This window comes from Haloferax sp. S2CR25, assembly GCF_031624535.1.
Lineage (GTDB): Archaea > Halobacteriota > Halobacteria > Halobacteriales > Haloferacaceae > Haloferax > Haloferax massiliensis.
Window position 1 is genome coordinate 1 of record NZ_JAMQOO010000008.1, and the last position, 111,447, is coordinate 111,447.

The 111,447-nt window shown below is 68.6% G+C and carries 110 protein-coding genes, 1 tRNA gene and 1 pseudogene (1 of these 112 only partly in view); 56 read left to right on the plus strand and 56 right to left on the minus strand.

The features are described from left to right. Both NDI65_RS16450 and lrp read left to right on the plus strand, forming a co-directional pair. Nucleotides 1-406: pseudogene (locus NDI65_RS16450) on the plus strand (thioredoxin); the annotation flags it as partial. A 185-nt stretch (nt 407-591) separates the two neighbouring features. Beyond that, nucleotides 592-1,053, plus strand: a complete 462-nt coding sequence (lrp, locus tag NDI65_RS16455; RefSeq protein ID WP_042665131.1) for an HTH-type transcriptional regulator Lrp — start codon at nt 592-594, stop codon at nt 1,051-1,053. Between the two features lie 9 nt (nt 1,054-1,062). On the opposite strand, the gene NDI65_RS16460 is transcribed toward lrp, so the two are convergent. Then, nucleotides 1,063-3,012, minus strand: coding sequence for a PAS domain S-box protein (locus tag NDI65_RS16460; RefSeq protein WP_089776803.1), 1,950 nt, complete (start codon nt 3,010-3,012; stop codon nt 1,063-1,065). 254 nt (nt 3,013-3,266) lie between these two features. On the opposite strand from NDI65_RS16460, the gene NDI65_RS16465 reads away from it, so the two are divergent. Then, nucleotides 3,267-3,659, plus strand: coding sequence for a hypothetical protein (locus NDI65_RS16465; protein WP_042665133.1), 393 nt, complete (start codon nt 3,267-3,269; stop codon nt 3,657-3,659). A 35-nt stretch (nt 3,660-3,694) separates the two neighbouring features. Here NDI65_RS16465 and NDI65_RS16470 read toward each other — a convergent pair whose 3' ends face one another. Both NDI65_RS16470 and NDI65_RS16475 read right to left on the minus strand, forming a co-directional pair. After that, on the minus strand, nt 3,695-3,874 hold the full coding sequence (locus NDI65_RS16470; RefSeq protein ID WP_042665136.1) for a hypothetical protein: 180 nt from the start codon (nt 3,872-3,874) through the stop codon (nt 3,695-3,697). A gap of 100 nt (nt 3,875-3,974) precedes the next feature. Beyond that, nucleotides 3,975-5,147: a PAS domain-containing protein gene (locus NDI65_RS16475; protein WP_089776804.1), complete on the minus strand. Its 1,173-nt coding sequence runs from the start codon at nt 5,145-5,147 to the stop codon at nt 3,975-3,977. Between the two features lie 187 nt (nt 5,148-5,334). Between NDI65_RS16475 and NDI65_RS16480 the strand changes: the two genes are divergently transcribed. The 6 genes from NDI65_RS16480 (at nt 5,335) to NDI65_RS16505 (ending at nt 13,217) form a co-directional block, all read left to right on the plus strand. Then, on the plus strand, nt 5,335-6,669 hold the full coding sequence (locus tag NDI65_RS16480; protein WP_310893851.1) for a hypothetical protein: 1,335 nt from the start codon (nt 5,335-5,337) through the stop codon (nt 6,667-6,669). Nucleotides 6,670-7,452: 783 nt separating this feature from the next. Then, entirely contained in the window at nt 7,453-10,158 is a 2,706-nt protein-coding gene (locus NDI65_RS16485; protein WP_310893852.1) for a 5'-nucleotidase C-terminal domain-containing protein, read from the plus strand. Beyond that, complete coding sequence (locus NDI65_RS16490; RefSeq protein ID WP_089776806.1) at nt 10,151-11,014, plus strand: hypothetical protein; 864 nt, start codon at nt 10,151-10,153, stop codon at nt 11,012-11,014. The genes NDI65_RS16485 and NDI65_RS16490 overlap by 8 nt, the downstream gene beginning before the upstream one ends. Nucleotides 11,015-11,078: 64 nt before the next feature. Beyond that, nucleotides 11,079-11,684 carry an acetyltransferase gene (locus tag NDI65_RS16495; protein ID WP_089776807.1) on the plus strand — a complete coding sequence of 202 codons (606 nt, stop codon included), beginning with the start codon at nt 11,079-11,081 and terminating at the stop codon, nt 11,682-11,684. A 272-nt stretch (nt 11,685-11,956) separates the two neighbouring features. Next, nucleotides 11,957-12,157, plus strand: coding sequence for a hypothetical protein (locus tag NDI65_RS16500; RefSeq protein ID WP_089776808.1), 201 nt, complete (start codon nt 11,957-11,959; stop codon nt 12,155-12,157). A 256-nt stretch (nt 12,158-12,413) separates the two neighbouring features. Continuing rightward, nucleotides 12,414-13,217, plus strand: a complete 804-nt coding sequence (locus NDI65_RS16505; protein ID WP_089777289.1) for a DUF502 domain-containing protein — start codon at nt 12,414-12,416, stop codon at nt 13,215-13,217. Between the two features lie 51 nt (nt 13,218-13,268). Here the strand turns inward: NDI65_RS16505 and NDI65_RS16510 are convergent, their stop codons facing one another. Further along, complete coding sequence (locus NDI65_RS16510) at nt 13,269-13,499, minus strand: hypothetical protein (protein ID WP_089776809.1); 231 nt, start codon at nt 13,497-13,499, stop codon at nt 13,269-13,271. Nucleotides 13,500-13,934: 435 nt separating this feature from the next. Here NDI65_RS16510 and NDI65_RS16515 point away from each other — a divergent pair, with 435 nt between their 5' ends. The 5 genes from NDI65_RS16515 to NDI65_RS16535 all read left to right on the plus strand — a co-directional run bounded on the left by NDI65_RS16515 (nt 13,935) and on the right by NDI65_RS16535 (nt 18,480). Next, nucleotides 13,935-14,207 (plus strand): PRC-barrel domain-containing protein, encoded by a 273-nt coding sequence (locus NDI65_RS16515; RefSeq protein WP_089776810.1) that lies wholly within the window; start codon nt 13,935-13,937, stop codon nt 14,205-14,207. 278 nt (nt 14,208-14,485) lie between these two features. Next, nucleotides 14,486-14,845 (plus strand): hypothetical protein, encoded by a 360-nt coding sequence (locus NDI65_RS16520; protein WP_089776811.1) that lies wholly within the window; start codon nt 14,486-14,488, stop codon nt 14,843-14,845. A 102-nt stretch (nt 14,846-14,947) separates the two neighbouring features. Further along, nucleotides 14,948-16,330: a pentapeptide repeat-containing protein gene (locus NDI65_RS16525; RefSeq protein WP_089776812.1), complete on the plus strand. Its 1,383-nt coding sequence runs from the start codon at nt 14,948-14,950 to the stop codon at nt 16,328-16,330. Between the two features lie 83 nt (nt 16,331-16,413). Further along, entirely contained in the window at nt 16,414-17,313 is a 900-nt protein-coding gene (locus tag NDI65_RS16530) for a permease (protein ID WP_089776813.1), read from the plus strand. A gap of 150 nt (nt 17,314-17,463) precedes the next feature. Further along, nucleotides 17,464-18,480 carry a cell division protein FtsA gene (locus NDI65_RS16535; RefSeq protein ID WP_042663325.1) on the plus strand — a complete coding sequence of 339 codons (1,017 nt, stop codon included), beginning with the start codon at nt 17,464-17,466 and terminating at the stop codon, nt 18,478-18,480. 73 nt (nt 18,481-18,553) lie between these two features. Here NDI65_RS16535 and NDI65_RS16540 read toward each other — a convergent pair whose 3' ends face one another. Then, entirely contained in the window at nt 18,554-18,979 is a 426-nt protein-coding gene (locus NDI65_RS16540) for a zinc finger domain-containing protein (RefSeq protein ID WP_310893853.1), read from the minus strand. Between the two features lie 122 nt (nt 18,980-19,101). On the opposite strand from NDI65_RS16540, the gene NDI65_RS16545 reads away from it, so the two are divergent. Together NDI65_RS16545 and NDI65_RS16550 are read left to right on the plus strand one after the other, a co-directional pair. Continuing rightward, complete coding sequence (locus NDI65_RS16545; protein WP_310893854.1) at nt 19,102-20,286, plus strand: tubulin/FtsZ family protein; 1,185 nt, start codon at nt 19,102-19,104, stop codon at nt 20,284-20,286. Between the two features lie 142 nt (nt 20,287-20,428). Further along, entirely contained in the window at nt 20,429-20,824 is a 396-nt protein-coding gene (locus NDI65_RS16550; RefSeq protein WP_089776816.1) for a histidine kinase, read from the plus strand. 862 nt (nt 20,825-21,686) lie between these two features. Here the strand turns inward: NDI65_RS16550 and NDI65_RS16555 are convergent. The 5 genes from NDI65_RS16555 to NDI65_RS16575 form a co-directional block, all read right to left on the minus strand. Then, nucleotides 21,687-22,076 carry a hypothetical protein gene (locus tag NDI65_RS16555; protein ID WP_089776817.1) on the minus strand — a complete coding sequence of 130 codons (390 nt, stop codon included), beginning with the start codon at nt 22,074-22,076 and terminating at the stop codon, nt 21,687-21,689. A gap of 186 nt (nt 22,077-22,262) precedes the next feature. Beyond that, complete coding sequence (locus NDI65_RS16560; protein ID WP_089776818.1) at nt 22,263-22,571, minus strand: phage repressor protein; 309 nt, start codon at nt 22,569-22,571, stop codon at nt 22,263-22,265. A 102-nt stretch (nt 22,572-22,673) separates the two neighbouring features. After that, nucleotides 22,674-22,943, minus strand: coding sequence for a hypothetical protein (locus NDI65_RS16565; protein WP_089776819.1), 270 nt, complete (start codon nt 22,941-22,943; stop codon nt 22,674-22,676). 226 nt (nt 22,944-23,169) lie between these two features. After that, nucleotides 23,170-24,927, minus strand: a complete 1,758-nt coding sequence (arcS, locus tag NDI65_RS16570) for an archaeosine synthase (RefSeq protein ID WP_089776820.1) — start codon at nt 24,925-24,927, stop codon at nt 23,170-23,172. A gap of 118 nt (nt 24,928-25,045) precedes the next feature. Beyond that, nucleotides 25,046-25,405, minus strand: a complete 360-nt coding sequence (locus NDI65_RS16575) for a hypothetical protein (protein ID WP_089776821.1) — start codon at nt 25,403-25,405, stop codon at nt 25,046-25,048. Nucleotides 25,406-25,536: 131 nt separating this feature from the next. On the opposite strand from NDI65_RS16575, the gene NDI65_RS16580 reads away from it, so the two are divergent. Then, complete coding sequence (locus tag NDI65_RS16580) at nt 25,537-25,998, plus strand: pyridoxamine 5'-phosphate oxidase (RefSeq protein WP_089776822.1); 462 nt, start codon at nt 25,537-25,539, stop codon at nt 25,996-25,998. A 102-nt stretch (nt 25,999-26,100) separates the two neighbouring features. Here the strand turns inward: NDI65_RS16580 and NDI65_RS16585 are convergent, their stop codons facing one another. Then, the gene (locus NDI65_RS16585) at nt 26,101-28,116 is read right to left on the minus strand and encodes a PGF-CTERM sorting domain-containing protein (protein ID WP_193310924.1); all 2,016 of its coding nucleotides are present in this window, start codon (nt 28,114-28,116) and stop codon (nt 26,101-26,103) included. 243 nt (nt 28,117-28,359) lie between these two features. On the opposite strand from NDI65_RS16585, the gene epsC reads away from it, so the two are divergent. Next, a complete protein-coding gene (epsC, locus tag NDI65_RS16590; RefSeq protein ID WP_089776824.1) occupies nt 28,360-29,223 on the plus strand; it encodes a serine O-acetyltransferase EpsC in 864 nt (287 codons plus the stop codon). Nucleotides 29,224-29,241: 18 nt separating this feature from the next. Here the strand turns inward: epsC and NDI65_RS16595 are convergent, their stop codons facing one another. The 5 genes from NDI65_RS16595 to tgtA form a co-directional block, all read right to left on the minus strand. Next, complete coding sequence (locus NDI65_RS16595; RefSeq protein ID WP_089776825.1) at nt 29,242-30,849, minus strand: ABC transporter substrate-binding protein; 1,608 nt, start codon at nt 30,847-30,849, stop codon at nt 29,242-29,244. 13 nt (nt 30,850-30,862) lie between these two features. Continuing rightward, nucleotides 30,863-32,170, minus strand: coding sequence for an APC family permease (locus tag NDI65_RS16600; RefSeq protein WP_089776826.1), 1,308 nt, complete (start codon nt 32,168-32,170; stop codon nt 30,863-30,865). A 113-nt stretch (nt 32,171-32,283) separates the two neighbouring features. Then, the gene (locus tag NDI65_RS16605; protein WP_007276061.1) at nt 32,284-32,589 is read right to left on the minus strand and encodes a hypothetical protein; all 306 of its coding nucleotides are present in this window, start codon (nt 32,587-32,589) and stop codon (nt 32,284-32,286) included. Nucleotides 32,590-32,668: 79 nt separating this feature from the next. Next, complete coding sequence (locus NDI65_RS16610; RefSeq protein WP_004041883.1) at nt 32,669-32,944, minus strand: winged helix-turn-helix domain-containing protein; 276 nt, start codon at nt 32,942-32,944, stop codon at nt 32,669-32,671. A gap of 103 nt (nt 32,945-33,047) precedes the next feature. After that, nucleotides 33,048-34,607, minus strand: coding sequence for a tRNA guanosine(15) transglycosylase TgtA (gene tgtA / locus NDI65_RS16615; protein WP_042662635.1), 1,560 nt, complete (start codon nt 34,605-34,607; stop codon nt 33,048-33,050). Nucleotides 34,608-34,793: 186 nt separating this feature from the next. Between tgtA and NDI65_RS16620 the strand changes: the two genes are divergently transcribed. Further along, a complete protein-coding gene (locus NDI65_RS16620; protein ID WP_089776827.1) occupies nt 34,794-35,075 on the plus strand; it encodes a hypothetical protein in 282 nt (93 codons plus the stop codon). After that, on the plus strand, nt 35,072-36,592 hold the full coding sequence (locus NDI65_RS16625) for a methyl-accepting chemotaxis protein (protein WP_089776828.1): 1,521 nt from the start codon (nt 35,072-35,074) through the stop codon (nt 36,590-36,592). The genes NDI65_RS16620 and NDI65_RS16625 overlap by 4 nt, the downstream gene beginning before the upstream one ends. 86 nt (nt 36,593-36,678) lie before the next feature. Here the strand turns inward: NDI65_RS16625 and NDI65_RS16630 are convergent, their stop codons facing one another. The 4 genes from NDI65_RS16630 to NDI65_RS16645 form a co-directional block, all read right to left on the minus strand. After that, nucleotides 36,679-38,550 carry an SLC13 family permease gene (locus tag NDI65_RS16630; RefSeq protein ID WP_310893855.1) on the minus strand — a complete coding sequence of 624 codons (1,872 nt, stop codon included), beginning with the start codon at nt 38,548-38,550 and terminating at the stop codon, nt 36,679-36,681. 48 nt (nt 38,551-38,598) lie between these two features. Then, on the minus strand, nt 38,599-39,372 hold the full coding sequence (locus NDI65_RS16635; RefSeq protein WP_042662638.1) for a type II CAAX endopeptidase family protein: 774 nt from the start codon (nt 39,370-39,372) through the stop codon (nt 38,599-38,601). A 92-nt stretch (nt 39,373-39,464) separates the two neighbouring features. Further along, nucleotides 39,465-40,013 carry an NUDIX hydrolase gene (locus NDI65_RS16640; RefSeq protein ID WP_089776829.1) on the minus strand — a complete coding sequence of 183 codons (549 nt, stop codon included), beginning with the start codon at nt 40,011-40,013 and terminating at the stop codon, nt 39,465-39,467. Nucleotides 40,014-40,058: 45 nt separating this feature from the next. Continuing rightward, nucleotides 40,059-40,790: a hypothetical protein gene (locus NDI65_RS16645; RefSeq protein WP_089776830.1), complete on the minus strand. Its 732-nt coding sequence runs from the start codon at nt 40,788-40,790 to the stop codon at nt 40,059-40,061. Nucleotides 40,791-40,909: 119 nt separating this feature from the next. Here NDI65_RS16645 and NDI65_RS16650 point away from each other — a divergent pair, with 119 nt between their 5' ends. Further along, nucleotides 40,910-41,626 carry a hypothetical protein gene (locus NDI65_RS16650; protein ID WP_089776831.1) on the plus strand — a complete coding sequence of 239 codons (717 nt, stop codon included), beginning with the start codon at nt 40,910-40,912 and terminating at the stop codon, nt 41,624-41,626. Between the two features lie 33 nt (nt 41,627-41,659). Here the strand turns inward: NDI65_RS16650 and NDI65_RS16655 are convergent, their stop codons facing one another. Further along, complete coding sequence (locus NDI65_RS16655) at nt 41,660-42,277, minus strand: class I SAM-dependent methyltransferase (RefSeq protein ID WP_089776832.1); 618 nt, start codon at nt 42,275-42,277, stop codon at nt 41,660-41,662. Between the two features lie 252 nt (nt 42,278-42,529). Between NDI65_RS16655 and NDI65_RS16660 the strand changes: the two genes are divergently transcribed. Continuing rightward, nucleotides 42,530-42,724, plus strand: coding sequence for a cold-shock protein (locus NDI65_RS16660; protein WP_004041873.1), 195 nt, complete (start codon nt 42,530-42,532; stop codon nt 42,722-42,724). 114 nt (nt 42,725-42,838) lie between these two features. Here the strand turns inward: NDI65_RS16660 and NDI65_RS16665 are convergent, their stop codons facing one another. The 4 genes from NDI65_RS16665 to trmY form a co-directional block, all read right to left on the minus strand. After that, entirely contained in the window at nt 42,839-45,160 is a 2,322-nt protein-coding gene (locus tag NDI65_RS16665) for a hypothetical protein (RefSeq protein ID WP_310893856.1), read from the minus strand. 108 nt (nt 45,161-45,268) lie between these two features. Continuing rightward, complete coding sequence (locus NDI65_RS16670; protein WP_089776833.1) at nt 45,269-46,510, minus strand: ABC transporter substrate-binding protein; 1,242 nt, start codon at nt 46,508-46,510, stop codon at nt 45,269-45,271. Between the two features lie 278 nt (nt 46,511-46,788). Continuing rightward, nucleotides 46,789-46,861, minus strand: a tRNA-Pro gene (locus NDI65_RS16675). 84 nt (nt 46,862-46,945) lie between these two features. Next, a complete protein-coding gene (gene trmY / locus NDI65_RS16680) occupies nt 46,946-47,542 on the minus strand; it encodes a tRNA (pseudouridine(54)-N(1))-methyltransferase TrmY (protein ID WP_089776834.1) in 597 nt (198 codons plus the stop codon). 163 nt (nt 47,543-47,705) lie between these two features. Here trmY and NDI65_RS16685 point away from each other — a divergent pair, with 163 nt between their 5' ends. Continuing rightward, complete coding sequence (locus NDI65_RS16685) at nt 47,706-49,604, plus strand: ABC transporter ATP-binding protein (RefSeq protein WP_310893884.1); 1,899 nt, start codon at nt 47,706-47,708, stop codon at nt 49,602-49,604. 96 nt (nt 49,605-49,700) lie between these two features. Here the strand turns inward: NDI65_RS16685 and NDI65_RS16690 are convergent, their stop codons facing one another. The 4 genes from NDI65_RS16690 to NDI65_RS16705 form a co-directional block, all read right to left on the minus strand. After that, nucleotides 49,701-50,744, minus strand: a complete 1,044-nt coding sequence (locus NDI65_RS16690) for a hypothetical protein (RefSeq protein WP_310893857.1) — start codon at nt 50,742-50,744, stop codon at nt 49,701-49,703. After that, complete coding sequence (locus NDI65_RS16695) at nt 50,731-51,630, minus strand: S49 family peptidase (protein ID WP_310893858.1); 900 nt, start codon at nt 51,628-51,630, stop codon at nt 50,731-50,733. The genes NDI65_RS16690 and NDI65_RS16695 overlap by 14 nt, the downstream gene beginning before the upstream one ends. Before the next feature lie 144 nt (nt 51,631-51,774). After that, nucleotides 51,775-52,551, minus strand: coding sequence for an ABC transporter permease (locus NDI65_RS16700; protein WP_310893859.1), 777 nt, complete (start codon nt 52,549-52,551; stop codon nt 51,775-51,777). After that, complete coding sequence (locus NDI65_RS16705; RefSeq protein WP_089776839.1) at nt 52,548-53,501, minus strand: ABC transporter ATP-binding protein; 954 nt, start codon at nt 53,499-53,501, stop codon at nt 52,548-52,550. The genes NDI65_RS16700 and NDI65_RS16705 overlap by 4 nt, the downstream gene beginning before the upstream one ends. Nucleotides 53,502-53,849: 348 nt before the next feature. On the opposite strand from NDI65_RS16705, the gene NDI65_RS16710 reads away from it, so the two are divergent. From NDI65_RS16710 to NDI65_RS16730, 5 genes are all read left to right on the plus strand, one after another. Continuing rightward, complete coding sequence (locus tag NDI65_RS16710) at nt 53,850-54,104, plus strand: hypothetical protein (protein ID WP_007276079.1); 255 nt, start codon at nt 53,850-53,852, stop codon at nt 54,102-54,104. Further along, a complete protein-coding gene (gene aceA / locus NDI65_RS16715) occupies nt 54,101-55,138 on the plus strand; it encodes an isocitrate lyase (RefSeq protein ID WP_008577906.1) in 1,038 nt (345 codons plus the stop codon). Before NDI65_RS16710 ends, aceA begins: the two co-directional genes overlap by 4 nt. Continuing rightward, nucleotides 55,131-56,432, plus strand: a complete 1,302-nt coding sequence (aceB, locus tag NDI65_RS16720; RefSeq protein WP_089776840.1) for a malate synthase AceB — start codon at nt 55,131-55,133, stop codon at nt 56,430-56,432. The genes aceA and aceB overlap by 8 nt, the downstream gene beginning before the upstream one ends. Nucleotides 56,433-56,642: 210 nt before the next feature. Next, nucleotides 56,643-57,224: a DUF4112 domain-containing protein gene (locus tag NDI65_RS16725; protein ID WP_089776841.1), complete on the plus strand. Its 582-nt coding sequence runs from the start codon at nt 56,643-56,645 to the stop codon at nt 57,222-57,224. A gap of 100 nt (nt 57,225-57,324) precedes the next feature. Beyond that, nucleotides 57,325-57,960, plus strand: coding sequence for a twin-arginine translocation signal domain-containing protein (locus tag NDI65_RS16730; RefSeq protein ID WP_089776842.1), 636 nt, complete (start codon nt 57,325-57,327; stop codon nt 57,958-57,960). 138 nt (nt 57,961-58,098) lie between these two features. On the opposite strand, the gene NDI65_RS16735 is transcribed toward NDI65_RS16730, so the two are convergent. After that, entirely contained in the window at nt 58,099-59,076 is a 978-nt protein-coding gene (locus tag NDI65_RS16735; protein WP_089776843.1) for an EamA family transporter, read from the minus strand. A gap of 193 nt (nt 59,077-59,269) precedes the next feature. Here NDI65_RS16735 and NDI65_RS16740 point away from each other — a divergent pair, with 193 nt between their 5' ends. Both NDI65_RS16740 and rnhB read left to right on the plus strand, forming a co-directional pair. Continuing rightward, on the plus strand, nt 59,270-60,553 hold the full coding sequence (locus tag NDI65_RS16740; RefSeq protein WP_089776844.1) for a tRNA pseudouridine(54/55) synthase Pus10: 1,284 nt from the start codon (nt 59,270-59,272) through the stop codon (nt 60,551-60,553). Between the two features lie 77 nt (nt 60,554-60,630). Next, nucleotides 60,631-61,278 (plus strand): ribonuclease HII, encoded by a 648-nt coding sequence (rnhB, locus tag NDI65_RS16745; protein ID WP_089776845.1) that lies wholly within the window; start codon nt 60,631-60,633, stop codon nt 61,276-61,278. Between the two features lie 69 nt (nt 61,279-61,347). On the opposite strand, the gene NDI65_RS16750 is transcribed toward rnhB, so the two are convergent. The 3 genes from NDI65_RS16750 to secF form a co-directional block, all read right to left on the minus strand. Further along, complete coding sequence (locus NDI65_RS16750; RefSeq protein WP_042663510.1) at nt 61,348-61,575, minus strand: hypothetical protein; 228 nt, start codon at nt 61,573-61,575, stop codon at nt 61,348-61,350. Between the two features lie 295 nt (nt 61,576-61,870). Further along, a complete protein-coding gene (secD, locus tag NDI65_RS16755; RefSeq protein WP_089776846.1) occupies nt 61,871-63,442 on the minus strand; it encodes a preprotein translocase subunit SecD in 1,572 nt (523 codons plus the stop codon). Continuing rightward, the gene (gene secF, locus NDI65_RS16760; protein WP_089776847.1) at nt 63,439-64,302 is read right to left on the minus strand and encodes a protein translocase subunit SecF; all 864 of its coding nucleotides are present in this window, start codon (nt 64,300-64,302) and stop codon (nt 63,439-63,441) included. Before secF ends, secD begins: the two co-directional genes overlap by 4 nt. Before the next feature lie 127 nt (nt 64,303-64,429). Here secF and NDI65_RS16765 point away from each other — a divergent pair, with 127 nt between their 5' ends. Further along, nucleotides 64,430-64,771 carry a hypothetical protein gene (locus tag NDI65_RS16765; RefSeq protein WP_089776848.1) on the plus strand — a complete coding sequence of 114 codons (342 nt, stop codon included), beginning with the start codon at nt 64,430-64,432 and terminating at the stop codon, nt 64,769-64,771. Between the two features lie 45 nt (nt 64,772-64,816). On the opposite strand, the gene NDI65_RS16770 is transcribed toward NDI65_RS16765, so the two are convergent. Next, nucleotides 64,817-65,314 carry a DUF5812 family protein gene (locus NDI65_RS16770; RefSeq protein ID WP_089776849.1) on the minus strand — a complete coding sequence of 166 codons (498 nt, stop codon included), beginning with the start codon at nt 65,312-65,314 and terminating at the stop codon, nt 64,817-64,819. Between the two features lie 112 nt (nt 65,315-65,426). Between NDI65_RS16770 and NDI65_RS16775 the strand changes: the two genes are divergently transcribed. From NDI65_RS16775 to NDI65_RS16790, 4 genes are all read left to right on the plus strand, one after another. Then, nucleotides 65,427-66,026, plus strand: a complete 600-nt coding sequence (locus tag NDI65_RS16775) for a GNAT family N-acetyltransferase (protein ID WP_089776850.1) — start codon at nt 65,427-65,429, stop codon at nt 66,024-66,026. Nucleotides 66,027-66,153: 127 nt separating this feature from the next. After that, nucleotides 66,154-66,852 carry a CDP-alcohol phosphatidyltransferase family protein gene (locus NDI65_RS16780; protein WP_089776851.1) on the plus strand — a complete coding sequence of 233 codons (699 nt, stop codon included), beginning with the start codon at nt 66,154-66,156 and terminating at the stop codon, nt 66,850-66,852. Further along, the gene (locus NDI65_RS16785) at nt 66,849-67,553 is read left to right on the plus strand and encodes a PHP domain-containing protein (RefSeq protein WP_310893860.1); all 705 of its coding nucleotides are present in this window, start codon (nt 66,849-66,851) and stop codon (nt 67,551-67,553) included. The genes NDI65_RS16780 and NDI65_RS16785 overlap by 4 nt, the downstream gene beginning before the upstream one ends. Then, nucleotides 67,550-68,233, plus strand: a complete 684-nt coding sequence (locus NDI65_RS16790) for a TVP38/TMEM64 family protein (RefSeq protein ID WP_089776852.1) — start codon at nt 67,550-67,552, stop codon at nt 68,231-68,233. The genes NDI65_RS16785 and NDI65_RS16790 overlap by 4 nt, the downstream gene beginning before the upstream one ends. A gap of 18 nt (nt 68,234-68,251) precedes the next feature. Here NDI65_RS16790 and NDI65_RS16795 read toward each other — a convergent pair whose 3' ends face one another. After that, the gene (locus NDI65_RS16795) at nt 68,252-68,785 is read right to left on the minus strand and encodes a hypothetical protein (RefSeq protein ID WP_089776853.1); all 534 of its coding nucleotides are present in this window, start codon (nt 68,783-68,785) and stop codon (nt 68,252-68,254) included. A 72-nt stretch (nt 68,786-68,857) separates the two neighbouring features. On the opposite strand from NDI65_RS16795, the gene NDI65_RS16800 reads away from it, so the two are divergent. Together NDI65_RS16800 and NDI65_RS16805 are read left to right on the plus strand one after the other, a co-directional pair. Continuing rightward, nucleotides 68,858-70,150 carry a glucose-6-phosphate isomerase gene (locus tag NDI65_RS16800; protein ID WP_310893861.1) on the plus strand — a complete coding sequence of 431 codons (1,293 nt, stop codon included), beginning with the start codon at nt 68,858-68,860 and terminating at the stop codon, nt 70,148-70,150. A gap of 328 nt (nt 70,151-70,478) precedes the next feature. After that, nucleotides 70,479-71,216: a type II CAAX endopeptidase family protein gene (locus tag NDI65_RS16805; RefSeq protein ID WP_089776855.1), complete on the plus strand. Its 738-nt coding sequence runs from the start codon at nt 70,479-70,481 to the stop codon at nt 71,214-71,216. 32 nt (nt 71,217-71,248) lie between these two features. Here NDI65_RS16805 and NDI65_RS16810 read toward each other — a convergent pair whose 3' ends face one another. Then, nucleotides 71,249-71,707: an NOB1 family endonuclease gene (locus NDI65_RS16810; protein ID WP_004976295.1), complete on the minus strand. Its 459-nt coding sequence runs from the start codon at nt 71,705-71,707 to the stop codon at nt 71,249-71,251. 18 nt (nt 71,708-71,725) lie between these two features. Further along, nucleotides 71,726-71,971: a PRC-barrel domain-containing protein gene (locus NDI65_RS16815; protein WP_004967375.1), complete on the minus strand. Its 246-nt coding sequence runs from the start codon at nt 71,969-71,971 to the stop codon at nt 71,726-71,728. Between the two features lie 197 nt (nt 71,972-72,168). Between NDI65_RS16815 and infB the strand changes: the two genes are divergently transcribed. Next, nucleotides 72,169-73,971 (plus strand): translation initiation factor IF-2, encoded by a 1,803-nt coding sequence (infB, locus tag NDI65_RS16820; protein ID WP_089776857.1) that lies wholly within the window; start codon nt 72,169-72,171, stop codon nt 73,969-73,971. 116 nt (nt 73,972-74,087) lie between these two features. Next, nucleotides 74,088-74,411, plus strand: a complete 324-nt coding sequence (locus NDI65_RS16825) for a hypothetical protein (RefSeq protein WP_310893862.1) — start codon at nt 74,088-74,090, stop codon at nt 74,409-74,411. A gap of 30 nt (nt 74,412-74,441) precedes the next feature. Here the strand turns inward: NDI65_RS16825 and NDI65_RS16830 are convergent, their stop codons facing one another. The 6 genes from NDI65_RS16830 to NDI65_RS16855 all read right to left on the minus strand — a co-directional run bounded on the left by NDI65_RS16830 (nt 74,442) and on the right by NDI65_RS16855 (nt 78,924). Then, nucleotides 74,442-74,603, minus strand: a complete 162-nt coding sequence (locus NDI65_RS16830) for a hypothetical protein (RefSeq protein WP_172795730.1) — start codon at nt 74,601-74,603, stop codon at nt 74,442-74,444. A 172-nt stretch (nt 74,604-74,775) separates the two neighbouring features. After that, the gene (locus NDI65_RS16835; protein ID WP_089776859.1) at nt 74,776-75,159 is read right to left on the minus strand and encodes a DUF5811 family protein; all 384 of its coding nucleotides are present in this window, start codon (nt 75,157-75,159) and stop codon (nt 74,776-74,778) included. 130 nt (nt 75,160-75,289) lie between these two features. Further along, the gene (locus tag NDI65_RS16840) at nt 75,290-76,135 is read right to left on the minus strand and encodes a HAMP domain-containing sensor histidine kinase (protein ID WP_089777291.1); all 846 of its coding nucleotides are present in this window, start codon (nt 76,133-76,135) and stop codon (nt 75,290-75,292) included. 90 nt (nt 76,136-76,225) lie between these two features. After that, on the minus strand, nt 76,226-76,699 hold the full coding sequence (locus NDI65_RS16845; protein ID WP_089776860.1) for a pyruvoyl-dependent arginine decarboxylase: 474 nt from the start codon (nt 76,697-76,699) through the stop codon (nt 76,226-76,228). A gap of 108 nt (nt 76,700-76,807) precedes the next feature. Then, on the minus strand, nt 76,808-78,046 hold the full coding sequence (pan2, locus tag NDI65_RS16850) for a proteasome-activating nucleotidase Pan2 (RefSeq protein WP_007276101.1): 1,239 nt from the start codon (nt 78,044-78,046) through the stop codon (nt 76,808-76,810). A 404-nt stretch (nt 78,047-78,450) separates the two neighbouring features. Continuing rightward, a complete protein-coding gene (locus tag NDI65_RS16855) occupies nt 78,451-78,924 on the minus strand; it encodes a deoxyuridine 5'-triphosphate nucleotidohydrolase (RefSeq protein ID WP_089776862.1) in 474 nt (157 codons plus the stop codon). Nucleotides 78,925-79,197: 273 nt separating this feature from the next. Here NDI65_RS16855 and NDI65_RS16860 point away from each other — a divergent pair, with 273 nt between their 5' ends. From NDI65_RS16860 to NDI65_RS16895, 8 genes are all read left to right on the plus strand, one after another. Continuing rightward, complete coding sequence (locus NDI65_RS16860; protein ID WP_089776863.1) at nt 79,198-81,162, plus strand: aconitate hydratase; 1,965 nt, start codon at nt 79,198-79,200, stop codon at nt 81,160-81,162. Nucleotides 81,163-81,338: 176 nt separating this feature from the next. Further along, nucleotides 81,339-81,812 carry a ribosomal protein S18-alanine N-acetyltransferase gene (gene rimI / locus NDI65_RS16865; RefSeq protein ID WP_089776864.1) on the plus strand — a complete coding sequence of 158 codons (474 nt, stop codon included), beginning with the start codon at nt 81,339-81,341 and terminating at the stop codon, nt 81,810-81,812. An 82-nt stretch (nt 81,813-81,894) separates the two neighbouring features. After that, on the plus strand, nt 81,895-85,104 hold the full coding sequence (locus tag NDI65_RS16870; protein ID WP_089776865.1) for a bacterio-opsin activator domain-containing protein: 3,210 nt from the start codon (nt 81,895-81,897) through the stop codon (nt 85,102-85,104). 161 nt (nt 85,105-85,265) lie between these two features. Continuing rightward, nucleotides 85,266-85,613, plus strand: coding sequence for a HalOD1 output domain-containing protein (locus NDI65_RS16875; RefSeq protein ID WP_089776866.1), 348 nt, complete (start codon nt 85,266-85,268; stop codon nt 85,611-85,613). Between the two features lie 218 nt (nt 85,614-85,831). Next, a complete protein-coding gene (locus NDI65_RS16880) occupies nt 85,832-86,341 on the plus strand; it encodes a DUF5810 domain-containing protein (RefSeq protein ID WP_089776867.1) in 510 nt (169 codons plus the stop codon). Nucleotides 86,342-86,365: 24 nt separating this feature from the next. After that, the gene (locus NDI65_RS16885; RefSeq protein ID WP_089776868.1) at nt 86,366-86,887 is read left to right on the plus strand and encodes a DUF5809 family protein; all 522 of its coding nucleotides are present in this window, start codon (nt 86,366-86,368) and stop codon (nt 86,885-86,887) included. Then, complete coding sequence (locus NDI65_RS16890) at nt 86,884-87,447, plus strand: NUDIX hydrolase (RefSeq protein WP_089776869.1); 564 nt, start codon at nt 86,884-86,886, stop codon at nt 87,445-87,447. Before NDI65_RS16885 ends, NDI65_RS16890 begins: the two co-directional genes overlap by 4 nt. Next, entirely contained in the window at nt 87,448-87,816 is a 369-nt protein-coding gene (locus NDI65_RS16895; protein ID WP_089776870.1) for a rhodanese-like domain-containing protein, read from the plus strand. It begins immediately after the preceding gene. Nucleotides 87,817-87,935: 119 nt separating this feature from the next. On the opposite strand, the gene yciH is transcribed toward NDI65_RS16895, so the two are convergent. The 6 genes from yciH to NDI65_RS16925 all read right to left on the minus strand — a co-directional run bounded on the left by yciH (nt 87,936) and on the right by NDI65_RS16925 (nt 95,023). After that, nucleotides 87,936-88,229: a stress response translation initiation inhibitor YciH gene (gene yciH, locus NDI65_RS16900; protein ID WP_004041826.1), complete on the minus strand. Its 294-nt coding sequence runs from the start codon at nt 88,227-88,229 to the stop codon at nt 87,936-87,938. Nucleotides 88,230-88,295: 66 nt separating this feature from the next. Then, nucleotides 88,296-89,321 (minus strand): hypothetical protein, encoded by a 1,026-nt coding sequence (locus NDI65_RS16905; RefSeq protein ID WP_089776871.1) that lies wholly within the window; start codon nt 89,319-89,321, stop codon nt 88,296-88,298. A 147-nt stretch (nt 89,322-89,468) separates the two neighbouring features. Then, on the minus strand, nt 89,469-90,737 hold the full coding sequence (locus NDI65_RS16910) for a hypothetical protein (protein ID WP_310893863.1): 1,269 nt from the start codon (nt 90,735-90,737) through the stop codon (nt 89,469-89,471). Between the two features lie 52 nt (nt 90,738-90,789). Continuing rightward, the gene (locus NDI65_RS16915; protein ID WP_310893864.1) at nt 90,790-93,036 is read right to left on the minus strand and encodes a transglutaminase domain-containing protein; all 2,247 of its coding nucleotides are present in this window, start codon (nt 93,034-93,036) and stop codon (nt 90,790-90,792) included. Then, the gene (locus NDI65_RS16920; protein WP_310893865.1) at nt 93,033-94,061 is read right to left on the minus strand and encodes a DUF58 domain-containing protein; all 1,029 of its coding nucleotides are present in this window, start codon (nt 94,059-94,061) and stop codon (nt 93,033-93,035) included. Before NDI65_RS16920 ends, NDI65_RS16915 begins: the two co-directional genes overlap by 4 nt. A gap of 5 nt (nt 94,062-94,066) precedes the next feature. After that, nucleotides 94,067-95,023, minus strand: a complete 957-nt coding sequence (locus NDI65_RS16925) for an AAA family ATPase (RefSeq protein WP_089776874.1) — start codon at nt 95,021-95,023, stop codon at nt 94,067-94,069. Between the two features lie 203 nt (nt 95,024-95,226). On the opposite strand from NDI65_RS16925, the gene mutS reads away from it, so the two are divergent. Both mutS and mutL read left to right on the plus strand, forming a co-directional pair. Continuing rightward, on the plus strand, nt 95,227-98,052 hold the full coding sequence (mutS, locus tag NDI65_RS16930; RefSeq protein ID WP_310893866.1) for a DNA mismatch repair protein MutS: 2,826 nt from the start codon (nt 95,227-95,229) through the stop codon (nt 98,050-98,052). Then, entirely contained in the window at nt 98,049-99,740 is a 1,692-nt protein-coding gene (gene mutL / locus NDI65_RS16935) for a DNA mismatch repair endonuclease MutL (protein WP_089776876.1), read from the plus strand. The genes mutS and mutL overlap by 4 nt, the downstream gene beginning before the upstream one ends. A 111-nt stretch (nt 99,741-99,851) precedes the next feature. On the opposite strand, the gene NDI65_RS16940 is transcribed toward mutL, so the two are convergent. Next, nucleotides 99,852-100,109, minus strand: coding sequence for a zinc ribbon domain-containing protein (locus tag NDI65_RS16940; protein ID WP_089776877.1), 258 nt, complete (start codon nt 100,107-100,109; stop codon nt 99,852-99,854). Between the two features lie 153 nt (nt 100,110-100,262). On the opposite strand from NDI65_RS16940, the gene NDI65_RS16945 reads away from it, so the two are divergent. Then, the gene (locus NDI65_RS16945) at nt 100,263-100,499 is read left to right on the plus strand and encodes a hypothetical protein (protein ID WP_089776878.1); all 237 of its coding nucleotides are present in this window, start codon (nt 100,263-100,265) and stop codon (nt 100,497-100,499) included. On the opposite strand, the gene NDI65_RS16950 is transcribed toward NDI65_RS16945, so the two are convergent. From NDI65_RS16950 to NDI65_RS16960, 3 genes are all read right to left on the minus strand, one after another. Continuing rightward, a complete protein-coding gene (locus tag NDI65_RS16950) occupies nt 100,453-101,439 on the minus strand; it encodes a 5,10-methylenetetrahydromethanopterin reductase (protein ID WP_310893867.1) in 987 nt (328 codons plus the stop codon). The genes NDI65_RS16945 and NDI65_RS16950 overlap by 47 nt on opposite strands. A 30-nt stretch (nt 101,440-101,469) precedes the next feature. Then, the gene (locus tag NDI65_RS16955; RefSeq protein WP_089776880.1) at nt 101,470-102,225 is read right to left on the minus strand and encodes a coenzyme F420-0:L-glutamate ligase; all 756 of its coding nucleotides are present in this window, start codon (nt 102,223-102,225) and stop codon (nt 101,470-101,472) included. A gap of 120 nt (nt 102,226-102,345) precedes the next feature. Next, nucleotides 102,346-102,840 carry a metallophosphoesterase family protein gene (locus NDI65_RS16960; RefSeq protein WP_089776881.1) on the minus strand — a complete coding sequence of 165 codons (495 nt, stop codon included), beginning with the start codon at nt 102,838-102,840 and terminating at the stop codon, nt 102,346-102,348. 60 nt (nt 102,841-102,900) lie between these two features. On the opposite strand from NDI65_RS16960, the gene NDI65_RS16965 reads away from it, so the two are divergent. Together NDI65_RS16965 and ddh are read left to right on the plus strand one after the other, a co-directional pair. After that, complete coding sequence (locus tag NDI65_RS16965; protein ID WP_089776882.1) at nt 102,901-104,142, plus strand: NUDIX domain-containing protein; 1,242 nt, start codon at nt 102,901-102,903, stop codon at nt 104,140-104,142. A 327-nt stretch (nt 104,143-104,469) separates the two neighbouring features. Further along, nucleotides 104,470-105,396 carry a D-2-hydroxyacid dehydrogenase gene (ddh, locus tag NDI65_RS16970; protein ID WP_089777292.1) on the plus strand — a complete coding sequence of 309 codons (927 nt, stop codon included), beginning with the start codon at nt 104,470-104,472 and terminating at the stop codon, nt 105,394-105,396. Between the two features lie 51 nt (nt 105,397-105,447). Here ddh and engB read toward each other — a convergent pair whose 3' ends face one another. Continuing rightward, nucleotides 105,448-106,065 carry a GTP-binding protein EngB gene (gene engB / locus NDI65_RS16975; protein ID WP_089776883.1) on the minus strand — a complete coding sequence of 206 codons (618 nt, stop codon included), beginning with the start codon at nt 106,063-106,065 and terminating at the stop codon, nt 105,448-105,450. Between the two features lie 143 nt (nt 106,066-106,208). Beyond that, entirely contained in the window at nt 106,209-106,538 is a 330-nt protein-coding gene (locus NDI65_RS16980; protein ID WP_089777293.1) for a hypothetical protein, read from the minus strand. 382 nt (nt 106,539-106,920) lie between these two features. On the opposite strand from NDI65_RS16980, the gene NDI65_RS16985 reads away from it, so the two are divergent. From NDI65_RS16985 to NDI65_RS17000, 4 genes are all read left to right on the plus strand, one after another. Then, nucleotides 106,921-107,583 carry a helix-turn-helix domain-containing protein gene (locus NDI65_RS16985; RefSeq protein WP_089776884.1) on the plus strand — a complete coding sequence of 221 codons (663 nt, stop codon included), beginning with the start codon at nt 106,921-106,923 and terminating at the stop codon, nt 107,581-107,583. An 87-nt stretch (nt 107,584-107,670) separates the two neighbouring features. Continuing rightward, nucleotides 107,671-108,393, plus strand: a complete 723-nt coding sequence (locus NDI65_RS16990) for a 5-formyltetrahydrofolate cyclo-ligase (RefSeq protein ID WP_089776885.1) — start codon at nt 107,671-107,673, stop codon at nt 108,391-108,393. Between the two features lie 42 nt (nt 108,394-108,435). Next, complete coding sequence (locus NDI65_RS16995) at nt 108,436-109,740, plus strand: TIGR00341 family protein (protein WP_310893869.1); 1,305 nt, start codon at nt 108,436-108,438, stop codon at nt 109,738-109,740. A 93-nt stretch (nt 109,741-109,833) separates the two neighbouring features. After that, nucleotides 109,834-110,580 (plus strand): SIMPL domain-containing protein, encoded by a 747-nt coding sequence (locus NDI65_RS17000; protein WP_310893870.1) that lies wholly within the window; start codon nt 109,834-109,836, stop codon nt 110,578-110,580. A gap of 155 nt (nt 110,581-110,735) precedes the next feature. Here the strand turns inward: NDI65_RS17000 and NDI65_RS17005 are convergent, their stop codons facing one another. After that, on the minus strand, nt 110,736-111,447 hold the 3' portion of the coding sequence (locus NDI65_RS17005) for an NOG1 family protein (protein WP_089776887.1). 266 nt of this gene lie beyond the right edge of the window; 712 of the gene's 978 nt are visible here — the last part of the coding sequence; its start codon lies beyond the right edge, outside the window; its stop codon occupies nt 110,736-110,738.

Consider the following 111,447-nt stretch of genomic DNA (forward strand, 5'->3'; position numbering starts at 1 on the left):
CCCCACGTCCCGGCTCGCGCGGGCGCTCTGGGACGAACTCCAGTCGCACGACCCCGACGTGGTCGTCGACCTCCACAGCTCCAGCGGCATCTACAAGTACGACGGGAAAGTCGGGCAGGCCGTCTTCTCGACGCCTGCCACGCCCGAAAACGCCGGCAACGCCTGCGACTACGTCAACGACTGCTACATCGACCGCTCGGCGTACCCGTCGCACTACGACTTCGACTGGAGCGGTTCGCTCAGCGGGTCGCGACCCCTGTTCGTCCACAAAGCGTACGGCGACTTGCGACTCCCGGGGTATATCGTCGAGACGACCCGCAAGGGGACGACCCTCGAAGACGCCGTGACGTGGGGAGTCGCCGTCGCTCGCTCCCTGCTGTGGCAACACGAAGTCTACCACGGGTGATGTCGCGCCGTGCGCTCGGGTGCGCAGCCAGCGCGTTCGCCGACGGGTACGTCAGCGATTGAACGCGTCCGGCGGAGCGCTCGACGACCGTGCGACCTAGTTTCCGGACGCGACTGGGCGACGATTCACCGAATCGTCAATTTAGACCGGGGGATTAATGACAATCACACGCAAAAGATCCGGAGATGACCTACGAGAACCTCGATTCCGACCTCATCAACGCACTCCTCGAAGACGGGCGGCGCAGTCTCCGGAGCCTCGCCGAAGAACTCGACGTGTCGGTGACGACCGTCTCGAACCACCTGCGAGACCTCGAAGACGAGGGAATCATCGAGGGCTACACGCCCCGCGTCGACTACGACGCGCTCGGCTACGACGTGACCGCCGTCATGCATCTCAAAGTAGAGGGGAGCGCCCTCTCGGAGGTCACCGAACTGCTCGCCGACGAGCCGCAGATGGTCTCGGTGTACGAAGTCACCGGCGACTACGACGTGCTCGCGGTCGGGAAGTTCAGGAACACAGACGACATGAACCGCCAGATCAAGGCGCTGTTGAGCGAGGCCCCGATTCGGGAGTCGAACACGAGCGTCGTCCTCAACGCGGTCTCCGAGAACGAGCAGTTCGACCTCGGCGACAGCGACGCCTGACGCGGCGGCTCAGTCGACGCGGAACTCGAACCGCGCACCGCCTTCGGACCCCTCCGAGACCGTCACCTCCCAGCCGTGTGCGGCCGCGACCTGCGAGATGATGTTCAGTCCGAAGCCGGTCCCCTGCGACGACGTGGTGTAGCCGGCCTCGAACACGGTGTCGCGGTTCTCAGGGGGGATTCCCACGCCGTCGTCTTCGACGAAGAACCCGCGGTCGGTCTCGCCGACGGTGACGGTCACGCCGGCCCCGCGGTCGGGCGAGTCGTCTCGGTCGCCTGTAGAACCGTGTTCTACAGCGTCACCGGACGCAGTCCGGTTGCCCGTGGAACCGTGTTCCACGGCGTCGTCGGGAGAATCCCGACTGCCCGTCGAGCCGTGCTCGACGGCGTTTCGAAACAGGTTTTCGAGGAGTTGCTGGAGTTGGTCGGCGTCGGCGTCGAGGACCAGTTCGGTCTCGACCGAAAGCGTGGCGTCGCCGGTCACCACGTTTCGCCAGCACGCTTGCGCGAGGTCGGACAGCGCGACCGGCTCGATTTCCATGGCGTCGTCGCCGTCGTGGGCGAGCACGAGCAGGTCGCTGATGAGGTCGTCCATGCGTTCCAGCGCGCGGTCGATAGCGTCGACGTGGTCGCTGTCGCAGTCGTCCGCGAGCAGGTCGAGTCGGCCCATCGCGACCTGCAGCGGGTTGCGGAGGTCGTGGCTCACGACGCTCGCGAAGCGGTCGAGCCGCTCGTTTTGCTCGACGAGTTCGACCTCTCGTTGCTTCTGCTCGGTGATGTCCCGAATCATCGCGACGTACAGGTCCTCGCCCGCGACGTTGAGTTGGATGAGGTGGACCTCGGTGGGGAACGTCGTGCCGTCGCGGCGCTGCAGTTCGCCTTCGAACCGGTCCGGTTCGTTCGGTGGTAGCTCCCCCCAGAACGACCGCGAACGGGCCGGGTCCGACGAGGGGTCGAGGTCCCAGATGGTCTTGTCGACGAGTTCCGCCTCGCTGTAGCCCAGTTCCTCGCATATCCGCTGGTTCACGTCTCGGATCGTGCCGTCGTCCGTGTGGACGACGACGAGGTCCGGCGAGTGTTCGAACAGGGCTTCGAGCCGCGCGGTGTTCGCCCAGAGGGTCCGCTCGTAGACCTTCCGCGGCGTGACGTCGTCTTGGAAGCCGACGAAGAAGTCGATGTCCCCGTCGTCGTCGAACAGGGGCGCGATGCGCACGCGGTTCCAGAACTGGGTGCCGTCCTTGCGGTAGTTCAGCAGTTCGACCGTCACGTGGTCGCGCCCTTCGACCGCCGCCCGCAGTTCGGCGACGGTGTCTTCGTCGGTCGCCTCGCCCTGTAGGAACCGACAGTTCCGCCCGACTGCTTCCTCGGCGTCGTAGCCCGTGAGCGTCTCGAACGCCTCGTTGGCGTAGACGATGGGGTTGTCCGCCGCGTGGGGGTCGGTGAGGACGATGCCGACGGGCGCTTCGTCCATCGCCCGTGACCTCACCGACAGGCGCGCTTCGAGCGCCTCGCCCGGCGACGCCCGAGCGGACCGGACGCGCTCGACGGCGTTCTCGATGCGGGTGGCGAGGAGTCGGTACTGGGTCGCGTCATCGCCCTTCCGCAGGTACCCGGTCGCGCCCGCGGCGAGCGCCTCGCCAGCTATCTCCTCGCGTCCCCGTTCGGTAAAGAGGATAAACGGCAGTTCGGGGAACTCGTCGCGGACCCGCGACAACACGTCGAGACCGTCGAGGTCGGGCGGGTCGTAGCCGCAGACGACGCAGTCGAACGCCGCGTCACCGCTCCGAATCCGGTCGAGCGCGGCCCGCGGGTCCGACTCGGTATGGACGGTGAATCGCCCGCGCTCGCGTTCCAGTTGCGACGCGACGAGCGCCGCGAAGTCGCGGTCGGCTTCGACGTAGAGGACGTCGATAGACGCCGGCTCCGAGAGTGAACGCGGCGCGTCACGAGATGAGACCATACGCGACGATAGATAACGCCAAGAGACAATAATGGTGATGCCGGGCGAGAACGTGTCGCGTCCTCGGTCGCGTCGGACTCCCCGTCCGGAACGAGAAACGCATCCATCGACGCCGCCGGGGACGGCCACACTGCAACTCGCGCGCGACGGCGAAACAGCGCCCGAATTTCGAAGACGCAACGGCGAGCGGTAAAAACGCATCGGCCGGTTCGTAAACAGAGCCCTTATAATTTTGAGTCCGCTTTCAAACGGTGATGACAGCCCCCGACGAATCCGAACGCAACGCGCCATCGCGGCTCGCCCGCGCCCTCTTCGCGAGCGGCCTCGCAGTCCTGGCGATTCGCAACCTGACCGACCTCGACGGCCGCATCGCCTACGCGGAGGCGAAGGGCGTCCCCGAGGCGGACCGGCTCGTCCCCGCCGCGAGCGGTCTGCTCCTCGGAGGCAGCCTCGGTATCGGCCTCTGGAAGCTCCCCAAACTCGCTTCCGCGAGCGTCGCGGCGTTCTTCGCCGGCGTCACGCCGACGATGCACGACTTCTGGGCCGTCGACGACGACGCCCGCGACGAGGAGCTCACGTCGTTCCTCCAGAACCTGACGCTGTTCGGCGCGGCGCTCGCGTTCTTCAAGCGCGCCTCGGACGAGTAGAGACAGTCCGAACGCGGCCGGCCGGTTTTTTGCGGTCACGTATCGACGGCATACTCGTCGATCTGGTCGACTCCCCGCCAGAGCGCGTACAGATACCACAGTCCGACAACAGTCCAACCAACCGCGACGAGCGGAGAGCCGTGGAACCACCGGTACGCCGCGAAGCCGAACGCGGAGAGGGCGAGGACCTGATAGAGTCGAGCGTGGGCGGACACGGGCGCGGCTAGTACCCGCCGCGACCGTATTTTTTACTCACGCGGGAGGCGGACACCCCACCGTTTCCAGTATATCGTCGGCGGCCGCGACGAAAGCCAATCAGGACGAGAACGCGTCGCCCGCGCCGTCGACGTCGGCCGGGCGGTAGAAGCCGACGACGAACTCGACCGCGCCGTCGTCGTCCCGAATCGGGTGACTATCGAGACGGGCCCGGACGGGCTCGCCGCCGGCGTCGTAGATTCGAATCTCCGTCGAAATCGGCTCGCCGGCGTCGGCGGCCGCCCGAATCGCGGCGACCGTCTCGGGGTCCGTCTCGGGGCCGTAGAGGAACCGACAGTTGCGCCCCGTCACCGACTCGGCGTCGTAGCCCGTGAGCGTCTCGAACGCCTCGTTGGCGTAGACGACGGGGTTGTCGGGCAGCGAGGGGTCGGTGACGACGACGCCGACGCCGACGGCGTCGAGCACCCGGTCTTTCAGTTCGACTTCCGCCCGGAGCGCGTCGACTTCGGTGAGTTCCTGAACGATACAGACGTGTCCCCCGTCGTCCATCTGCGTCAGCACGAGGCGCTCGGGAACCGCCTCGCCGCCCTTGGTGACGCCGGTCGAAAACCCCCGCCACGACCCCTCGGCTTCGAGTTGCGGGAGGATTTCGTCGTGGAACCGCCGGGCCTCGTCGGCCGGGTAGAGGACGTCCCAGTGCTCGCCGATGAGTTCGGCCCGGTCGCGGTCGTAGAGCGCGGCGTACGCCTCGTTGAGGTACTGGTAGACGCCCTCGTCGTCGATGATGCCGATTCCCTCCTCGGCCGATTCGATGGCGAGAAAGCCGCGTCGCATGTGCGTCTCGGCCCAGTACTTCTCGACGAGGTTCGAGACCTTGTTCGCCAAGACGGGGTACTCCTCGGGACCGCCTTTCTGGAGGTACTCGTCGACGCCGGCGGAGATGGCGCGGCTCGCGATCTCCTCGCTCCCCTTGCCGGTGAAGAGGACGAACGGGAGATCGATGCCCCGCTCGCGCGCCGCCGTGAGGAGTTCGAGCCCGTCCATCCCCGGCATGTCGTAGTCGCTGACGACGCAGTCGTACTCCCCGTCGGTGAGTTCGTCGAGCGCCGGTCCCGGCTCGGTGTACGTCTCCGTCTCGACGTCGTCGAGTTCGCGTTCGAGAAAGGTCGCGGACAGCTCCACCATCGCCTCGTTATCGTCGACCAGCAGGATTCGCATCGCACGCCGCTCCGCGCTAAACGGGGCGATACCGTGGAGTGGAGACACGTCCATACGTCTGTGGTGTCGCGTCACAGTGATAAAAACAGCTACGGCGACAGTCACGTCCGACGACAGAACGCCCCAGACCGTCCCGGGGTACTCGCCTCGGAGGCGAGCGGACGTCTGTATAGAATATATATTACTAGATGAGCCCGACGGCAATAAATTATATGCGATGTGACACAGTTGACATCATCATATGGAAGTGGTCAGGAACGTCCGAGAGCTCACGGCGGTTCTCGAACAGTTTACGGAGACGACGGGAGCGGTCTGCGAGCTTGAACTGACGAGCGACGGCGAATCGGCCGCGGACGGTGTCCTGGCTTCGGTTACCGTCGCGTACGACCTCGCGTCCGAGTGCGCGGTCGACCCGAACCGGCTCTCCGTGTCGTCGCCGGCGGCGTCGGTCGCCGACGGCCGGCTTCGACTCGAACTCGACGTGGCGCTCGCGCCCCCGCCGGGCGGAGACGCCGACCCGGAACCGGCGTCGGCCGAGCGCGACTCCGAACGCGACTCCGAGCCGACTGAACTGGTCGCCCGGGCCGACGGCTCCGGGACGCGAAACGCGGCGGTCGACGCGGCTGTCGGACCCGGCGCGTCGCCGCCGACGATGGAGTCCGAAGTCCCGACAGAGAGTGGCGAAACGCCGGAGAGCGACCGGGGTGCATCCGCGTCGGCGGACGACGCCACCGAGGCGGGCGCGGAGACGGAGACGGACGCCAGCACCGGCCCGGACGCCAGCACCGACCCGGACGCCAGCACCGTGGCGGAGCCAGCGGTGGAGGCGGACGCAAAAGCGGACACAGACGCGGAGCCGGATTCCGACGCGGTACCGGCCCATCACGACCCGGTTCGGCTTCGGGAGGCCTACGAGGCCTGCGAGACGTTCAAGGAGATGACCGCCGCTCTCGGCGTCGACGTGACCCCGCAGACCGTCCGCAACCAGATGATTCAACGCGGGATTCACGAACCGGAGTCCTACGGCCCGTCGACCGAAACGGCGTCTTCGAGCCGAGCGAGCGACGCGGGCGACGAGGCGCGGACCCCGGAGCCGAGCGTCGCCGACGAGGGGGGCGCGGCCGCGCCTGAGCCGTCGGCCGAACCGGGAGGCGAGGACACCGCGGACTCGGCGGGGACGGAGCGTGAGACGCGAGCCGAGGCCGACGCGGAAGTCGGGCCGGCGTCGACTGCGGGGCCGACCGGAGACGCCGGGACCGACGCGGTCGACGCAGACGAGACGCCTGCGGTGACCGAGGACGACTCCGGCGCGAGTGACCTCCCGCCGCTTCCCGCGTCGGTGTCCTCGCTCGACTGCTCGACGGCGGACGTGTGTGCGGCCGTCGCGGGCGCGAAGACGCTGTACGAAGTCGAGCGTCGCCTCGGACTCGACCGCGCCGAGGTCCGCGACGTGCTGACCGCGCTCGACCTCCTCGACCTCGTCACCGGGCGGATGGCCCGACGCGACGCGTCGGCGGCGACCCCCGCCGACGTTCGAACGCGAGCGCGCGCCGCGCTCGACGGCGGGGCCGAGTGAATCGGCCGGGCGAGTATCGGCGCGACGGGAGACGCCCACCGATACGTCGCTCTACCGCGAGCGGCGAGCGAGTCGTCTCCGGATTCATCACATAATTGGAAAGTGATATAACCCGGGAGTTCGGCGGTGGCGTACGTCGCACGTCGAGCGGAAGCGCGCTCATCGAGGTCGGTGTGCGGTCCCGGTAGATACGCCGGTCACGCGGCCAGCACGTTCGACAGGAGACCGAGTGAGCCTGCGAAGGCGTCCGTCTTCCGACGCTGTTTTCGCAGTCGATTCGGACCGCTTCTGCCCCTATCCGCGGATTCGACGGCGAGAAGACGTATTCCGAATTCCCCAACGCCGATTCGTTGAGCAACTGCCGGTGGGTCGGGACCGCGCAGTCGACGCCGGACGTATCCTCGCGAGATTCTCGGGCGAATGCCGGCGCGTCCTCTCCCGACCGAGTCGGGCGGGTCGTCGATTCCCTCTTCGGTGTTTTCTCGATTTACTGATGGTTCTCAGTTATTATAACTCATCTTACTTTCATATTGCCGGACACGTTCCCGGCCGAGTACCGCCGGCGTCCCCCGGCCCCCGTCGCTCGACGTGCGGTGAAGTCGGTGCGTTCGCCCCGCCGGCCCGAAGACGAACCGCAGCGCGTCGGACACGTCAGTATGTTGTAGTATGGTTACCAACATATCAGTCTTACCAGCGGTTATCACATCCGCCTCGGTGCGGGTTGTTGTGTTTGCGCACATGACATCACGGACAGTTTTCAGACGTACTGTAACAGCAATGCTGGTGGTCGTACTCACGACCGCGACGCTCCCCGCCGGTGCGGCGGGCGTCGCGGCCGGAGACGCGAGCGCACTCGATTCGAACGTTCAGTCGGTGGCGAACGCGTCCGTCCCGGCGGACGTGACCACCGCCACGCTCCAGTCGGACGGGGCCGACGGCGACGCCGGTAACGACACCGCTGGCACGAACGCGACGACCATCACGCTCGTCGGCTTCAACGACATCGGCAAGGCGGCCGCTGGCTCCGGTGACGACAAACTCGGCCGGATGATTACACTCATCAATCGCGAGCGGGCGAACGCCTCCGGGCCGGTGTTCGTGGCCGGCGGCGGCGACGAACTCAGCCCGCATGCCCTCCGAAACTACGACGACCTAGAACACGGCTACGAGCCGCCGGTGACAGCGATGAACCTCATCGATCCCGACGCCGAAGTCGTCCAGAATCACGAACTCGACTACGACGAGGACGCGGGGACGAACGACTTCGCCGTCTTCGAGGCCGTTGCCGACGAGTCGACCTACCCGTGGCTCCTCGCCAACGTCGTCGACGAGGAGACGGGCGAGAATCTCCCCGGGACGCAGAACTACACCGTTGTCGAACGCGGCGGTGTCAGGGTCGGCTTCTTCGGGCTGACCGACGAGGCCATCAACGCCAAGACCGACGGCGTCATCGAGCGCAACGGCTACACCGTCGTCGACCCGACGACCGCCGCCCGGCGGACCGTCGACACGCTCCGCAACGAGGAGGACGTCGACGTGGTCGTCGCGCTGGCTCCGGTCGGCATCCCGGACTCGAAGGACCTCGCGCGGAACGTCGACGGCATCGACGCGCTCGTCTCCGGCGACGACCAACGGCGCTACCCGCCGCAGACGACGAACGGCGTCCTCATCGGCGAGACCACCGGCAAGGCAAACGCCATCATGCGGATGGAGCTAACCGTCGATAACGGGAGCGTCACCGACGCCTCCGGCGAACTCGTCGACGTGACGACCGACGTACCGCGCAACGACTCGTGGCAGGCGTACATCAACCCGCTCCGCGAGGAGTACCTCGACACGGAACTCGCAACGGCGGTCATGCCCGAGCACACGGGCGTCGGCTCCAGCTACACCGACGACTCCGCGACGGGCCACCTCGTCACCGACGGCGTCCGCGGCTACACCGGTGCCGACGTGGCCGTGACGAACGCCGGCGGCATCCGCGACACGCTCTATCCGAGCGACTACGCCGCGGGCGAGGAGTTCAACGTCACCCGCGGGATGGTGACCTCGACGCTCTCGTTCGGCAACCACATCGTCGTGGTCGAACTGACCGGCGCGGAGCTCCGCGAGGTCGTCGAGAGCCAGATAACGCCGCTGGAGATGGACAACCAGTACGGCACCCAGACCCAACAGCAGGTCAGCGGCGTCACCTTCGAGTGGGTGCCCCACAGCGATAGCTCGTCGCCCGGCGAGGGCGACGCGACGATTCGCGACCTCACGGTGAACGGCGAACCCGTCAACGACTCGGCGACGTACACGCTGGCGACTAACTCCTACATCGCCGACGGCGGCAGCGGCTACCCGCTCGCCGACAAGCCGCGCGTGGCGGTCTACAACGAGACGACGATGGCCGACGGCGTCATCGGCTACCTGCAGAACCGCTCGACCGTCGCGGCCGCCGAGGTCGACACCGAATCCGACGACCGGATGCGACGGGTCGACACGACGGTCGACGCCGACGCGGTCGACGTGACGAGCGGCGACGGCCGGACGACGGTCACCATCGACGCACCATCGCGCGTGACCGGCGTGAGCGGAACCGCCGCCTTCGCCGACCGAAGCGGCGGCTACGTCGAGGCGACGAACGTCGCCTACGACGGCGCGAGCGGCACCGTCACGGTCTCGGTGCCGACGAGCGACCTCGACGCCTTCGGGACGCCGGTGACCGCGCCGGACTCGGGCGTCGACCTCTACGTCGACTACACCGACAGCGCGTATTCGAGCCGGTACGAGAACTTCGATTCCGCGGTGCTGAACGTCGACCTCGACGGCGAGGCGACGACGCCCGACCCGACGCCCGAACCGACCGACGGCGTCGCGCTCGCGGTCGGCTCGAACGGCCAGTCCGTCCCCCTCGGCGACACCCGGGCGTTCGACATCACCGCGAGTGACGCCGCCAGCGGCGTCGGCGCGTACGAACTGACCCTCGCGGTCGGCGATTCGAGCGTGGCCCGCATCGCGGACGTGCAGTTCCGCGACGACCCCGGATTCTCGGCGGTCAATATCAGCGACGACGGGAGTGAGGTCCGCATCGAGGCCGCCGGCGTCGACGCCGACGACGGCGACGCGAACGGCTCGCAAGTCCTCGCCACCGTGACGGTCAAGGGCGTCGCGCTCGGCGGGTCGACCGCCCTCGAACTGACGCCCGCCGCGACCTACGACCCCAACGGGACGGCCTACGCGGTGTCGCGCATCGACAACCGACCCGTCAACGTCGAACCCGGCGATCTCACCGGCAACGGCTACGCGATGGCCGACCCCGACGGCGACGGCACCTTCGAGGACGTCAACGGCGACGGGAGCGTGGACATCGTCGACGCGCAGGCGCTGTTCGTGAACCGCGACGCCGACGCCGTCCAGGCGAGCACCCCCGCGTTCGACCTCAACGGCGACGGGCGGGTCGACGTGGGCGACGTGCAGTGGCTGTTCGTCACCACGGATGACTGAGGCGAACACGCCCGCGGTCGCGGTGTTCGTGGCGGTCGTCTGTCTCAGCGCCGTCGCGCCGCCCGCGGTCGCCGCGACCGACACGACCGTCGGCTTCGGCACCGACGCGGCGACCGTCGAACCCGACTCGACGCGGACGTTCGACCTCGTCGTCGACAGCGTCGACGGCGGCGTCGGCGCGTACGACCTGACGGTCCGACTCGACGACGACGCCGTCGGCCGCATCGCCGAACTCACCACCCCCGACAACGCCGACCCGCAACTGAGGAACACGTCGTACGACGAGAACGGCACGGTCGCGTCGCTTCGCGTCGTCGGCCTCGACACCGACGACGACGGAACGGTCGCGGTCGCGTCCGTCACCGTCGAGACCGCCGATACCACCGCCGACGGTGCGCTCAACGTGTCCGTGACCAAACTCGGCGACGAGGACGGCAACAACTACTCCGTCACCGGCACGTCCGAACTCGACCTCTCTGTCTCGGAATCGACCGGCGGTGGCGGCGGTGGTGGTGGCGGTGGTGGTGGTGGTGGCGGTGGTGGCGATGACGACGAGTCGGACGACGACACCGACGACGATGCCGACGCGGACGACGACACCGACGACGACACCGACCAGCCCGCGACCACCGAGTCGGCGGCGGAGTCGCCAACGTCCACCGCGTCGCCCGCGAGTCCGACGACGGCCGACGACGGTACGACGACCGCCAGCGCGACAGACACGCAGTCCGCGACCGGGACGACCGAGACTCGGACCACGGCGACCGGGGTCCCCGGCTTCGGCGTCGCGCCCGCGGTCGCCGCAATCGCGGCGCTCCTGCTCGGGGCCGGACGCCGAGTGCGACGCGAGAACTGAGCGAACGCGGGCTCTGCGGAGCCTGTGTCGAATCTTTATCCGTGTGGGCGTCTAGCAGAGAGGTATGAACGGCCCGGACACCGCGGACGAAACGAGCTTCTATCTCGACTACGAGCTGCAGGTCGATGCGACCCGCGACGCCGTAGCGAAGCTCGCTCGTGAGGTCCTCCAGTACGAGTGGGCCGACTACCTCCGCGCGTCGCCGCCGGCGGGCGGCCACGAGTGGCACGCCCTCGACTCGGGGAAGCCGTGGGGGCGCGTCACGCCCACGTCGTGGGAGCGCGGCCGCGACAGCGGCTACGACCTCCACTTCGAGCACTACCCGACGCCGCGCGCCCTCCAACGCGGGCAGTTCCGGCTCGAACTCCACCTCGAAGACGGCGTCCACGGCGACGCCGACTTCTCCGGCGACTCGCCGTACGCGGCGCTCCGCGAGCGACTCGTCGCGGCGCTCGACGAGGCGCGCGGCGAACACGACGACCTCCCTGCCGGCGAGTTCGGCACTGGGCGGACGCTCTGGCGGGTGGACTCGCACTTCCTCGCGGGCGACACCGTCGCCTACTACGAGGCGCTCCGCGAGGCGCTGTCGGCGCACGACCCGTTCGTCGACGCCGTGGCGGCCGTCCTCGACGACGAACTCCCCGAGCGCGACCCGTTCGAACGCGGCTGACGCGGCGGGCGACAACCGACTCACGGTGCGGGCCGAATCGCGCGAGTGCCGACAGACGCGCGGCGACGCCCGGATTCGACCGCGATTGTTCCGCGGCGCAGTCGGCGGACCCCGCGAGGTCCGGCCGAGTCGGAGCCGCGACCGGCAGTTCGAAACCGTCCGGAACGGAAAGTGTACAATCAAACCGTCAATACCCCTATATAGCCACATTCGCTCACCGAATGTCGTGAACTGCGAAAGAACTATACTATTTGACGCCCGCTAGCGAAACGATGGCACAAGCAATCGAGGTCGCCCCGCACGTGATCACGGAGGGGTCGACTATCCGGCATTCGACGCTGTGTACGGAACAGACGGTGGTGGAAATCGAAGACGGGACCGTCCGGACGACGTACGGCGACGAGGAGTTCGTCTACCCGCGCGAACAGCTCGCGCTCGACCTCTCGGTCGGTCGGTTCGAAGTCGTCTCCTGACCCCGCCTTCGGGACGGCACGGGCCACCGTCCCGCCTTGCGTCGTCGCTCACGGTTATACTCGGGCCGGCCCACACGCGGTCCCCGTTTTCGTCGCCCGTGACGGATTCGCCTCGCCTCCGAACGCTCGCGAGCGTCCGCGCCGAAGCGCGTCTCGGAAATCCGGACAGTTCGATTGCCGACACTATTTGTACGAGCCACATGAACCACCGGGCGTGTCCTCCGCTGACCCTCCGCGCTCGCCGGGCACACTCGCCGTGAGCGCCAAAGAGACCGGTCAATCGCTGTACGAACGAGCCTACAACACCCTGCTGACGGGCGTGGCGATCATGATCCCCATCGTCATCACGCTGTACGTCCTGCGCGTCGGCATCGACTTCGTCAGGGACGCCCTCGAACCGTTCATCGACCTGCTTCGCTGGGCGGGCGTCATCAGCCGCTTCGAGAGCGTCGAGTTCATCAGCCTCCTCATCGAACTCGGCGTTTACTCGTTCGTCGTCGACTTCTTCACCGAGTTGGTGGCGCTGCTCGTCCTCTTCGGAATCGTCGCGGTCGTGGGGACCGTCGGCCGCAACCAGTACGGCGAGAAGATCATCGGCGTGTTCGACCTCGTGATTTCGTCGATTCCGGGCGTCGGGACGGTGTACAAGAGCTTCCGCCGCATGGGCGACGTTGTCCTCGACGAGGGGGCAGACGAGTTCCAGGACGTGAAGCTCGTCCAGTGTTTCGACGACGACGTGTACGTGCTGGGCTTCCAGACGGGCGGCTCTCCCGCGACCATCGAGCAGTCCACCGGCCACGGCGAGATGGTCTCGATGTTCCTCCCGCTCGCGCCGAACCCCGTCACCGGCGGCCTGCTCACCTACATCCCCGCCGACGACGTGTACGACATCGACATGACCGTCGAGGAGGGCGTCCGGAGCATCCTCACGAGCGGCGTCGCCACCGACGAGGACTCGGACGCGCTGGGCGTGAACATGTCCGAACTCCGCGGCACCGAGCGGTTACAGGACATCCGCGAATCGATGATTACGACCGACGAGAAGCGGGACGACGACTGACCGCAGAGGTGTCGAAGGGACGAGTCGCGTTTCCGAGGCCGCCCCGGCGACCTACCGCCCGTTTCCTCCGAACTCGGCCGACAGGATACCGGGGAGGTCGGTCAGCCAGCTGACGACCGCGCAGACGACCATCACGCCGACCGCGGCCATGTAGCCCCAGACGGTGACCGCGTCGAGCACGAAGTCGATAGCGACGAATCCCGAGAGGATGACGGCACCGCTGATGGCCGCCGCGACGACGACGGCCAGCGCACCGTACGCCCGTGTCGGATTGTCTACCATATCGAAGGGTGTCGACTCGGCAACAAAAACGTGAGGGCCACCCTCGGCGGCGGGAACGACACCACCGACCGGCGACGACCATCGGTCACCGCGACGAGAGACACCGCGGGCGCTCACGGGAGACTCGTCGGGACGCGAAGATGGTCAGTCGGCCTCGGTAGTGGTGGTGGGTCTACGGAAGGAACACCGAGGCTCGGTTCGTCCTGACCAGATAGATATCTCTTAGGCGCTCCTAAAAAATATATCGGAGGTCACGAATATCAGCCGCATACACGTCGAACGGGGCTGTCCGCGTCGTCGGGCGGGGGACGACCGCGGTGGCGCTGAAACACCACACCACGGTCGGGGGTCGCCGTTCAGCGGTCGGTTGGGAAACGGCGATGTCGTTCCGTTCCGACCGAGGTATTTTTGATTGACACGTCCGATAGCGGAGATATGGGTCCCCAGTTATCGTCGGGCATCGAACCGATTCCGAGCATCGAAGGCCGCCCCGTGTACACCGCCTCGGGCGATCGATTTGGCGAGGCCGTCGACCTCTGTGTCGACCTCGACGACGACCGCGTGACCGCGCTTCTCGTCTCCGTCGAGGACCCGCCCGAGGGGTTGGAGGTCGGTCCGCGCGGCGTCCGAGTTCCGTTCGAGTCCGTGCGCGGGATGGCCGACATCGTCGTCTTGGCGGGCGATCCGGCGCTTGAGGCCACCGACTGACCGCGGCGGCTCCGCGTTCGACCGACCGCGCCGCCGGGCAGACGTTGATATGCTCCGGACGGCGACTGTGCGACGGGCGGTCGCGTCGGTCAGGATGTGGACAGCACGACCGCCCAGTCACGGCGACCCGTCCCGCCTGCTCGCCTCTGACAGGCGGTCGGTGCCCGTCCGTTCGAGTCGCGGGTTGTGAGCCTCGCAACCCGCGCCGATGGCGAAAACTCGTCGTCGGTGAACAACTGTGTAGATACGTTGATACGAGTGGACAGAGTAGGCGGGCTGTGAGTTTCTACGAGTCGATTCACCAGTTCGTCGGCGAGCGCGAGACGCTCCGGTCGGTCAGCCACTACGAGGAGATGACGGTGCTCCTCACCGAGACGCGACTCGTCCAGATTCGACACGACGGCGGGCAGGCGACCCCCGAGCGGGTGCGGGAGATGCGGACGATACAGCTCAACCGCCCCGTCTTCGCCGGCTGTTCCGTCGAACTCGAATCCGACCGCACCGTCGTCGGCTTCCACGACAGCACCGGCGAGACGGTTCGGCTGGTGACGCTCCCCGTCCGCGACTTCGAGTTCGCGGCGACGTTTTCGGCCGTCGTCGGCGACGCCGAAGTCGGCGCGCCGTTCGTCGGGAAGTGACTAACGCGACCGCGGCGAGGACGGCCGCGACCCTGTGGCGGAGCGCGACGCGCACACCTCGTGACAATCTATTTACGTGATAACGACGAACGGTCGAGTAACGTGGAACGCACCGTGCACTGTACCTACGAGCACGTCTTCGACGCCGCCGACGAGACGGGTGCCGACGAGTCGTCATCGGTGTGGCAGTGTCCGCACCCCGCCAGCGGCGGGTCAGACCGCTGTCTCTTCCACCGACCCGCCGAGGAAACCCCCACCGAGGCCGTCACCGAGGCGCTCCGCGAGGCGGTCGAGGACGACGCGCGACCCTCGGCGTTCGTCGGCGCGGCGTTCGAACGCATCGACCTCGCGGGGGTGACGCCGCCGTCCGACGCGTCGCTCGACTTCCGCGGCGCGATGGTGAAATCGGATATCGACCTCCGCGACGCGACGCTCGACGGCGCGCTCCGGCTCGACCGCGTCTCGGTCGGCGGCGCGGTGTGCATGCAGCGTCTCGACGCGTCCGGGGCGGTGAGCTGTCGCCACCTGCAGATTGGCGACCGCTGGGTGCTCTGCGAGGCGCGCTTCGACGAGCGCTTCGACGCGACTGCCTTCAGCGCCGAGACGGTGGTGGCGACGGCGGCGCGCTTCGAGGCCGGGGCGACGTTCAGGAAGGGCGTCGTCGACGACGACGTGTCCGTCGCCAAGGCGAGGTTCGGCGGGCCGGCGTGGTTCTCCCACACTCGACTGGGCGGCCGCCTCGACTTCGGGAACGCCGCGTTCGACCGTCGGCTCTCGCTGGCGCACTGCCGCGTCCGCGGGAGCGTCGTCGCCGCGTCGGCGACCGTCGACGACGGCCTCTCGCTCGAACACCTGACGGTCGAGGGCGAACTCGACGCGACCCGGCTCACGGTCGACGGCGGCATCGACGCGACGACCGCCGCCTTCGGCGGCCGGGTCGACTGCACGGGACTCACCGCCCGCGACGGGGCCGTCGACTTCACCCACTGCGCGTTCGGCGGCCCGGTCTACTTCGACAACGCGACCGTCGAGGGCCGGGCGCTCCGCTTCCGGAGCGCGCGGTTCGAGTCGGGGCCGGCGTCGTTCGTCCGCGTGGCCGTCGACGGGGGGCTCGAACTCTCCGACGCGGTCTGTTCGGCCGAGTCGCCCGTCCGGTTGGTCGAAGCCGCCGTGGGCGAAAGCGTCATCTGCGACCACGCGCGCTTCGGCGACGAACTGTTCTGTTCGGGGGTCCGCGTCGCTCGCGACGTGGACCTCTCGGACTGCACCGTCGGGTCACTCACCTTCGGCGTCGAAATCGGCGGGCGACTGGACTTCGCACACGCCCACGTGACCGATGCGGCGGCGTTCGGCGACACCGTCGTCCACGGCCCCGCCAGATTCACCAGCGCCCGGTTCGACGCGGACCCCACGCTCGCCGAGGCGACCCTCGACGACACGGTCGCCGCCTACGACGTGACCGTCGAGCGCGCCGGCGGGCGGTGACGGGGTCTCGGGCCGGTCGCCGGCGAGGGGACGAGGCCGAACCCGGCGAACATTATATGTCGCGCGGGAGAATGGTCTGAGGTATGTCGAGTGACGGGCAGAACACCCTCATCGCCCTCTACCGACGGTACGTCGACGCCGACCCCGACGAGACGACCGTCTACGCGGGCTTCGCGCTGTTCTTTACGGCTATCGGACTGCTCGCCGTCGCGCTCGCGGCGGTGGTGTGGAGCGGCGGCATCCCGCCCGAGAACATCTTCAAGTACGAACTCCGCGAGGTCGCGGGCGTCACCGGCGCGCTCGGGATTCCCCTCCTCCTCGTCTCCGTCGTGGTCTTGCTCCCCTCGCGGTACCGGTTCCCGAAGCTCCTCGCGGGCGCGGGACTGGTCGTCTGTGCGGTCGCCGTCGTCCAGTTCGTCGGCGCGTACCCCCACAACTGGAACGTCGCCGCGAGCGCCGACCGGAGCGGCCGCATCGTCGGCGTCTACTCGCTCGGCGCGGTGGCGGTCGTCGCCGCCAGCGGCACGTCGCTCGTCGGCTTCCAAATCGCCCGGGCGAAGACGAGCGGCCCCGCCGCGGGCGGGAGCGACGCGGAGTCCGACGCGACCGACGAGGAAGACGAGGAAGCCGTCTCCGCGCAGGTCCGCCGCGACATGGACGAGGCGCTGTCGAACACCGAACTGTCGTGGGGCGGCGTCCGCAAGACCGAGACCACCCGCCTGAAGCTCGACACCTCCGCCGTCGACGACGTGGACCGCGCGAGCTTCGAAAACGCGAAGGCGACCGAGACGCGCGGCGGGGGCGTCGACGACGCGGTCGCCGGGCTCCAGGGGCTCCGCGGCGGCAAGAAGGACACGGCGGTCGGCGACAGCACGGACGACCAGGCCGCCGCGCTGGCCGAACTCCGGAAGCGACAGCAGGCCGACGCCGAACGCGAGGAGTCCGAGGGAGTCGTCGACCGGATTCGCGGACTGTTCTCCTGAGCCGTCGCGGGAGGCCCCGCGGTCGGGGGGTGACGCGGCGTCGGTCCGGCGTTGGATTCATCGGCCGACATGAATGTCAAAACCGCATACAGATTTATGCGACAGCCCTACGACGCGTGAGGTATGGCGAAAGGCCTTGACGTAGGTACCATGAACATCCTGTCGGCGAGTCAGGATGGGAGTGAGACCGTATTTGTCCAGCAGCGAAACTCGTTCGTCGAAATCGACTACAGCGACATGGCGGAGCAGATGCTCTCGCGGAGCGACGTGCTCCACATCCGCAAGGACGACAAGGTGTACGTCGTCGGCGACGACGCGCTCAACTTCGCGAACATCTTCGGCAAGGAGACGCGACGGCCGATGCAACACGGCATCCTCTCCAGCGAGGAGTCCTCCGCGATTCCGATGATCAAGCTCATCATCGAGCAGGTCGTCGGCTCGCCCTCCCGGCCGAACGAGCGCCTGTTCTATTCGAGTCCCGCCGACCCCATCGACTCGGACCTCTCGACGCTGTATCACGACAAGACGCTCGAATCGATGCTCGGCGACATGGGCTACGACCCCGAACCCATCAACGAGGGGATGGCGGTCATCTACAGCGAGCTCGCCGACAACAACTTCACCGGCCTCGGCGTCTCCTTCGGCGCGGGCATGACGAACATCTGCCTGGCGTACTACGCGGTGCCGGTCATGCAGTTCTCCATCGCCCGCGGCGGCGACTGGATCGACCAGCAGACCGCACAGGCCACCGGCACGGCCGTCGACAAGGTCACGTCCATCAAGGAAGACGACTTCCAGCTCGACTTCCGCACCGACGTCGGCGGCGTCGAGGGCGCGCTGTCGATCTACTACGAGAACCTCCTCGACTACGTCATCGAGAACATCGAACGCGAGGTCGACGAGGAGGACATCGAGGAGGGCCTCGACGTGCCCGTCGTCGTCACCGGCGGCACCTCCAGCCCCGACGGCTTCGAGGAGCTGTTCGAACACCACCTCGAAGACTCGACGATTCCGTTCTCGGTCAACGAGGTCCGGAGCATCGACCGACCCCTCTACAGCGTCGCCCGCGGGTCGCTCGTCGCCGCCCGCTCCGAAGAGGAGTCCGACGGGAGCGCCTCCGAACCCGAACCGGAACCCGAAGCGGAAGCCGCGCCGGAATCGAACTGAGCGCCGGCCCGAACCGACGCCCCCGACCGGACAGTACGTCACGACCGAGGTCGACGCGCCGCCGGGAGCGCGCTCACTCGTCCGCGCGGTCCCCGCGGTCGCCGTCCTCCCCGTTTTTCAGTTGTGAGCCACTGGGATCGCGGTCGGTGGCTTCGTCGTCGGCCTCGTCGTCACCGGCATCGGCTACGTCTTCAGCCGCGTCGCCGCTCTCGCCCTCGGCTTCGGCCTCGTCGCGCTCGGATTCGGTCTCGTCGCCGCCGTCGGTCGACTCGCCGCCGTCGGCTCCGTCAGCACCGCCCACGTCCCTGTCCCGCTCGCGCGCCTCGCGGACCGCCCGCTCGTGGAAGCGGGCTATCGCGTCGTCCCACGACTCTCGGCTCGGCGCGTCGCGCTCGTGGACGGTCTCGACGCCGACGAAGCCGCACCGCTCGCAGTAGCGCGCCGCGCGGCCGTCGAACGAGAGCGTCGAGAGGGGCTGTGAACACCGCGGACAGGTCATGGCGTCTGCCGGTGGTTCTCGCGCGGGTCGTATAGAACTACCCCGTCGGCGGCGCGTCCGAGTCGTGCTGTGGCAGTGTGCTAACAGAAGATTCACCACTGATGACGTGTCAAAGAGAGACGATGAAGGTCCTCTGCTTCGGCGTGGGGCAAGCGGGTGGAAACGTCCTCGATGCCCTCCTCCGGTACGAACAGCGCACGAACGCCGACTACGTCGTCGACGCGGTCGCGTACAACACCGCGTCGGCCGACCTCCGCGGCCTCGACCTCGTCCCCGAGGAGAACCGCATCCTCTTCGGCGCGGACGAGGTGAGCGGCCACGGCGTCGGCGCGGACAACGAACTCGCCGCGGAACTCGCCGAGCGCGACAGCCGACAGCTCCTGCGGGGCACCGACGGCGCGCCGACCTCCACGGCCGACGCGTTTCTCATCTTCGCGGGTCTCGGCGGCGGCACGGGGAGCGGCGCGGCCCCCGTGCTCGCAAAGCACCTCAACCGCGTCTACGAACAGCCCATCTACGGCGTCGGCGTCCTCCCCGCCGCCGACGAGGGGGCGCTGTACTCGCGCAACGCCGCGCGGTCGCTCAAGGCGTTCGTGGACGTGACCGACCACGTGTTCGCGTTCGACAACGGCGCGTGGGCCGAAAGCGGCGAGGACGTCGCGGCGGCCCACGAGTCGATGAACGAGGAACTCGTGCGCCGCCTCGGCATCCTCTTCGCCTCGGGCGAGGTGGGCGAGTCGGGGACGGTCGGCGAGAGCGTCGTCGACTCCTCGGAGGTCATCAACACCCTCCGCGGCGGCGGCATCTCGACTATCGGCTACGCGGCGAGCGAACTCCCCGAGAGCGGCGACGGCGGCGGGTTCAGCATCTCCGGGCTCTTGGGCGGGGGGTCGTCGTCGGCGGACGAACTCGACTCCATCAACCGCATCACGACCCAGACGCGGAAGGCGGTGCTCGGGCGACTCACGCTCCCGTGCGACGTCGACTCCGCCTCCCGGGGACTGGTCGTCGTCAGCGGCCCGCCCGAGTGGCTCAACCGGAAGGCCATCGAGCGGAGTCGGACGTGGGTCGAAGAGCAGACCGGGAGCATGGAGGTCCGCGGCGGCGACTACCCGCTTCCGGAGTCGAACCACGTCGGCGTGCTTGTCCTCCTCGGCGACGTGTCGCGGAGCGACCGCGTGGCCGAAGTCCGGTCGACCGCCGTCAAGGCCGAGCGGGACCGCCGCGAACGGGAGGCCGGCGACGCCGCCGACAACGGAGACAAAGCGGAGGCCGTCGTCGACGACCGCCTCGACTCCCTGTTCTGAACCGACGACCGACGACTGACGACAACCGGCGACGCCGGCGAGCGGTCCCGCGTGCCACCGCCGGGCGCGACCGCCGTCGGCGGCCGGCGTCGTCTCGGGCCGGAGAAAGTGTCAAATACTCTCTGGGCGAACAGTCTGATGCGTGTCCGAGACAACCATAGCGGCGACGCCGCGCATCCTCGCCTACGGTCCGCCACCGGCGGGTCCGATTGCGACAGACCGCGACGTGGACGTCGAGTTCGTGGGGTCGAGTCGGGAGTTGTTCGAGCGATTGACCGACGGGCCGGTGCATCTCGTCGTCTGCCTCCACGCCCCGCCGGCGTTCGACGGCGTCGAGGCGGTCAAAGGAATCCGCCGGTTCGACGCGACGGTTCCGGTGGTACTGGCGTCGCGGGTCCAGAACACGATGCTCAACCTGCAGGCGATTCAGTCGCAGGTCACCTGGAGCGTCGGTCTCGCGGGTGACGTGCCCGTCGAGGAGGCGCTGTCGGACCTCCTCGTCGATGCGAGCGAGTGGGTAGAGCGGCAGGTTAAGTAGCGAAATCGCGTCCGTCAACCGCGCCCGGGGTCGAACCGCGGTCGGTCGCCACTCGTCGAGGTGTCGATGGATTCTCGCGGCGACTCCTCGCCTTCGTCCGCGCCGACGACGTCGCCACGACGGACTGAGAGGGGCTTCGACAGACCAACCACCGGCACCGAAACGCAGAGCCGGCCAAGCTGTAACGACGTTACATTCGTTATACCTTCCGCGATACTGTTCGTCGCGCTGATAATCAGAATCATTTATATATTCGAAGCGATTGTATTCAATCGGATGCAGTACCGTACAGAGTAACCCCTCGGACGCATCCAATTGACCGAACTCATCCCCCTTCCCCCCCTTCCCCATTAGGTTCGGTCACCCTTCACGGGGCGCGACTGACTGTCCTCACTAGCGACTGTCGTCTCCACATCTGTCGGAAAGTCGATGCGGAGTCGCTCGACTTCGAACCGCCAGTCGGTCACACGACCGAGGTGCGAGCGTGCTCGCGGTCCCGCGGCGACTGAACGCGTCGGCTGACTGAACGCGCGCGGTTTCGAGGACACAGCCGACCGGAATATCACTCCATTAATATAGTATTACACTCACAATCCTTCCTATTGGAATCTGAGATCGAATAGTTAATCACGAGTTCGATATTTGACCACCGAGACAGATATTGAACTACTAATCACTCTTCTTTCGGACTTCTCCCGTAATATCACTAACTTCACTCATGCACCAACCTTGTACGTGTCTAGACCAAAGAATGACGGCTCGGGAGCGCGTCCACTGTATTTCATAATTAGCACACAACAGTCGGGGAAAATAGTCGTGTGGTTCGAAAGCAGACCGTCAGTCGGTACCGCGGACGCCTCGGCTACTTGCCGAATCTGATGCCGTCTTCGACCAGTCGGAGGTTCCGTTCCCGGTCGATATGTGGTTTCAACCACTCGTACTCCTCGATTTGGAGGATGAGGTCCGCTTGGAGGTTCCGCCACGCGATGGCGTAGATGGGCGACTGGCCCCACGCGCGGAGTTCGGGGATGAACTCGTCGTAGCGCTCGTAGTGGCCTTCGAGGCGTTCGAGCGCGTCGACGACGTAACCGGCGGCCTCGGATTCCGTGTCGGCGTCCTCGATCGCGCGGTTCAGTCGCGTTTCGAGTCCGTCGACGGCGCGTTGCATGTCCTGTGCCGCCGTGCCGTCCGCCTCCGGGAGCGAGTCGATGATGGGTTTCGGAACGCCGAGCGAGAGTGGTTCGACAGCCATACCTCGAACTGGGCGGCAAAGCGGCAAAAAGGCGGCGGCGACCGCTTCACAGCGCGGGCGGTTTCCGACACCGCGGACCCGTCGAGAACGCGGGGCCGAGCGGCGTCGCCACTCCCCGCGAGGAACAGCGCGCCGGGGTGCCTCCGAAGGCCGTCCCGACCTCCGGTTTCGGCGCGTCGTTCGCCGTTATGCGTCCGTCTCGTCGGTCCGTGCCCTGAGTTCGGAGTCGACGAGGGCGTCGAAGTCGACGCCGTCGGTTCGGTACTGGTCGCGGTTGTCGAGGACGACCAGTCCCTTGTCGGTGATTTCGTACAGCCCGGAGTTCGGCGCGGGGCCGACTCGCGCCAACAGGCCGTAGTCCGCGAGAATCGGCAGTCGCGTGTTGATGTACGAGCGGTTCTTGTCGAGGATATACGAGAGGTTCACGGCGGTGTTTCGCCTCCGATCTGAGAGCGCTTCGAGGATGTCGAAGTCAGTTGGGACGGCCAACTTCATACACGGTTGTTCGTAGCCGCTGTTAAATAAACAACTTATGTGAGAGGGCGTACGGTCCGGTTCGCGCGGCGAGGGACAACGACGCGGCGGCCTCGGGTCGGGTTACCGGTGTTCGAGCGCGTCGCGCGCGAGGCGTAAATCCTCGAGAATTCGCGCGTGTCGGTCGATCGCGTCGTCGATGTGTCGGGCCGTCGCCGCCGTGTCGAGGTCGGCGTCACCGCGGTACTGCACCCGCAACAGGTGTGATTCCAAAGCGCGGGACGTCGAATCGCTCGCCGCCAACAGCGCACGGGTGATCGTCCAGTCTACCGCTCTCTCGTCGGGAAGCTCGTCGAGCTCCGGTCGTTCTCCCTCGTGTCGTTCTGCCATCATTGCCCACCTTGGGCCGGGATGCTACTTAAAGTTGTAGTGACATGATATTTCCGCCATGATCGGGTGCACAGAAATCCGGGTATACGCCCCATTTAGCGGCGTTCAAAGGCTGATTAACCACCGCGGAACGAATCATCAGAGAGATGTGATTTCGAGGGTGTCTTCGGCGTGTCGGGCGGTTTTCGGGCCGAGTCGGAGCCCCCCCCTCTCCGAACCGGGTTCGAAGCTATCGCTCTTCGACGTGCCGAATCTCGACGCCGATGCCGCGCGTGGACTCGACCAGTTCGCGCCCGCCCATCTCCGCGCGGCCGATGGCGAACGCCTTCGGGCCCTCGACGACGACTTCGTCGCCCGGGCGGATGTCCGCGTCGGCGTCGACGACGCCCGGCGCGAGGACCGACCCGTGCGGGACGAACCCGTCGATTTCGACCGTCTTCGTCGGCGCGTCGCTGTCGCGCCACACCTTCGCGCCTTCGAGCGTGAAGGAGAGCACGCCGTACTGCGGGACCATCGTCGCCAACTGCACGCCCGCGTCGTTCCACACCTGTAGCTTGGGGAACCGACTCGTCATCTCCAACTCCACGTCCGCAAAGAGCGCGTCGCCCGCGTCCGGGCCGAGTTGGTAGTCGGCGAGGGCCTTCACGACGTTATGCTCGCGCTCCTCGCGGGTGAACTTGGGTTCGCCGTCGAGCGTCCGCATGAGGTTCCCGATGGACTCCGTCGTCGTCGGGTGCTCGGAGACCGTGAACTCCACGTCGAGGTCGAGGTCGTCCGCGACGCGCTCGACGATTTCCGTGTACGCGCCCGGCGGGACGTGCGCGACGATTCGCGGGTAGTCGTTGCGCTCTAGGTAGCGCCGAAGCACCTCGGCGACGAACGACTTCTCGTCTTCCGACCAGTCGCCCGTGACGACCGAGTCGTAGTGCTGGGCGGGGTAGGTGAGTTCGAGTTCCTGCGGGACGACGCCGATGGGCGAGGTCATCGACACCATGTGCGCGCGGTACTGGACGGCCTCCTGGAACTGCCGGTGGCTCTGGGACTCGCTGTAGGGTTTCTTCGCCGAACACGGCAGGAGCACGAGCGGGTTGTCGAAGCGGTTGCGGTAGCGTTTCGTCACGCGGTCGGCGAACCGCTGAATCTCCACGCGGTCGATGGACTCCTCGGACGCCGCGGTGAGCTCCGAGTCGCGGATGACGGGGACCCGCTCCTCCATGAAGCTGTACTGCTGGTCGAACCGGCGGAACAGGGCGGTCAGCCACTGGTCGTGGCGGGCCTGCCCCTCCACGTAGTCGCGGAGCCGACCGTCGCGGACGCGGCGTCGGACCCGCGCGAGTTCGGCGCGCAGGGCGTTGGCGTTGTGGTCGGCGGCGTCGGCGCGGGTGAACTCCGAGGCGGGCGTCCGGCAGGCCTCGCAGGCGCAGGGGAGTTCGTCGAGGTCTTCGAGGAAGTACTCGCCGTCGCTCGTGAGGTAGAAGCCCTCCAGTCCGCGGGCGCGGGCGAGTTTCTCGTCGACGAGGTCGACGCCCGCGTAGACGAGAAGCGAGACGTTCCGCGGCGTGGCGACGCCCGAGAGCATGAGCGCCGTGTCGGCGGGCAGGTTCTCCTTCGCCTCGATGACGTTGTCGCGGAAGGCGCGCGCGTGGCCGACGAAGCCCTGCGCGTCGGAGAGGACGTAGGCGTCAGCGCCGTAGTCGGCGGCCGTGTCGGCGGTGACGACGGCGGCCGAGGGGAACTCCGCGTCCGGGTAGTCCACGGCGAACGACTCGCGCACTTCGTCGGCGCTCCCGGCGGGGAGCGACCGATGCGGGAGCACGGTCAGCGCGTCGTCGGAGCCGTCGGGGAACTCGCGGTCGGCCGCCCAGAGACTGCCGGCGTCCGCGAGCACGTCGTCCGCGACCGCCGGCGTCGTCACCGGCTCGGAGAGCCGCAACTCCCCGATTCGGGCGGCGCCGTCGCGGGCGTGAACCTCGAAGTAATCGGTCATACCCGCTTTCGGCCCCCGATAGGCAATTAACTTGTCTTCTGCGGGCGCGCCGAAACGGGTGGAACGCGGGGACTCTTCGTAAACGTCGAGTTACGCGAAAAACAGCGGAGACGACGGACTACTCGTTTGACCGACCGTCTTCGACTTCGATGCGCTGGGGTTCCTGCGTTCGCGCGTCGGCGTCCGCGTCGTCACTACCGCCGAGCAGGGACGACTGCAGGTTCTTCGCGAACGACTCGACCTGGTTTCGGAGCGTCTTGACCTCCGTCTCGAACTCCTCGACGGAGCGCTCGACGTAGTGGACTCGCTGAATCGGAATCCGGCGGACGACGTCGTTGCCGCCGGCGTCCTCGTCGAGTTTGACTATCCAGTGGTCCTGAAAGTAGGCGATGTTCTCGTTTTCGACGCGTTTCTCGACGGTTCCCTCGCCGGGGTCGTCGTAGACGATTACCGCCGTACCGAGGTCTGTGTCCGTCATCACGTGGGCTTGTGTCCTGACACCCGTATGTCTGGTGGCACGGCGGACCCGCCGGCGGCCGACTCACCAGTTCGGCGGCTCTACTTCCACCGAGCCTACCGAGTTTAGCCCGTCCCGACCGAACGACCACTATGGACGCCTCCGACCCCTCCGGACCGTGGTCGCGCGACCGCGTCGACCACTTCCTCGCCGACGCGACCGTCCCGGTTCGGCTCTCGTGTCGCACCCCGGCGGACGACCTCTGGATGCTCTCGCTGTGGTACGAGTGGGACCCCGAGGCGGTCGAACTCCGGTGTGCCACCTCTGCCGACGCCGACGTGGTGCGATTCCTCCGCGCCCGCGACGACGTGGCGTTCGAAATCTCGACCAACGACCCGCCGTACCGGGGCGTCCGCGGTCGGGGGACCGCGACCGTCGAACCCGACGCGGAGAAAGACGTTCTGCGACGACTCATCGCGCGCTATCTCGGCGACACCGACTCGGAACTGGCGAAGCGATTGCTCTCGCCCGAGCGCGACGAGGTCGTGATTCGGATTCGTCCCGAGCGGGTGCACACGTGGGACTACGCGGCGCGGATGAAAGAGACGAAATAACCCCGAAGCGGGGCGCGTGCCGCGCGGGGGTGGCTTGTGACCCGCGCGGCGTACGAAAAAGGGTGCCTCTGTGTGGTGGTGGGCCGGTGCGTCGTCAGGGGGTTACCGACGCCGGGCGGCGACGAGCGCCGCCGCGACGAGCGCGACGAGGGCCACGACGAGACCGAAGCCGGGCGCGTCGGTGGACGACTCGGTCGTCGTCTCCATGGACTCGTCCGTCATCTCGGTCGTGGGTTCGTCGGTCATCGAGTCGGTCGGCTCGTCGGTCATCGAGTCGGCCGGCTCGTCGGTCGTCGTCTCGGTCATCGTGCCTTCGACCGTGTAGTCGGCCGTGGTGACGACCGCGCCGCCGGCGGCCACGTAGGGACCGTCGTTCGCGCCCTCGCCGGTCACGAAGTCGTAGGCCTCGTTGCCGTTGGTGTCCATGTGCGCCATCGGAACGATGGTGCCGGACTCCTCGAACGGCGCGTCGAGGGTGATTTCGACGTTCTCGTGGGTGCCGGGTTCGAGGTACGCGGAAGTGCCGCGGACGCTCTCGAAGACCTGGCCCTCGGTGACGGAGGCGTCGTGGACCGTCACGAAGCCGCCGTCGTGGAGCGTGACGGACTCGACGGTGACGGTCGCGCCGTCGCCGGACTGGTCCATCGCGGTCACGACCGCGTTGACCGAGGTGTGGGCGCTGGCGACGACCGCGCCGCCGTCAGCGGTGTACGGGCCGTCCGCGTCGCCCTCGCTGGTCACGAAGTCGTAGGCCTCGTTGTCGTTGGTGTCCATGTGCGCCATGGGAGTGAGCACCTGCGAGGAGCGAATCGGCTCGTCGAGGGTGACTTCGACGTTCTCGTGGACGCCGGCCGGGAGGTACATCGAGGTGCCGACCACGCTGTCGAACACCGCGCCGCCCGACAGCGACGGGTCGTGAATCGTCACGAAGCCGCCCTGCGAGAGTTCGACCCGGTCGACCACGACGGTCGCGCCGTCCGACGATTTCGTCGCGTAGTCGACGCTGGCGGAGACGGTCGCGTCGCCGCTGTCGACGACGGCGCTGCCGTCAGCCGTGTACGGACCGTCGGCCTCGCCTTCCGACTCGGGGAAGGTGTACATTTCGTCGTCATCGGTGTCCATGTGCGCCATCGGGACGACGGTGGTCGTCTCGTTCAACGGCGCGTCGAGGGTGACCCGCACGTCGCGGTGCAGGCCGGGTTCGAGGTACGCGGAGGTGCCGCGGATGCTCTCGAACACCGCGCCCTCGGTGACGGTGCCGTCGTGGACCGTCACGAAGCCGCCGTCAGGCAGGTACGCCGAGTCGACGACCACGGAGTAGCCGCCGGTGGCCTTCGCGGTGTAGTTCACGCTCGCGGTGTCCGAAGGCATTGCCATCGCGGTGTCGACGACGGCGCTCCCGTCAGCCGTGTACGGGCCGTCGGTCTCTCCCCCGGACTCGGGGAACGTGTACGTCTCGTCGCCGTCGGTGTCCATGTGCGCCATCGGGACGAGCGTCGTGTTCTCGGTCACGGGCGCGTCCAGCTCGACGCGGACGTTCTCGTGGACGCCGGCGGGCAGGTACGCGGAGGTGCCGCGGATGCTCTCGAACACCTGGCCCTCGGTGACGGAGGCGTCGTGAATCGTCACGAAGCCGCCCTGCGAGAGTTCGACGCGGTCGACCACGACCGAGTCGCCGGTCGTGGGCTGGTCGGACATCGAGACGGTCGCGCTCGCGTCGACCGTCGCGGTGTCGACGACGGCGCTCCCGTCGGCCGTGTACGGGCCGTCGGCCTCGCCGTTGGCCGCGACGAACGAGTAGACGCGGTCGCCGTCGGTGTCCATGTGGGGCATGGCGACGAACGTGCCGGACTCGTCGATTGGTTCGTCGAGGTGAACGGTCACGTCCTCGTGGGTGCCGGCCGAAAGGTACGCCGACGAGCCGACGACGCTCCCGAGGACGTTCCCGTCCGTGACGGAGGCGTCGTGAATCGTCACGAAGCCGCCCTCGGGGAGCGTGACGGAGTCGACCGTCACGGTCGTCCCGCCCGTCGCTTGGTTCTCGAAGGAGACGGCCGTGGTCTCCTGTTGTGCCGCTGCGGCCGCCGGGATGCCCCCGACGACCACGACGAGTGTCATCAACACTGCGAGTGTGCGTCGCATGTCTCAGACGGGGGCGAATATTTAAAAGAAGATTTTCCGAACTGTCACCCAAATCTCTCCCCGATGTGTCCCCAGTCGCCCGGTTTCGGCGGCCAGAAGTCGCATCGAGCAGTCGGCCGGGGCGAGCGGGAGGCGGCGCGGAGCGCGGCTCGGGGGCGGCGGCGCGGACCCGATAAACGGGGAGTTAAATACCGCTCGTACACCAACTATCGCTATCGGATGTCCTACACCTACTCGGGCGACGCGCATCTCGGGCTCGCGGCGTCCTACCGGGCCGACGACGACCCCTTCCCCACGGACACGTCGCTTTCGTTCCCCCGACAGAACCACCTGCGAGAGGACGTCGACCTCATCAAGCGCCTCCTGTTCCCGCGCTGTTGGAACGCGGGACCGTGGGTCGGTGACGAGGAACTGCTCCGCGACGCCGTCGCCAACTTCGGAGCGCTCTGTCACTCCGGTATCGAGCCCTACACGGACGAGGACCCCGCACCAATCGTTGACGAGGTCGTGAGGAGACTCCCGGATATCCGCGAGACGCTGAAAAAGGACGTGGAGGCGGCGTACAAGGGCGACCCGGCCGCGCGCGGCTACCTCGAAATCATCCGGTCGTACCCCGGCGTGCAAGCCATCGTGGTCCACCGCGTCGCCCACGCCTTCTACGAGGCCGGCGCGCCGGCGTACGCCCGCGAACTCACCGAGTACGCGAAGATGGAGTCGGGCATCGACATCCACCCCGGCGCGACCATCGGCGACTACTTCTTCATCGACCACGGCACCGGCGTCGTCATCGGCGAGACGGCGACCATCGGCGAGTGGGCGCGCATCTATCAGGACGTGACGCTCGGCGCGCTCCACTTCGAGGAGGACGAAGACGACGAGCACTCGCTCAAGAAGGGGTACAAGCGCCACCCCGACATCGGCGACAGCGTCGTCATCGGCGCGGGGACCAAGGTGCTCGGCGCGGTCTCCGTCGGCGACCACGTGAGCATCGGCGCGAACTCGTGGGTCACCGAAGACGTGCCGGACCACACGAGCGTCTACATCTCCGAGCACCCGACCCACGAGCGGAAACACCGCGAGTGAGGCCGCGGCCCGGAAGCGTCAGTCCGTCAGTCCGAGGACGCCCTCTCCCGAGACGAGTCGCGGGTTCTGCGCCGCGAGCGGGTGCGGTTCGAAACCGTCGACGCGCTGTTTGACGCCGAAGGAGTTGTCGAGCGTGAACGCCGGGAGGTGAACCCGGTCTTCGAGGAGCGTCGTGATCGCCTGCTCGTAGTGCGTCTGTCTCTCCTGTCTGTCCGCGGTCGCCCGCGCCTTCGAGATGTGTTCCATCACCGCCTCGTCCCCGTAGAACGTCCCGTTGGTCAACCCCTCCATGTTCTCGTGGAACAGCGGGTACAGGAACGTGTCGGGGTCGGCGAACCCCGACCACGACCCGACGAACATGGCGTACGTCTCCGAGTCGCCGGTCGCGACCTTGTCGCGGTACTCCCGCCAGTGATACGACGTCGTCCGGGCGCGTCGGAAGCCGATGTCCCGCAGTTTGTTGACGAGTTTGGTCCCGATTTTCTGTCGGAGCAGGTCGTGCTTCGGGACGGCGACGTTCGGCGTCCAGTTGTCGATACCCATTCGCTCCAGTTCCGCGTGTAACAGCCGTTTCGCCTTCGTCTCGTTCGCCCCGTGCGGAACGTCCTTCCACGCTTCGAGCGGCATGTCCCACGCCTTCGCGACCCGGTTCGGAACGGGGCTGTGTTGACGGCGACCGGCCGGTTCGACGACGTGTCGGACGAGGTCGTCCATCGAGAACAGGTAGTCGACGGCCTCGCGGGCTTTCGGACTCGCCATCGGACCGGCGCTCGTGTTGAAGCCGACGAAGTGGTAGTTGAAGCTCTCGGTGGAGACCACGTTCGCGTGCGGCATCGCCGCCGTCGCCTCCCACAGTTTCGGCTGGACCCGCTCCACGATGTCGTTTTGCCCCGTCTTGAGGCTCATCGTCCGCGCGAGGCCCGCGTGGTTGCCGATGAAGGTGACCCGTTCGACCGCCGGGTCGGCGGGTCCCCAGACGTCGTCGCGGACCTCGAACACCGCCGAGGCCCCCTCCGTGAACTCGGTGCACTCGTAGGGTCCCGACCCGACGACGGTGTCTGTCCCGAACGCCTCGCGGTCCGCCTCGCGGACGTGTTCGGGGACGATGGGCCGCGTCAGTGAGTGCTCGAAGGCGGGGTACGGGTACCGCAGGTCGAACTCGACGGTGGTTTCGTCGACCGCCGTGGCGTCCGCGACCATCTCGACCGCCCACCGGTTCGGGGTGTCTTCTCTCACCGGTGCCTCGAACGAGTACGCGACGTCCGCGGCGCGGACGGCGCTGCCGTCGTGGAACGTCGCGTCGTCCGCCACCGACACCTCGTAGGTCGTCTCGTCTCGCTTCGTCGGCGCTCCGTCGGCGAGGACGGGGACGAGGTTCAACTCGGCGTCGTACGCGTAGAGGCCCTGAAACGCGGCCGACGCCGCCTGTGCCGACCACGGGTCGTCGAGTTCGACCGGGTCGAGCGACACCGGCGGCAACACCTGTGCGTACCGGAGGTGTCGCCCCGACGACGCGCCGGGAATCGAGTCGGTCGAACAGCCCGCGAGCGCGGTCGCTCCGGCGATGCTTCCGAGTCCCTTCAGCGCGCGACGCCGCGTCAGCCGTCTGGAGTCGTTGTCAGTCATGGTGTCGAAGTTGTCACTCGTTGCCCATCCACGGGAGCGTCTCCGCGACCGGTTCGCGTTCGAAGTAGAGCAGTTCGCTCCCGACGACCAGCACGGAGATGAGACACACGAGGAAGAACGTCCCCGGACTGGTGACGTAGAGGTCGTACAGGAGAAGCGGGAAGAAAAGCGCCGTGCCGACGAGGCCGACGAGGGGAAGCGGCGTGACCAGCCCCTCGATATCGCGCCGGCGGTCGAACGCGAGGTAGCTTATCCCGCCGAAGACGGCGATGAACGCCAGCGAGGCGAACGAGGTGATGCTCCGGAGGCTGCCGTACACCGCGAACGCGGCCGACAGCACCCCGAGGACGACGACGATGGTTTTCGGAACCTCGCCGTCGGTCCCGCCGAACTGGTCGGGTACCAGCCCCATCCCCACGAGACCGCTGGAGAACTGCGCGCCGCTGAACAGCGTCGCGTTGACCGCGCTGGCGGTCGAAAACAGCGCCGAAAGCCCGATGACGAACGCGCCGAACCGGCCCATGAACTCGATGCCGGCGTAGAGCAGCGACGTCTCCGGCGCGACGGCGATGACCGAGAGGTCGAGCAGGCTCACGGTCGTCCACGCGACGAGCATGTAGAGCAGCGTCGCCGCGGGAATCGAGACGTAGATGGCCTTGCGGATGTTCTCGACCGGCTTTTCGAACTGCCCTTGGTCGTACAGCAAGAGCTGCCACCCCTGAAAGGCGACGAACGACATCGCCGCGCCCATAACGGGGCCGAGGCTGGCGAGCTCTCCGAGGCCGAGCGAAATCGTGTGACCGTTGGCCGCGTACCAGACGCCCCAGACGCCGAAGACGCCGATGACGACGATTTTGAAGAACGTGAGCACGTCCTCGGCCTTCCCGGTCTCGGCGGCCCCGAGCAGGTTGAGCCCGACGAAGAGCCCGATGAGAACCACCGACACCACGCTGGCGAGGGGGAACCCCAGCACGTGCAACCGACCGACCATCTCGGAGAAGAACGACGAGAAGGCGTAGGCGTACAGCGCCATCGACCCGATGTAGCCGAACAGGAGCGTCCACCCCGTCATCCCCGCGAGGGTGTCGCTACCGACGAACGCCCGGATGAACGTCGGTGCACCGCCCGTGTCGTCCGCGAGTTCGTTGAGTTTGACGTAACTGTACCCGGCACACATGGCGACGGTTCCAGCGAGGAGAAACGCGAGCCAGGCGACGGACCCGGAGATGGCGACGACGATGCCGAACGCCGAGTAGATGCCGCCGCCGATCATCCCACCGAGAGCCATAGCGACCGCTTCCTTCAGACCGAGACTCCCCATGCCGGGCGGTTCGAACGCGCCACGTCTGAGCCTATTGCCTGCATTTGCAGTGACTCATCGCGCAGCACGCAGATTCGACTGCAATAACGCCGACTCCGGGGAAGAACAAGCCGTCAGTCGAACGTAATCCACGCGAGGAACGCGAGGCCGAGCGTCTCGAAGACGTGTAACAGCATCATCAGCCGCCACGCGATGACGGGGACGTCGGTGCTGAACCACCCCGAGAGCGTCGGGTCGAGGATGTACATGTAGAACGCGAGCGCGTTCTCGGCGAGGAGGAACACCCCGAACACGAGGAGGCCGACGGCGTGTTTGGACCTGAAGGTAAGGTAGTTTCGGGCCCACACCGCCGACAGTGCGAGGAGCACGACGACGTTGACGCCCGAGGAGACCGTCGCGACGTCCACCCAGATACTCATTCGTTCTCCCCTTTCCCCGTCATCCTGATATACGCTTTCCCAAATCTGTCCATAATCACCGCGTCCGTGGCCTGCATGCTCAGTCCATCCGCTCGACGATTGTCTCGACGGTCTCCCAGTTGGCGCGACACCGCGGCGACGGGAGGTAGACCGCGCCGTAGTCGTCGCCGCTGCGCTGGACCACGTCGTTGTCCATGAGCACGTCGAGGTGGTGCCGGACGGTCTTGTAGTCGAGGTCGAGCGTCTCGGCCAACTGGTTGGCGTTTCGGGGCTGTTCCTCGACGGTCTTGAGGATGCGCACACGGTTTTCACCGCCGCGGGTTCCCGTGAGCACGTACCAGAGGACAGCCTCCATCGTGTTCGTTGATACGTCGGGTGAACCTAAGAGCATCGACCGACAGACGCCGACGCGACCGACGAAACCGACGCGACCACCGCAACCGATGCGGCCGACGCGGCTACTCCTCGGTCGACGCCGAACCGTCGTCGCCCTCGACGCGCACGTCGTCACTCTCGGCCGACGCCTCGTCGGCCAACCGCTCGGAAACCGCCGACAGCGACTCCAACTCGACCGATTCGGGAACGCGGGCGAGCGCCGACTCGGGCCAGTCGTCGTGCGCCAGCGTGAACGCCGCGTCGGGGTTCTCCTCGACCAGCCGCGAGACGCCGCGGGCGGCCTGCTCGTAGGCGTCGCGGTCGAGGCGCTCGGGCACCTCGGCGGTGAGCGGATACGTCTCGGAGAGCGCCCGCGGGAACGGGCCGAACGGCGGGACGACCCGCCACGTCGCGTCGAAGTCGTCGCCGGAGGGGGTGCCGCCCTCGGTGAGGAGGACGTGGCCCTCGGCGGTCAGGCGGTCCATGCGGTCGTGGTGGCGCGCGACCTCGGGGCGGTGGGCGCTCTCGTTGGAGGCGTAGAAGAACGCGCCCTTCGAGGCGGGGTCCTCGCGTTCGAGCTGGTCGACGTGGTCGAGGAGGGCCCGGTAGCCGTCGAGCATCGCCGGGTGCGAGCGGGCGCGCTCCTCGACGAGTTCCATGAGGTCGCCGTCGCGGATGGCCTGCTTGATGCGGCGGAGTTCCGCGAACGTGACGTGGAGGTTGTGCTCGGCGAGCAACTGCTCCTGTCGTTTCGACCCCTTCGCGCGCAGGTCGTCCGGCGAGTACTCCGTGCAGATGGGGCAGGTACACGGGAGGTAGTCGAGGTCTTCGAGGTGTTCGGTGCCGCGGACCGTGAGATAGCGCCCGTCGCGGGCGTAGAGAGCGTAGGCGGCGGAGTCGAACAGGTCACAGCCGAGCGCGACGGCGAGCGCGAGCATCATCGGGTGGCCCGCGCCGAACAGGTGGACCGGGGCGTCGACGCCGAGGCCGCGCTTGGCGGCCGCGACGGCGTCGACCATGTCGTCGTAGCGGTAGGCGTTCATCATCGGCACGACCGCGCCGACGGGGAACACGTCGAGGTCGGTCGCGTCGGCGTGGCGGCCGGCCTCCTCGCGGAGGTCCGGGTAGGTCGACCCCTGAACGGGTGCGTTGACGAGCATCTCGCCCGTGTCGGCCGCCTCGGCGTCGGCGAGGGCCCGTTTCGTGATTTCGAGGTCCGTCTCGGCCTGCTCGCGGGCCACGTCCGGCGGCGTCGGGATGTCGACCGGCGTGGCGATGTCGGTGCCGATGTCCCGCTGGAACTGCAGAATCTCCTCGGTCGTCGTGTCGATTTCGCCGTACTCGGCGAGTTGGAACGACCCCGAGTCGGTCATGATGGCCCCGTGGAAGTCCAGCATCTCGTGGAGACCCACGTCCAGCGCCTCCTCGCGGAGGTGCTCGTTCGTCTTGATGATGTAGGAGTTCGTGATGAGGATGTCCGCGCCGAACTCGGACTCCAGTCGCGCGGGCGAGATCGTGTCGATGTTGGGGTTGACGACCGGCAGGAGCGCCGGCGTCTCGACGGTGACCCCCGCACGGGGGACCGAAAGGCGGCCGATGCGCCCGGCGAGGTCCCCGTCGCGGAGTTCGAAGTGGTCGCGCATGGAGTGGCGTTTCCCGAGCGCGGCGGTAAGAGTTGCGTTCGCGGGGCGGCCGGCCGTCGAAAAATGGACGCGCGAAGATATACCACCGCATTCCTTGAAATGTTCTAGATAATCTACACGAGGAATATCAAACGTGATTTTTTGGACGAACAGTTTACAAAGAGATTGGCTCAACCGAGAAGGTAGATGTTAGCCGACTTATCACCGCTCGAAGTAACCGCGCTCGCCGTCGCGCTCGTCGGGCTCATACCGGTTATCACGCAGTACAGAGAGGAGACCAAACTGTTCGCCGTGGGGTACGTCCTGCTCGTGGTCGGGATGGTCGCGACGAACGTCGAGGCGCTGTTCCTCGGGTCGGTGCTCAACTTCGTCGAGCACGCGTTCGGTATCGGCCTCGCGGGGGTCACGTTCTTCGCGGCGGCGTACCTGCGCCGGAAAAACGTCATCAAGGACGGTGACGCCGCGTGATAATCGACGCGCTGTTCGACGCTATCGGGACCATCGGGTTCATCGGCGCGGCGGTGCTGGCGTGGCTCAACTACCGCGACACCGACGCGGAAGCGTCGTTCTGGCTGACGTACGCGTTCGCCTCCGTGCTGGCGATTCTGTGGATGGTCAGCCTCACGATGGAAAAGCTCGGCTTATACACCGAGATATTCAACCTCGTGACCTCGCCGCTCATGACCGCCACGGTCGCCGTCTTCGCTATCGGCGGCACCGCGACGCTCGCCATCGTCGCGGACATGAAGGAACTCGTCGACGACGCCGACGAACGGCGGCGCGAACTCGACGCGCTCACGACGGACCTCGAACGGCAGGCCGAGAGCTACGGCGACGCGATGCAGACGGCCGCCGACGGCGACCTCACCGTCCGCGTCGACGCCGAGAGCGACAACGACGCGATGCGCCGCATCGGACGGGGCTTCAACGAGATGTTAGAGGCCATCGACTCGGTCATCGTCCAGATACAGACGTTCGCCGAGCAGGTCGACGACGAGAGCTCCGAGGTCACCGCGAGCGCGGACGCCGTGAAGACGACGAGCACCGACGTGGCCAACAGCATCGAGGAGATTTCGGCGGGCAACGAGACCCAACACCGGAACCTCAACGCCGCGGAGTCCGAACTGAGCAACCTCTCTGCGACCATCGAGGAGATCGCCTCCTCCTCCGAGGAGATTGCGCGGCAGTCCCAACAGACCGTCGGACGCGCCAAGGAGAGCCAGGAGGCCGCCGGTTCGACCATCGAGAAGATGGAGCAGTTGGAGTCGCGGTCGACCGAGACCGTAAACGAGGTCGAAGACCTCCAGCAGTCGGTCACCCAGATCAGCGAGGTCGTCGACCTCATCGACGACATCGCCGAGAAGACGAGCATCCTCGCGCTCAACGCGTCCATCGAGGCGGCGGGCGCGGGCGACGCCGGCGAGGGGTTCGCCGTCGTCGCCAGCGAGGTGAAGACGCTCGCCGAAGAGACCGCCGAGGCGACCCAGGAGGTCGACTCGCTCATCCGCGACATCGAGCAGTCGACCGAGAACGTCGCCGAGGACACCTTCGAGACGCAATCCGAGGTCGAATCCAGCCGCGAGACCGTCGGCGAGACGGTCGACGTGCTCGAAGAGATCGTCCACAAAATCGAGGACAGCAACGACTCCATCCAGTCTATCAGCAGCGCCACCGACGAGCAGGCGCAGTCGACCCAGGAGGTCGTCACGATGATGGACGAGATAACGAACCTCAGCGACCAGACGGCGTCCGAGGCGCAGAACGTCTCGGCCGCCGCCGAGGAACAGACCGCCGCGACCCAGCAGATTGCGGCGTCGTCCTCGTCGCTCTCGGAACGCGCACAACAGCTCAAGTCGCTCGTCTCGCAGTTCGAATCCGGGCGTGCGATGGGCGGCACGCCGGGCCGCGAAACGGCGACGCCCGCGGCGTCAACCCCCAACCGAGCGATGCGGGCCGACGGGGCCGGCGACGACCGACCGAACTGACCGACGACCGGCGACCGCGCCGGCGAGCGACCCCGACGAACGTTTTTCCGCCGACTCGCACAACGAGGGTGACGCGCCTACGCGCCCTACGCGCCGACGCCCCAGAAGAAGGCGATGCCGGCCACGGTGACGACCGACAGGAGCAACTGCAAGGGCGCGCCGACGCGGAGGAAGTCCGAGAACGTGTAGCCGCCGGGGCCGTAGACGAACAGGTTCGTCTGGTAGCCGACGGGGGTCATGAAGGCCGTCGAGGCCGCGAACGTCACGGCGAGGACGAACGCGAACGCGTTGGCCCCGATTGATTGGGCGGCGCTGGCGGCGACCGGAATCATGAGCACGACGCTCGCGTTGTTCGAGATGACGCTCGTGAGCAACCCGGTCGCGAGGTAGAACACCCACAGGACGCCGATTGCGGGGAGGAACGTCGCGGTCGAGGCGACGGCGTCACCGAGGAGCGCCGCGGCACCCGTCTGCTGGAGCGCGACGCCCAGCGGGATGACGCCCGCCAGCAGGAAGATGACGTTCCACTCGACCGATTTGTACAGTTCGTTCGGCTTGAGGACGCCGGTGAGAATCATGGCGACGACGCCGCCGAGCGCCGAGACGACGATGGGCAGGACGTTGAACGCCGGGAGCGCGACGACCCCGGCGATGATGGCGACGGCGAACGGCGTCTTCTCGGTTCGGTAGTCGGCGTCCTCGAACTCGTGGGCGACGATGAAGTCCTCGTTTTGGACGAGGCGCGTGAGGCTGTCGGGCGGGGCCTGCACGAGTAACGTGTCGCCGACGCGGATGTCGATGTCCTCGAACCGGTCGCGGACGACCTTCCCGCGGGTCCGGAAGGCGAGCACGTTCGCGTCGTAGCGCTGTCGGAACGTCGAACTGGCGAGGCTCTCGCCGACGAGAAACGAGCCCGAGGGGATGACGACCTCGACCATGACCGGCTCTGCTTCGCCCGGGTGGAGGTCGCTCTCGGAGCGGGGGCCGCCGACGAACGTGAGCCCTTCCGAGCGCATGATTCGTTCGAGCGTCTCCCGGTTCGTGCGGAGGCGGAGCGTGTCGTTCTCGTGAATCTCCTTGCGAGCCAGCGGTTCGAGGAACTGCTCGCCGTAGCGGATGAGCTGTAACACGTCGATGTCGAGGTCGTCGTTTCCGAGGGCCTCTTGGACGGTCTGGCCGATGAGCGACGAGTCGGCGGGGACGACCACGTCGGCGAGGTACTCCTGGAGCGCGTACTCCTCGACGAGGTCGTCCTCGGCGGGTACCCGCTTCGGGAGCAGGCGGACGCCGACCGTCATGAGGTAGACCGCGCCGACCGCGAAGACGATGACGCCGAGTTTGGTGAACTCGAACATCCCGAAGGCGTGGAGGTCGAGGCCGGGCGACTCCCGCCCGAGTTGGGCCGCGATGTCGCTGGCGAGGATGTTCGTCGAGGTGCCGATGACCGTCAGGGTGCCGCCGAGCATCGAGGCGAACGAAAGCGGCATGAGGAGCTTCGACGGCGAGGTCTTGCCCTTGTGCGCGAGGTCCGCGACGACCGGAACGAGGATGGCCACGACCGGCGTGTTGTTGATGAATCCCGACACCGGGCCGGTGACGCTAATCGTCGCGGCGAGCTGCTTCGTTTGGCTGTTGCCGGCGTACTCGGCCATCTTTCGTCCGATGTGTTGGACGATTCCGGTTCGGTTGACGCCAGTGCTCAAGATGAGCATCGCCAACACGGTGATGGTCGCGGGACTGGCGAAGCCCGAGAGCCCCTCCTGCGGGGTGATTTGCGTCCACGGCTCCAACACCATCAGGAGGACCATCACGACGATGGCGGTCACGTCGATGGGGAGCCATTCGGTGGCGAACAAGACGAGAGAGAGGAGGATGAGCGCGAAGACGACGAGCATATCCACCGTGACGGCCGCCGGAACGAGCCCCTGGACGGCCGACACGAGTGTGGAGAAGAACACATCTGACGGAGGGGATAGCGAAGGAAAAAGGCTGGTATCGGCGACGGTTCAGAACAGCAGACCGGACGGAACCCCGCCGGGGTTCATCTCGGTGAGCTTGAACACGAGGTACGCCAGCGAGAACAGCGTCGCGTTGTACGCGCCGTGAATGAGCGCCGGGACGGCGATGTTGTCGGTCAGTTCGTACGCCGTGCCGAAGACGACGCTCGGGAGGAACAGGATGCCGATGGTGACGAGGCGGCCGCCCGCGCCGCCGGTGAGCGCGACGTAGTGGATCGCGGCGAAGATGGCGCTGGCGAGGGCGATGCCCGGAACCGGCCCGAACGACTCGCGGATGCGGTTCTGGACGACCCCGCGGAACAGCAGTTCCTCGCCGGGGCCGATGAGGAGGAACGACGCCGGGACGAGGAGCAACAGCACCTCGGGGTCCTGCGCGGCGATTTCGGTCACCTGGTTCGACCCCGCTTGGACGCCGAACGTCGAGACGAGAAACGCGCCGACGAACGCCGCGGCGAGCGCGGTCACGTAGCCGAGGACGACCGCGACGATGTCGCGGAGCGACGGGACCGAGACGCCGAAGTACGAGCGGTCGAGGCCGCGGTACCGGCTGTAGATGAGGGCGACGCCGCCGAAGGCGATACCCTGCAGGAGGATGAGCGACGTGACGACGAGCGCGAGGGGCGTCAGTTCGACGCCCGCGCTCGCCGCCGCGAACTGCGTGATAAAGACGAGTATCGTGCCGACGACGAGACCGCCGCCGCCGAGGGCGATAGCTGCGAGGAAGGACCGAGCGAGGTCGGGGAGACGCGTCGTAGTAGACACAGGCGACCACTTAGAGCGCCGGCGTCAAAATCCTTCTCGCCTCGGAACGGGGTTCGAGGGGCGAACGCGGGGTGCGCGAGTGACCGGGTGCGCTACTCGCCGGCGAGTTCGTAGTAGAGCACGCCGAGGACCGTCCGCGCGTCGCGGACCTCGCCCGCGAGGACGGCTCGCTTGAGGTCGTCGTAGCCGACCGTCGTCGGGCGGATGCTCTCGTTGAAGTCGAGGTTCTGGTCGGCGCTCGGCTCGCACCCGCGCGCGACGAAGTAGTGGTGGACCGAGTTGGCGATGCCGTTGGTCGGCTCGACGGTCACGAGCGGCCCGACCGTCTCGGCCTCGTGGCCGGTCTCTTCCGCGAGTTCGCGCCGGGCGGCCGCGGCGTAGTCGTCGTCGTCAGGTTCGGTGCCGCCGGCGGGGAGCCCGCGGTTCGTCCGGCCGACCGCCTGTCGCCACTCGTCGATGACGACCACGTCGCCGTCGGGCGTGAAGGGGAGGACGACGACCGCCGCGGGTTCGTCGACGTAGTGGAAGTCCGTCTCGGTCCCGTCGGGGAGCCGAACGTCGTCCATCCGGATGTCGAAGCCGGGACACGAGTAGTCGATGCGCGTGTCGGTGGTCTCCCACGCGAGGTCGTCGTCGCTCATGGCGGTACGTGCCGGCGGCGTTTCCAAAAGCGTCGCGGTGCCCCGCTACCCCGCGTCGTCGAACGAGACCGTCGCGAGGTCGGCTTCGAGGTCCTCGACGTAGTCGTTGTACGCCTCCACGAACGCGGCGAAGTCGCCGGCGAGTTCGCGCACGTCGGGTGCGGCGGGGGGTTCGTACTGCGACAGCAGGTAGATACCGCCCTCGCCGCCGACGCGGAGGTACGACGCCCGCGGGCCGTCCCACTTCAGCTCCCAGCGCGTGCCGCCGACCCGCTGGGTGAAGGTGCCGTACTCGCCGTCGAAGCGGTTGAGTTCGCCGGCCATGGTGTCGGCCACCTCGCGGATGGTCGAGACGAGTTGGTCCCGCTGGGCGACGATTTCCTCGGTCGTCGTCACCGCGGGGAACGCCGTCGGCACGTCGTCGAGGACGCCGTCGAGCGACTCGACGTGGTCGTTGTACGCCTCCACGAACGCCGGGTAGTCCTGCATCGCCGTCGCCAGCGCCTTCGGCTCCGGCGGCTGTTTGGTCGAGACGACGTACGTCTCGCCGCCCGACTTCCCCTTGAACCGGAGGTACTGGAGCGCGCCCGCCTCGTACTTGAGCGTCCACGTCCCGCGGCGCGTCTTGAACGTCTCTTGGCCGTAGTCGCCGCCCTGGAGGATGGCGAGTTCGCGCGCGATGGTCCCTGCGTGGGCCTCGACCGCGGCGACGACCTCGTCGCGGTTGGCCGCGACGTCGTCGACGCTCGTGATATCGAACGAGAGGGCGTCAGTCATGGTCGGAAGGTGGGGGGAAGGGGGGATAAGTGCGTCCGTCGCCGGTTTTATCACCGATAGTATACGTCTCGAATGTGATGAGTCAACACAGGGCAACGATTGGTGGGACAATCGGGGGCATGGCACGGCGGGCGAACCCGGCCTTTGCGGGCGGTATCGTCGCGGTTTCCGTAGTCGCGTTGGGGTACGCGGTCACGGTCGGTTCGCTCCAGCAACACACGTTCGTCCACGTCATGGCGGGCCTGCTGTGGACGGGCACCGACCTGTTCATGGGGGCGATTCTCGGGCCGGTCATCGGCGGGCTGACCGACGAACAGAGCGCCGCGGTGTTCGAGCGCCTCACGCCGAAGACCGCGTTTTTCCTCCCGTCGATGGCGCTCGTCACCATCGCGGGCGGCATCACGCTCGCCCAGCGACTCGGGGTGTTTCCCCACGCCGAACCGTGGCTCGCGCTGTTCACCGCCGCGAACCTGATTCCGACGCTCCTCTTGCTCGGTCGCCGACTGAACGCGTGGCGCGACCGGCGCTGGCAGGTCGTCTTCGCCGTCGCCACCGTCGGGTCCCTCGCGTGGGTCGCGACCACCATCGGCGACTTCCAGATGACGACTCCGGCCATCGTCGTCGCGCTGGCGGTCGTCACCGTCCTCTCGGTGCAGGGCTTCGGCTTCCTGATGCCCGGCGAGATACGGATGTACTTCGAGATGACCTCCGACGACCCGGACCCTGGCGTCATCTCGGCCATCGGAAAACAGAACGCCATGCTCGGCGGCGTGCAGGGAGCGTTTCAACTCGTCCTCATCGCCGACATGGTGTATCTCCGCTACGGCGGCTTCTGAGGTGAAAACGGGGCGGCGGCCGCGCTCGCGGCCTCAGTCGGCCCGCCGGAACACGCGGCGAGTGTCGCGGTCGCCGTGCTCGCAGGCGACCTGCTCGAAGCCGAACTGCGTGAACACGGCCGCCCAGTCGCGGTAGTACAGCGGGAAGTCGTACTCCTCGTCGTTGACGCCGCGGTCCTCGGGCGGGACCGACCGGTCGCCCTCGTTTTCGACGGTGACGACGTAGCTCCCCGCGCTCCGGGCGAGCGCCTCGAACACCCACGCGTCGTCGGGGTGGACGTGCTGGAGCGTCTCGACGGAGTAGACGGCGTCGAACTGGCGGGGTTCGAACTCGTCGACGACCGTCTCGATCGCGTCGGCGTGGAACGTCCCGCAGTCGGCGAGGTCGGGGTAGGCGTCGGCCATCACCTCGAAGCAGTCGGGGTTGATGTCGACGCCGTGGAGGTTCTCGAAGCCGTGTTCGCGGAGGTGCGAGAGGTGTCGGCCGGGGCCGCAACCGAGTTCCAGAATCGACGCCGAGAGGTCGAGACGCTCCTCGAACACCCGTCGAATCGACTCGCTCGTCTCGTTCGACCCGTAGTACGCGTAGTACTCCGGCGAGAACTCTCCCGACCGGTCTGCCCACTTCCGACGAACGTCGTTAGCATCCACGGTGTCGGAGACCGTCCGGCCACGCGTAAAACCTCGTCGGCCGCGCTCGGGCGCCCCCGAAAGCAGAACTGTCGATGCTACAGCTAATCCCGGAATCACCGACGAACCGCTAGGCGAGCTCCGAGAGAACCGACGTACTAGAACATTTGTCTACAAATTCCGATGATTCGGAAACGGATTCAATAAAATAACCCCCGTGACAACACGACCCGCACAAGTCTTATCCGTAAAGGGCGTGTGTGTTCAAAAGCAATGGCGAAAGGAAACGTTGATTTCTTCAACGACACTGGCGGCTACGGTTTCATTTCGACGGACGATGCTGACGACGACGTGTTCTTCCACATGGAAGACATCGGCGGCCCGGACCTCGAAGAAGGCACGGATGTGGAGTTCGACATCGAGCAGGCCCCCAAGGGCCCCCGCGCGACGAACCTCACGCGCCTTTAAACTAATTTAGTACGCCGCGTTTCGCGGCAGAACGATAACTCACATTTTGCGTATATTCGACCGGCGAGCGACGCGTTCGCGGCCGGTCGGCAACGCGAACTATCGACTCACCGCTCAGAGCGCGTCGGCCGCGCGGGCCTGCTCGGAGCGTCGCCGCGCCTGTTCGAGTCGCCGGTCGGTCGCCCGCGAGAGCGACCCCGGAAGCTCCCCGCGAGCCTCGGCCAGCCGTTCGGCCACGCGTTCGAGCCGCGAGGCGACGGTGTCGAGACTCTCGTCCGCCCGTCCGCGGTCGCCCGCCTCGGCGCGCTCCGCCGCCCGGCGCGCGGCCTCCGCGACCGATTCGAGCGCCTGCGCCAGCCCGCGAACCGCGTTGGCCTGCCCGCCGCCCGTCGCGGTTTCCGTCGAGTCGTTCGGCGTGCCCGCGGCCGCCGAGTCGTCCGAGTCGTCTGAACCGTCCGAGTCATCATCGACGGCCGCGACTGCCGCGGCCGTCTCCGCGGAGATATCCGCGAGGAACGTCGCGAGCGACGCCTTCCCGGTCCGCGGCTCGTCAATGCGGACGCTCGGAATCGACGCGGGCGCGGGGCCGGTGTCGGTGTCCGAGTCGGAGTCAGAATCCGCGTCGTCGCCCGCGGCGCCCGTGTCCGGGTCGGGGTTCACGCGGAACGCGCCGAGTTCGTCGTCGCTGTCGCGGACCTCGACGGTGTACGCGCCGCCGCGGTGGACGTAGACGGCGTCCGGCCCGGACAGCGGCGCGTCGTACAGTCGGCCGGCGAAGTCGTCTTCGAGCGCGAGCGCCGTCAGGTCGCGGTCGGTTCCGTCGGCGTCGACCTCGACTTTCGTCGCCGACTCCCGCGCGACGAGCGGGACTTCGCCGTCCACCCCGGCCGTGACGAGCGTTTCGTCGCCGCCGTCGCCGTCGTCGGCTGATGATTCGGTCTCCGTCGCGGACGCCGAACCGGACCCCGCGTCCCCGACCCGAACCGTCTCGCTGTGCGGTGCCGACCCTGCGCCGTTGACCGTGAGTCGGTGGTCGCCCGCGGGCACGTCCCGGAGGACGCCGAAACCGCCGAACGTCGGCGCGGCCTCGGGGTCGCTCTCCAAGAGGAGCACGGACTCGACGCCCGACTCGCGGGTCGTCACGCCCTCGCCGTCCGGCGCGTCCGCGTCGGTGACGGCCTCCGTCACCCGAACGAAAAGCGTGTTGAGCGCCGACGGCCCGTCGACGACGTCGTACCGCTCGGCGAGGGCGCTCCGGTGGGTCGGGTCGGAGATGTCGGCCGCGGGGTCGGCGTAGCGCGGCTGACTCCACGGCGCGCTCGTCGTCGTGAGATGGCTCGCAATCGCGTCCTCGACGAAGCCCGGGACCGAGAACTCGAAGCTCAGTTGCGGCCCGGTGAACTCAGTAATGTGCTCGACTCCGCCCGCGGGGGCGAGCGCGTACTCGATATCTGCGTCGGCGTCAGCATCGGCTTCAGCGTCGGCGTCGCGGTCGGCGGCCGTCTCGGGCCCGAACACCAGCCCCGTCGACCGCGCCGGGAGGTCCGTCGGCGGCGACGACAGCGCGTCGAACGACCGCACCGTGAGCGCCTCGCTGACGAGGGACTCACGGGTGACCGACGGGAGCCGCTCGTCTTCGTACACCGGCGCGCCGTCGAGTTCCGGGACGACGTAGGGCAGGCGCGCGCCCTCGTCTCGCGGGAGTCCGTAGGCGATGGGTATCTCCGCGGCGTCCTCGATGCGGTCGAACGCCCGGTTGGTGATGTCCGCGAACGTCCCGCCCGTCGGGAGCCGCTGGAACCGGTCGGCGCGGTCGTTGAGCGACAGCGCGCTGGAGTGCGACCCGAGTTCCGACAGCACCCGGGGCGGGCGGGCGGGGTCCGGGTCGAGGAACTCGTTGTTCGGCACCGACCGCGCGTGCGAACTCGCGACGTACAGCTGGGGGACCGGCTCGTCGCCCGCCGTGTCGACGAAGACGTGCAGGACCTCCCAGTCGTGCCAGTGGAAGTTCGTGGTGAACTGGTCGAACACCGAGTAAAACCAGTACTGCACGGCCGTCAGCGACGAGCCCTCGTAGCCGACCACGTTGTAGAACACCGTCGGCTCCGGCGCTCGCTCGCCGGTCTCCCGCTGAGTCGCGTGGTAGCCGTCCAGCGCGTCGAAGCCGTCGACGACCGTCTCGCCGTCTCGGTCGCTCGCGTACGACCGCGGGTCCGTCGGGAACCACGTCTCGTCGGCGTCGAAGTAGAGCGTCGGCGCGAACCGCGCCGCGAGGTCGCGGGCGACGTCGTCGTCGACGCGCTCGGTCGGGGCGGCGGTGTTGGTGGTTTCGGTCGAGTCGCCGCCGAGGGCCGAACAGCCGGCGAGCGACCCGACGCCGGCGCTCCCGAGCGCGGCGAGGAACGCCCGTCGGTCGAACGCGGGTCGGTCCGTCATCTGTCTATCTGGTGGAGTCGAGGACGGGACAAATCTCTTGTGTCGTCCGGCGACGGAGAATGCGGGGCCGGTTGGCGGGGCCGTCGGTGCGGCGTGGGCGACCGCCGCTCAGAAGTCGCCGGTGACGATGTCGGCGACGCGCTGGCGGTCGAACAGCTGTTCGTCTCCCGGGATTTCGGGGTACGGACCCCCGTCCGAGGTCGGCCACTCGCCGAACGCCTCGGGATGGAACTGCTTGGCGCTCATCTCAAGCTGGAAGAGGTTGAGAATCGGCCCCTGATAGCGCGCGCCCTGCGGGTAGACGCGCCCGTTCTGGACCGCCGAAATCTCCGCGGCGACGGGGTCGGCTTCGAGCGTCGCCCGGAGGTCGTTCATGCTGACGCTCGGTTGCATCCCGCTCAGGAAGAGGACCACGTCGGGGTCGGCCTCCAACAGCGCCTCGAAGTCGACGGTCGACCCGGACTCGATGGAGCCCTCGAACGCGTCGTGCGGTTCGAGCGGCCGGATGTGCGAGGTCATGAAGCCGGGGTTGCCGACCGTGTACGCCCACACCTGCTTCTCGATGTCGGACGCGGTGAGCAACGCGACGCTCGGGCGCTCGTCTTCCGGCGGGAGCCCCGCCTCGATTTCGGCGAGCACGTCGTCGCGGACGGCCGCAAGCGCCTCGTAGCGTTCCTCCTCTCTGAGCACCTGCGCGACCTTCTCGAACTGCTCCCACAGCGTGTAGTACTCGTAGTCGCCGGTCCACTCGTCCGTCGGCGACGAATGACGGGCGCTCAGCGAGTTCCCGAACCACGGCGAGACGTTCTCGGCGACCTCCTCGACGTCGCCCATGTCCCACTGTTCGAGTTGGACGACCGACGCGGGGTCGGCCAGATGCACGTCGCTGTCGAGTTCGTAGAGCTTCTCCTTGCTCGTCTCCCACGAGGGGTACAGGTCAGCCCAGTTCACCTCGACGCCGGGGAGCCGCGCCGTGAACTGCTTCCACGTCGCGTCGTAGTACGCCGGCCCGTTGACCGCGTTCACGTCGTCGCCGCGGCCGAGCGCGAACGCCATCCCCGCGTGGTGGGAAAGCCGCGTGAAGATGCTCTGCGGCGGCTCGTCGAACTCGACGGTGCCGACCGGCGACATCGTCACCGAGTACGACGCGTCCGCGGGCGTCTCGGTCTCCGTGTCGGTGGTCGCCTCGGTCGCGGTCTTCGCCGCCGACTCGGTGTCGGCGTCTGCCGTCGACGCCGAATCACTTCCCCCGGTACAGCCGGCGAGCAGGCCGCCGCCGACGGCCGCGCCGCCGTATTTCACGTAGTCGCGCCGCGTCAGTCCCGTCCGTGGCGTCTCGTCGTGCTCCATAGTTTTTAGGCCCACCTAAAATTGATAATTGCTTCGGTTCTCGGGCGACGGCGGGGTCACGAGCGTGACTGGCCGTCTCGTTCGTCGCCTCAGCGGTGCGTCGGTCCCCATCAAATGAGTTAGCTCTGGCTAACTCATCGAAGCGTTTCGGTGTCTCGACTCCGATTCGAACTTCCCTCGCTGTCGCTCGGGCGTTCGAATCTTCAGTCGCCCAGACAACCGCATTCGGAGTGCGAGCGACAGAACAGTCGCTCGCGGTCGTAGAATAGGGGTAGAAATGGGCCGGCTCAGATTCGAACTGAGGTTACGGCCACCCGAAGGCCGAAGGATACCAAGCTACCCCACCGGCCCGCATTTTGAGGCAAGCCACCGTCGCGTTTAACAGTTGTGATTACGGGCCACCGTCAGACGGCGTGACACACCGCCGACCCCGTCTCAGTACCGCGAATACCCCGCGGTGTCGAGGTAGTTGTGCGCGACCGTGATCGAGTGGTCGGCGTGGAGAATCTCCGGGCCGAGGCGGACCCGCTCGTCGGCGGCGGCCGCCAGCGACTCGGCTTCCTCGTCGGTGAAGTCGTGGTGGTCCGAGAGGACGAAAAGCGGGTTCTCGGGGGGATCGACCTGAACGACGGGGTCGCCGTCCTCGTGGAGTTCGACCACGGTCGCGTTGCGGGCGGCCTCCTCCAGCGTCGTCTCGAAGCCCATCCGGCGGATGGAGACCCCCGGCGACGACTCGGCGGGCATGTGGCCGATGGCTTCCTCGCGCTTTTCGAGCGCCTTGCGAATCAGGGCGGCGGTGGAGCGCTCGTCGGGGTTGAGGCGGCGGAGTTCCGACCCCTCGAAGCGGACGGTGTACTCGTCGCCGAGGACGAGGTGGACGCGAACGTCCTCGCGGATGTCGTGCGAGAGGAAGAACGCGGAGTTGACACAGCGACAGAGCACGTCGAGTCGGCCGGCCCCGCCCGCGATGTCGTCGAGCGAGAAGTCGGACGTCGTCGGCGCGTCGTGGCCGATGACGATGAATTGGCGCATACGTCCGACTCGGCGCGTGAGGGTCTTATCGGTGTTCACTCGCGCGGGGGCACGGGAGGCGAGCGCCGGGGCGACCGGGAGGCGCGAATCACCCCGACCGCGCACGTCATACTCGCGGAACGCTTACCTCGGGTAAGTGAGCCTCCAATCCGGGCGCGACCCGATGGTCCGCCTGTTCGCCGAATACGGACGCGAGAACCTCGCGTGGTTCGTCGTCGGGCTACTGGCGAGCGTCCTCGGACAACTCGTCGCTATCGTGCCGGCGCTCGTCCTCGGGGTCGCCATCGACGCGGTGTTCTTCCGGAACACGGCGTACGCCCTGCCGTTGGTCCCGTCGTCGTGGCTCCCGACGACCGTCGCCGAGCAGTTCTGGCTGAGTTTCTGGCTCGTCATCGGGGCGTTCGTCGGCGGCGTCGCGCTCTCGTGGGTGCAGGGGCTCGGCCTCGCGGTCTACTCGAACCGCGTCCAGCACGCCGTCCGCGTCGATACCTACGACGCGCTCCAGCGCCTCGACATGGCCTTCTTCGACGACAAACAGACCGGGCAGGTGCTGTCGATTCTCGACGGCGACGTGCGAAACCTGCGGACGTTCCTCGACAGCACGCTCTCGGGCGGCCTCCAGTTGGTCGTCGCCGTCGTCGGCATCGCGGGCGTGCTGTTCTACCTGAACGCCCAGCTCGCGGTCGTCACGCTCGTGGCCGTCCCGCTTTTGGCCGTCTTCACCGTCTGGTTCATGCGGACGATTCGGCCGCTGTACCGCGCGCTCCGCGAGAGCGTCGGCGCGCTCAACACCCGCATCGAGAACAACGTCTCGGGGATGGAGGTCATCAAGGCCTCGGCGACCGAGGAGTACGAGACCGACCGCGTCGCCGACGCCTCCATGGACTACTACCGGCGCGCCCTCGCGGTCGTCAGGCTCGACTACCTCTACCAGCCGTCGATGGAACTCCTCGCTGGCGTCGCGTTCGCCGCCACGTTCGCCATCGGCGGCGTCTGGCTCATCTTCGGCCCGCCCGCGCCCTTCACCGGCGACCTGCTCGTCGGCGAGTTCGTCACGTTCCTGTTCATGACCCAGCGGTTCATCGACCCGCTGTCCGGCGCGGGCCGCATCGTCAACTCCTACGAGAACGCCCGCGCCTCGGGCGAGCGCATCTTCGGACTGGCCGACCGCGAGGCCGTCGTCCGCGACGCGCCCGACGCCGAGTCCCTTGACGTCGTCGCCGGTCGAATCGAGTTCGACGGCGTGTCGTTCGCCTACGCGACCGGCCGCGAGGTGCTCCGCGACGTCTCGTTCGCGGCCGAGCCGGGCGAAACCGTCGCGCTCGTCGGCCCCACCGGCGCGGGAAAATCCACCGTCGCGAAGCTCCTCCTCAGGCTCTACGAACCCACGAACGGGGCGGTCCGCGTGGACGGCCGCGACGTGCGCGACGTGCGCATCAGAGACCTCCGCGAGGCCATCGGCTACGTGAGTCAGGACGTGTACCTCTTCGACGGCACGGTCAGGGAGAACCTCCTGTACGGGGCGTTCGACGCGACCGAGTCGGAGATGGTCGCGGCCGCGAGAGCCGCCGAGGCCCACGAGTTCGTCTCGCGGCTCCCCGAGGGCTACGACACCCGCATCGGCGAGCGCGGCGTGAAGCTCTCGGGCGGCCAGCGCCAGCGACTCTCCATCGCCCGCGCGATGCTCCAAGACCCGCGGATTCTCGTCCTCGACGAGGCGACCAGCGCCGTCGACACCGAGACGGAACTGCTCATTCAGCACGCGCTCGACCGCCTCTCGGCGGGTCGGACGACGCTCGTCATCGCCCACCGGCTCTCGACGGTTCGCCGCGCCGACGCCATCGTCGTCCTCGACGAGGGCGAAGTCGTCGAATCGGGCACCCACGACGAACTGGTCGAACTCGGCGGCCTCTACGCGACGCTGTGGGGTATTCAGGCAGGCGACGTGTCCGGCGTCTCGGCGGACATCCTCGCGCGGCTGGTCGAGCGAAGCCGCGCGGCCGACGACGCCGACGCCGACCGCATCGCCGACAGGGTCGCCGACGGCGGCGACGACGCCTGACGGCGGCTCAGCGGTCGCTCGGAGGCGAGTGACAAAAAAGTCGAGTTCGAGACGGGAACGCCGGCGGCCGGCTTCGGTCGCGTCGGGGCGACGCAGTTACGCCGGCGTGGGCGTGGTTCCTCGGGTGGGTGCCGAGCCCGTTGTCGAACCCGGTGCCGGACCGGCCGCGCCGCCTGCTTCGGGCGTGGCGGGTGCGGGCGCGCCGGCTTCCTTGTCGCCGGAGACGAGGAAGTCCGCGAGGTTGCCGACGAGCACCTCGTTGTCGGCCTCGTAGGCCGACTCGGGCGCGAGGAAGTCGGCGTCGCCGATGGCGACGACCGTCTCGCTCTGGGCGGCGACCGTGTACGGACCCGTCTTCCGAATCGACTCGACGCGGGTCTCGCCGCCGGAGACGAGCGCCGGCGAGACGCCGTCTGCCGAGACCGAAAGCGGCGCGGCGTCGCGGAACACGACCTCGTCGACGCCCTCGGTCAGGGCGGTGTCGCCCTCGGGCGTGGCGTAGACGTTCTCGTAGTTGAGGTAGTAGTCGTGCATGTTGTACAGCGACGAGGAGCCGAACGTGACCCCGTAGTCGGAGGTCAGTCCGGCGTCGCCGCCGGTGGCCCCGGACGATACCGAGACGGTGACGAGCCCGAGGATGCTCGTCGTGCCCGCGGACTGCGGGTCGCCGACGAGGGCGACGCGGCCGCCGGCGTCTTCGAACTTCCGGACACCGGCGAGCTGGCCGCTGGTGTACGGCTGTTCGGGGTTGACGACGACGAAGGCGTCGGCCTGACGGAGCGAGGCGTTGAAGTTCCGCTGGGCGTCCTCACGGGTGAGGTACTTCACCTGGTGGCCGTTGGCGACGAGGGCGTCGACGAGCGGTTGCACGTCGGACTCGCTCACGTCGTTGCCGTGGGCCACGTCGATGAGGACGGTCTTCGGTGCCGCGTTCGAGTCCATCGTCACCTCGCCAGACTCGGGGCCGGGCGTGGCGACGAGTTCGTCCGCGTCGAACGCCTGTTTGGCGGCGTTTTGGGTGTCTGTCGAGTCGCTGCCGCCGAGTTGGACGGCGTAGGGTGCCACCGCGGCCCCGACCAAGATGAGGCCGAGCGCGACCGCGAAGACGACCGTCCCGCTGAGTACGTTACGCTGAGACATTAGCGATCACCTCGTCTTCGTACTGCACCTGTCCGTACACCATCAGGAACTGCGGCGCGCGAACGCCGTCGTAGCCGATGGGACTCTCGTCGATGACGACCGTCGAGTTACCGCTCTGGGAGCTGAGAAGGATGATACCGGACCGGGTCGGCGGGTCCTTCTCGACGACCTCGTAGTTTTCGAGGCCGGCCTCGGAGGCGGCGCGGTCGATGGCCGTCTGGAGCGTGCCGATGTCGTCGGCGTAGCCGTTCTGCGTGGCGCGAGCGCCGGTGTAGACCTTCGCGTAGGCGACCTCCTCGCGCGACAGCGAGAGGTCGTCGCCGCGGTGCTCCATGACGCTGCCGACGAAGGCGTGTTTCAGCGTCTCAATCTGGGCTTCGCGCTGGTCGACGGTCATCGACGCCTTGTCCGGGCCGGTGCGAATCTCGTTGGACGTGCCGCCGATGGGGGCCGACCCGCGGACGCCGACGCTCCCGATGACCGACGAAGGCGTCACGTAGATGCTCTCGGAGGGGAGCATCGTGTAGTACGCCCCTGACGCGCCCGTGCCTTGGACGCTCGAAACGACGGGCATCTCTTGGGCGGTCCGATTGACCGCCATGTACATCCGCTCTGAGGCGGCCGCGGAGCCGCCGGGGCTGTCGACCTTCAGGACGACCGCCTTTACCGATTCGTTCTCTCGCGCTTCGTGGAGGTCCTCTTCCAGCTGGTCAGCTGTGTAGGAGGTGATGGTCCCGTCGACCGAGATGACCGCGACCCTGTCTGGGGTGGGCGCGGCCGCGTCGTAGACGACGGGGGCGAGGAATGCTCCAACCAGGACGGCCGCGACGAGGGCGAGGACCGAGACGGTCCGCGCCGACGCCGCGGAGGAGGGTTTTGATACCATACTGCGGACGGGAGTTTTAGAGCCGGTGACAAAATACTTGTCATTAGAAAAGACAGTTCGGTGGATAAGACAGTCGGCGAACGCCGGTTCGACGACCGAAACCCGGACGACGAGACGCGAGAAGACGGAGTCGGCCGACCGGCCTCAGTCGGTCAGCCCGTAGCCGCGCCGGAACAGCACGACGTTGAGGCCGACGACGGCGAGCGTGAGCGCCGTCAGCACGCCGAGAGACAGGTTCGGGTCCACCTCGGTGACGCCGAGGAAGCCGTAGCGGACGCCGTTGACCATGTACACCATCGGGTTGAGGAGCGACGCCTGCTGGAAGGTCTCGGGAATCTCGTTGAGCGAGTAGAAGACGCCGCCGAAGAACACCAGCGGTCGGAGGATGAACTGGTTCATCATCGTCAGGTCGTCGAAGTCGTCGGCCCAGAGGCCGCCGACCACGCCGAGGCCCGCGAAAAGCAGGGTGATGACGAGCATGAACGCGACCAGATAGAGCGGTTGGGCGACGCCGACGGTGGTAAAGACCATCCCGATGAGGGCGACGAGCGCGCCGACGAGCACCCCGCGGGTCGCGCTGGAGAGGACGTACGCGCCGACCATCGAGGAGTACGAAAGCGGCGAGGTGAGCGCCTCCTCGATGTAGCGGTTCCAGCGGCCGTGGAAGATAGAGAACGAGGCGTTCTCGAAGGCGTTGGAGACGGCTCCGAGGACGATGAGGCCGGGGAGGATAAACAGGATGTACGGGACGCCCGCGATTTCGTTGATGCGCTCGCCGAGGATGACGCCGAACACGGAGAAGTACAGCACGTTCGTGATAAACGGCGGGACGAACGTGTTTCGCGGACGGCGGACGAACCGGAGCACCTCGCGGCGAAGCAGGGCGTAAAAGCCGGTCACGTCGAGGCTCGCGAGGCTCATTGCTCGACCTCCGCGGTGGCGCGGCCCTCGCCCTGTCTCGTCATCTCGACGAACACCTCTTCGAGCGACGTGCGGGAGATTTCGAGGTCGACGATTTCGTGGCCCTGCCGGTCGAGCGCCTGCACCACGTCGGGGGCGACGAGGCCGCCCTGTTGCGCCGTCACGACGAGGCGAGCCCCATCGAGTTCGACCGCGTCGACGCGGTCGTCGTCGGCGGCGAAGTCGGGCACCGCCGTCGGCGGGTCGCGGAGTTGGACGACGATGTCGTCGGTGCCGCGGTCCATCAGTTCCTCGGGGCTGGCGACCTCGATGACGGAGCCGGAGTCGAGGATGGCGACCTCGTCGCAGAGGCGTTCGGCCTCCTCGATGTAGTGGGTCGTGAGCAGGATGGTCGTCCCGCTGTCGTTGAGGTCGACGATGGTCTCCCAGAGTTCGTGGCGCAGTTGCACGTCGACCCCGGCGGTCGGCTCGTCGAGGATGAGCAGGTCGGGGTCGGTGATGAGCGCCCGCGCGAGCATGAAGCGGCGTTTCATCCCGCCGGAGAGCCAGTCGAAGCGGGTGTCGCGCTTGTCGTAGATGCCGACGCGCTTGAGCACCTCGTCGGCGCGCTCGCGGGCCTCGTCGTGCGGAATCCCGTGGTAGCCCGCCTTGTGTTCGAGCACTTCGCGGATGGGGAAAAAGCGGTCCACGTTGAACTCCTGCGGCGCGAGGCCGATACGGTCGCGGGCCTCGCGGTAGTCGTCTTCCACGTCGTAACCGAAGACGCTCGCTTTCCCGCCGGTCTTGCGGACGAGGCCGACGAGGATGTTGATGAACGTCGTCTTCCCCGCCCCGTTCGGCCCCAACAGCCCGAAGAACGACCCCTCCGGAACGTCGAGGTCGACGCCGTCGAGGGCGCGGACGTCGCCGTAGGACTTCGTCAGGTCGCGTATCTCAATCGCGGATGCCATTCGTTGGTGCGTCGTCGGGCGTGGACGCGATTAAGCGTAGTGTCCGCGGAACGCCCCGTCACGGCGTGGCACGGCCGGTCGCCGGGCGGGGCCGAAGACGCTCTGAGTCCGCACGGAGAGCCCAGATGTGTTACCACGTGTCAAATTAAGGCCTAATATCCGTCCGTACAGAACTAAGTCATTAACTAATATTATCATTATCAATCATTAACTATTAATAGTTCTCGGCAGTCGAACCGGGTGAGGAGACATCCGATGGTAGTATCCGCAGCACACCACGCGACCGACCGCTCGACGACCGCGATACGAACCGACCGCTACCGACCGCCGACACCACCGACGTAACCGATGACAGACCGCGACAACACGACCCGAACCGACACGACGACCCGCACGCCGACCACCCCTCGCTCGACGACGACTCGTCCCCGCGCCGCGCGGCGCTACCCCAACAACGAGGAGAACATGGACGCGCCGCTCGTCCCATTCATCCGACAACCGGGCGAGGACGACGAGATGACGACCATCCGGCGCGAACTCGCCGCGCTCCGCGCCCAACTGAACCGCATCGAGCGAACGATGCAGTCCACCGACACCCAATGAACCCGACCGAACTCGACAGCGACGTCTTCGCACAGGATGTTGACAACCAGAAGGCCCGCGAACTGCGGGAGATGCTGAACACGCAGGACTTCGTGTTCGCGCCCGGCATGTACCACGCGCTCGACGCCCGCCTCGCCGAGATGACGGGCCACGACGCCGCCTACATGTCCGGCTACTCGACGGTCCTCGGGCAGTTCGGCTTCCCCGACTTGGAGATGGTCACGATGACCGAGATGGTCGAGAACGCAAAGCGAATGGTCGAGGCGACGAACCTCCCGGTCATCGCCGACTGCGACACGGGCTACGGCGGCATCCACAACGTCCGCCGCGCCGTCCGCGAGTACGAGAAGGCCGGCGTCGCCGCCGTCCACATCGAAGACCAGACGACGCCCAAGCGCTGTGGCCACATCGCCGGCAAGCAGATCGTCTCCCGCGAGAAGGCCAAGGCTCGCTTCGAGGCGGCCGTCGACGCCAAGCAGTCGGAGGACACGGTCGTCATCGCCCGCACCGACGCCTACGGCTCCTCGAACGGCGACTGGGACGAACACGTCGAGCGGGGCCGCATCTACGCCGACGCCGGCGTCGACATCGTCTGGCCCGAGATGCCGAACCCCTCACGGGAGGACGCCGTCGCCTACGCCGAGGAGATTCACGAGACCCACCCGGACCTGAAGCTCGCGTTCAACTACTCGTCGTCGTTCGCGTGGTCCGAAGAGGAGGACCCGCTGACGTTCCAGGAGCTGGGCGACCTCGGCTACAAGTACATCTTCATCACGCTGTTCGGCCTCCACTCGGGCGCGCACGCCGTCTACGAGGACTTCAAGAAGCTCGCCGAACGGGACGAGGAAGGCCAGTTCGACCTCGAACAGCGCTACCTCGACCACCCGACCGAGAGCCACCACGAGCTGTCGTTCGTCTCGCGGTACCAGGACATCGAGACGCAGTTCGACCCCGAGGCGCGCCGGCGCATCGAGGAGTCCGAAGGGTTCAGCGAGGAGCAGGCCGACCCCATCACGAGCAACGACGATGACTGAGCGCAGACACGACCGCGAGTTCGTGCGGACGTTCTTCACCTCGCCGACGGCCGTCGAGGGCGAAGACGACTCCGCGAAGATGCTCCGACGGGCGGCCGGCCTCCGCGGGATGCAAGCGCCCGACGTGTGGGTCCCCGACAACGAGGACGCCACCGCGCCGTCGATGCGCGACGAGGGTGCCGAGAACATCGTCGAGGTTATCTCCGAACACGGAGCCGACTTCCCCGGCGAGATTCACCCCCGGATGGTCTGGCACCGCGACAGCCCCGAAACCCGGTATCAGGGCTTCCAGCACATGCTCGACGTCACCGACCCCGAGCGGGGCGCGGTCGAGCACATCGACGGCTTCGTCATCCCCGAGGTCGGCGGCATCGACGACTGGAAAAAGGCCGACGAGTGCTTCACCATCGTCGAGAACGAGCACGGACTCGACGAGGGGAGCCTCGCCATGTCGGTCATCATCGAGAGCGGCGCGGCCGAACTCGCCATGGGCGACCTCCGCGACGAGATGGGCAAGCCGACGAACAACCTCGAACGGCTGTTCCTCCTCGTCGACGGCGAGGTCGACTACACGAAGGACATGCGCGCCATGACGCCGACGGGCGAACTCCCGGCGTGGCCGGAGCTTCGACACAACACCTCTCGCGGGGCCAGCGCCGCCGGTTGTATCGCCGTCGACGGACCCTACGACGACATCCGCGACGTGGAGGGCTACCGCGAGCGCATGACCGAGAATCAGGCGAAGGGGATGCTCGGCATCTGGTCGCTCACCCCCGGGCAGGTCGTCGAGGCCAACACATCGCCGCTCCCGCCGAAGACCGGCAGTTGGCTCCTCGACGCGGGCGGCGAGGAGGTCGAACTCGCGTCCGAGGACGGCGTCGAGGTGTACGACGGCGACCGCCTCTCGCTCGAACCCACCGACGGCGGCTACGAACTCCGCGTCGGCGGCGACGCGCGGGAGCTCACCGCGGACGAACTCCGCGAGGAACTGCTGGGCCTGACCTCGTACGTCCCGAGCATGGACGACATCGTCGACTCCATGGAGGAGTTCGAGGCGGCCAAGGAGGCCGGCCGCGGCGCGATCGCCATGACGCAGTCCGCGACGCTCCGCATCGGCGGCACCGAAATGGACATCGCCAAGGACCGCATGTGGGACGAAGCGACCTATCAGGCCGCGATGACGCCCATCAGCCTGTTCCAAGACGTGTACGAACACCGCCCGGACCAACACGAGGAGTTGGAGGAGCGCTACGGCGCGGGCGTCGTCAAGCGCGCGATGGAGGTGGGCCTCTGAGCGCGGGCACCGACCACAGGGGGTCCGCCGTCGGCCCCGCGTCCGGCTTGGTCAGACGACGGCGTCCGGTTTCGTAGCTCTACGACGCGCTCGCCCGAACCGCGGGGGCGACGCGCCTCGCCCTTTTCGGCAGTCCCGCGCGGTCCGCTTCGACTCGACAGGCCTCCGGCCGACGCTATTCTCAAGGTCCGCCCGCGCGAGTTGACACGCGTGAACGATTCGAGGAACACCCCGGCGACGCCCGCGGCGGCGAGCGACGGCGACAGCGGCGCTGACGACCCGCTGAGACCCGACGCAGTCGTCGACTTCGAGTCGGCGGGCGTCGGCGACGAAGAGACCCTCGCGCGGCTCCGCGCGGTGAGCTTCTACCTCGACGAGGCGTTCGAGGTTCCGGGGACGAACTACCGCGTCGGCCTCGACCCGATACTGGGGCTCGTCCCGGGAATCGGCGACGCGACGGCCTCGGCGCTCTCGGCGTACATCCTCGTCGAGGCCGCGATGCTCGGCGTCCCGCGGGCGACGCTCGCGCGGATGCTCGGCAACGTCGTCCTCGACGCGACCGTCGGGTCGCTCCCGCTCGTCGGCGACGTGTTCGACGCGGCGTGGAAGGCGAACGCCCGGAACGTCCGGCTGTTGGAAGCCCGATACGACGACGCCTCTCCCGCGGCCGCGGCGGCCGACCGGCGCTTCCTCTTGGCCGCGGTCGCCGTCATCACTCTCCTACTCGTCGCGCTCGGCGCGGCCACGGTGCTCGTCGCCCTGTGGGTGTTCGGACAAGTTGGACTATTGTAATTACCCGATAGACGAACTGTGGGAACCAGTCGTGTGAGTCGTTATCCATCCCCAAACTGTAAACTACAAGACATATATACTAGCTTGCAAACCGTGGCGTATGGAACGACGTACCTTCCTGAAGAGCGTCGCCGCGACGGGAGCCCTCCTCACCACCGCCGGTTGTATGGGCGGTGGCTCCGAGTCACAGCCGACCGCGGGTAACGAGACGGGTAACGGTACCGGCGGGGAGACGACGACCGAGGCCGAACCGGCCGAGGTTCCGGACCCCGAACTCACCTTCCGCACGAACAGCGGCGTCCTCCGCGTCGTCCACATGGGCGGCGAGAAGATCACCGCCGACGAGACGAGCGAGGTCTACGTCGCCGTCGACGACGAGCGCGCCACGACGTGGGTCGACGACAGCGAAGAGACCGAAGACTTCCCCGTCTCGGTCGGTAACTTCCAGAAAATCGAGTCCGCGGAGACCGGTTCGACGGTCGAAGTCGTCTGGGTCGGCACCGAGGGTGCCGAGGAAGTCCTCGCGACCCACGAAGTCGCCGCCGAGGGGACCGCGACCACGACGACTGCGAACGAGACGACCACAAACGAAACGACGACGAACGGGACGACTACGACGACGTCCACGAACGAGACCGCGATGAACGAGACGGCGACGACGACGACCGCCACCAACGAGACGGTCACGACGTCCGACGAGACGACCACGTCGTCGGGCAACGAGACCAGCAACTGAGCAACGCGACTGACGCCGGCGCGGACACCGGCGTCGGACGCGGCGGGACTTTTTTCGACTCGAACGGGGTTCGATATTCGCGCGGCCACGCCCGAAGCGACGGGACCGCGACCCCCCGCGGGCCGGGGTGGGACGGACTCAGTCGTCGGTCGGCAGGGCGTCCGAGTCGGTCGCCGGTTCGGGCGCGACGAGGCCGGCGCGGACGCCGAAGCGACGAGCCAGCGGGCCGAGCGCGTCGCGCTTCATGAACGCGAAGCCGAGGAGGATGAGCGCGAAGCCGGAGACGGTGACGGGGCCGATGCGCTCGCCGAGGAACGCCCAGCCTGAAACGGCGGCGACGACCGGCGTGACGTAGTTGACGAGGCTGATTTCGACAGCGCCGATGCGGTCGAGCAGGACGAAGTAGGCGATGAAGCCGACGGCGCTGCACAGCACGGCCAAAAAGAGCAGCGCGGCGACGACGAGCGGTGACCACGCCACGCTCGCGAGGCCGGGTTCGCCGAGGACGGGGCTCGTGACGTGGAGCATGCCCGCGCCGAGGAGCATCATCCACGCCTGCATCGCGACGACGGGCGGATTTCCGGGGAGGCGCTTGACGAGCACCGAGCCGAACGCCCACGCCGCGGCGGCGAGAAACAGCAGGACGACGCCGAGGAGTTGGCCGCCGACCGACCCCGAGGCGAGGGCGATGACCACCGTTCCGGCCAGCCCCAGCAGGACGCCGAGGAAGCCGAACGCGTCGAGGCGCTCCTCGGGCAGCATCGGCCACGCGAAAAACGGCGTGAGGACGGGCGCGAGGCTGATGACGATGGCCGAGACGCCGCTCGTCACGTACCGCTGGCCGGAGAACAGAAGCGAGAAGTGCGCGCCGATGAGGAGCGCGCCGCCGACGAAGACGACGAGCCACTCGTCGCGGCCGCGGGGTCGCCAGTCCTCCGCCGCGAGCAGGCCGTAGACGAACAGCACGACGCCGGCCACGTCGTACCGGAGGGCGGCGAACAGCACGGGCGGGAGGGCGTCGAGACCGACCTCGATGGCCATGAAGGAGGTCCCCCAGAGGACCGCGATGGTCGAAAACAGTGCGAGCGTCCGATTCGTTTGCGTATTGAGAGACACGAGATATCGACCGGAGAGCCGGGTGTTGAAGCGGCTACCACGCCGCCGTACATCAAATTTCTCGGAGCCGAGATAGCACTCCACTCGGGACGTGTTGACAAACAGCGCTGTTCTGAGGTCTGTCGCCAAGCCGTGCCGCGACGACCCGACGAACAAAGTAAGCTAGTTACGCGCGCCCCGATAGAGACCGACCATGAGCATCCTTGAGGACGCGCGAGCGCTCGCCGAGAGCGGGCCGGTCTGCGACGCCTGTCTGGGCCGGGCCTTCGCCGAGCGCAGTTTCGGGCTGACGAACGCCGAGCGAGGCAAGTCGCTCCGGGTCGCCGCCGCCCTCGACGACGACGAGCCGTACGAGGCCGTCGAGACCGAGGACTGCTGGGTCTGCGAGGGGGCCTGCGCCGAGTTCGACGACTGGGCGGAACGCTGTGCAGAGGCCATCGAGGACGTTGAGGTCGAGACGTATCAGGTCGGCACCCGCGCGCCGCCGCTCGTCGAGGAGAACGAACTGCTCCTCCGCGAGGGCGCGGGCCTGCCCGAGGACGCCGGCGAACTGTTCAAATCCGAGTTCAACCGCGAGGTCGGAAAGCGGGTGGGCCGGCTCACCGGCACCGAGGTGGACTTCACCCGCCCGGACGTGCAGTTCCTCCTCGACATCGAGGCCGACACCGTCGAGGCGCAGCTCAACTCCGCGTTCGTCTACGGGCGCTACCGGAAGCTCGCCCGCGATATCCCGCAGACCGAGTGGCCATGCCGCGAGTGCGACGGCTCGGGCTACAAGGGCAAAGAGCCGTGCGACTACTGCGGCGGCTCCGGCTACCTCTACGAGGACAGCGTCGAGGGCTTCGTCGCCCCCGTCGTGACGGACGTGATGGACGGCGTCGACGCGAAGTTCCACGGCGCGGGCCGCGAGGACGTGGACGCGCTCATGCTCGGCACCGGCCGGCCGTTCGTGGTCGAAATCATGGAGCCGCGTCGCCGCAGTATCGACGTGGAACAGCTCGAAGGCGACATCAACGCGATGGCCGACGGCGAAATCGAAGTCGAGGGGCTTCGGCTCGCCACCTACGACATGGTCGAGCGCGTGAAGAAACTCGACGCGAGCAAGGAGTACCGCGCCGCCGTCGAGTTCGACGACGACGTGACCGACGAGGACCTGCAGGCCGCGCTTGACGAACTCACCGGCGCGACCATCGAGCAGTACACCCCGCACCGCGTCGACCACCGCCGCGCGAGCATCACCCGCACCCGCCACGTCTACGACGCCACCGGCGACCTCGAAGACGCGCGCCACGCGACCGTCGAAATCCACGGCGAGGGCGGCCTCTACATCAAGGAACTGGTCTCCGGCGACGAGGGCCGAACCAACCCGAGCCTCGCCGGCATCCTCGACACGGGCGCGGTCGTCACCGCGCTCGACGTCATCGCGGTCGAAGGCGAGGACGAACCGTTCGAGGACGACGAGTTCTTCAAGGACTGAAACGAGACCCCGGGACCTCCCACGGGCGTCGTCGCGGACCGCAACCTCTAATTCTCCACCCCAAGACCCGACCAGATATGCACATCGGCGTCGACGAGGCCGGAAAGGGACCCGTGTTGGGTCCGATGGTCGCCACGGCGGTCCGGGCGGACCCCGACGCCCTCCCGGACGGAATCGCCGACTCGAAGCGACTCGCTCCCGAGCGGCGCGAGGAACTCGCCGCGACACTCCGGGAGCGCGACGACATCGACGTCGGCGTCGCGTTCGTCGAACCGGAGACCATCGACGACCCCGAGACGGACATGAACCTGCTGACCGTCCGGGCGCAGGTCGAGGCGGCCGCCGACGTCGCCGTCGAAGCCGACGAGCTCGTCTGCGACGCGGGCGACGTGAACGAGTCCAGATTCGGCCGCCGCGTCCGCGAGGGGCTGGCCGAGTCGGGCGTCGAAGTCGAGGTCCACGCCCAGCACCGCGCGGACGACGAACACGCCATCGTCGGCGCGGCGAGCGTCGTGGCGAAGGTCGAACGCGACCGGCGGGTCGAGGCCATCGCCGACGAGTACGGCGAGGTGGGAAGCGGCTACCCGAGCGACGGAACCACCCGCGAGTTCCTGCGGGAGTACGTCCGCGAACACGGAATCCTGCCGGACTGCGCGCGGAAGTCGTGGTCCACCTGCGCCGACCTCATGGCCGCCCACGAACAGTCGTCGCTGGGGGACTTCTGAGGCGTCGCGGGACCGGCGGTCGAAAAAGTGGAGGGTCGGGGTGGTTCGAAAACGGGTCGCTGAGCGGGGCTACCGCATCTCGGCGAGCGCGACGTACCCGCCTTCCTGCGCGGAGAGCCACGTCGTCAGCAACTCGTCTTCGGAGAGTCCTGCGGGGAAGATGGTGCACTCGTCAGGTGCGTCGTCGTACGGGGCGACGATGGCGACGAACTCCTCGTCGTCCCCGGCGGACCGCCGCGAGGCGTCCGGCCGGGTCGTCGCGTCCGTCTCGTCGTGTCGAACTGTCGTGTCGTCCATGAGTGGAGTGCGTGCACCGTGATTACCGACGGGCGGCGGTTGCTTGGTTGCCGCTTCAAGCAGTGTTTTATAGGCAGTCTATATGATTCTATCGGCGACTACTCCCCGGCGGGGACGATCGAAACCGCCGCCGTCTCTCGATTCTGAAATTGGGAACAGTCGGTCGGGTACGGGGGTATCAACTGCGAGAATCGCCGAGGCTACCCGAGCGTGCGGAATCGGCGGTTCGCAGTGCCCGAGGTCGGAGTCGTACCGGACGGGAGAAAGAGACGCGTCGGCCGGAGTGGGGTCGGCCTCAGCGGTCCTCGGTCAGGAGGAGTCGGAGGATGTCACCGTACGCCGGGCGGGTGACGAGCACGCCGACGATGACGCCGAGGATGGTGAAGATGGCGAAGCCCTGCAGGTCGCCGAGCGAGAGCACGGCGAGCGGGCTCATGGCGATGATGGTCGTCGCGGCGGCCGCGCCGATGACCCAGAAGGCCCGGCGGAACCGCGACTGGAAGACCTTGCGCGAGGTCACGGAGCCCTCGGCCATCACCTCGTCGGCGATGATGATGAGGTCGTCCACCCCGGTCCCGATGACGGCGATGAAGCCGGCGATGACAGAGAGGTCCAGCGGGTAGCCGATGGCGGCGGCGAACCCGAGGAGGATGTACACCTCCGAGAGGCCGGTGACGATCATCGGCAGGGCGACCTGCGGTTTGCCGTAGCGGACGAAGACGACGCCGGCGACCGCGAGCACCGCGATGATACCCGTGATGAGCGAGTCGAACTTGAAGCTCTCACCCTGGCTCGGGGAGATGTACGACGAGGTGCCGCTGTCCTCGCCCGAGAGGTCGAGGCTGGCCGGCAGCGCGCCGGCGCGGAGGTTGATGGCGATTTCCTGTGCCTCGGACGTGTTGCGCGTCTGGAGCTGGAAGCTCGGCGCGCCGGCCCACTCGCCGGCCCGCATGGAGTCCGCGAGTCCGGGGCTCATCCCGAAGGCGTTGACGACCTCGCCGTTGACGACGAGGAGGAGACAGCCCTCGGTCGTGTTCTCGCCGCCGTCTTCCATGTAGGTACACCGCGTCCCGCCGGGTTGGGCGAGGCCGGTATCCTGAACTGCCGTCTGGAACTCCGGTGCGGGCTCGTCGCGGACGGAGACGGGGACGAACGCCCCGCTTCCCGTCTGGGACTCCTGTGCGGTCCCGATGGAGGTGAAGTCGGCCTGCGTCAGGACGGCCTCGCGCGTCTCGTAGGTCCGCGTGCCGTTCTGCGAGGTCGGGTAGTAGATGTCGATCTGGACCGTCCCGCGCTCGCCGACGAGGTCGACGACGTCGGACTGGTCGCGGTTGGGGACCTCGACGAGGACGAAGTGCTCGCCCGTCGCCGTGGTCACCTGCTGGACCGTCCCGCCGGAGAGGCCGGCCTCGTTGATCTTCGACTGGAGGACGCGGACCGTCTCGGCTCGGGTCGTCGCGGTGACGCCGTCTCTGACCTCGCCGTGGCCGTAGCCAGCGGCGTCGAGCGCGGCGCTCAGGTCGTCGGTCGTGACGTTCTCGATGGTCGCTTCGACCGTGTTGGACTCCGCGCCAGTGCGTGCGATGACGTCAGCGGCGTCGGCGCCCGCTATCTGGGCGGCGACCTCCCGTTCGACGACGCGCTCGGAGTCGCCGTTGAACTCGACGTCCTCGGCGGTGACGCCGACGAGCGGCGCGCGAATGCGCGTCCCGCCGTCGAGTTGGAGACCGAACTGGAGGTTCGTCGCGCTGTCGTCCTCGCCGACCGGGGACTGGTTGCCCATCGTCGGCGAGAAGAGGGCGAACGTCGAAAACAGGATGGCCACGACGAGGAAGATGACCCGCCAGTTGTCGCGGAGCGTGCTCATCGGGCCACCCCCTCGAACTTGTACCAGCGAAGGAGGGTCACGTTCAGCATGTAGGTGTTCATCAGGTCGGCGGTGAGACCGAACACGAGGACCGTGCCGATGGCGGCGAGCAGTTGAATCCCGAACAGCGTCGCCGTGATGGTCATGACGATCATCGCCGCGATGGACGTGAGCGTCATGGTCACGCCGGTCCGCATGGCGCGCGCGGTGGACTCGTAGAAGTCACCGGAGCGCCGGAGGACGTGGTTGTTCAGGAGGATGTCCGAGTCCACCGAGTACCCGATGAGCATCAGGAGGGCCGCGACGGTCCCCAGCGACAGTTCGATGCCGAAGAGGTTCATCAGCGCCACCGGGATGACGATGTCGGAGAACGCCGAGAGGACGACCGCGATGGAGGGGACAAAGGAGCGGAACATGGCGAACACGAGGACGCTCATGCCCGCGAAGGCGACCGCGAGGCCGCCGAGGGCGAGCAGTTGCGTCTCGCCGCCGAAGTTGGCCGACACGGCGTCGATAGACCTGACTTCGAAGCCGGCGTCTTCGGCCTGCGTCTGGAGTTCGCTCGACGTCGCGCTCCCCGACTGGAACGTCACGACGTACGTCCCGTCGGCCGCGACGGAGCGAATCGACTCGGGCTGGCTGTCGAAGGCCGCGGCGACCTCGCTTTGCGGGGCATCCGTTGCGATGCGGAGTTCGGTACCGCCGGTGAAGTCGACGCCCGGATTCACCGGCGCACCAGTCGCGACGTACCACCCTCCGATGACCAGTAGGGCCACCGCGAGGACCGCGAGGGGGACGGCCGCGAGTTGGCGATTCGTGTACCGGGTGTAGTCTACCTCCGGTACCGTAAACTCAACCATGGGTTGCGGTCCTGAGCGGTGCGGAATAAGGTTTCTTATCCGCGGACGGTTTCGGCCGCGGCGCGGTCTGGCGAGCGCCCGACGAACCCGCGACAGGCCCATAGTCGTTGGCCGACAATCGTGAACTATGACGACCGACCAGACGGCGACCCGCGTGGTCGTCTCCTTTCCCGACGAACTCAGCGCGTGGGGCCGCGACCAGCTGACCACGGACCATTTCGTGACCTACCTGCGGCGGGTCCACGGGGACGCCGCGCCGGGCGACGAGTGGGAGGAGTTCCTCGACGTGGGCTGTTGCGGCGACGCGCTGACGCTGACGCTCCGCGTGGAGGAACTCGACCCGGCGGGCGCGACCCGCATCGGCGGGGAGACGACGGTCGAGTTCGTCGAGCGCGAGGGGAGCGTCCACGGCGGGTGGTGCGTCCAGAGCGCGGACGGTCCCGTCTCCTCGACCGGAAAACAGCGGTAGCGGGAGCGCGAGAAGACGAGCGGGGGCGAGCAGAAAAGACCCGGCTCAGGGCATGTAGCGGACCGCGACGACGCCCGGTTGCGAGCGGATTTCGACGCGGTTCACGTCGAGTCTGGCGGCCCGCGACAGCAGGCCCTCTCTGTCGTCGAGGATGTCGTCGACGGCCTGTTCGGTCATGTCGTCGGGGACCGACAGGACGTGAATCTCGCCGGTGCCGGCGCGTTCCTCGCGGACGAGTTCGCCGTCGGGGTTGTCGGCGGCGATGTCGCGGGAGTTCGTCGTCGGCGACTCGGTGGAGCGCTCGACGGAGACGGTCCAGCGCGACTCGACTTCGACGAGTTGCCACGAGACGTTCATCGGCGGGTCGGGCGCGACGGTCCCGCGGACGGCTTCGTCCTCGGAGACGCCGGGGTTCGACGAGAGCGCGTGGACCTGCCCGGAGTGAACGTCCTTCAGGACGGCCGACTCCTCGTCGGCGGCGGTGACGAGAAAGGTTCCCGTTCGCTCGGACTCGGACTCGGTCTCGGACTCGGACTCGGTCATCACCCGCTGTAAGCCACCGGGCCTTTTCCCCGTTTCGGGCGCTTCCGGCCGTGTGGCACCGATACCCACGGCGACGGTGGGCTTTTCTCGCGGCGCTCCGACGCGACTGGCGATGCCCGCGCTCTGGCGGTTGACCCGGACCGAGACGGCCCGCCGCGTCTACGACGCGCTCAAGGCCCGCGGACTCACGGCGACGCAGATGGACGAGTACGTCGCGGACGCCGACGCGGCGGACGCCGACCGCGACCCCCCGGGGGGAGTCGAGATTCGCGCGCTCGACCCCGAGGACGCGCGCCGGTTCGAGGCACGCTACGACGCGTTTTCCGAACTTCGAGACGACGAGACGGCGGTGTGCGCGTTCGATGGTGAGGCAGACGAGGAACCTGCGCTCGTCGGCTACCTCTTTCTCGGCGACCCCGGTCTGACGTACCACGTCCGCCCGCTGGAGGCCGACGTGACCGTCCCCGGCGGCTACGTCCGCCGGGTGTTCGTCGCGCCCGAGGCGCGGAACCGCGGCATCGCCACCGCGCTCGTCTCGCGGGCCGTCGCGGTTGCCGCCGGGCAGGGGGCTGAGACGGTCCACGCGCTCGTCGCCCGCGACAACCGACCCTCGCAGTGGACTTTCGGGAGCGTCGGCTTCCGAGTCGCCCGCACCCGAGCGTACTACCGGGTCGGCCCGTGGCGACGCCGGCGCGTCAAACCGCGTCCATAGCGGTACAGAGCGCTCAGTTCCGTCCCGAGCGCTCCGTTCGGGAACCCAGATATATAGATATTTGATTTATATATACTATAGCGATTAAATTTATACTCAATCGGCCGAGTGTGTCGGACAGACAGGCATGACGGACGAACTCAGGTCAGCACTTCGCGGGAGGCTGGACGCGGTCGACGCGCGGGCGAGCGAGGTCGTGCGCTCATCGACGGGGGAGAACATGATTTCGCGGCTCGGAGCCGCGGACTGGTTGAGTCTGGGCGCGCTCTTCTGGGCGTGGGTCGGCGCGATACTGTTCGTGTCGGGCGAGCCGAACTGGGCCATCGTGGCCGTCCTCGCCGGCTTCGCCTTCGACAAGGCCGACGGCTACTACGCCCGCAAAACCGGGACCGCCTCGGCGTTCGGCCGACAGATAGACTCCTTCATCGACATCTTCGCGTACCTCGTGTCGGCGGCGCTCCTGTACCACGTCGCGCTCGCGCCCAACCCGGTCGTGAGCGCCGTCGTCGGCTTCGTCGTCCTCACCTTCGGCGGCCTGCGACTCATCCGCCACAACAGCGAGGGGTTCGGCGACGACTCGGGAACCTCGTACTACCACGGGACGACGGTCGTTCACACGCACCTCGTCGTGCTGGCGAACTACTTCCTCCTCCAGTTCGTCCCGCTGTGGAACGGCTGGGTCGCGGGCGCGACAATCGTGGCGGTCTGCCCGCTCATGACCTCCGACTACAAGGCGTACAAGACCGACGCGGGACACGTCCTCGTCGGCGTCGCCGGCGTCCTGACGGTCGTCGGCTGTCTCGCGCTCGAATTCGGTGTGGTATGAGCGGTCGGACGCGGGACTCGCGAGGGCCGCGAACGCTCGCGGTGGACCTCCACGTCCACACCGACGCCTCCTACGACTGCGAGATGTCGGTCGAAGCGGTGCTGAGCCGCGCGGCGTCGGTGGGCCTCGACGCGGTCGCGCTCACCGACCACGACTCGGTCGGGTCGCTCCCGCGGGCGTTCGACATCGCCCACGAGTACGGCGTCCGGGTCGTCCCCGGCGTCGAGGTCTCGACGGCCGACGGCCACCTCCTCGCGCTCGGCGTCGACGACCCGCCGGCGACGGGGCGACCGCTCCCCGAGACGGCGCGGGCGGTCCGCGAGTCGGGCGGGCTCGCGGCCGTGCCGCACCCGTTTCAGACGTTCCGGCACGGCGCGTCCCGGCGGGCGATCCGGGACGTCGACGCCATCGAGGTGTACAACGCCCACACGCTCACCGGATTCAGAAACGGGCAGGCGCGGCGCTACGCCCGCCGGCGGGGACTCCCGGGCACGGGCGGGAGCGACGCGCACCGACCCGCGCTGGTCGGACGGGCGTACACGGCCGTCTCGGTCGAGGCGGACGGCGACGTCACGACCGACGCCATCTTGGAGGGGATTCGCGCCGGGCGAACCGTCGCGCGGGGGACGCGAACGACCGCCCGTCAGTACCTGCGGAAGTACGCGCTGAACGCCCGGCTCAAGACCGCCTCGTTCCTGTGACCGGTCGGCTGTTCGACTCGACCGACGCACGGAACGCGGCGCTCGTCAGGCTCGGCGTCGTCGCGGTCGCCTTCGCGGCCGTCGCCGTGGTCGTCGCCGCGTTCGCCCCGCGACTCGCCGACCCGGCGTGGGTCCGCTCGGCCGTCGAATCGACCGGGGCGTTCGCCCCGTTGGTGTTCGTCGGTATCCAGGCGCTTCAGGTGATTCTCGCGCCGATTCCCGGGCAAGCCCTCGCCGCCGTCGGCGGCTACCTCTTCGGGACGGTCGCCGGGACGGCCTACAGCATGGTCGGCGTCGTCGCCGGGAGCGCAATCGTCTTCCTGCTCGCCCGGCGTTTCGGCCGACCCGCGGTCGAGCGCCTCGTCGCCGACGACGCGCTCGCGCGGTTCGACGGCGTCGCCGACCGCCGGGGCGTCGCCGGCCTGTTCGTCCTGTTTCTCCTGCCGGCGTTCCCGGACGACGCGCTCTGCGCGCTCGCCGGGCTCTCGCCGCTTCGACTCCGGACGCTCGTCGTCCTCGTCGCCGTCGGTCGCCTGCCGACGTTCGCCCTCGCGGCGGCCGCCGGGCGGAACGCGGGCGCGGCGAACTACGGGACGGTGGCGCTCCTCGTCGGAGTCGGCGTCGTCGCCTCGGTGGTCGTCTACCGCTACCGGGACGAGTTGGCGGCGAGAGTCGGGTGAGAACGGAGTTAGCGGCGCTTATCGGAGCAGTCGGTGGATTCCGTAGATGCCCGCCGCGCACGCGACCGGGGGGACGAGGCCGTAGACTGCGGGCAGGCCGTAGAGCAGTTGAACGACCGGGACGAGCGCCGAGACGGTCACGGGGCCCACCGTGAACGGCTCGGCCGGCGTCTGAAGCTCCGCGGGAACCGACGCGAGAAGCCCCACGTACACCGACAGCATGAACACGAATCCGGCGAGCGCGAGGCTCAGGTCGTACCGCGGTTTCGACCCGGTGCGGCGGTGTCGGCGGGCGACGAACAGTATCGGGGCGACGAGCGGCGCGACGACGAACAGCCCCACGAGGACGTAGAACGACCGCGAGAGGGTGAGCGACCCGCCGGGGACGCCGGCGGTCGCGCCGATGAGGACCACGAGTCCGAAGGCGACGAACAACGAGACGACGCCTGTCGCCAGCGCACCGACGAGCACGTAGCACTTGAACAGCCACGACTCGCTGTGCCGGAAGGCGTACGGGAACGCGCCGATGACGCCGCCGTAGTCGTCTGCCATCGGTCGCCCTTGGGAGCGGCCGCGATTAAAGCGACCGGTGTCGTTTTGACGCCGGGCGACGCGGCATCCTGTATGCAGGTAGACCTCGGGAACGTCCTCGACACGGCGTCGGCCCACGGCGTCTCGCGCGAGGCGCTCGACCGACTCGACGGCCGCGTCGCGGCCGCCCACGACCGCATCGAACGAGGCCGAGAGGCCGGCGAACACGGCTACGAATCGCTGAACCTTCCGAACAGCACCGACCCCGCGGCGATTCGCGACGCGGTGAGCCGGTTCGACGACCCCTCGGCGGTCGTCACCGTCGGCATCGGCGGGAGCGCCCTCGGCGCGGCCACCCTCACCGACGCGCTCGAAAGCGACGTGGACGCCTACTACCTCGACAACGTCGACCCCGAGGCCGTCGAGCGCCTCCTCGACTCGCTGGACCTCGCGTCGACCGTCGTCAACGTCGTCTCGCGGTCCGGCACGACCGCCGAGACGCTGGCGAACTTCCTCGTCGTCCGGGAGGCGATGGCCGACGCGGGCGTCGACTGGGCCGACCGAACCTTCGTCACGACCGGCGAGGAGGGCAACCTCCGCGACCTCGCCGACAAGCACGACCTCCCGTCGCTCCCCGTCCCGGACGGCGTCCCCGGTCGGTTTTCGGTGCTCTCGACGGTCGGCCTCGCCGCCGCGGCACTCTGCGGTCACGACATCGAGGCGGTCTTGGAGGGCGCGGCCGCACAGGAGGCGCGCCTGTCGGATTCGCTTTTCGACTCGCCGGCGTACGCCTACGGCGCGGTCTCCTACGCGCTCGCCGAGCGCGGCATGCACCAGAACGCGATGATGCCCTACGCGGAATCGCTCGAAACGTTCTCCGAGTGGTTCGCCCAGCTGTGGGCCGAGTCGCTCGGGAAGGACGGCCTCGGCCAGACGCCCCTGCGGGCGCTCGGCGCGACCGACCAGCACTCCCAGCTTCAACTGTACCGCGCCGGCCCGCGCGACAAGCTCGTGACCCTCGTCCGCGCCGCGGAGCGCAAGGACGTCGCCATCCCCGAGACCGACCTCGACGGCCTCGCGTACCTCGGCGGCTCGTCGCTCGGCGACCTGCTCGACGCCGAGTTCGAGGCGACCGAGGCGAGCCTCGCCGCGGCCGGCCGCCCGAGCGTCCGCATCGAACTCGACCGCGTCGACGAGTACGGCCTCGGCGAGCTGCTGTACGCGATGGAGGCCGCCTGCGTCCTCTACGGCGAACTCGCCAGCGTGGACACGTTCGTCCAGCCGGCGGTCGAGTGGGGCAAACGCGCCGCCCGCGGCCTGCTCGGCGGCGGCGACTTCGAGGAAGCGGACGCGGTCGAAGAGAAGTCCCGGCTGGTCGTGGAGTAGTCGGAGCGAGAGGGTCGCGGCGACCGCGGCCGAGAACTAGCTTTTGCGACGACTACCGAACAACCACCCAGCGGCGACTACCGAACAGTCCACGGGGCGGGACTGAAAGGGGCCGCCGCGAGGGCGAACCCCGGGGCGGTGAGGACCGCAGGCCGGAGGCCGAGGACCGCGACGGCCCGCGGGAGCCGTCGTGGCGGGGGCTTTCGAGGTGGTTCCGCAGCCCGGCCCTCCTCTCAAAACGGCGCAAGCGACACAGACTCACGTGACTCCACAGACTGGTGAGAATCGACCCGAATCGGTTATCCGACACCGTTCCGAAGGGGGGACAATGGCACACGACACCGCCCGCTCGTCTGCGAGCCCCGCAGACCACCTCCAGGCGTACGGTGGCATCATCATCGTCGTCGCCCTTTCGCTCCTCGTCGGCGCGACGCTCGGCTCGGTCGCCGCCGGCCTCGCTCGCGGCGTGGTTCCGGGCGACACCGCGCTCATCGGCGCGATACAGACCGCCGGACAGTTCGTCGGCTTCGGCGTCGTCGGCGCGGGCTACCTCTCCATGCGCGACGACTGGGACCTGATTCGGTTCGAGCGACCGACCGCGCGCGACGCCCTGTGGATTGCGGGCGGGTTCGTCGCCGTGATGGGCGTCTACCTCGGCGCGTCGGCGCTGATGTCCGCGCTCGGCATCCAGAGCGGCGACAGCGTCATCGCCCAGCAGGGCCGCGAGAACCCGGTGTACTTCCTGTATCTCACGGTCATCACCATCGTCCTCGTCGGCCCGGCGGAGGAGCTTATTTTCCGCGGCATCGCCTTCGGTGAACTCCGCCGACTCTGGGGTCCCGCGCCCGCGGTCGTCCTGTCCAGTCTGGTGTTCGCGTCGATTCACCTCTGGTCGTTCTCCGGCGAGGGGCTGTACGTCTCGCTGGGGATGGTGTTCGTCCTCGGGAGCGTCCTCGCGCTCGTCTACGAGAAGAGCGGGAACCTGCTGGTCGCCGCGCTGGTCCACGGGCTGTACAACGCGGTCCAGTTCCTCGTGAGCTACGCGCAGGCGACCGGCATGGTCTGAAAAAGGGGAATCGAGCCGCTGAGTCGGCCGGCTTACGCCGGGTTCTTCCGCGACAGCTCCATCCCGCAGATGGGACAGCGCTCTTTGTTCTCGTCGAACTCCCGGCCGCAGCCCTGACACTGGAACTTCCAGCTTCGCTGTTCCGCGATGCCGTCTTGGGCGATGACTTCGACGCCGACGTTGAGCCGCTCGGCGACGTTCTGCATCGCGTAGTCGTCGGTGACGAGCGTCGCGTCGAGTTCGAACGCGGCGGCGATGAGGCGCGTGTCGGTCTCCGAGAGCACGTCGCGGTCGCCGGTCTCGCCCGCGGCGCGGAGCACCTTGTCCACGGTCCCCTGTCCGGGGATGTGGACGTACATTCCCGCGCCTTCGAGGGCGTCGAAGCGGAAGGCGTGCTCGCCGGTGAGTTCTTCCTTGACGAGGGGAATCGAGGCCGTCTCGTCGTCGGTGTGGTACTCGTTGATGAACGCAGAAGCGTCGAGAATCCGCATTGAGAATCTATCCTGAGTCTACCGTTGGACGACGATGTAATCCTTGACCGCCTGCACGCGGTTCACCGGGACTCGGAACCGTCCGCGGTCGTCCCGGTCGAACGAGACGCGACCGGGGGAAATCTGCTCGTTCGGCTGGACGAGCAGGTCGTGAAGCTCGCCCGACTTCATGTCCATCGTGATGTTGTACAGCATCCCGAGTTCCGTTCCGTCGGAGCCCATGACGGCCTTCCCGGAGAGGTTCTCGGCGAGTATGTCGGCCATACACACCCCTTCCTCGTCGGTTCACATAAACGGTACGGGCACGTCTGACGGGCGGCCGACGAACGCCCCGACCCGCCTGCGGGCCGCGAGAACAGTTGACACGGTGACTCGCGGACTCGCGGGCGCGGTCGTGACGATGGACTTAACTTGAGTCACCGACTCGATTCCGGTAAGAGCTTTCTCCGGGGCGATTCTCCATGTCCGACACTGATTCGACGTCACAATCCGATACGCTTCGCACACCCATCGTGGCCGTCCTCGGCCACGTGGACCACGGGAAGACGAGTCTTCTCGACAAGATTCGCGGCTCCGCCGTCAGCGAGGGCGAAGCCGGCGCCATCACCCAGCACATCGGCGCGACCGCGGTCCCCTTAGACACCGTCTCGCAGATGGCCGGCAGTCTGGTCAAACCCGAGGACTTCGACCTCCCGGGGCTGTTGTTCATCGACACGCCGGGCCACCACTCCTTTAGCACCCTCCGCTCGCGCGGCGGGGCGCTCGCCGACATCGCCATCCTCGTGGTCGACGTGAACGACAGCTTCCAGCCGCAGACCGAGGAGGCCATCGACATCCTCAAGCGGACGGGGACGCCGTTCATCGTGGCCGCGAACAAGATAGACACGACGCCGGGCTGGAACCCCCAAGAGGGGGCCCCCATCCAGAAGACCTACGAGGAGCAGTCCCAGCGCGCCCGCTCGAAACTCGACGAGAAACTGTACGAGATTATCGGCGAACTCTCCGACCGAGGCTTCTCCTCGGACTTCTACTGGCGCGTCCAGAACTTCCAGTCCAACATCGGCGTCGTCCCCGTCTCCGCGCTGACCGGCGAGGGCATCCCCGACCTGCTGGGCGTCCTGATGGGCCTCTCGCAGCGCTACATGAAAGACGAGATGGCCATCGACGTGGCCGGTCCCGGATCCGGGACGGTCCTCGAAGTCAAGGAGGAACGCGGCTTCGGCGCGACCCTCGACGTGGTCCTCTACGACGGGACGATTCGCGCGGGCGACACCGTCGTCGTCGGCGGCGCGAACGACCCCATCGTCACCGAGGTCCGCGCGCTCCTCCAGCCCCGTCCGAACGCCGAGATTCGGACCGAAAAGCGGTTCGACAAGGTCGAGGAGGTCCGCGCCGCGGCCGGCGTGAAAATCGCCGCCCCCGACCTCGAAGACGCGATGGCCGGCGCGCCGGTCCGCGTCGTCGGCGACCGCGACCTCGACGAGGTCGTCCGCGAGGTCGAAGCCGAACTCGCGGATATCGAGGTCACCACCGAAGAGGAGGGCGTCGTCGTCAAGGCCGACACGCTCGGCAGCCTCGAAGCGATGGCGAACGCCTTACAGGAGGCCGAGGTACCCATCCTCCGCGCCGAGGTCGGAGACATCGCTCCGCGCGACGTGGCCGTCGCCTCGACCGCCCGCGAACCCGAGCACAAGGTCATCCTCGGGTTCAACGTGGACGTGCTCTCGAACGCCGAGGCCGAACTCGAAAAGAACGACGTGAAGCTGTTCGAAGACGACGTCATCTATCAGCTCGTCGAGGAGTACGAAGAGCACGTCGAGGAGATGAAACGCGCCCAACAGGAGACGATTCTCGACAAAATCGTCCGCCCGTGTCGCTTCCGCATCCTCCAGGACCACGTCTTCCGGCAGAACAACCCCGCCGTCGTCGGGGTCGAAGTCATGTCCGGGACCATCAAGAACAACATGAACGTCGTGAAGTGGGAAGACGGCGAGGCGAACCGCGTCGGTCAGCTCTCGGGCATCCAAGAAAACGGCGAGGACGTGTCGAGCGCCCGCGCCGGCTCGCGGGTCAGCGTCGCCATCGACGGCCCGACGGTCGGCCGCCAGATAGAGGAGGGTGACGAACTCTGGATCGAACTCCCCGAAAAGCACGCGAAGATTCTCGAACAGGAGCTCCGCGACGACATCCCCACCGACGAACTGGAGGCGCTGTCGGGCTACCTCGAAAAGCACCGCCGCCGCGACCCCTTCTGGGGAAAATAGGCGACTCGTCGCGCCCCGAGTCTTCCGTTGACTCAGCATATCCGTGAGCCGCACGGCCGTCCCGTCGGGCGAAATAGCTAATATTCAGACGTTCGTACCCGTCGCCGAGTGGTATCATGCGCACACGAACACCCCATAGCGACAGCATCGTCACGAAAGCGACGCGGTACGACGCCATCCTCGCGACACTACCGCTCCCGCTCGCCGTCGGGACGGCGGTCGGCGCGCTCTCGCCGCTCCCACTTTCGCTCGTTGTCGGCGCGAGCGGCCTCGTCTCGGCGGCCGTGCTCGCCTACGGGTTGTTCGTTGCGACACCGCGGTCGGCGGCCGGTCCGACGGGCGAGTCGGACGCGTCCGCCGAGACCGACGCGCCGCTCGGCGGCATCGAGCCCCGCGTCCGCGACGACGCCGGTCGAAACCGCCGCCGCGGGAGCGTCTGACCGGGGACGCTCGCGCGCTCGGCCCCGTGGTCAGGGGCGGTTCCACTCCCAGAACCAGTACGCCGCGCCGAACAGCATCAACCCCGCGCCGAACGCCGAAGTCGCCGGTTCGGGGAAGACGAACAGCAGGAAGCCCACGATGATGAGCGTCGTCGGGCCAATCTCGTCCGCGTAGTCGAAAATCGAAGCCATACCTCCCTTTCGACCGCCTCCGTGAAGTGTATTGTTCTCGTTCTGAACTGACGGGAGCGCGGCGCTGAAACGCAGGACGAGGCGACGGGACGGCGGCGAGGAACCGATCGGCAGGTCGCAACGGCGCGTCAGTCGCCACTCGGACCCCGACAGCGATGGGGGTCGGCGCGGGTTACCGCGCGGCGGGCGTGAGGTCGTCGCCGACGGCGCTCATGACCTGAAACGCCGCGGTGGCGGCGAGTCCGCGGGCGACCTCGTTGCGGTCTTCGTCGGTGAGTCCGGCGTCGAGTTCGTCGGCGTCCGGCGAGAAGCCGGCGCTGACGGGGTGGCCGACCGGCGGATGGACGGCCACGGTGGCGAGCGGCCCGTTCATCCCGGTCGAGAGCTCCGACCCGACGGCGAAGCCCTCGGGGAGGTACGACTCCGTCCGCGAGACGATACCGGCGACCGCCCGCCGGAGCGCGTCCATCTGCTCGACGGTCAGTTCTCGGTCGGGCGACGCCTGACCGGCCCCAGTCACGCCGGGAGCGCCCGCATATGGGTTGTTCCCGTTCATCAGTCGTCTGCGATACGGGAAGGACGTGTAAAAAGCCGTCGTCGGTCGGCGGCGCGGTGGCGAATCGAAACTGGGTGACGACGCGGCGACGGCGGGATAACAGCGGGATGACGACCCGGTGACGCCGCCGTCAGGCCGTTCGCGGAAGCGAGACGGTGACGACGGTCCCGTGGGCCTTCGGTGTCGAAATGTCGAGCGACCCGCCGGAGGCGTCGACGATGGCGCGGACCAGCCAGAGGCCGACGCCGCTGGTGTGCGAAAGCGGCGTCTCCGACCCCGAAAGCAGGGCCTCGCGCTCGGCGTCCGGGATGCCGGGACCGTTGTCGGTGACGGTCACGCCGACGACCTCGCCGAGTTGCCAGACGGCGACGTGAATCTTCGGCTCGTCGCAGTCGGCGTGGACGACGGCGTTGTCGAGCAGTTCGGCGATGCTTCGCGGGAGCGCCGGGTGCGCCCGCACGGTGAGCGTCTCCGGCGAGGTGACGGAAACCCGCACCGCAGAATGCTCGATTTCGAGGTCATCGACGGCGTCGGCGACCGCACACGAGAGGTCGACGTCGACCTCGTTCCCCTCCGCGAGTTCGACGGTCCTGAGGAGCGCGACCTCGTCGCTCACCTCCACCAGTCGGTTCGCTCGGTGTCGAATCGCCTCCACGGGGTCGGTGTTCGCGTCCGCGTCGTCCCGCGACTCGACCAGTTCGGCGTAGCCGAGGATGGCGGTGCAGGCGTTCCTGATGTCGTGTCTGAGGATTCGATGGAGGACGCTCGTGTGCGCGAGCGTCGACTCCAGCCGTTTGGAGGTCCGGTTCAGTTCGGTCTGACTCCGGTCGACGAGGGCGTACACCAACAGCGCCGACAGGCCGACGAACAGCCATCCCTTCGCCGTCTGGATGAGCTCGTGGTTCGGAAGCCCCTCCACGAGACTGTCGCTCGTCGCGACCCAGAGGAAGCCGAAGGCGGCGTAGATGAGCGCCACTCGCCACGGGGACAGGTCGAACGGCGCGTCACCACTCATGTCGGAGCAATACTCACAAACGCTGATGAGTCCGTCGGTCAGCGCGGAGTCTCAGAAGACGGATTCGCTCTGCCCGTAGGCCGCGACCGTGACGGCGGTGGTGTAGCCGTCGCCCTCGTGGGTGCCGGTGGTGAGCGCGACCTCCTCGTCGTCGAACGACCACTCGCGGAGGTTTCGGCCCGCGTCGAGGCCGTCGAGGACGGCCGCGCGGACGTCGTCTTCGTCGGTTCCGGACGCCTCGTAGAACAGGCCGGGCCCGGAGCCGGTCGCCCAGCCGAGACCGGCGACCGCCGTCTCGCCGGGCGTCGAAGTCGTCTCGCGGGCCTGCACCACGGTCAGACGGTTGCCCGCCGGACCGAGATCGGGGGCCACGTCGACCGCCTCGACCGTCGCGTCGGCGGGAACCACGGAGGAGACGGCGACGAGGTTGTAGTTGTGGACGTTGGCGGCGGCGAGCGCGGCGTCGTACGACGCCATCTCGGTGGGGGCGGTGCCGACCCCGCGGACGACGCGAATCGTGTTCATGTCCGAACTCTCGCGGCGGCGGAAAAGGGGGTTACGAATAGTGGCGCTCGAAAGCCGGGGCGAGGCGGGGGCGTCGACGACCGCCGCGACGCCGGTTCCCGGCCGAGTTCAGTACTGGTAGTCCGTGAAGCCCGAGATGGGGCCGGTGCCGGACTCCTCGACGTTCGAGAGCTTCTCGTGGGCGGCGTCGAAGTCCGCGCCCGTCACCTCGGTCCGCCCCTCGCGGATGGCGAACATACCGGCCTCGGTCGTGAGCGACGCGATGTCCGCGCCGGAGTAGTCGTCGAGTTCCTCTGCGAGCGCGTCGAGGTCCACGTCGTCGGCGACGTTCATGTCGCGGGTGTGGATATCGAGGATGCGGCGGCGGCCCTCGACGGCGGGCTTGGGAACCTCGATGAGGCGGTCGAACCGACCGGGGCGGAGGATGGCCTCGTCGAGCATGTCGAAGCGGTTGGTCGCCGCGATGATGCGGATGTCGCCGCGGTCGTCGAAGCCGTCCATCTCCGAGAGGAGTTGCATCATCGTGCGCTGGACCTCGGCGTCGCCGGAGGTCTTCGAGTCCGTGCGCTTCGAGGCGACGGCGTCGATCTCGTCGATGAAGATGACCACCGGCTCGCGCTCGGCGGCGAGCTTGAACAGGTCGCGGACGAGTCGCGCGCCCTCGCCGATGAACTTCTGGACGAGTTCGGAGCCGGCCATCTTGATGAACGAGGCGTTGGTCTCGTTGGCGACGGCCTTGGCGAGCATCGTCTTCCCGGTGCCCGGCGGGCCGTACAGGAGCACGCCGGACGGCGGGTCGATGCCGACTTCCGCGAACATCTCGGGGTTTTCGAGGGGCTGTTCGACCGCCTCGCGGACCTCGCGGACCTGCTCGTCGATGCCGCCGATGTCGTCGTAGGTGACCGTCGGCGACTCGACGACCTCCATCGCCTGCGCCCGCGCGTCCGTCTCGTCGTCGAGGACGGTCTGGACGGCGAACGAGTCGTTGATGGCGACGCGGTCGCCGGGCTCGATGTCGTCGATGTTCAGGTTCGGTGCGAACTCGGTCAGGACCTCCTGGTTGTTGCCGTGCTGCTTGATGATGACGCCGTCGTCGGTCAGCTCCTCGACCGTGGCGATGTAGTACGAGGCCGTCTTCAGGGCCTCGTTGCGCGCTTTCATCTGGTCGACCTCGTCGACCAACTCGGCGTGGCGGTCGTCGGCGTTCTGGAGCCGCTGGTCGAGTTCGCGGTTGACGTCGACCATGCGTTCGAAGTGCTGGCGGAGTGCAGACAGCCGCTCTGCATCCGACATCTCGGGGTCCAGATCGAGATGAGGACGTTCCGGGAGAGATGGACTCCGTGACATCAGTGATTGGCCACACTTAGGCATGGGCGTAAATGTGCCTTTGGGTCAGAGAACCCGACTGCCGCGCTCGAAGCGGCTTTAGGTGACGGTGCCCCCGTGGCGCTCGCTCGCGGCGGCGAATCGAAAGCCGGCAGCGCGACGCCGCGGCTCACGGGTACGGAGCGTGTTCGCGGGAACGCGCGAAGCGACGAAGACGAAGATGTGGAAGGAGGAAGTTGCGGAGGTTCAGTGTGTACAGGTCGCCCCTCGTTTCGGCCCGACGTGCCCTCCGCGAGAACAGATACGACGCCCACCGACTTGAAAGGAATTCGTCATTGCCGAGAACGTCCCGTGAATCGGGATATCGGTATTCATCCGGTAGCATCCGGCGGGCGACTGCCTCCGAGAGCCGCGGTCGGCGGTCGTCAGCGGGTGCGCTCGCCCTGATAGCTCCCGTCGTAGGTCTCGTCGTGAGTCGCGTCCGCGAGGACGATTTGGGCGACGCGCGCGCCGCGTTCGAGTTCGACCGGGTGGTGGACCTGTAGGAGGCCCTCGCCTTTCCCCTCGTAGCCGGCGTCCCAGACGGCCGTGTTCAGCATACAGGAGTTCCGCATGAGCGACGACCGCGGGTAGATGAAGCCGACGTGGTCCTCGGGGATGCGGACCGTCTCGGCGTACTGGAGGACGTAGCCGCCGGGGCCGAGTCGGTACGTCTCGGTCTCCGGGTCGGCGAAGTCGAGGGCGCGGCGCTCCCCGACGGTCTTGCCCTCGCGGCCGAGTCGGCCCGGTTCGACCTGTTCGAGGACCGCTTCGAGCGTCAGGTCGACGCCGTTGGGTTGGACCTGTTCGGCCGTGACCGGCGAGATGTGCTGTGCGACGAACGAGCCAGCGCGGTGCATATCCGAACCCCGTCCAGCGAGCGCAAAACTGTGCCGAACCTCGGCCGTCGTCACCCCTCACACGACCCCCCCGCGTTCGGGGCCACAACGGGGTCGAAATCGCTCACCGTTTGGGTCGGTGACGACCCCCGCGGTGACCAGTCACATGGGAGAACCAACAAGGAGTTTAATGGCCCTTAGACGCTAGAAACCCCGAGACGGCGCTATCGTTCACGTTCGAAGATAGGGAAGTACGCGGGATTTATATCCGAGGACCATCGACGTTCGGGTGTTATGGGACAGACGCTCACGGAAAAGATTCTCTCGGACCACCTCGTCGAGGGTGACCTCACCCCCGGAGAGGAGATCGGAATCGAAATCGACCAAGTCCTGATGCAGGACACGACCGGGACGATGGTCTGGCTCCAGTTCGAGGCGCTCGACCTCGACGAGGCGCAGACTGAGCTCGCCGCCCAGTACTGCGACCACCAGACCTACCAGTTCGACTTCAAGAACACGGACGACCACCGCTTCCTCCGTTCCGCGGCCGGGACATATGGTGCCCACTTCTCCCGCCCCGGCAACGGTATCTGCCACAACGTCCACAAGGAGAACTTCGCCGCGCCCGGCAAGACGCTCCTCGGCTCGGACTCCCACACGCCGACCCCCGGCGGCCTCGGCCAGCTCGCCATCGGTGCCGGCGGCCTCGACATCGCTGTCGCCATGGGCGGCGGCGCGTACTACGTCGAGATGCCGGAGGTCGTGAACGTCCGCCTCGAAGGCGAACTCCCCGAGTGGTCCTCCGCGAAGGACGTCATCCTCGAAATGCTCCGCCGCGAGACCGTCAAGGGCGGCGTCGGCAAGGTGTTCGAGTACACCGGCCCCGGTGCTGAATCGCTCACCGTGCCCGAGCGAACCACCATCACCAACATGGGGACCGAACTCGGCGCCACCTCGTCGCTGTTCGAGACCGACGAGAAGACCAAAGACTACCTCGAACGCCAGGGTCGCGGCGACGAGTACGTCGAGCTGACGGCCGACGACGACGCCGAGTACGCCGACGAAATCGTCATCGACCTCGGCGACCTCGAACCGCTCATCGCCTGCCCGTCGATGCCCGACAACGTGGTTCCGGTCCGCGAAGTCGCCGGCGAGACGGTCGAGCAGGTCCTCGTCGGTTCCTGTACCAACGGCGGCTACGAGGACGTCCTCCCGGCCGCGAAGATGGTCAAGGACCAGGAGGTCGCAAAGCACCTCGAAATGATCGTCGCGCCCGGTTCGAAGCAGGCCGGCGAGATGCTCGCCCGCGAGGGCTGGACGGCCGAGATGATGGCGGCCGGCGTCAACGTCTCCGAGGCGACCTGTGGCCCGTGTATCGGTATCGGCCACGTCCCCGCCTCCGACTCCGTCTCGCTGCGCACCTTCAACCGCAACTTCGAGGGCCGCTCGGGCATCGAAGACGACAACGTCTACCTCTGCTCGCCGCAGGTCGCCGCCGCCGCGGCGCTCAAGGGCGAAATCGTTGACCCCCGCGACCTCGCCGACGAACTCGGACTCGACGCCCCCGGCGTCGAACTCCCCGACGAGTACGACGGCTCGAAGACGGACCTCATCTACGCCGACGACGCCATCGACGACGAGCTCATCAAGGGCCCGAACATCGGCGAAGTTCCCCTGCAGGACCCCCTCGGCTCGAACATCTCGGGTGAGACCCTCCTGAAGATGGAGGACAACATCACGACCGACCACATCATCCCGGCGACGTCCGACATCCTCAAGTTCCGCTCGAACATCGAGCGCCTCTCGGACTTCACGCTCTCGCGCGTCGACGAGACGTTCGCCCAGCGCGCCAAGGAAGCCGGCACCGGCGTCCTCGTCGCGGGCGAGAACTACGGTCAGGGCTCCTCCCGCGAACACGCCGCGATGTGTCCGATGTACCTCGGCATCGAGGCCGTCCTCGCGCAGTCGTTCGCTCGCATCCACAAGGCGAACCTGTTCAACTTCGGTATCGTCCCCCTCGCCATCGACGAGGAGACGTACGAGCAGATCGAGCAGGGCGACGACGTCGAAATCGTCGACGACGTGGCCGCTGCCGTCGAATCCGGCCAGGAAGAGTTCACCATCCGCGTGAACGACGACTGGGAAGCGACGGCGAACCTGCACGCCTCCGAGCGCGAGCGTCGTATCCTCACCGCCGGCGGCAAGCTCCCCCTCACGAAGCAGCAGGCCGAGGGCGGCGCTGCCCCCGCGGACGACTGAACGCGACCAACCACTTTCTCGCTTTTTCGCCCGGCGAGCGGCGGCCACGGCGGGGGCCGAGGGCCGCGCCGACCGCTCCCGTGAGCGTCCGCTCCGGACCAGCCGCCTCGATGCGTCCGTCACCCCCGCGGCCCCGTGCCGTCGGGCTTTTGCGTGCCAACCACGTAGCGCCGGACGTGACGGCGTTCGACGACGCGGTCGTCAGGCGGGTCGACCGGGCCGACCTCCTCGACGTGCTCCGCATCGAGCGGACCTGTTTCTCCGAGCCGTGGCCGTACTCCGCGTTCGAGATGTTCGTCGACGAGCCGGCGTTCCTCGTCGCCGCCCGCGGGGGCGAGGTGCTCGGCTACGTCGTCGCCGACGTGATGCCGAACCACGGCAACGATATCGGCCACGTCAAGGACCTCGCGGTCCGCCCGGAGGCCCGCGGCGGCGGTCTCGGGCGGCGGTTGCTCCTCCAGTCGCTGACGGCGATGGCCATCGCGGGCGCGGCGGTCGTGAAACTCGAAGTCCGCGTCTCGAACGAACCGGCCATCGGGCTCTACCGGAGCGTCGGCTTCGAACCCGCCCGCCGGGTGCCGAGCTACTACGGCGACGGCGAGGACGCGTACATCATGGTCCTCGACGTGGGCGAGTGGCAAAGCGCCTGACAGGACCGCTCGCGGCCGAACGAGGGCTTATCAAGGCGAGCCACGTACACGAGTTGTGTTACCGCCCCCCACCGTGCTCTGTGTGAGTGACGACGACGAGTTCGCGGCGGCCCTCGACTCGTCGCTGTCGTCGCTCGGCGAAGTGACGGCCGTCCGTCACGTCCGCACCCCCGCCGCGGCGCGCGCGGAACTCGTCTCCGCCTCGGCGGCCGTCTCGTGTGTCGTTCTTACCGCACCCACGGCGGCCGGCGACGAGGAGGCGTTCGTCCGCGACGTCTACGCGCAGGGCCTCGACGTTCCCGTCGTCGTCGCGGCCGCCGACAGCGAGGTCGCGGCGCGCGCGGTCGACGCCGGCGCGACGGACTACGTCGTCCGCGACGACGACCCAGAGACGATGTCGTGGGTGGCCGCCCGCGTCGAGCGGGCGCTCGGCGAGTACACCCTCGCGCAGAACCACAGAGACCGCATCGAGCAACAGCGCGTCGTCTCCGAGGTGGGCACGCGGGCGCTGACCGCCGTCGACCTCGACTCGACGCTCGACCACGCCGCCCGGCGGGTCCGCGACGTGCTCGGGGCGGACTCGGTCACGGTGTTCGAGGGCCTCGACGACGGCGCGTTTCGCGTCGCCGCCGCCGCGGGCTGGTCGGCGAATCGGGGTCGCGGACCCACCGCGACCGAGGGGACGCAGGCGGCCGAGACGTACCGGACCGGGCGCTCGACGCTCGTCGACGACTTCGACGCGGACGGGCGCTTCGAGCACACGGACGGCGCGGGGGCGTCGGTGCCGAAAAGCGGGATGAGCGCGGCCATCCGCGGCGACGGAACCCGGTGGGGAGCCATCGTCGTCCACGCGGTCGCCCGCGGCCGGTTCGCCGACGACGACGTGCTGTTCTTGGAGAACATCGCGGCCGTCGTCGGCGCGGCGACCGAGCGCCACGAACTCAAAAGCGCGCTCTCGGAGGTCTTAGAGCGGATGGACGAGGCGGTGATGGGCTTCGACGCGGACTGGCGCGTCACCTACGTCAACTCGACGGCCGAACACGGGCTCGGCATGTCCGCCGCGTCGGTGCTGGGGACGCGCATCTGGGACTCGGTGCCCGAGGCCGCCGTCTTCCGCAAGGAGTTCGAGCGCGCGATGGAGCGACAGGAGCCCGCGACGTTCGAGACCTACTACGACCGCCTCGAAACGTGGTACGCGGTTCGGGCGTACCCCTCCGAGACGGGACTGTCGGTCTACTTCACCGACATCACGGAGCAGTTGGAACGCGAGGCCGAAGCCGAGCAGTACGGGCGGATGGTCGAGGCCGTCGCCGACGCGGTGTACGCGCTGGACGACGAGGGGCGGTTCGTGGCGGTCAACCCGGCGTTCGAGCGGCTCACCGGCCTCGACCGCGACCGCGTCATCGGGTCGCCGACGGGGCTGCTCGCCGAGAACGCGACCGCGACCGACGGGAGCGACGAGGCGTTCGCGGCCGCGTCGCGGGGAATCGTCGAGTTCGAACTCCGGACGCCCGACGACGAGGTCGTCCGCGTCGAGAACCACCGGACGCCGCTCGTCGTCGGCGGCGAGGAAATCGGCTCCGTCGGCGTCCTCCGCGACGTGACGAAGCGACACCGCTACGAGCGCCTGCTGGCGACGCTCCACGACCGGACCCGCGAGATGATGGGCGCGACCGACAGACAGGCGGTCCTCCGCGCGACCGTCGACGCCTGCGACGAGGTGCTCGGCGACGCCCGGACGGAGCTGTACGTCTTCGACGAGGCGGACACGAGCCTCGTCCGCGTGGGCGCGGCCGGGACCGGGCTCGGCGACAAGCCGTTCGAGGGCGGCCTCGACCGCGGCGGCGTCTGGGACGCGTTCGTCTCCGGCGACGTCCGCGTGGTCGAACTCGCGCCCGACGGGGGCGTCGTCGACGGCGTCGAGCGGGTCATCGCCGCGCCGCTGGGTCGCCACGGCGTGCTCGTCACCGGCCACCCCGGCACCGTCGCGCCGACCGAGGTCGACGTGGAACTCGTGAACCTGCTGTCGGCGACCGTCGAGGAGTTGCTCGACCGCATCGACGCCGAGGCGGAACTGCGCGAGCGCGACCGCCGGCTCGAAGCCCAAAACGAGGCGCTCACGCGTCTCGACCGAATCAACGCGACCATCAGGAACATCAACCGGTCGCTCATCCGCGCGCCGACCCGCGGCGAGGCGCTGTCGGCCGTCGCCGAACAACTCGTCGACGCCGACGGCGTGGCCGTCGTCTGGCACGCCGAGGCCAGCGACGTAGACGAGACGTACCGCCCGCCGAGCGACGCGGTCCACGGCGCGGACACCGCCTACGCCGACCGACTGGGGGAAGTAGCGACCGCGGAGCCGCTGTTTTCGCTGCTCGAAGCCGCCATCGAGAGCCGAGAGATACGGGTGATAGCGGACGTGCTCGACGACCCCGCGTGGGCCGACCACCGCGGCGACGCGCTCAGCTACGGGTTCCGCGCCGTCGCGGTCATCCCCGCGGTCGCCGACGACCGGGTGGAGGCGCTGTTCGTCGTCCACGCGACCGGGTCGGAAGTCGTCGACAACGACGACGGCTTGCTCACTGAACTGGGGGAGACGGTCGGCTACGCGCTCGCGGCCACGGGGCGCGCCGACGCCATGCTGACAGAGCGCCGGACGGACGTGCAGATACGGCTCGGCGGCGACCGACTGTCGCTGTCGCGACTCGCCCGGCGGGTCGGCGACGCGGTGAGCCTCGGCGGCGTCATCCCGCAGTCCGACGGCTCGGTCATCGCGTTCGTCGCCAGCGACGCGGAGCCCGAGGACGTCGTCGCCGCCGGGCGGGACATCGCGACCCGCGTGCGCCACGTCTCGACCGACGACTCGGGGTCGCTGTTCGAACTCCGTCTCCCGCGGGAGTCGCTTTTCGAGACGCTGTACGCCTCGGAGGCGACGCTGCGGGCGCTCGACGCGACGCCGACCCAGACCACGCTCACCGCCGAGGTCCCCGAGCGAATCCGGGTCCGGTCGTTCGTCGACGCGCTCGACGCGAACTACCCCGGGACGGGACTGCTGTCGCGGCGGACCGCCGAGGGAGCCGACTCGCCGCAGACGTTCGCCGCCGAGATGCGAGAGGCGTGGACGAGCCGGCAACACGAGTCGATTCGGGCGGCCCACCTCGCCGGCTTCTACGAGTGGCCGCGCCGCAGCACCGCCGAGACGCTCGCCGAGACGTTCGACATCAGCGCGCCGACCTACCAGTACCACCTGCGCGCGGCCGAGCGAAAGCTGGTCGAACGCGTCTTCGAATGATAACATACCACATAGAATCCAGCGATACCAACTGATTTTCAGTTGAGAATCTAGTCACCTAGAGGTGACGCACGCACCACCACTAGTTGGATAGCAGCGACCGCTATATCCGGGAGCGCCGTCGATACGGCTGTCGGCGAGGTGTCGACGCGAACCGAACCATGGACAAAACTCGCGTGCTACCGGGCAACGATGTGGGATGGAACACGGGGACGACCGACGAGGTCGTCGCCCGACACGATTGGGGCGGCCGAGACACCCTCGCGGTGACCGTCGTCACCGCGACCGCCCAACTGAGAGGCGTGGACGCCATCGACCTCCCACTGCTGTCCGAAGCTATCGACCCCGACGCGCTGTGTCAACTGTTCGACCCGCTGGTGCGGGCACCGGCGACGGACGGCGACACTCGCGGGTCGGTGGCTCCCTCGCGCGGTCACATCGAGTTCCGGTACGCTGCCTGCGACGTGACCCTCTGGGCCGACGGAACGGTCATCGTCACCTCCGCCTGACGCATCGGCACACGAACGAGTCGGAATCACCACCACTACCACCACCGGACGCGGCACCCTACCGCGGTGCCGTGACGGCCGCTCGCCCGCGACCCACCACCACCACCACCACCACCACGCGGGCGACGCGGTCACATTTCTTCGACGACCGACGACGCCGACGTGGCGCGACGCGAGAGTGCGACGGGTTTTGGTACACAGAGCCGCTACCGGAGGGTATGGGATACGCCTGTCCGGTCTGCGACGCGCCGCAACGCGACGAGACGCATCTCGCGAACCACCTCGCGCTACAGGCCATCGTCCACGGCGACGACCACGAGACGTGGCTGGACGAACACGCCCCCGAGTGGGCCGACCTGAACGCCGACTCGCTCGGCCCGCTCGTCTCCGAGCTCGCCGAGGAACGCGAGTTCGACGAGGTGTTCGAGGACACGGTCGACCGCACCGGCGGCCGCGGCCATAGTCACGCGCACGGACAGGGACACGACCACGACATTCCCGACCGAGAGCCGCAACCGTTCGGCGGCTCCGACGGGTCGCAGTCGCTGTCGGGCGACGCCGCGCGCATCTTCGAGGAGGCGCGGTCGCTCACCCGCGAGATGGTCGCGGACGACGGCGAGGGCGGCGAGACCGAGGACGCGCCGCGGGAGGGCGACGCCGACGCCAGCGCCGATGCCGACGACCGCGACGAGGGGACCGAAGACGACGCGGACAGGAAAGAGTCGTAAGTCCGGACCCCGAACCGACTGGCGATGGAAACCCACGGGACGATTGCGCCGGCGTCGCTCGACGAGGCCGAGGCCGCCTTCGACCGCGTCGGACCGACCGCGCAGGTGGTCGTCCGCGAGACGGCCAAGGCGATGGAGTTCGACCGCGAGGAGTACCGCGACCGCGTGACCGGCGACGTGGTCGAGACCGTCCGGAACGCGCTTTTCGCCGAGTCGCTTTCGGTCACGGTCGGCACGCGCGCCGAGTTCGACGACTGGCGCGCGGCCCACGAGGACTACGAACTCGTCGAACTCGGCAATCCGGACGTGGAGCGCGTCGCGTGGCACGCGGTCCCCTTCGCCGAGACGGTGCTGGCGACGACGTTCCAACACGAGGAAGACGCCGCCGTCAGCACCCTCCGACGCAACGCCTTCGGCCGCGTCTACCGCGACGCGCTCCTCGGCGAGGAGTCCGAGGGCGGTGACGATGAGTCGGCCGGAGCCGACGACGACACCGCGACCGACGCCGGCGGACTCGGCGGCGACGCGACCGGAGCGGACCGATGACCGACGACGGCCGCCGACACGAGCGCCTGCCCGACCCCGAGTGGCGCGTGCTGGAATCCGAAGTCGAGTACGACACCGGCTGGTTCACCGGCGGCTACGACCTCGTCGAACAGCCCAACGGGACGACGAAGCGCTACTACTGGGCCGAGTTGGCGACCGCGGTCGTCGTCGTCGCGGTCGCGGACGACCACGTCGTCTTTGTCGAGCAGTACCGGCCGAACATCCGTCAGACCCAACTCGAACTCCCCGCGGGCGTCGTCGAAAAGGGCGAGTCGTTCACCGACGCCGGACTGCGCGAACTCCGCGAGGAGACGGGCTTCGCCGCCGACTCGGCGTCGGTCATCGGCGACGTGTGGTGTTCGACGGGCGTCCTCCGGCACCGCCGCGGCTTCGTCTTCGCCGAGGGCCTCACGCCGGTCGAGCGCGACCTCGACGACAACGAGTTCCTCTCGGTCCGCGCCGTCCCGGTCGAGGAGGCCATCGAGCGGGCGACCGAACCGCCGACGAACGACGCGACCGTCGAGGGCGTCCTCCTCGCCCGCGACGAGGGCCTGCTGTAGATGGTCGACGAAATCGCTCCCGAGACGGTCGCGGCGCTCCTCGACGCCGAGGACCCGCCGCTGGTCGTGGACGTGAGCACGGAAGCCGAGTTCGCGCTCGGGCACGTGCCGGGGAGCATCAACGTCCCGCTTTCGAACCTCGTCTCGCACCTCGACCGCGTCGCGGGCGCGGAGCACGTCGTCACCGTCTGCCCGCGGGGCGAGGCCAGCGTGCAGGCCGTCCGCCTGCTTTCGGCCTACGAGGGGACCGAAGACGCCCGCATCGAGAGCATGGCCGGCGGGCTCGCGGCGTGGGACGGCCCGCTCGAAGAGGGTCTCGACGAGGGACACGGCGACGGCGAAGAAGGCGGCGACGACGAACGTCGCTGAACGGCGGCGTCGCTGGACGGTGACGTGACCGAACAGAGTCGAGCGATTGGCAGACTAACGGCTCGCGCGCGCTGACTCGCTTCGCAAAAATCTCGACGGCGGGCTAATTCAGAGGTCGGTCACGCGACGTTGAACCCCTTTTCGCGGAGGAAGTCCTCCACGCGGCCGCGGTGATTGCCTTGGAGTTCGATGGAATCGTCTTCGACGGTTCCACCGCAAGCGAACTTCGACTTGAGGTCCGACGACAGGCTGTCCATGTCGACGTCCCTCGGGTCGAATCCCTCGATGACTGTAACCTCTTTTCCGTAGCGGCGCTCGTCGATGCGGATGACTATCTCCTGAGACTCTTTCGCCACGTCCTCGCAGACGCAGAGCTCTTCAGGGAGCCCGCACGTCGAGCAGACTTCCGACATTACAGTGTGGACCTACAGGATGGGGATATTAAACAGTATCGGGAGGCGGGGTCGCCGTCCCCGGCCTCAAGCGCCCGAGTCGTCCGCGGACGACGTTTCCGATTCGTCGTCCGTCGTCGCGTCGTCGGGGTTCACAGCGGGGCCGCTCTCGTCGACGTCCCTCGCGCGCTTGTCGTTTCCGGGCGGCGTGTCCGGGGCGTTGCCGCGGTCAGCGCCGTCCGAGGGGCGCTCGGACGCGTCGCCGGTCGCGTCAGTCTCGTTTCCGTCGGTCGCGTTGCCGTTGGGCGCGTTGCCGTTGGGCACGTTGCCGTCGTCGGCGCGAACGTCATCGGCGCGGCCGCTCGCCTCAGAACGCGAGTTTCCCGGGGCGTCACCCCGCCCCGCGTCGTCCGGTTGTCCGCCGCTGTCGGTGTCCGACTCGTTTGCGGCGCGCTCGCGGCCGATTCCCCTCCCGGGGTTCCCCGCGAGTTCGCCGGCGATTTCGGCCACTTCGGGGCCGGTGAGTTCGCTCGCGTTCGTGCGAAGCCTATCGAGTTCGGCCGTCTCGACGCCGCGCGCCGAGAGGTCCTCGGCGGGGACCGTCGAGGCGGCGTCAGTCGTCTGGTTCAGCATACTCCGGGTGCGCTCGATGTCGGCGACCGTCCGAGTCAACAGCACGCGGTACTGTCCCTCAGAGAGCGTCCCGTTGGCGCGCTGGGCTTCGAGGCGGTCCTTACGCTGTTCGAGTTCGGTGAGGCGCTCGCGGACCGTGTCGACCTGCGTGGCGACGACCGCGGCCTTCGAGGCGTTCGAGTTCGCGTTCGCGAAGCGCGTCTCGAAGGCGCGGCGTTCGAGTTCCCCGTCGGTCTCCGAGCCCTGCACGCCGATGACGGCGGACAGGCGCTGACCGGGGAGCGTCTCCGACGACGCGGCGCTGTCGTTGGTCGCGCTGTCGTTCGCGGTCGTCTGTGCAACGGGGGCCGCGACCGACCCATCGGTGACGGCGGCCGTCGTTCCTATCGGTCCGGCCGGGGCGGCGAGAGCGAGCGGTGCGCCCACCGTCGCCAGCAACACGGCGGCGGCGACGACGAGCGCAGCGGTTCGTCGACTCATCACTCCCGCTTTGGAGCCGCGTTCCGATATAAACGTGCGGTCGTACCCGCGAATCAACCCCAGTCAACGGCAGTTTGGGAATCTCGACCGGGTCGCCTCCGTCTGCCGATTAGGGACTTACCACCGGTATAAACAGTCGTAAGAAATTTATACTCCTTTCGGGTCGCCGTCGTCCGCGTCCGCGCCCTCGTCGTCTTCGGGCAGGCGGAGGACGTTCTCGCGGCCGAGGCGGAAGCCCTCGATGGTCCCCTCGTCGCGCATCCCGCGGACGACCTTGCTCGTCTTCGCGTCGGTCCAGTCGAGCGCGCCGGCGACCTCCTGTTGCTTGATGCGGCCCCCGCGGGACTCGATGAGTCGGAGGACGCGCTCTTCGTTGCTGAGGAGTTCCGGCGGCGGACTCGGCTCGTCGCCGCCGTCGCCGCCCGCGTCGGACTCATCGTCGGACGCGCCCGCGCCGGCTCCGGCGCTCGCCGCGACAGCGGCGTCGTCGGCCGACGACGCCGGGCCGGCTTCGTCCGCGCTCGCGGAAGTCGCCTCGGCGGGCGCGCCGGCGTCCGTACCGCCGGCCGCGTCTGCACCGCCGTCGCCGCCGCCGAGCGCGCCCCGCGAGCGGAGATAGAGCGCGCCGGCACCGACGAGCACGACGAGAACGACCGCGACGAGCGCGGTCGTCGTCGGGAACGGGTCGTCGCCGGCGGCGGGCGTCTCCGAGTCGGCCGGCGTCGCCGACGCCGTCGCCGACGTTCCCGGACCGCCAGCGCCGCGTTCGAGGACGACGCTCGGCTCGCCCGAGACGAACTCGGTCTGCGAGCCGCGCCAGATGACCGTGTGCTCGCGCGTCTCGTCGCCCGCGGGCTCGACGGTGGTCGCGTCGTAGTCGTCGGGCCACGAGAGGATGAGCCGGGAGCTACTGTCGAGGAAGAAACCCTCGATGGCGTCGCCGACGACGAGGCGGTCGCCGTCGACCGCCGCGAAGTTGGACCACTCGAAGGAGTAGCTGACGACCCCGAAGCTATCGGGGAGCGACCGCGTCTCCGCCGAGACCGAGACGTTCGTGGCGTTCATCTCCCGGCCGGTGGCGTTCTCGGCGGCCCCGACGGTCGAGGCGATGCGCTCTGCGAACGCCGAGGTGTAGTCGTCGGGGTTGGCCCGCACGTCGTCGCGGAGCGACTGGAAGGCCTCGGTGGTGTTCTCGTCGTCGAGTCGGGTCCAGTACTGAATCTCCCAAGTGGCGTCGCCGCTCTCGGAGACGTCGACGACGATTCGCGTGCTGTCCGGTTCGACGCCCTGTTGGACGAGCGGTTCGACGCCCGGACCGCTCGCGGGGGCCTCCTGTGCGGCCGCGGTCGGCGCGACCACGGCGGCCACGCAGAGAGCGGCACACAGGAGTACGAAGACAGCGTCTCGTGTCGCCATTGACCGTTCGTGCGAGCGCACACAGAAAAAGTGACGCGGTTCTTCGCGCCGCTCAGTCCGTCCAGCGTCTGACGAGCGGCAGACGAGCGCGGACGACGGCGTTCGCCGCGGCCACCGCCTCGTCGGCGTCGGCGCGGGTGACGCCGTCGCCGTACTTCGCGCGCTCGTAGAGTCGGCCGACCTGTCGGGTCCGCTCGTCCACGCCGACCCGGGAGAGCGAATCGAGGTAGGCTCGAACCGTCTCGCCGGGGCGACGCGGCCGGTACTCGCGTTCGAGGGCGAGTTCGAGGCGGTCGTACGCCCGGAACACGTCGTCGGCCGGCGAGTCGGTGCGCCGCTGATACGCCGCGGTCGCAAACCGGAGGTGCGCCGGGAGCCGAGTCCTCCTGACGCCGGCGACGACGCCGAGGAGGCCGACGAGACCGACGAACAGCGTCTCCCGAGACGGCAGCTCGGGGACGAGGCCGCCGCCGTCGTCTTCGGCCGCCCCGTCGCCCGTCGGCGTGACGCCGAGGCGCTCGTCGATGCTCGGCCCCGGCGGGCTGCCGCCGGCGGGCGTCTCGTTCGTCTCGGTCCCGTTTTCGGTCGGCGTCGGAGTGTCGGTCGCGGTCGTCGTGGGCTGTTCGGTCTCGTTCGACTCGGGGCTCGTCTCGTTGGTGTCGATGCCCGTCTGTCCCTCGTCGCGGGCGTCACTGAGACTGCTCGACTCCGCGTCCTGCCGGGGGCCGGCGGGCGTCGGGTCGAAGCGGACCCAGCCGGTGTCCTCGAAGTAGACTTCGACCCACGCGTGGGAGTCGAGGCCGCGGACGACGTAGCGGTCGTCGCCGACCTGCTCGCCGGTGGTGTAACCGGTGACGAACCGCGCGGGAACGCCCTCCGAGCGGAGGAGCACGACCATCGTGGAGGCGTAGTAGGTGCAGTAGCCGGCGTCCATCTCGAAGAGGAACGACTCGGCGATGTCGCCGTCGGGTCGGGACACCCGAAGGGAGTACTCCTTGTTGGCTTCGAGCCACTCCTCGACCGCGACGGCCTTGTCGTAGGGCGTCTCCGCGTCGCCCGCTATCTCGGCGGCGCGGTCGCGGACGCGGTCGGACGTGCTGTCGGGGAGCGCGAGATACCGCTCGCGTATCTCGTCGGGGTAGTCGGTTCCGGTCCGCCGGAGCGACGCCGCGGTGTACTGCGGGACTTCGCTCGTGACGTTGTACGTCTCGCCGATTTCGACGGCTCGGTCGGGGCGGAGGTTCCCCTGTTGGGTGACGAGCGTCTCGTTTTCGATGTCGCCGGAGACGGCGACGGGCCGCCACGCCGCGGGCATCGAATCGAGCGGCGTCGCCGGCGTGACGGTCTGACGGACCAGTCGCGAGGGACCCTCCGGGCCGGCCAACCGGCCGCCCTCGTAGTCGCTGGTGTCGCCGGTCCTGACCCAGCCGTCGCCGGTGTAGCGGTCGAACGTCGCCGTCTGCCAGTAGTCCGGCGACGTGCTCTGGACCTCGAAGCGGACCTGCGGCGAGAGGCTGATGCTCCCGACGACGGAGATGCGGTCGTCCGCGCTCACGAGGCTGGCCTCGACGGTCGGCTGTTCGGCCACGCCGCCGTCGGCGATGACCGGCGACCCGCCCGCGCCGGGGAGGACCGTGACGGTGGCCGACAGCACGACCATCGCGGCGAGGACGACCGTCAGCACGTCGAGTTGGCCGCCGGCGCTCCCGAAGCGGTCGATGCCGTCGAGGCCGACCGCGGCCATGCCCGCGCCGACGCCGAGGAGCGTGAGCGTCCCCGTGGCGTCGGTGGTGAGGACGAACAGGCCGAGGCCGCTCCCGGCGACCGCGACGGCCGGCGCGATTCGCCCGCGGACCGCGAGATACCACGCGAGGAACACCGGCCCGGGCGTCACCGCGAGCGCCCACACGTCGGCCGACAGGAGCCGGAGCGCCGAGAGGCCGCTGAGGAGCGCGAACGTGTCGGCCAAGAGGCGCTCCGGCGAGAGCAACGCGACCTGGCTCTCGGGGAGCGCGAGGAAGTACGCCGCGAAGCCGCCGCCGGCGATGAGAGCCGCGAGGCCGAGGGCGTATCTGGGCCGGAGCGTCCACCCCACGACGGTGGCGAGGGCGAGCGTCCCCGCCGCGAGGAGGACGAACTGGTCGCGGCGACCCACGACGTCCGTGATGTCGTAGACGACCGCGAGGAACGCGCCGATGAGGACCAGCGAGGCCGCCGCCGCGAGGAGGCCCGCGGGGACGCCGAAGACGGTGCTCGTCGAGCCGGCTGAAGTAGACGACGACTCGCCGGCGACCGTCACGCCGACACCCCCGAGCCGGCACCGCGGGCATCGACGCGAGTCGCCGGGTTCCGGTTCGAGCCACCCGCGGCGTCGCCGTCGGCGCGCAGGCGGTCGAACGTCGTCTCGCGGCCGCCGAGCGCGACGTGCGTCTTTCCGGCGTCGCCGCTGACGACGACCGCGGCGGTCTCGTCGGGCACCGACCCCGAGCGGAGCCGCGAGAGATGTTCGAGGACGCGCCGGCGGTCGCCGGCGGTCGCTTCCACGACTCCCGCGGGCGAGCTGAGGTGGACCGGGACGCCGGCGTCGAGAAGCGCACAGCAGAGCGTCGCGGCCGCCTCCGCCGCGTCGTCCTCGTGGCCGTCGGTCGCGCCGGCCGAGACGCGCACCGCGTCGGCCGTGACCCGGTCGGAATAGGCTTTCACCACGAGGTCGCCGGACTTGGCGCTCGACTTCCAATGGATGTCGCGGAGCGGGTCGCCGGGGACGTACTCGCGGAGGCGGTCGAACTCGGCGCGCTCGTCGGTGCGGCCCGCGTCGGCGAGCGCCGAGAGGTCGCGGCGGGCCGCCACGCCGAGCGACCGGACCCGCGGGAAGACGAGCACCTCGGTCGTCCCGCCGGCGGTGAACGACTTCGAGAACAGGCCGAGGATGTCGCGGGCGACGACGGTCGCCGGGCCGAGCGTCGCCGGGCCGCGACCGCGGAAGGTCACCTCGTAGTCGACGCGGCCGTCGCCGACGACCGAGTTGACCGCGGTGTCGCCGTCGAGCCCCGGCGAGAGGGCGTCGGAGACGGTGGCCGGAAACGGCCTGTCGGCGTCGATATCGAGCGAGACGGTGCGCGTCTCGCCGGGGAAGCCGTCGTCGGGCGCGACGCGCTCGACGCGGGGCGGCGAGACGCGCCAGACCTGTACCGCGCCGACGACGAGGCCGACGGCGACCGGGACGACGACGGCGTTGAGCGCCCGCGGGCCGTAGGCGACGGCGTTGGCGACGCCGACGACCACGACCGCGACGGCGACCCAGCCGCGGAGGGTGAGCTTCATCGGTCTCACTCGACCGCGACGGTGTCGAGCGCCCGCTCGACCACGTCGCGGCCGGAGCGCTCGTCGGTCGTCCGGACGCGGTGGGCCCAGACGCTCCGCACCTCGCGCTGGACGTCGTCGGGGACGACGTAGTCGCGGGCGTCGAGGGCGGCGCGGGCCTGCGCGGCGCGGACGAGCGCGATGGAGCCGCGGGGGCTCACGCCGAGGTCGGCGCGCGCCCGGGTGTCGGCGGCGAGCCGGGAGACGTAGTGGCGGACCGGCTCGCTCACCGTCACGTCGAGGATGCGCTCGCGGGCGTCGCGCACGTCGCCGGCCGACGCGACCGGTTCGAGCGACTCGATGGGGTGGTGGCCCGAGACGCGGCCGAGCAGTTCCGTCTCCTCGGCCTCGTTGGGGTAGCCGAGGTGAATCTTCTTCATGAACCGGTCGAGTTCGGCCAGCGGGAGGTCGTACGTTCGGTCGGGTTCCACGTCGTTCTGCGTGGCGATGACGGTGAAGGGGTCGGGGACGCGGCGGGTGACGCCGTCGACCGTGACCTGTAGCTCCTCCATGACTTCGAGGAGCGCGGCCTGCGTCTTCGGCGGCGCGCGGTTTATCTCGTCGCCGAGGACGACGTTCCCGAAGACGGGGCCCTCGCGGAACTCGAACTCGCTGGTCTGTTGGTTGAACACGTTCACGCCCGTCACGTCCGACGGGAGGAGGTCGGGCGTGAACTGGATGCGCTCGAACGACCCCTCTATCGAGGTGGCGATGGCGCGGGCGAGCATCGTCTTGCCGACGCCCGGCACGTCCTCCAACAGGAGGTGCCCGCGGGCGAACAGCGTCACGATGATGTCTTCGATGGCGTCGTGGTGGCCGACGATGACTCGTTCGACGTTCTCGGAGATTCGTGTCGCGAGGTCCGACACCGCCTCGACCGAGAGCGCGGGGTCGAAGTCGGCGTCTGCATGTGCATCAGTCATTGATATTCCGGATGCCCCGCCGACCGTCCGCACCGCCGACGGGTCTCTGCATGTTAGTATTGCCTCAGTCTACCTAACCTTGCTGGGTGTCCACACTGACCCTGTCGGGCGTACACACGCTCAATCGCGGGGGACGACGGGACGACGGCCGGCGACCGGGGCGTTCCCGGGCGTTTTTATCGCTCGGCGACCCGGGTGTGAGTATGAACGCGGACGCCCAGCGGGAGGCGGTGTACGGCGCGCCGCCGGAGATGCTGGCAGCGCGGGACGACCTGACGCCGATGCTCTCGCAGTACGCCGACCTCTGCGAGGAACACGACGACGCGGTCGTGCTGTTTCAGGTCGGCGACTTCTACGAGGCGTTCTGCGGCGCGGCGGAGGCCGTCGCCCGCACCTGCGAGGTGACGCTGACCCAGCGCGAGGACTCCACCGGGACGTGGCCGATGGCGGGCATCCCCATCGACAACGCCGCGGGCTACCTCGAACGCCTGCTCGACGCCGGCTACCGGGTCGCGCTCGCGGAGCAGGTCGAAGACGCCGAGGAGGCGTCCGGCCTCGTCGACCGCGCGGTCACCCAACTCATCACGCCCGGCACAGTCGTCGACGAGGAACTGCTCGACGCCGGGCGGGCGACCTACCTCGGCGCGGTCGCTCGGGTCGGCGACGGCGAGAGCCGCCACAGCGACGCCGACGCCGCCACCTACGGCCTCGCCGTCGTGGACGTCTCGACCGGCGAGTGCCTCGTCACCGGGGCCGACCGCGCGCTGGCGCTCGAAGAACTGGAGCGCCTCGCGCCCGCCGAACTCGTCGTCGGTCCCGACTGCGACCTCCCGGACCTGTCGTTCGACCCGATGGAGACGCCGTTCGAACCGGCGGCGTTCGACGCCGACGCGGCCCGCGAGACGCTGTCGGCCTACGCCCCCCGGCCGGACGCCGTGGTCGAGTCGGACGCCGAACTCCGGGCGGTCGGCGCGGCGCTCGCCTACGCCGAGTACGCACAGGGCGACTCGAAGCTTGCGTACGTCACCCGCGTCACGCGGTTCGACCCCCGCGAGTTCCTCCAGCTCGACGCGACCGCCATCAGAAGCCTCGAACTGTTCGAGTCGCGGAGCGCCCGCGCCGGAAGCACGCTGTTTTCGGTGCTCGACGAGACGGCCTGTGCGCTCGGTCGCCGCCGGCTTGAGGCGTGGCTCCGCCGCCCGCTCGTCGACCGCGACCGAATCGAGGCGCGACTGGACGCCGTGGACGCCCTCTGCGACGACGCGCTGGCCCGCGCCGACCTCCGAGACCACCTCTCGTCGGTGTACGACCTCGAACGACTGGTCGCCCGCGTCTCCCGCGAGCGCGCCGACGCCCGCGACCTGCGCTCGCTGAAGACGACGCTCGACCGCGTTCCGGAGATTCGCGAGGCGCTCGCCGGAACCGATTCCGACCTCCTCGCGGACCTGCGCGACTCGCTGGACGAACTCGAAGACGTGCGCGACCTCGTCGGCGACGCGGTCGTCTCCGACCCGCCGCAGGAGATTACCGAGGGCGGCGTCATCGCCGACGGTTTCGACGCCGAGCTGGACGAGGTCCGCGGCACCGCCGAGGCGGGCCGCGAGTGGGTGTCGAACCTCGAAGCCCGCGAGCAGGAGCGCACCGGCATCGACTCGCTTGAGGTCGGCTACAATCAGGTCCACGGCTACTACATCGAGGTGACGAACCCGAACCTCGACCGCGTCCCCGACGACTACCAGCGCCGACAGACGCTGAAGAACTCGGAGCGGTTCTACACGCCCGAACTGAAGGAGCGCGAAGACGAGATTCTCCGCGCCTCGGACCGCGCCGACGCGCTCGAATACGACCTGTTCTGCGAGGTGCGCGCCGACGTGGCGACCGAGTCCGCCCGGATTCAGGCCGTCGCCGACGCCCTCGCCGACCTCGACGTGCTCCGGACGCTCGCGGACGTGGCGGTCGCGAACGACTACGCCCGCCCCGAGTTCCACGGGGACGCCGCCTCCTCGGTCGGCTCGACCGACGAAGCCGGGGCGACCGGCGAGACCGGCGGCATCCACATCGACGCCGGCAGACACCCCGTCGTCGAGCGCGCACAAGACGAGTTCGTGCCGAACCCCGCGGCCCTCCCGCGGGGGAGCGTCGCGCTCGTCACCGGCCCCAACATGTCCGGGAAATCGACGTACATGCGGCAGGTGGCGCTCGTCTGCGTCCTCGCGCAGGTCGGGAGCTTCGTCCCCGCGAAATCGGCGCAGTTGCCGGTCCTCGACCGCGTGTTCACCCGCATCGGCGCGTCTGACGACATCGCGGGCGGCCAGTCCACGTTCATGCGCGAGATGAGCGAACTGACCGAAATCCTCCACAACGCCACCGGCGACTCGCTCGTCCTCCTCGACGAGGTCGGCCGCGGCACCTCCACCGCCGACGGCCTCGCCATCGCCCGCGCGGCCACCGAGTTCCTCCACGACGAGGTCGGCGCGACGACGCTGTTTGCGACCCACTACCACGACCTCACCGACGCGGCCGACGACCGCGAGGGCGTGTTCAACCTCCACTTCACCGCCGCGCGGCGCGACGGCGAGGTCACGTTCCTCCACAGCGTCGCCGACGGCCCCTCCTCGTCGTCCTACGGGGTCGAAGTGGCGCAGTTGGCCGGCGTACCCGCGAGCGTGGTCAAGCGGGCGCGGAACCTCGTGGACGAACCCGACGCCGACGCCGAGGGCGCGGGCGACGCCGAAGATGACGCCGAGGGCGTCGCCGCCGCGGCGAACGGCGAGGTGGCCGAGGCCGCGGAAGACGGCACGCTCGCCGCCTACGTCGACGGGTTGGAGAACGGCCATGGCGAGAACGAGCACCAGAAGCGGGAGGGCACGGCAACTTCGACGACTGCAACGACCGCGACGGCCGCGGCGGCCGAACCGAACCCCGAACTCGAAGCCGTCGCCGAGGCGCTCCGCGAGGCCGACCTCGTGGACACCACGCCGCTGGAGGCGCTGAACCTCCTGTCGGAGCTCAAAGGAAGACTCGAATGATTCGCCGACTCGACCCGGAGACGCGCTCGAAAATCGCCGCCGGCGAGGTCGTCGCCCGCCCCGCGAGCGTCGTGGTCGAACTCGTGGAAAACGCGCTCGACGCCGGCGCTGAAACCGTCGAAATCGAGGTCGACGGCGACGGGACCGACCGAATCCGCGTCGCCGACGACGGCCGCGGGATGGCCGAGTCGGACGCCGCGCTCGCGGTCGAGCGACACGCGACGAGCAAGCTGTCTGCGGCCGGCGACCTCGAAACGGTCGAGACGCTCGGCTTCCGGGGCGAGGCGCTGCCGAGCATCGCCGCGGCCGCCGCCCGCCTCGAACTGACGACGAACGACGGCGGCCCGCGCGGGACGCGAGTCGTCGTCGACGGCGACGAACAGGCGAGCGACGGCGAGCGCGACAAGACCGTCTCGCCCGCGGGGCGGGCGCGCGGGACGACCGTCGACGTGACCGGCCTGTTTTCCGACCGCCCGGCGCGGAAGAAGTCGCTCGCGTCGCCGAAAGCCGAGTTCGCCCGCGTCTCGGCGGTCGTCGCGCGCTACGCGCTCGCGCGTCCGGACGCGCGGTTCGTCCTGCGACACGACGGCCGCGAGACGCTCACGACGCCCGGGACCGACCGCTTCTCGGACGCGCTCTTGGCGGTGTACGGCCGCGACGCCGCGAGCCACGCCTCGACGTTCGACGCGGTTCGGGAGGTCACCGCGGCCGGCGAGACGGCCGCGGTCGAAGTCGACGGCGCGCTCTGCCACCCCGAGGTGACGCGCTCCCGGCGCGACCACGTCCACGTCTCGGTCAACGGCCGCGCCCTCGCCGAGCCGCGAGTCCGTCGGGCGGTCGCCGACGGGTACGGGACGCTCCTGCCCGACGGGCGCGAACCGGTCGGCGTCGTCCGACTCCGCCTGCCGCCCGCGTGGGTCGACCACAACGTCCACCCCGCGAAGGACGAGGTGGGCTTCAGAGACGCCGAGGTCGTCGCCGAGGCGGTCGAGTCGAGCGTCCGCGACGCGCTGTCGACCGCGGACCTCCGGCGGAGCGGCGAGGTGGCGATGGACCTCGATAGCTCGCTCGCGCCCGTCGAGGCCGCGTCGGTGTTCGACGACCTCCGCGTCATCGGGCGCTTCCGCGGCCTGTACCTGCTGTGCGAGGCCGGCGACGAACTCCTCGTCGTGGACCAGCACGCGGCCCACGAGCGCATCAACTACGAGCGACTCCGCGAGGCCGTCGAGGCGGCGGGCATCGACGCCGTCCCCCTCGACCCGCCCGCGACCGTCTCGCTGTCGCCGACCGACGCGGCGCTCCTCGACGCGAACCGCGACCTCGTCGAGGGACTGGGATTCCGCGTCGCCGAGTTCGGCGACGGGGACGGGGCCGGAACGTACCGCGTCGAAGCGGTCCCGGCACCGCTGGGCCGACCGTTCGCCCCGGACGCGCTCGCGGACGTGGTGGCTGGCGTCGCGTCGGGCGACCACGCCGACCCGCGGGACGAACTGCTGAAAGACCTCGCGTGCCATCCGTCGATTAAAGCGGGCGACGACCTCACCGACGACGAGGCCGCGCGACTAATCGAGCGACTCGGGTCGTGCGAGACGCCCTACACCTGCCCGCACGGCCGACCCACGGTGCTCTCTATCGACGAGGAGACGTTCGTCCGCGGGTTCGGCCGGCGAAGCGGCCGGCTCGGATAGGGCTCGGCGAGAGCAACGTTGCCGAGCCACTCCGATAGAATCGTGCGAAGTGGCGCGATAGCTGGTGGGAAAATAGATACGACGTAGCTACCAGCGTGGCGCGCCCGGCCGCTACCAGTCCTTGCAGTCGAGACAGACGTACTCGTCGCCGTCGAGCCACCGCTTTTGCACCGACTCACCGCACTGGGGGCACGGAGTGGCTTCGGGGGTCCATCGGTACGTGGCGAGCGTGCTCACGTCGGGGGTGTCTGCGGCGGAATCGGCGGGGGCGTCCGCGACATCGGGGCCGTCAGCGTCGGCGTCGGCCGTCGGTTCGTCGGCCGCTCCGTCGTCGCCGCCGGCAAAGTCGTCGAGCGAGCGATTCGGCATGTGTCGGGGTCGGTGCGCGCGGCCCTTATCGGTGCCGACCGAGCGGCGCGGCGGGCGGCCGCCGCGAACCGCGGTCCGGTGCGGGTTTCACCGGTCGAGTGAGCGCCGTGCGAAACCCACACAATCAATACCCCCGAATCCCGACAGTCGCGCATGGCAACACTCACGGACTTCGTCATCGCGGTTCTGCAGAGCCTCGTCGAGTTGGTGTTCAACTTCGCGAGCGTGGCGACGAGCGATATCCTGTCGCCGTTTCTCATCCTCACCGGGGGTGCGGTAATGGCCGTCTCAGTCGGCGCGTTCGCTTACGTCACCCTCGGCGCACTCGGCGCGGAACTCGGCATCATCGGCGTCGGTTCGTCGACCGGTAAGCCGCCGCAGCGAGAGTAATCGCTTCTTCCAGGTCGGGGCCGACCGGCGACCCGACCACGACGCCGTCAGCGTGTTCGAGCACCGCGTCCATCCGGTCGGCCACGTCGTCGGGCGTGCCGGCCATCGAGAAGGCGTCTATCATTTCCGGCGTGACGAGGCCGAACGCCTCGGAGAACGCGCCGGCGGAAATCTTCTCGCCGATGTCGCTCGCGCGGTCGGCGTCGATGCCGTGTCTATCGAGGACCGGCGGGGCCGCCCCGGCGGTGATAAAGGCGACCGGCGGGCGGGCGGCCTCGCGGGCCGCGTCCGCGTCTTCCGAGACGGAGACGCTGGCGTAGGCGGCGAGCGTGAACTCGCCGCGCGAGTCGGGGCGGTCCTCGACGCCGATATCGACCTGTTCTCTGGCCCACGCGAGGTCGTCGGGGTGCGAGCCGTTGAACAGCAGGCCGTCGGCGTGCTTGCCGGCCATGCGGCACATGTGCGGGCCCTCGCCGCCGACGTACACCGGCACCTCGCCGGGCACGTCGAAGTTGAGGCCGGCGTCGGTCGCCTCGAACGTGCCGTCGTGGCTGACGCGCTCGCCGTCCCAGAGCTTCTGTGCGACCTTGAACGCCTCCAGCACGGAGCGGAGGCCGCGCTCGTCTTCGAGGCCGAGGTTGCGGAGCGTCGAGGGGTCGCCCGGACCGATGCCGAGGAGGCCGCGGCCGCCCGAGGCCTCGGCGACGGTCGCCACCTTGCCGGCGAGCGTCACGGGGTGTAGCTCGTAGGGGTTGGCGACGCCGGGGCCGAGGCGGATGTCGTCCGTCTCGGCCGCAAGTCGCGCGAGGACCGCGAAGGGGTCGCGGTTGTTGTAGTGGCACGAGACGAAAAGAGAGTCGTAGCCCTCGCGTTCCGCCTGCGCGCCCAGTTCGACGAGGTCGTCGACGGGGTGTTCCGGGGTGAGTTCGAGTCCGAGCATGGTGTGAGTGTGAGATGCAGAAATGGGTCGTCAGGGGTCGTAGCGCCACTCGCGGAGCGCCTGTCGCACGAAGTCGCCGTCGATGTCGCGGAAGTGGGCGTCGCTCTCGCCGTGGTCGCCCCACTCGAAGTCGCGGACGACGACGGTGGGCGTGCCGCCGTCGCCCTCGCCCTGCACGAGGTTGGCGGCCGCGGCGAGTTCGTCCACGACGCTCTCGACGGTGACGCCGAGTTCGCGGCCGTCGCGGTCGGCCTCGCCGCGCCAGTCGCGGGAGGCGTTCAGCCCCGCCCAGCCGATGGCGACGCCGCGCTGCCCGTGTCGGAACGGCCGGCCGCAGGTGTCGGTGACGATTACCCGGTCGGCGTCGACGCCGGCGCGGATGCGCTCCGCCGACTCGCTGGGGCGCTTCGGGAGCAACAGCAGGTCGTGGTCGGGGACGTTCGAGCGGTCGATACCGGCGTTGACGCCGACGTGGCCGAACCGCGTCTCCGTCAGGAGGAACGGCTCCGATATGACGAGGTCGACGCTCTCTTCGAGGACCGCCTGCGCGAACCGCGGGTCCTTCTCGTCGCCGGTCAGTTCGGCGAGGCGGGCGGCGAGTTCGCGCGCCCGCGGGCCGGCCGGGAAGTCGTCGAGGTCGGCGAACCGCCCTTCGGCCTTCGAGACGACGGTGGAGGCGACGCAGACCACGTCGTCGGGCCGGAGGTCGACGCGCTCCGAGACGAGGGCGGCGAGGTCGTCGCCCTCGCGGACCTCGGGCACGTCGGGGACGGGAAACAGCTCCATACCGCTTCGGAGGGCGAGGGCGGTGAAAAACGACGGGATGCTGGCGAACCGGGCCGGTATCGCAGGCGAGCGGGGAGGGTCGGTCCGGAGGGAGGACGCGACACGCCGACTGCGCCGGCCTCAGTCGTCGCGGACGACCTCGACAGACAGCGAGCCGTCGGCGACCGTGCCGACCATCATCGTCGCGTCGTCGCCCGGGTTCGCCGCCGTCGCGGTGCCGGGGTTGAGGACGCGGACGCCGTCGACCGTCTCGTCGACCACCTCGTGGATGTGCCCCGCGACGCCGACCGCGCCGTCGCTCGCGGCGTCTCTGACCGCGTCGGCGACGCGGGACTCGTAGCCGGTCCGCGTGCCCGTGCCGTGAGTGACGACGAACGTGAGCCCGCCGACCTCCGCGATATCGACGAACGGGAGGTCGATGGTCGGCGGGTCGACGTTCCCGCGGACGCCGACGAACCGCGCCGAGAGGTCGCGCAGGCGGGCGAGCGTGTCCGGCGAGTCGAAGTCGCCCGCGTGAATCACGAGGTCGGCCTCGCGGACGCGGGCTTCGACCCAGCTCGGAATCCCGTCGGCCCGCCCCGGAACGTGCGTGTCGCTCAGGATAGCGAGTCGCATACCGATACCACGCGACCGGCCTGAATAGTCGTTTTGTCAGTCGCCGACGTAGGTCAGGATATGCCACACGTCGTCACCGTCTTCCTCCGACACGGCGGGCGCGTCCTCCTCGCTCGCCGGAGCGAGGCGGTCGGAACGTATCAGGGCCGCTGGGCCGGCGTCTCCGGCTACGTCGAGGGCGACCCCGCCGACGCCGAGCGCGACGCCCGGCGCGAACTCGCCGAGGAGGTCGGCGTCCGCGAGGCCGACGCCGAGCTCGTCCGTGCCGGAGAACCCCTCGCCGTCGCCGACGAGGGACGCGAGTGGACCGTCCACCCGTTCCTGTTCGACGCGGGGAGCCGCGACGTCGACCCGAACGAGGAACTCGCCGAAGTCGAGTGGGTCCACCCGACCGAGATGCGGGAGCGCGAGACGGTCCCCGGACTGTGGGCGGCCTACCGCCGGGTCGCACCGGGAGTGGAGACCGTCGCCGACGACGAAGCTCACGGGTCGGCGTGGATTTCGCTCCGTGCGCTGGAGGTCCTGCGCGACGCCGCCGTCGAGGCGGACTCGCGGGACGCGCTCGCGTCGGTCGCCCGGCGACTCCGCGACGCCCGCCCGAGCATGGCCGCCGTCGAGAACCGCGTCAACCGCGTCATGGCGGAGTCAGGTCCCGACCCGGAATCGGTCCGCCAACGGGCCGAGGCGGCCATCGACGACGCTGCCGAAGCGGACGGCGCGGCGGCCGCCCGCGCCGCCGAACTCATCGGAGACCGCGGCTACGACCGACTCGCCACGCTCTCGCGGTCGGGTACCGTACTCGCGGCGCTCGAAGCCTCGGCGGTCGCCGAAGCCGCCGTCCTCGTCGCCGAGTCCCGACCGGGCGGCGAGGGCGTCGGCGTCGCGGAGCGTCTCGCCCGTGGCGGTCGGAACGCGACGCTGACCACCGACGCGGCGCTCCCCGGACTCGTCGCGGGCGGCGAAGCCGACGCCGTTTTCCTCGGAGCCGACTCGGTGCTCGCGTCCGGCGGCGTCGTCAACAAGGTCGGAAGCCTCCCCGTCGCGCTCGCGGCCGCCCGCGCCGACGTGCCCGTCTTCGCCGTCTGCGCCCGCGACAAGGTGCGCGGCGACGACCGCTTCGTGGGCGAGAACGCCGGGACGCTGTACGACGGCGAGGCCGCCATCGAGACCGCAAACCCGCTTTTCGAGGTCGTTTCCGCGGACCTACTTTCGGGCGTCGTCACCGAATCCGGCGTGCTGGACGCCGACGGAGTCGAGGCGGTCGCGGCCGAACACGCCGCGTTGGCGGCGCGGGACGACTGAGACGGGAGCAGAGGAACCGGGGCAATGACCGCCGCCCGGCGGGGCGAAAAGGGTGGATTCTTGAGCGTCCGACCCGGACTCCGACTCGGTGGCGATGACGAAGGTTACCCCCACTCAGCCCCTTGTGATGATAGATTTCATCCGAGCCACCAACTACTGACGCCCCATCGCTCGGCCGCTCCGAACCTACGTCGCCCGGAGCGTCGCGTGCGCGCTTCTCGCGGCAGGCCACCCGCTGTGACCGGGCGGGCGCTCGTCGGCCGCCCGAAACCGGACACCCGCGCCGAAGGCGCAACTTCCTTCGTGGGCCGCCGCGACCCCTCGGCCATGCACATCGAACGCATCGCGGTCGACGAGTCGGTCGGTCGCGTGATGCCGCCGGGGCTGTTCGTCGAGGCGCTTTCGGGCCACGGCGTGCCCGTCGAGCGCGTCGGCGACGGCGAGGAGTTCGGACCGGGGGACGCGGTCGCCACGTTCGGCCACAGGGACGCCTTCGTCGACGCCGACTGGGTCCACTGCGTCCGCGCCGGCTACGACGAGTTCCCCGTCGCCGACTACGAGGCGGCCGGCACGGCCCTCACGAACAGCACCGGCGTCCACGGGACCACGGTCGGCGAGACGGTCGTCGCCTACATGCTGACGCTCGCCCGCCGCCTCCACGCCTACCGCGACGCCCAGCGCGACCGCGAGTGGGACCTACCGAGCTACGAGGAGCCGTTCACCCTCGACGGCGAGCGCGTCTGCGTCGTCGGCCTCGGCACCCTCGGGCGGGGCGTCGCCGACCGCGCGGCCGCCCTCGGGATGGACGTCGTCGGCGTCCGGCGCTCCGGTGACCCGGTCGAGCACGTCTCGACGGTGTTCACCCCCGACCGGCTTCACGAGGCCGTCGCCGACGCCCGGTTCGTCGTGCTGGCGATGCCGCTGACCGCGGAGACAGAGGGCATGGTCGCCGCGCCGGAACTCGACGCGATGCGCGAGGACGCCTATCTCGTGAACGTCGCGCGCGGCCCCGTCGTCGACGAGGACGACCTCGTGGCGGCGCTCGACGGCGGCGACATCGCGGGCGCGGCGCTCGACGTGTTCGCCGAGGAACCGCTGCCCGCGGAGTCGTCGCTGTGGGAGTTCGACGAGGTGCTCGTCACGCCGCACGTGAGCGCCGCGACGGGGAAGTACCACGAGGACATCGCGGCGCTCGTGGGAGAGAACGTCGAGAAGATAGCCGCCGGCGACCCGCTCACGAACCGGGTGGCGTGAGGGCGAGGCGGCCCGAGCAGAGACCGGCGCGCCGGCGCGTCAGCGCCTCGCTCAGAGGAACTTGAACAGGTCGTCGCGGCCCTGCTCGTGGAGGTGCGACCGCAGGGCGTCTTCGAGGTGAGAGATGTCGCCGCGCTTGGCCGTGATGGGCGCGATGACGTTCCGCCACTGCTTCCACGGCGGGAACAGCCCGAGGCGGTCACAGAGGTCGTTCAGGCGCTCGTCGCGGTCGTCGACCTTGTCCATCTTGTTGACCGCGACCACGGTCGGGATGTCGAGTTCGTCGAGGAAGAAGAACATCTCCACGTCGTGCGGGATGGAGTCCTCGGTGGTGTGGCGGTCGATGATGTCGATGACGCTTTTCCCGTCGACGACGAGGACCGCCGCGAGGATGTCGTCGGCGTGCTCCTCGATGTACTGGACGACGTCGGTCTTGATGGCCTCGCGGGTGTCGCGGTCGACGCCGGACATGAAGCCGAACCCGGGGAGGTCGGTGAACATGAACTTCTCCGCGTTCCAGTCGAAGTGGTTGGGTTTGCGGGTGACTCCGGGCTTCTTGCCCGTCGTGAACTTGCTGTGACCCGTCAGCTCTCGCATCAGCGTCGACTTCCCCACGTTCGACCGCCCGACGAGGACGATTTCGTCGCGGTCCGGTCGGTCTTCGAACATACCGGTGGTTCGCCACCGCGACGGATAAGGTGGGCGGAACGGGCTCGGCGCTGGCGGCGTCGGTGTCGAAAAAATCACGTCTCCGGGCGAGTCGCCCCCCACGACGACTCACCGACGACGCGAGAATGCGGCGGCCGCGTCAGTCACGGCCACTCGTCCGGTAACTCGCCCGCGTGTTCGTCGAGGAGTCGCAACAGCGGCTCGATTTCGTCGAATCGAGGGCCGCACGCGACGGAACCGCGACGACGGTTCCACTCGACGAAGCCCGCGTCGGCGAGTTTCGGCAGGTGAACGTGGAACAGTTCCACCTTCAGTCGGTCGGGGTCGCGGCCGCCACCAACGGCCGCGTCCCGCGTTGCCGCGTCGAGGCGCGCGCGTCGCCGTCGGCGCAGGCCCAACAGCAACCGCCGCCGATGGACGTTTCCGAGGGCGTCGAACGCCTCGTCGAGGCGGGGAGACGTCGCGGCTACCATCGGCGCGGCCCCCGTCGAATCCGAACGGGTGTCGCGCGACGGGCGCGAGACGCCGAGACGAAGCGCCTCGCGGGAGTCGCCGAACGACCCCGCTCCGGGCACTCGGTGAACACCACCCGATACCGGTACCGTCGAGAGCGCGGTCCGCCAATCACACGACCGTACGCCTCCGCGCCGTCGCGGCGCGGTCGAGCGGCGTACGGCTGTCGATGTCCGTGTGCGTTCACAACTACGTCCCCCGAGAGAGCGTAGCTAGCAAGTCACCATTCCCTTGTTGCTTTCACAGTCCGGCCATTGAAGTAGTGCGTCCGGGGGCCGACGGGTCGTGAGGGGCCGGTCGACACGAGAGTTCAATACGGGGGGTGCTCAATGAGAGCCAGTAATGGCCGTAATCGTCGAGTTGACGATCGACTCGGAGAGCTTCGACCTCGGGAGGGTCACCGCCGTGTCGAACGGCGTCCACATCGAGCTAGAGCGCGTCGTCCCGACCGGCGGTGAGGTCATGCCGTTCTTCTGGGCGCACGGCACCGACTTCGAGGCGTTCGAACGCGCCGTCCGACACAACCGCATCGTCGACGACCTGACGGCGGTCGCCCGCATCGAAGACCGAGTGCTGTACAAGGTCAACTGGGGCGATACCCCGTCGAGTCTGACCCGGATTCTCACCGACAGCGAGGCGACGATTCTCGAAGCCCACGGCAACGACCCGTGGCTGTTCCGCCTCCGGTTCAACGACCACACCGGCCTGACCGCGTTCCACAACCGCTGTCAGGACGAGGGCATCGAGTTCCACGTCGAGCGCATCTACACCCTCTCGGAGGGGGAACCGGGCGTCTACAACTTCGACATCACCAGCGAGCAACAGGAGGCGCTCGTCACCGCCGTCTCGGAGGGCTACTTCGAGGTCCCCCGTCAGACCACGCTCAACGAGGTGGCCGACCGACTCGGTATCAGCCCGCAGGCCGCCTCCGAGCGCGTCCGCCGCGGGGCCGACACCGTCCTGCGGAAGGTGCTGTTGTCGCAGTCGGCGGCCGACTTCTCGTAGCGACTCGCCGCCCGCGCGACGACGGGAACCGCTCGCGGCCCGAACGGGGGAGCTATCCCCCCGGCGCGAGTACGCGACGGCGACGCGATGGACAAAGCGACGCTCCGAACGACGGTGTGGGACGACCTCGAATCGTCGGGCGCGGCCCGGTTCCCCTTCCCGCCGCACGGCCGCATCCCGAACTTCGCCGACGCGACGGCCGCCGCCGAGCGACTGGCGGCGACGCCCGAGTGGGCCGACGCCGACGCGGTGAAAGCCAACCCGGACGCCCCGCAACTCCCCGTCAGGCGGCGGGCGCTCCGCGAGGGCAAGACCGTCTACATGGCCGTCCCGCGGCTCCGCGACGAGGAGTGTTTCTACGAACTGGACCCCGCGCGCATCGACGACGAGGACCTCGACAGCGCGCCGACCGTCTCGCACGTCGAGACCTACGCCGACAAAGTCGGCCCCGACGCCCTCCCGCCCGTCGACCTCGTCGTCTCGGGGTCGGTCGCCGTCTCCGAGGCGGGCGCTCGCGTCGGGAAGGGTGAGGGGTTCAGCGACCTCGAATACGCGGTGTTGCGAGGGCTGGGAGCCGTCTCCGCGGAGACGACCGTGGCGACGACGGTCCACGAGCGGCAGGTCCGCGACGACCTGCCCGAGCCGGACGCCCACGACGTGCCGATGGACCTCGTCGTCACCCCCGAACGACTGGTCCGAACCGAGACCCCGTATCCCCGGCCCGAGGGCATCGACTGGGGCGCGCTCCCCGACGAGCGCCTCGACGAGATGCCCGTCCTCCGGCGGTTGCGCGACGAGTCGAACGAGTAGCCGAGCCCCTGCTTATTTCACCGCCCGGACCGACGTGAGGCCGTGCGACTCGTACAGGTGTTGGTGCCGACCGGCAAGCGCGAGGCCGTCCTGCGGACGCTCGACGAGGAGGGCGTCGACTACGCCGTCTCCGAGGAGACCTCCGGGCGCGACTTCGTCGCCGTCGTCACCTTCCCGGTCCCCAAGGAGGCCGTCGAGCCGGTGTTGGCGCGGCTCCGCGAGGCGGGCGTCGAGCGCGACGCCTACACCGTCGTCGTCGCCGCCGAGACGGTCGCCTCGAAGCGGTTCGACCTGCTGCGCGAGCAGTACGAGGAAGACGAGGAGAACGGCGACCGCATCGCCCGCGAGGAGCTGGCCTCGAAGGCCGCCGACCTCGCGCCGTCGGTGCCGACGTACGTGCTCATGACGGTCATCTCGGCGCTCGTCGCCACCGCGGGCCTGCTCCTCGACTCGCCGGCCGTGGTCGTCGGCTCGATGGTCATCGCCCCGCTCGTCGGCCCCGCGATGTCCGCGAGCGTCGGCACCGTCGTCGACGACGACGAGATGTTCGCCCGCGGCGTTCGCCTGCAGGCACTCGGCGGCGTCCTCGCGGTCGGCGCGGCCGCCGTCTTCGCATTCCTGCTGAAACAGACCGGGGCAGTCCCGCTGTCCCCGGCTGAGGTGCTTTCGATTCCCGAGGTGGACGAGCGCCTCGCGCCCGACGTGCTGTCGCTCGTCATCGCGCTCGGTGCGGGGGCGGCCGGCGCGATTTCCCTCTCCTCCGGCGTTTCGACCGCGCTCGTCGGCGTCATGATAGCCGCCGCGTTGGTCCCGCCGACCGCCGTCGTCGGCATCGGCATCGCGTGGGGCGCGCCCGAGGCCGTCGTCGGCTCGGCCATCCTCGTCCTCGTCAACATCCTCTCGGTCAACTTCGTCGCCATCGGCGTCCTCTGGCAGCAGGGCTACCGGCCGGAGCAGTGGATTCGCCGCGACGAGGCCCGCCGGGCCGCCCTGTTCCGCATCGCCGTCATCGGGGTCGGCCTGCTCGTCCTCTCGTCGTTCCTCGGCGCGGTCACCTACACGACCTACCGGAACGCCGACTTCCAAGGCGACGCGCGCGACGCCATCGAGGACGCCCTCTCGGACACCGACGCCCGACTGCTGTCGATGGACCTGCAGTACGACAGCGGGCCGCTACAGGAGCCGGACGGCGTCGTCGTGACCGTCGGCTACGACCCGACGTCGGACCCGCCGCTGGTCGAACGCGAACTCACGAGACGGGTGAACGCCGTCGCCCCCGAGCCGCTGTCGCCGTGGGCCGCCGGCGAAATCGACGTCGAAGTGCGTTACGTCGCCGTCGCGGAGTAGCGCGCGCCGGGCGCGTCCGTCCCCCGTTTCGAAGGCTACAGTCGCTCTTTGTCTCTAGCGCGGCTTGAATAGCTGAACCGACGTACGGTGGGTATGCAACGACGCACGATTGCTCCGATATTCCTCGTCGGCCTCGTCCTCCTCGCGGGCTGTCTCTCGGCACCCCTGCAGGCGACGACCGACGGCGGCACAGACGCGACGAACGCGACGAACGCGACGACCATCTCCGCGACCGGCACCGGCGAAGTGACCGCCGACGCCGACCTCGCCGTGGTCTCCATCGCCGTGACGACCACCGCCGACTCGGCGGACGAGGCCCGCGGCACCGTCGCCGACGACGTGGCCGCCGTCCGCGCCGCCCTCACCGACGCCGGCGTCGCTGAGGACGCCATCCAGACGACCGGCTTCAACATCTACCCCGAGTACGACTACAGCGGTCAGGAGCGCGAACTCCTCGGCTACCGCGCCGCCCACACCCTCCGCGTCGAGGTCGCCCCCGACCGCGCCGGCGAAGTCATCGACCTCGCGGTCGGTGCCGGAGCCAGCGAAATCCGCGGCGTCGCCTTCACGCTCACCGACGAGAAGCGCGCCGAACTCCGCGAGGAGGCCCTGACCCGCGCCGTCGACTCGGCGAAGGCCGACGCCGACGCGGTCGCCAGCGCCTCGGGCCTGACCGTCGCGGGCGTCCACACCGCCACCGTCGGCGGCAGCGCCTCGCCCGGCCCGTACCCGGTCGCCTACGCCGAGGACGCCGCACGCGCCTCGTCCGGTTCGACCGAGCTCTCGCCCGGCCCCGTGACCGTCTCGGCGACCGTCCAGATGGTCTACGAGGCCGAGTAAGCGCCCGCGCCCCGCTGACCGAGACCGGACTCCCGGTCTCGACCACCCCCTCCGCGTTCCCATTTCTCCGAGAACTACCCCGTAGCCGCGGCTCTCCCGTCGAGGCGTTGCGGCAAGACAGAACCGACAGAACCGAAACTCCGCGTCCGCGGCGCTTACTCGTTGCGCGACGGCGGGATGTCGGGTTCGAACCCGATGGCCTCGACCGCGGCGTCGAGGACGGCCTCGACGTTCTCGCCCGTCTCGACGCTCATGTAGAGGTCCGCGTCCATGTCGGTCGAGCGGTCGCTTTTGTTACAGACGGTGAGCACCGGGATGTCGCGCTCTTCGAACCGCGCCTTCACGGCGTCGCGGAGTTCGAGCTGGGACTCGATGGGGTAGCCGCACGCCCCGCTGGCGTCGGCGACGAAGAGGACGGCGTCCGCGAGGTGTTCGAGCGCGCTCACGGCCTGTCGCTCGATGTCGTTGCGCTCGTCTTCCGGGCGGTCGAGCAGCCCCGGCGTGTCGATAATCTGGTAGCGGATGCGGTCGCGGTCGAAGTGCCCGATTTGGACGCCCTTCGTCGTGAAGGGGTAGCGGGCGATTTCGTTCGACGCGCGGGTCACGTCGTTGACGAACGAGGACTTGCCGACGTTCGGGTAGCCGGCGACGACGATTGCCGGCTCGTCCGGACGGATGTCGGGGAGGTCCTTCAGGGCGTCGCGCGCCTCGCCGATGCGGAGCAGGTCGTCTTCGACCTCCTCGACGACGCTCGCCATGCGGGCGAACGCCTGCTTTCGGTGCTTGCGCGCGAGGTCCGCGTCGGTCTTGCGGAGCTTCGGCTGGTACTCGCGGGCGATGTTGTCGACCTGCCGGGAGGCCCACATC

What these genes read in the sequence shown, in the direction of transcription:
- NDI65_RS16925 (WP_089776874.1), bottom strand. Translation starts at nt 95,023, where the DNA reads ATGACTGATGCACATGCAGACGCCGACTTCGACCCCGCGCTCTCGGTC.
- yciH (WP_004041826.1), bottom strand. Translation starts at nt 88,229, where the DNA reads ATGTCGGAAGTCTGCTCGACGTGCGGGCTCCCTGAAGAGCTCTGCGTC.
- NDI65_RS16565 (WP_089776819.1), bottom strand. Translation starts at nt 22,943, where the DNA reads ATGATGGCAGAACGACACGAGGGAGAACGACCGGAGCTCGACGAGCTT.
- tgtA (WP_042662635.1), bottom strand. Translation starts at nt 34,607, where the DNA reads ATGCGCGACCACTTCGAACTCCGCGACGGGGACCTCGCCGGGCGCATC.
- NDI65_RS16560 (WP_089776818.1), bottom strand. Translation starts at nt 22,571, where the DNA reads ATGAAGTTGGCCGTCCCAACTGACTTCGACATCCTCGAAGCGCTCTCA.
- mutL (WP_089776876.1), top strand. Translation starts at nt 98,049, where the DNA reads ATGATTCGCCGACTCGACCCGGAGACGCGCTCGAAAATCGCCGCCGGC.
- NDI65_RS16685 (WP_310893884.1), top strand. Translation starts at nt 47,706, where the DNA reads ATGGTCCGCCTGTTCGCCGAATACGGACGCGAGAACCTCGCGTGGTTC.
- NDI65_RS16880 (WP_089776867.1), top strand. Translation starts at nt 85,832, where the DNA reads ATGGGATACGCCTGTCCGGTCTGCGACGCGCCGCAACGCGACGAGACG.
- NDI65_RS16845 (WP_089776860.1), bottom strand. Translation starts at nt 76,699, where the DNA reads ATGAACACGATTCGCGTCGTCCGCGGGGTCGGCACCGCCCCCACCGAG.
- NDI65_RS16800 (WP_310893861.1), top strand. Translation starts at nt 68,858, where the DNA reads ATGCAGGTAGACCTCGGGAACGTCCTCGACACGGCGTCGGCCCACGGC.
- NDI65_RS16495 (WP_089776807.1), top strand. Translation starts at nt 11,079, where the DNA reads ATGAACGGCCCGGACACCGCGGACGAAACGAGCTTCTATCTCGACTAC.
- NDI65_RS16620 (WP_089776827.1), top strand. Translation starts at nt 34,794, where the DNA reads ATGTTAGCCGACTTATCACCGCTCGAAGTAACCGCGCTCGCCGTCGCG.
- NDI65_RS16905 (WP_089776871.1), bottom strand. Translation starts at nt 89,321, where the DNA reads ATGAGTCGACGAACCGCTGCGCTCGTCGTCGCCGCCGCCGTGTTGCTG.
- NDI65_RS16540 (WP_310893853.1), bottom strand. Translation starts at nt 18,979, where the DNA reads ATGACCTGTCCGCGGTGTTCACAGCCCCTCTCGACGCTCTCGTTCGAC.
- ddh (WP_089777292.1), top strand. Translation starts at nt 104,470, where the DNA reads ATGCACATCGAACGCATCGCGGTCGACGAGTCGGTCGGTCGCGTGATG.
- NDI65_RS16770 (WP_089776849.1), bottom strand. Translation starts at nt 65,314, where the DNA reads ATGACCGAGTCCGAGTCCGAGACCGAGTCCGAGTCCGAGCGAACGGGA.
- NDI65_RS16700 (WP_310893859.1), bottom strand. Translation starts at nt 52,551, where the DNA reads ATGAGCCTCGCGAGCCTCGACGTGACCGGCTTTTACGCCCTGCTTCGC.
- NDI65_RS16580 (WP_089776822.1), top strand. Translation starts at nt 25,537, where the DNA reads ATGGACGCCTCCGACCCCTCCGGACCGTGGTCGCGCGACCGCGTCGAC.
- NDI65_RS16555 (WP_089776817.1), bottom strand. Translation starts at nt 22,076, where the DNA reads ATGGCTGTCGAACCACTCTCGCTCGGCGTTCCGAAACCCATCATCGAC.
- NDI65_RS16600 (WP_089776826.1), bottom strand. Translation starts at nt 32,170, where the DNA reads ATGGGGAGTCTCGGTCTGAAGGAAGCGGTCGCTATGGCTCTCGGTGGG.
- NDI65_RS16660 (WP_004041873.1), top strand. Translation starts at nt 42,530, where the DNA reads ATGGCGAAAGGAAACGTTGATTTCTTCAACGACACTGGCGGCTACGGT.
- NDI65_RS16810 (WP_004976295.1), bottom strand. Translation starts at nt 71,707, where the DNA reads ATGCGGATTCTCGACGCTTCTGCGTTCATCAACGAGTACCACACCGAC.
- NDI65_RS16830 (WP_172795730.1), bottom strand. Translation starts at nt 74,603, where the DNA reads ATGGCTTCGATTTTCGACTACGCGGACGAGATTGGCCCGACGACGCTC.
- NDI65_RS16775 (WP_089776850.1), top strand. Translation starts at nt 65,427, where the DNA reads ATGCCCGCGCTCTGGCGGTTGACCCGGACCGAGACGGCCCGCCGCGTC.
- NDI65_RS16535 (WP_042663325.1), top strand. Translation starts at nt 17,464, where the DNA reads ATGAACATCCTGTCGGCGAGTCAGGATGGGAGTGAGACCGTATTTGTC.
- NDI65_RS16965 (WP_089776882.1), top strand. Translation starts at nt 102,901, where the DNA reads ATGCCACACGTCGTCACCGTCTTCCTCCGACACGGCGGGCGCGTCCTC.
- NDI65_RS16475 (WP_089776804.1), bottom strand. Translation starts at nt 5,147, where the DNA reads ATGGACGTGTCTCCACTCCACGGTATCGCCCCGTTTAGCGCGGAGCGG.
- aceA (WP_008577906.1), top strand. Translation starts at nt 54,101, where the DNA reads ATGAACCCGACCGAACTCGACAGCGACGTCTTCGCACAGGATGTTGAC.
- mutS (WP_310893866.1), top strand. Translation starts at nt 95,227, where the DNA reads ATGAACGCGGACGCCCAGCGGGAGGCGGTGTACGGCGCGCCGCCGGAG.
- NDI65_RS16785 (WP_310893860.1), top strand. Translation starts at nt 66,849, where the DNA reads ATGAGCGGTCGGACGCGGGACTCGCGAGGGCCGCGAACGCTCGCGGTG.
- NDI65_RS16825 (WP_310893862.1), top strand. Translation starts at nt 74,088, where the DNA reads ATGCGCACACGAACACCCCATAGCGACAGCATCGTCACGAAAGCGACG.
- NDI65_RS16990 (WP_089776885.1), top strand. Translation starts at nt 107,671, where the DNA reads ATGGACAAAGCGACGCTCCGAACGACGGTGTGGGACGACCTCGAATCG.
- NDI65_RS16960 (WP_089776881.1), bottom strand. Translation starts at nt 102,840, where the DNA reads ATGCGACTCGCTATCCTGAGCGACACGCACGTTCCGGGGCGGGCCGAC.
- NDI65_RS16645 (WP_089776830.1), bottom strand. Translation starts at nt 40,790, where the DNA reads ATGACTGACGCCCTCTCGTTCGATATCACGAGCGTCGACGACGTCGCG.
- NDI65_RS16980 (WP_089777293.1), bottom strand. Translation starts at nt 106,538, where the DNA reads ATGGTAGCCGCGACGTCTCCCCGCCTCGACGAGGCGTTCGACGCCCTC.
- NDI65_RS16690 (WP_310893857.1), bottom strand. Translation starts at nt 50,744, where the DNA reads ATGTCTCAGCGTAACGTACTCAGCGGGACGGTCGTCTTCGCGGTCGCG.
- NDI65_RS16805 (WP_089776855.1), top strand. Translation starts at nt 70,479, where the DNA reads ATGGCACACGACACCGCCCGCTCGTCTGCGAGCCCCGCAGACCACCTC.
- NDI65_RS16490 (WP_089776806.1), top strand. Translation starts at nt 10,151, where the DNA reads ATGACTGAGGCGAACACGCCCGCGGTCGCGGTGTTCGTGGCGGTCGTC.
- NDI65_RS16835 (WP_089776859.1), bottom strand. Translation starts at nt 75,159, where the DNA reads ATGAACGGGAACAACCCATATGCGGGCGCTCCCGGCGTGACTGGGGCC.
- NDI65_RS16695 (WP_310893858.1), bottom strand. Translation starts at nt 51,630, where the DNA reads ATGGTATCAAAACCCTCCTCCGCGGCGTCGGCGCGGACCGTCTCGGTC.
- NDI65_RS16460 (WP_089776803.1), bottom strand. Translation starts at nt 3,012, where the DNA reads ATGGTCTCATCTCGTGACGCGCCGCGTTCACTCTCGGAGCCGGCGTCT.
- NDI65_RS16955 (WP_089776880.1), bottom strand. Translation starts at nt 102,225, where the DNA reads ATGGAGCTGTTTCCCGTCCCCGACGTGCCCGAGGTCCGCGAGGGCGAC.
- secF (WP_089776847.1), bottom strand. Translation starts at nt 64,302, where the DNA reads ATGGTTGAGTTTACGGTACCGGAGGTAGACTACACCCGGTACACGAAT.
- NDI65_RS16985 (WP_089776884.1), top strand. Translation starts at nt 106,921, where the DNA reads ATGGCCGTAATCGTCGAGTTGACGATCGACTCGGAGAGCTTCGACCTC.
- rnhB (WP_089776845.1), top strand. Translation starts at nt 60,631, where the DNA reads ATGCACATCGGCGTCGACGAGGCCGGAAAGGGACCCGTGTTGGGTCCG.
- NDI65_RS16585 (WP_193310924.1), bottom strand. Translation starts at nt 28,116, where the DNA reads ATGACACTCGTCGTGGTCGTCGGGGGCATCCCGGCGGCCGCAGCGGCA.
- NDI65_RS16895 (WP_089776870.1), top strand. Translation starts at nt 87,448, where the DNA reads ATGGTCGACGAAATCGCTCCCGAGACGGTCGCGGCGCTCCTCGACGCC.
- pan2 (WP_007276101.1), bottom strand. Translation starts at nt 78,046, where the DNA reads ATGTCACGGAGTCCATCTCTCCCGGAACGTCCTCATCTCGATCTGGAC.
- NDI65_RS16795 (WP_089776853.1), bottom strand. Translation starts at nt 68,785, where the DNA reads ATGGCAGACGACTACGGCGGCGTCATCGGCGCGTTCCCGTACGCCTTC.
- NDI65_RS16595 (WP_089776825.1), bottom strand. Translation starts at nt 30,849, where the DNA reads ATGACTGACAACGACTCCAGACGGCTGACGCGGCGTCGCGCGCTGAAG.
- NDI65_RS16875 (WP_089776866.1), top strand. Translation starts at nt 85,266, where the DNA reads ATGGACAAAACTCGCGTGCTACCGGGCAACGATGTGGGATGGAACACG.
- NDI65_RS16510 (WP_089776809.1), bottom strand. Translation starts at nt 13,499, where the DNA reads ATGGTAGACAATCCGACACGGGCGTACGGTGCGCTGGCCGTCGTCGTC.
- NDI65_RS16945 (WP_089776878.1), top strand. Translation starts at nt 100,263, where the DNA reads ATGGCAACACTCACGGACTTCGTCATCGCGGTTCTGCAGAGCCTCGTC.
- NDI65_RS16910 (WP_310893863.1), bottom strand. Translation starts at nt 90,737, where the DNA reads ATGGCGACACGAGACGCTGTCTTCGTACTCCTGTGTGCCGCTCTCTGC.
- NDI65_RS16465 (WP_042665133.1), top strand. Translation starts at nt 3,267, where the DNA reads ATGACAGCCCCCGACGAATCCGAACGCAACGCGCCATCGCGGCTCGCC.
- NDI65_RS16650 (WP_089776831.1), top strand. Translation starts at nt 40,910, where the DNA reads ATGGCACGGCGGGCGAACCCGGCCTTTGCGGGCGGTATCGTCGCGGTT.
- aceB (WP_089776840.1), top strand. Translation starts at nt 55,131, where the DNA reads ATGACTGAGCGCAGACACGACCGCGAGTTCGTGCGGACGTTCTTCACC.
- NDI65_RS16780 (WP_089776851.1), top strand. Translation starts at nt 66,154, where the DNA reads ATGACGGACGAACTCAGGTCAGCACTTCGCGGGAGGCTGGACGCGGTC.
- NDI65_RS16885 (WP_089776868.1), top strand. Translation starts at nt 86,366, where the DNA reads ATGGAAACCCACGGGACGATTGCGCCGGCGTCGCTCGACGAGGCCGAG.
- NDI65_RS16610 (WP_004041883.1), bottom strand. Translation starts at nt 32,944, where the DNA reads ATGGAGGCTGTCCTCTGGTACGTGCTCACGGGAACCCGCGGCGGTGAA.
- NDI65_RS16665 (WP_310893856.1), bottom strand. Translation starts at nt 45,160, where the DNA reads ATGACGGACCGACCCGCGTTCGACCGACGGGCGTTCCTCGCCGCGCTC.
- lrp (WP_042665131.1), top strand. Translation starts at nt 592, where the DNA reads ATGACCTACGAGAACCTCGATTCCGACCTCATCAACGCACTCCTCGAA.
- NDI65_RS16950 (WP_310893867.1), bottom strand. Translation starts at nt 101,439, where the DNA reads ATGCTCGGACTCGAACTCACCCCGGAACACCCCGTCGACGACCTCGTC.
- NDI65_RS16575 (WP_089776821.1), bottom strand. Translation starts at nt 25,405, where the DNA reads ATGACGGACACAGACCTCGGTACGGCGGTAATCGTCTACGACGACCCC.
- NDI65_RS16480 (WP_310893851.1), top strand. Translation starts at nt 5,335, where the DNA reads ATGGAAGTGGTCAGGAACGTCCGAGAGCTCACGGCGGTTCTCGAACAG.
- NDI65_RS16740 (WP_089776844.1), top strand. Translation starts at nt 59,270, where the DNA reads ATGAGCATCCTTGAGGACGCGCGAGCGCTCGCCGAGAGCGGGCCGGTC.
- NDI65_RS16890 (WP_089776869.1), top strand. Translation starts at nt 86,884, where the DNA reads ATGACCGACGACGGCCGCCGACACGAGCGCCTGCCCGACCCCGAGTGG.
- NDI65_RS16545 (WP_310893854.1), top strand. Translation starts at nt 19,102, where the DNA reads ATGAAGGTCCTCTGCTTCGGCGTGGGGCAAGCGGGTGGAAACGTCCTC.
- NDI65_RS16500 (WP_089776808.1), top strand. Translation starts at nt 11,957, where the DNA reads ATGGCACAAGCAATCGAGGTCGCCCCGCACGTGATCACGGAGGGGTCG.
- NDI65_RS16640 (WP_089776829.1), bottom strand. Translation starts at nt 40,013, where the DNA reads ATGAGCGACGACGACCTCGCGTGGGAGACCACCGACACGCGCATCGAC.
- secD (WP_089776846.1), bottom strand. Translation starts at nt 63,442, where the DNA reads ATGAGCACGCTCCGCGACAACTGGCGGGTCATCTTCCTCGTCGTGGCC.
- engB (WP_089776883.1), bottom strand. Translation starts at nt 106,065, where the DNA reads ATGTTCGAAGACCGACCGGACCGCGACGAAATCGTCCTCGTCGGGCGG.
- NDI65_RS16815 (WP_004967375.1), bottom strand. Translation starts at nt 71,971, where the DNA reads ATGGCCGACATACTCGCCGAGAACCTCTCCGGGAAGGCCGTCATGGGC.
- NDI65_RS16710 (WP_007276079.1), top strand. Translation starts at nt 53,850, where the DNA reads ATGACAGACCGCGACAACACGACCCGAACCGACACGACGACCCGCACG.
- NDI65_RS16920 (WP_310893865.1), bottom strand. Translation starts at nt 94,061, where the DNA reads ATGAAGCTCACCCTCCGCGGCTGGGTCGCCGTCGCGGTCGTGGTCGTC.
- epsC (WP_089776824.1), top strand. Translation starts at nt 28,360, where the DNA reads ATGTCCTACACCTACTCGGGCGACGCGCATCTCGGGCTCGCGGCGTCC.
- NDI65_RS16515 (WP_089776810.1), top strand. Translation starts at nt 13,935, where the DNA reads ATGGGTCCCCAGTTATCGTCGGGCATCGAACCGATTCCGAGCATCGAA.
- NDI65_RS16530 (WP_089776813.1), top strand. Translation starts at nt 16,414, where the DNA reads ATGTCGAGTGACGGGCAGAACACCCTCATCGCCCTCTACCGACGGTAC.
- NDI65_RS16860 (WP_089776863.1), top strand. Translation starts at nt 79,198, where the DNA reads ATGGGACAGACGCTCACGGAAAAGATTCTCTCGGACCACCTCGTCGAG.
- NDI65_RS16855 (WP_089776862.1), bottom strand. Translation starts at nt 78,924, where the DNA reads ATGCACCGCGCTGGCTCGTTCGTCGCACAGCACATCTCGCCGGTCACG.
- trmY (WP_089776834.1), bottom strand. Translation starts at nt 47,542, where the DNA reads ATGCGCCAATTCATCGTCATCGGCCACGACGCGCCGACGACGTCCGAC.
- NDI65_RS16940 (WP_089776877.1), bottom strand. Translation starts at nt 100,109, where the DNA reads ATGCCGAATCGCTCGCTCGACGACTTTGCCGGCGGCGACGACGGAGCG.
- NDI65_RS16670 (WP_089776833.1), bottom strand. Translation starts at nt 46,510, where the DNA reads ATGGAGCACGACGAGACGCCACGGACGGGACTGACGCGGCGCGACTAC.
- NDI65_RS16730 (WP_089776842.1), top strand. Translation starts at nt 57,325, where the DNA reads ATGGAACGACGTACCTTCCTGAAGAGCGTCGCCGCGACGGGAGCCCTC.
- NDI65_RS16605 (WP_007276061.1), bottom strand. Translation starts at nt 32,589, where the DNA reads ATGAGTATCTGGGTGGACGTCGCGACGGTCTCCTCGGGCGTCAACGTC.
- NDI65_RS16705 (WP_089776839.1), bottom strand. Translation starts at nt 53,501, where the DNA reads ATGGCATCCGCGATTGAGATACGCGACCTGACGAAGTCCTACGGCGAC.
- NDI65_RS17000 (WP_310893870.1), top strand. Translation starts at nt 109,834, where the DNA reads ATGCAACGACGCACGATTGCTCCGATATTCCTCGTCGGCCTCGTCCTC.
- NDI65_RS16765 (WP_089776848.1), top strand. Translation starts at nt 64,430, where the DNA reads ATGACGACCGACCAGACGGCGACCCGCGTGGTCGTCTCCTTTCCCGAC.
- infB (WP_089776857.1), top strand. Translation starts at nt 72,169, where the DNA reads ATGTCCGACACTGATTCGACGTCACAATCCGATACGCTTCGCACACCC.
- NDI65_RS16750 (WP_042663510.1), bottom strand. Translation starts at nt 61,575, where the DNA reads ATGGACGACACGACAGTTCGACACGACGAGACGGACGCGACGACCCGG.
- arcS (WP_089776820.1), bottom strand. Translation starts at nt 24,927, where the DNA reads ATGACCGATTACTTCGAGGTTCACGCCCGCGACGGCGCCGCCCGAATC.